Source organism: Kitasatospora aureofaciens (assembly GCF_019192735.1).
Lineage (GTDB): Bacteria > Actinomycetota > Actinomycetes > Streptomycetales > Streptomycetaceae > Kitasatospora > Kitasatospora aureofaciens_A.
Map to the genome: position 1 here is coordinate 113112 of NZ_JAHTKP010000001.1, position 115343 is coordinate 228454.

Below are 115343 nucleotides of genomic sequence, written 5' to 3' on the forward strand. Positions count from 1 at the left end.
CGCTCTCGGCTGCGAGGGCTTCGACACGGGCCAGCGCCTGCTCGCTGGTGAGGTTGTCCTTGATGGCGCTGGTGGCCGCTGCAGCCGCCAGGAGCATCGGCAGCCCGCGATCGAGCAGGCCCACTGCTCCTTGCCGGCGGGCCGCCGCCCGCATGACGTGGCTGGCCAGCATCATGCCGGTCAGCTCCCTGGTGCTGACCTTCTCGAACCACCACGTGGCGTAGTCGCCCTGGGCGGCCTCGTTCCAGGGCTCGGGGTCGTGCTGGTGGATCGAGCCGAGGAGCTGCAGGCCGGGACGGTGGTCGGCGATCCGGGCCAGGTGGGTGGTCTTGCCGACGTTGTCCGGCCCGTTCAGGCTCAGGAACCACGGCACCGTCGTGGGGCTCACCACTCGCTCACCGCCCGGATCGCCTCGATGTTGGCGGCGATGAAGTCCGCCAGCTGCGGCGGCATCAGCTGGATCCCGCGCACGGCCTCCGCCGTGAACGGCACCCGGACGACCTCGTAGCCGCCGCGCTCGGGCTTGGCGAACTCGGTGCCGGTGCGCGCCTGGATGTCCATCTCCTTCAGCCGGGCCGCGAAGATGTGCTGAACCCCCAGGCCCTCTTCCAGCTCGTCGGTGATAAGGTGGACGAGCTGCGGCGTGTGGACCGCCCCGCCCAGCTCCTCGAACACCTCCCGGTGCAGCGCCGCCTCCACGCTGGCGTCGCTGGGCTCGACGCCCCCGCCGACCGTCACCCAGTACGGTTCGCGGCCGGGCTTGGTCCGCAGGATCAGCACCAGGTCCTCCCCGTCGAGCAGGATCGCCCGGGCGTTGCGCTTTACGATCTGGGGCATGTCTGTGGACTCCTCACGGTTTGCGGCCGGACGGCGAACTCCGTCGAGAGATCAGCATGACGGCTGACGTTCTGCGTGAGGTTGAACGATCGCTGCACCGCCGCCGTACCGCTGCCGAACCAAGGCGGCTACGCTGACCATCCGGCACCGGCACTGACAGTGACTTGGGGGGTGACAGATGATCAGTGTGCAGCGGTGGAGCGGCAGGGAGGCCGCGCTGCTGCGTGAGGCCATGCGCATGACCCTGCGCGATTTCGCGGACTACCTCGGGGTCAGTGACCGGGCGGTGTCGAAGTGGGTGGCGGGCGGGGCGGCCCTGATCCCCCGCCAGGAGTCTCAGGCCATCCTGGACACCGCGCTGGAGCGCTGCTCGGACGAGGTCCGCGCCCGCTTCGCCGAAGCTCTCGGGCAGCGGTCTTCCCCGCGCTCTGCGTTGGCCCCGATCGTCGTCGACTCCCATAAGTTCATCCCGGTCTACATCGGCGAGGACCGTGCGCGACACCTTCGCGGTTCGATGACCGAGGCGCCTGGTGCGTGGCTGGAGCGTTCCTCCGCGGAGATCCATCGCAGCGACGGCGCCTGCACTCTGCACGTGTTCGCCTGCGGCGTGGCGGTGTTCCACCTCGTTCAGAGCCGGGAGCCTGCCTCCCTCACCGACCTGGCCCTGTGGCGCTACCGCACCTACGCCGCCGACCTTCCCTGGGCCAGAGGTGCCCTCGCCGACGCCCTCGACGTCCCTGTGGCCCAGGCCCCGAATCCGGAGTACGTGCTGTCGATGTACTGGCTGGTCAGCAGTCCCTGGCGGGACGAACAACTGGAAACCGCCGCACGGCTCCTGTCGACCCCGTCGGTCCTTGTCAACCGCACCAGCGCCGTCCCGCAGCCCCTCGACGCCTCGGTGGAGGACATGCTCCTCGATCAGGGCTTCGAGCATCCAGACCTGGTCTCGTTCGGGATTCGTGGTGTATCGACCGGATACGCGGGCTGGTCGGGCGTCGCCTACACCGCCCAGGACGCCGAGCGGAGTTTGACCCTGGACGAGCTGGTCACCTGCGAGCTCAACGTGCAGGCGTTGTGGGCCTTCTGCCGCCAGATCCAGCAGCTCGTCGAAGACGGCCAGGACCCCGCCATCTCGGAGGGCTACGGCTGGCGCTTCCTGCGGGCGGCGTACTCTCGCCTCACGACGGCCCGTGCCCAGGAGACCGCCCAGCACGTCCTGATGCGCGAAGCCGTCGTGAACACCAGCGGCCTGGCCGACCGCATGCGCGCGGCCCAGGACGCCCTGCGGGACACGGTCGGCTGACGATCAGGACGGGAAGGATACCGATGGACTCCAATGCTGCGTTGATCGTCGTCGACATGCAGAACGGCTTCCTCAACCACCACACCCAGCACCTCGTGGCCAAGGTCGCCGATCTCATCGACCGCTGGAGCGCGGCCGGCCGGCCCGTCGTCTTCACCCGCTACCTCAACTACCCCGGCAGCCCGTTCGAACGGCTCATCCACTGGACCCGCCTGCAGAGCTCCCCGGAGACCGACATCGCACCCGACCTGCTGGCCCATGTGGAGCAGGCCGTAGCGGTGATCGACAAACCCGCATACAGCTGGTTCACCCCCCAGGCCGTCTCCCTCGCCGCCGAGGAACGCTGGAGCGACCTCGTGTTCTGCGGAGTGGCAACAGAGAGCTGCGTCCTCAAGTCCGCCGCCGACGCTTTCGAGCGCGGCTTCACGCCATGGATCGTGACCGACGCCTGCGCCAGCGACGCCGGCCCGGAGATCCACGACGCGGGCCTGCGCATCGCCCGTCGCTTCATCGGCTCCGACCAGCTGGTCACAAGCGACCAGGCACTCGCCCGCCTCGCCACGCCCACCACCGAGCAGGAGATGGAGCGCAGTGGTCACACCCTTCCCCAGTGAGTTGATCATCGTCGGCGGCGGCCCGGCCGGCTGCGCGGCAGCCGTCATGGCCGCCAGCGTCGGCATGCGCTCGGTCCTCGTCGAACCGCACGCGCTGTGCCACACGCTCCGGCGCATCCCCGCGCTCAATAATGTGCTCGGCTTCACCACCGGCCCCGCGCTGGCCGACGCCATCACCGCGGACGTCCGCCGCAGCGGCCTGTGCGAGGTCCTGCTGGGCGAGCACGCCGAGCACCTCGACGCAGACGGGGACCAAGTCACCCTCCGCCTCGCCTCAGGACGACGCCTCACCGCTCCCTTCGCCGTCGTCGCCACCGGCGTACGACCGGCACACCTCACCGAGGCCCCCTGGATCAGCCACTCATCCGGCCATCTCTCCGCTCCCCCGCTCTGGGAAGCCGACCCGTCAGCCCTGGCGAACCGGACAGTGCTGGTCCTCGGCGCCGACCGCCCCCTTGGCACCGTCCTGCGCGCCCACCCCGACCTGCCAACCCGCCTGTTGGTCCTCCACCCCGCCTCAGATGACTACAAGGCCGAGGAAGTCCACCACGACACCCGCGTCGAACTCGTCCGCGTCAGCCAGGTAAGCCTCGAAGCGCAACCGGACGGCACGGTCACCGCAACGGGCACCACCGATGGCGAACAGCCCGGCCACTGGCAGGCCGACGCCGTCTTCCGGAACACCGGCTCAATGCCCGCCGTGCTGACGGGAGTCCTCACCAGCGACGCATCGGGGTACTGCCCACCCGATCGCCAGCACCAGCGCGTCCTCACCGTCGGCGATCTCAGGTCCTCCCGCGGACAGCGGATCATGATCGCTACTGGCTCCGGCAGCGAAGCGGCCCTGCATGCCTATTACACCACCCGACTCGGCCAACGGCAGATAGCGGGCGGATAGCTCCACAGGACCCATCGCCCGTGGCCGTCGGCGGCCACGGGTGACGGCTGCCCCGATGGCCGCAGGCGCCAACACCGAACGACGGCACGGTCTCGCCTATGTCGCGTCAACCGACCAGCTCCGCCACGAGCTGGACGAGGCGAGCAGCGTCCTTGAGATCGGGCAGGACGCGGTCCGCCCCAGCTTCGAGAAGCGCAGCACCCGACGAAGCGCCCGAGGCCACCGCGATGACGAAGGCGCCCCCTTCGATCCCGGTCCGCACGTCCTCCAGCGAGTCTCCGGTGATCACAGTGTTACCGCGATGGAAAGCGCCACCGTGCTTGGCTGCTGCCCGCTGCTGCGCAACCGCCACAAGGGCCGGCCGGTGGGGATCGTCGGAGGCATAGCCGCCGATTCCCAGGTCCACCAAGTCGGCCAGGCTCACCGCTTGGAGCTTGATCCGGGCACTCGATTGGAGATTGCCGGTGACCAGGGTCGAGAACGTGTCGTTCGTGGCGTGCATAGCCTTAAGCGCGGCCCTGGCGCCGGGCATCACCTGACCGTGTTCACGCAGTTCTTCAGCGCGCGCTGCGAGCATGACCGGCATCAGGTCCATCATCTGCTGGGCCAGTTGCTCGGCCTCCCCCTGGGGAATGTCGTTGGCGAGCATCATCTCCAGGACGGCGACGGGCGTCGTCCGGCCCGTGCCAGGCTCCGGCATCCTTGCCGCCGGCCGACCGACAACCTCGCCGAACGCGTCCTGGTAGACCGACCGCTCCGTCTGCTCGACGCACAGCAGGGTACGGTCGACATCCCACAGGACCAGAGTGGATGAACTCATCTTGGTTACTCCTTGCTCGTCCGAGCGAACTGACCCTGGTGGCTGGTTGATAAGCCTCGTCAGCGGTTCAGCAGGGCCTCCCAACCGGTGACGGTCCGGCAATACCGGTCGACCAACAGCGGCGGGCGCTACGAAATCGGCGCCAGGACTCGCTCCGCGTAGTCGGAGGAGACAACATCGAACACCAGGCCGTGGCAGCGTACGCCAACGCCGAGGTCGTAGCGAAGCCGGTCGAGCTCGATCCACCATTCGGCGTCGGCCACATCTGTCATCCTCTCCCGTCCAGGCGACCCTGCCCCCAAAGAGCCCTCGGGGGCGGCGAGCACGACCAGATCGGCCGGTTTCGCGCAGCACTCTCAGCGCCTGCGTGGCTGTGGCCGGGATCCGAACGTCGATCTCGCGGGGATCGCCGCGCTCGGGTGGCGTACCAGCGAGGGCATACCGTCCGCAGCCGGTACGCCAGCCCCGGATGTACTCCACCATCGGCCAGCTGAGACGAGCACGCTGCATCCAGGCACCGGGGACGCGCGCCTCGGTGCCGGCGGCGCTCGGCATCCACTACCTGCAATGTGACAAGTCACTTGGGACGTAGGTCGAGTGTGTACCGCAGCTCGGGAACGGTGAAGCCTCTGATGGTTTCTTCGCGGGCGACGCCGTCGGTACACCAGCCGTGCCGTTCGTAGAACCTACGGGCGCGGGCATTGCCGGTGAGCACCCACAGAGTCGCCTTGTCGAACCCGCCGCGGTGCAGGACGTCGTGAGCTGCTCGGACGAGATTGGATGCCAGGCCGTTCCCCCATTGTGGGGGTGCCACGTTCAGCGCCCAGAGCTCTCCCGCGCCGTCCGCGTCCGCGTCGCGCCCAGGACCGACGTGCGCGAAGCCCAGCGGAGTTCCGCTCACCTCAGCGACCAAGATGTTCTCTCTCGGGTCACGATCCCTACTCAAGGTCAGTTGCCACGTTGCCGTGCGACGCTCCAGTGTCGTCGCGTCGAGCAGGCCCTGTGGCATGAGGCCGGCGTACCCGACAATCCAAGCATCAAGGTGCACTCGGGCCAGCGCTGGACCGTCGCCGGCGACCGCTTCTCGGATCAGCATGTTGAAGTCCTTCTGGTCTGGGGCCCGGGGCCCGCCCCTCGGCGAGGCGGGCGACCGGCCTCAGCGGCGCCCTGCTGCCATCAGTTGGAGGTGATCGATCACCGAGTCCGTGTCGGTCAGATCAGTCAAGACCACGTGAGCGCCAGCGCATCGGAAACTCCTGCTCCAGGGCCTTCGCAGCCCGTCCTCAACTTCCGGCACGGCGAGCGAGTGGTTGGTCCCCGGCCGCACGAACCGCGTGCCCACGCCGTGCTCGTCCCGCAGGAGCCTTGCGCCGTCGAGGGGATGAAAGACCATCGGGGCCAGATGGGCAGCGTAGCCGACATCGTGGAGCACCGCGGCGGCTACCAGCAGGCCATCATCCGCTCCGGCGACCGCGGCCAGGTGCTCGGCTTGGCGTGTCACCCCTTGGGAGTGCGACCACCGCCTCGGCAGGGTCTCCGCCAGTTCCTGCTCGACGATCCGCCGCGCCCACTGTGGCAAGGTCTCCGTCACGCGGCCACCCTCCCCGCCTGGCGCCTGGTCCATGCGTTGCTGCAAGAGGGCACGCACTGCCCGGGTCCACCGCTGTATCGGTGGCCCGGGCAGTGGCCTCTCCTGCGCTATCGACCCGGATGCGCCGTTCCAGGCCTGCCGCCGGTACGACTACCTGGGTGCTGCCGGGGTCAAGGACTTGCAGCCGAGCCAGCGCTGCAGCACCGTCGGCACTGCGACGGTGCCGTCAGGCTGCTGGTGCTGTTCCAGCAGGGCCGGCACCAGGCGGCTGGTGGCCAGCCCGGAGCCGTTCAGGGTGTGTACGTAGCCGGGCTTCCCTGTTGCGGGGCGGTAGCGGATGTTGCCGCGCCGGGCCTGGTAGTCCCGGGCGTTCGATACCGAGCTCACCTCGACGTAGGCGTCGATGCTGGGCAGCCAGACCTCGACATCGAAGGTCTTGGCCATCGAGGCGCTGGTGTCCTCGGCGGCAAGCCGGGTGATTCGGTGGTACAGGCCGAGTGCCTCGACCAAGTTGGCTGCTTTGGTCAGGAGTTCCTCGTGAGCGACGTCGGAGGCGTCGGGGTGCGCGAACTGGAACATCTCGACCTTATTGAACTGGTGGCCGCGAAGGGTCCCACGGTCGGCGGCGCGGTAGCTGCCGGCCTCGCGCCGGTAGCAAGGCGAGTAGGCGACGTACTTGCGCGGGAGTTCGGCCTCCGTCAGAACCTCGTCGCGGTGGAGGTTGACCAGAGCGGTCTCCGAGGTCGGCAGCAGGAACCGCTGGGGCCCGGCTGGACCTTGTTCGAGCGCGAAGACGTCCTCGGCGAACTTGGGGAACTGACCTGCAGCGTAGCCAGCCTGATAGGTCAGCAGATGGGGCGGCAGGATGAGCTCGTAGCCGTCCTGAACGTGGGTCTCGATGAAGAAGTTGAGCAGCGCCCATTCGAGGAGGGCGCCGTTGCCGCGGTAGACCCAGTTGCCGGTGCCGCCGAGCTTGACGCCCCGCTCGTAGTCGATCAGCCCGAGTCGGCGGGCCAGATCGACGTGGTTGAGCGGCTCGAAGTCGAAGGCCGGCCGGGTGCCATGCTCGCGGACGACCTGGTTCTGTTCCTTGCCGCCGGTCGGGACGTCCTCGTCGGGCAGGTTGGGCAGCTGGTCGAGGAACGCCTGGCGCTCGCTGGCCAGGGCGGTGAGTTGCTCTTCGAGTGCGGCAAGGCGCGTGCCGAGTTCGGTTGCCTGCGTGCGCTTGGCGACAGCGGCTGAGTTCGCCGGGTCGAGCCGCGCGATCTCGCGCGAAATCTGCTTGCGCTCGGCGCGTAGCGTCTCGACCTCGGTCGTACCATGCCGGTACTTCTCGTCCAGGGCGAGGAAGGCAGTGAGGTCGATGTGAACGGCTCGCTTCGCCAGCGCGCGCTCGACGCGCTGGGGGTGCTCGCGGATCACGGTGATGTCCAGCATTTCGGTTCCCATCGATCAGTCGGAATCCGACGTGATCCCTTGGGGGCGTGGGCGAGAAGGGAACTCGCGGTGCCACCACGCCTTCGCCGTCACCCGGAGGTGACGGCCTCGACAGCTCGATTACGGGAGCGAACCGGCGGGGCATTGGGCCGCAGCTGGCCGTTCCTCCCCGCACTCGGGAGGGGATTCACCTCAGGACGCGAGGCTGCCTTCCCAGCTGCCGGCAGCTCTCTCGGCTCGCGTGCCCTGCGGCTACTTGTCTCCGTCAGCGCGTTGGCCAGAGGGTAGAACGCCCGGGCTCCGTGAGCAACGCAGAATCGCCGTCCAGATTCGGCCGATCACCCTGAGCGACCTCACGATGGTGGGCGTGGATCGCAGTCTTGCCAGCTCAGCAGCCTCCCTGCCACCGGTTCCCGTAGGGACGGGTGCCGAAGCTGTTCACGTCCCGAAGAGCCGCATTGAGCGGGCGTTCTCCTCGAAGCCGAGCGAACGATACAACCGCTCCCCGTCTGCGCTGGCGGTGAGGTTGACCAGTCCACAGCCCTGACCCCAGAACCAAGCGAGCAGGCAGGCCGTGACGGCTCTACCGTACCCTTGGCGGCGGTAGCCCGGTTTCGTCAGGACAAGGTGAACGTACCCAGTTCGGCCAGTGTAGGTCGGCCCGGGTGGCGCCTGATAGATGGTCCCGAGTGCGGCGGAGACGAGGTGGCCAGCTGGCACGTAGACGACGAACCCCGCCATGTCCTCAGCGCAAGCGAGTCCGTCCGTCAGGTAGGCGGTGAGGTCCTCGAACCATCGGCCAATCGGGGGCGCCTTGATCATTTCCGAGCGAAGCCGCGCTATCGACAGCGCGTCGTCCTCTGTCGCTCTCCGTACATCCACCTCGCCTTGTCCTTCGATCGGGTGGCCTCGCGACACGCCCCTCGCCCACCATCAGGGCAACACCGATCACGGTGAACGGCAACTCGTGCCGACCGGCGCCGCTACCGTGTGCGCATGACTGTTGTCCCTTCGCCTGTCCGCGTTCGCTTCGCTCCGAGCCCTACGGGCATGTTCCACGTCGGTGGCGCCCGTTCGGCTCTCTACAACTGGGCGACCGCACGACAGCGCGGCGGCAAGTTCGTCCTGCGGATCGAGGACACCGATGCGGCTCGTAATCGCGAGGAGTGGACCGAGGGGATCATCAGCGCGCTCGCGTCCATCGGCATCTCGAAGGCGGACCCGGCGTTCGAAGGCCCCTACTTCCAGTCGGAGAACGAGACCCGGCATCGCGAGGCCGCCGCCGGACTGTACGAGGCCGGCCTCGCGTACTACTGCGACTGCACGCGCGAGCAGGTGACCGAGCGCACCGGTTCCCAGCAGCTCGGCTACGACGGGTTCTGCCGCGAACGCGCCCTGGGCTTCGAGGCCGGCCGAGCCCTGCGCTTCCGCACCCCGGACGAGGGGGTCACTGTGGTGGTCGACCTGATCCGCGGTAACCCCGAGTTCCCCAACGCGGCCATCGAGGACTTCGTGGTCGCGCGGGGCGATGGCAGCCCGGTCTTCCTGCTGGCCAACGTGGTCGACGACCTTGACGAGGGGATCACCCAGGTGATCCGCGGCGAGGAACACCTCTCCAACACCCCCAAGCAGCAGCTGCTGTGGCGCGCTCTGGGCGCCGAGCCCCCGGTGTGGGCGCACCTGCCGGTCATCGTGAACGAGAAGCGGCAGAAGCTCTCCAAGCGGCGCGACAAGGTGGCTCTGGAGGACTACCTGACGGAGGGCTACCTGCCGGAGGCGATGGTCAACTACCTGATGCTGCTGGGCTGGGGCCCGAAGGACGACGTCGAGATCCGTCCGTACGCTGAGCTGGAACAGCTGTTCCGCGTGGAAGACGTGAACGGCTCCTCGGCGTTCTTCGACATCAAGAAGCTGGCCTCGTTCAACGGCGAGTACATTCGGGCACTTCCGGTAGACGAGTTCGTGGCGGCGTGCGCGCCGTGGATTTCCTCGCCTCGGGCCCCGTGGCCGGCGGAGGCGTTCGATCCGGCGCAGTTCGCCGCCTTGGCCGGCCTGGCGCAGACGCGGATCTCGGTGCTGTCGGAGATCACCGCGTACGTCGACTTCCTGTTCCTGGACGAGCCGGCGCGCGACGAGGCGTCGTGGGCGAAGGCGATGAAGGAGGGGTCGGCAGACCTGCTTCGGGAAGCGCGGCGGCGGCTGGCCGAGGCCGTATGGGAGGCGGCATCGCTCAAGGCGGTTCTGGAGGAGACGGCTTCCGTGTTCGGCTTGAAGCTGGGCAAGGCCCAGGCGCCGATCCGGGTGACGGTGACCGGCCGGACGGTGGGGCTGCCGCTGTTCGAGTCGTTGGAGGTTCTTGGCCGTGAACGGACCCTGCTACGTCTGGACAAGGCGCTGGCGGAACTGGCGTGATGCCCGAGGGCCCACACGCCCTGGTGGTGTGCGGGCCCTGTGCCTCTTCCGACTGCTCGGCGTAGATCGACGAGACGGTACTCGGGTTCCGGGTCTGTACGGTCTTCGGCCAGACTCTTGGTCAGCCACAGCACCTTGTAGTGGGTCGCGGGGTGCCGGTGGTTTGCTCTGGTGGTGCCAGCTGGGGTGTAGCCGCAGGATCGCAGCAGGTCCTGCATTGTGCTCTGGTCACGTTCCTCGTTGTAGACACCGATGATCAGTCGGCCGCCCGGGGCGACGACGTGATTCAGCAGATGGGCCACGTATGCGCCGCGCAGGTCCGCCGACGGGAGCTGTGCACCCAGTATCCGGACAGAGTGGCGGCGGTCGAGACGATCGTCGCCAGCAGGGCGCTCCGCTCTCCCCGCTAGCGTCGTTCCCTCGCAACCAGGCTGACCCTCAGCCCGGTTGAAGAGCATGGATCAGCTGTGCTGCCTCCCGCCGTGCCGGCTCCGCCCGCGGATCCTTCGGATTGGCGTGCGGTCCCACGATCTTCGCCAGCACGAACAACCGCATCACCATCCCGTCCCGGCTCTCAAGGTCCGCCTGGCGCTCCCTCCGCACCCGGTCAGCGAGCGCCGGTACCGCGAGGGAGGCTGCGTACAGCGACGCCGAATCCAGTCCGCGCGGCGCCATCCCCCAGTCCTCCCAATCGAACATGCAGAACTCGCCAGGGCCGGTGACATTCGCCCAGTTCAAGTCTGCGTGCGCAGGACACCACCGTTCCACCCGGGTGTCCTGCGCCTCCGGGAAGGCGGCCCCGATCGTTTCGCCGACCAGCTTTTGCGTGATCTGCTCGGTGTCCGGGGTCGCCACACGGACCGTGCGCTGATCGGCGAGAGCTGTCAGCGAGGCGTTCAGCGAGCGCCACCATGTACCCGGCAGCTCCAGGCCGACGGCCAGCACCGCCGTACCGACGGGGCTGCCCGGCAGCAGCGAGGTCTCGTCCGCCTGCCAGATCGCCTGGTCGCCGGGGTCTTGCCATGCTGCCGACCCGGACCAGCGTGGCATAGCCACGCCGGTCAGCACCACTGCGGCTTCGACTCCGCCCCAGCCCTGTTCCCGAGCCCGCGCCCACGGGCGTCGTTCAACCCGGACCCAGCTGCCGCGGTCGGTACGGGCTCCTACCGTCCGGCGCTTGCACACCACGCTGGTCCGGTCCAGCCCCGTGCCGAGGCGCTGCTCCACCTCGTCCAGCACGTGATCGACGGGTTCCTGCCGAAGGTCCATGGTCTCCTATCGGACGAGTCCGGGGGCGGGGCCCTGCGGCGGGGCGACCCCGGTCAGCTCACGTGCCTGGTCGACGAGATGGGGCGCCAGTTCCGGGTAGTACCCGCGGTCCACGGCCTGGAGCATCTCCGCAAGGGCGACCAGTTGACCAATGCGTCCGGCCGGGGTGTCGAGGATGTCGGAGAACTCCGCACGGATGCGGTCCGCGACCGCCGGTACGAGGAGGCTGCTGACCCACAGGACTGCGGGGTCGTAGCCGACCGGGACGAGTCCCCAGCGTTCCCAGTCCAAGATCATGAGCGGCTCAGCGGTCAGGTTCGCCCACTGCAGATCTCCGTGGCCGGTGACCCGTTCGATGTTCGCAGGGGCCGGGATGCCGAGGTACGTCGGGAACACCTGCTCGATCCAAGTCGGGCGCAGGGTGATCTTTGTGCCGGGGGCCGTGGCGATGCCGGCCAGTGCATTCTTCAGGTCGCTCCACCAGTTGTCCTCCAGGCCCGGGTCTGCGTGGAGGCCGGGTGTCGAGGACACCGCGGGGCCAGTGAAGTCGAAGACGTCTGCCTGGTAGAACCAGTCATCCTTGGTCCAGTCCACGGTGTCGTGCAGCCGTGGACGCGGAACGGGCTCCGGGATGAGCTGCTGCGCTCCAAGCGGTCCTTGACTGGACGGCCGGGGAGCGCGACGGCGGCTGTGACAGGAGACGCGGAGCCAGAGGCCCTCAGCCCGGCGGCCGACGGTCGAACCGGAGGTACCGAAGACGGACGACCCGGAACAGACGAGACCGAGGAAGCCAGCGGCCTTGGCGTGCGCGTACTCCAAGCGGCGCCGGGTTTCGCCATCCGGCCGAGAGGACATCGAGCACCTTCTTGAGTCGGTCTTCTGAAATCGAGCGGCCGAGAGCTGTCGCAGCATCGTCCCAGTGCGAGCAGCTGCTGGTCGAGGTGTTGCGCGAACTCGTCCCCCTGCTGTCGCCTTGCAGCCGATGCATGCCCGAGGCTTTCACTGCCTGCCGCGGCGCGGTCCCAGCCAGGTCCAACCACCTCTACCCTAAAAGTATCTGAATAGCCATCAGCTGGAGGGCCTTGACGTGGGCGTGAAGCAGAGCGATTGGGTGGCCGCAGCTGCGGACCAGGTGATCGCCGAGGGAAAGCGCCGTGGCGGGGCTCCGCTGGTGTGCGCATCCGGGGTCAGCCCGTCCGGCCCGATCCATCTTGGGAACCTGCGCGAGATCATGGTGCCGCACTTCGTCGCGGACGAGATTCGCCGCCGAGGTCTGGAGTGCCGGCACCTACTGTCCTGGGACGACTATGACCGGCTCCGGAAGGTGCCGGCCGGCGTCCCGGCCAGCTTCTCCGAGCACATCGGCCGACCGCTGACTGCGGTGCCCGATCCCTGCGGTGAGCACGAGAACTGGGCGGAGCATTTCAAGGTGCCGCTCCGTTCGGCCTTGGCTCAACTGGGTGTCGAGGTTGACGAGATCAGCCAGACGCAGATGTATACGTCGGGGGCCTACCGTGAGCAGATCGTGCACGCGATGCGTCATCGGCAGCAGATCGACGGTGTCCTCGGCCGGTACCGGACGAAGAAGGTGGAGGTGGAGCAGGACGAGGAGGACCTGGCCGCCGCCAGCGCGGGCGGTTACTACCCATATCGGCCGTACTGCGAGGTCTGCGAGCGGGACTCCACCGTGGTCATCAGCTTCGACGACGCCAGTACGCAGATGCGGTACCGGTGCGACTGCAGCCACGAGGGCGGTTTCGCGTTGTCCGAGACGGATGGCGGGAAGCTGGTCTGGAAGGTGGACTGGCCGATGCGCTGGGCTTTCGAGGGCGTGACCTTCGAGGCCGGCGGCGTCGACCACTCCTCTCCGGGCTCGTCGTTCACCGTCGGGTCGCAGCTGGTGCGCGAGGTCTTCGACGGGCTCCCGCCGTCGTACCTCGGGTACAGCTTCGTGGGGATCAGCGGCATGGCGAAGATGTCTTCGTCGAAGGGTGGTGTCCCCACCCCGATCGACATCTTGGAGGTTCTGGAGCCCGCGGTGCTGCGGTGGCTCTATAACCGGCGCCAGCCGAGGCAGTCGTTCCAGGTCGCGCTGGACCAGGAGATCCTGCGGCTGTACGACGAGTGGGACGCGCTCGGACGAAAGGCTGCCGTTGGGACGGCGACGGACCTTGAGGTGGCCGTCCGGGCCCGCTCGATCGGTCCGGCGGCTGGGCCGCTGCCAGCCACGCCCAAGCCGCTGCCGTTTCGCACGCTGGCCTCGGTGGCGGACGTGGCGGCCGGCGACCCTGAGCAGACGCTGCGCATCCTGCAGGACTTCACCGTCGAGGAGCCGCTCGCGAGCCTGGCCGAGGCTCAGCCCCGGCTGGACCGTGCGCAGGCGTGGGTGACCACCTACGTCCCGGCCGAGGACCGCACGCAGGTGCGTGTGGAACCGGATCGGGAGCGGCTGGAGCAACTGCCTCCGGCCCAGCGGGAGGCGTTGAAGCTCCTGCTGGACGGCCTGGACGCACACTGGTCGCTCGATGGGCTGACGTCGCTGGTGTACGGCGTGCCGAAGATCCAGTCGGGGCTGCCGCTGGACGCTCCGGCGTCGCCGGAGCTGAAGGTGGCCCAGCGGGAGCTGTTCGTGCTGCTGTACGAGCTGCTGGTCGGCCGGGACACCGGCCCGCGGCTTCCCACCCTGCTGCTGGCGCTCGGGGCGGATCGGATTCGGTTGCTGCTGGCCGTCGCTTAGGCCCGGCGGCAGCGGACGGTGGCTGCCAGCCGTGTCGCTGAAGCCCGAGGTCGGGCCGGAGCGTGCTGCTCCGGCCCGACCGTTGCGTCAGGCCGCTGATTCAGAAGTTCAAGGGAACCGCATGGAATTTCTACCGATCGAGCGCGCTGCTGAGGCGTTCCAGCAACCGGTGACCGCCGACGATATCCGGGCGGTCTGCCTGCGGGTCTTCGGTGCTGACGCACTGTCCGCCAGAGAGTTGGGCTCGGGCATGTACAACAACACCTACCGCGTAGCCGTGACTGGACACGAACGGCCGGTGATCCTCCGGGTCGCTCCGGAGCCGGGTCGGCAGTTCCGCTCCGAGCTGCAGTTGATGCGCAACGAGTACGCCAGCGTGCCATGGTTGACGGCAATTGCGCCTCTCATGCCGCGCGTCATTGCCGCGGATTGGTCGCACGAGGTGATCGGCCGGGACTACATGGTCCAGACTCATCTTGACGGCGTACCCGCCCCCGAAGGTCTCGGTAGGTACTCCCGCACGAGCTGGCCGAGCTTCTTCCGGCAGATGGGCTCGATCGCGCGGAAGATCCACGGGGTGCGCGGTCCGCACTTCGGTCCTATCGCCGGCCCGGCATACTCCACATGGAGCGCGGCCGTGGCGGCTTCTTTGGAGGACATCACTGGCGATCTCGACGCTGTCGGCCTGGACTCCGCTGATCTGCGCAAGGTAGCCGAAGTAGCGCGCCAGCACCGCGCAGTTCTCGACGAGATCACCGAGCCACGCTGTCTCTCGGGTGACCTGTGGACCGTCAATGTGATGCTCGCCGAGAGCGCACCCGAACCGTTGATCTCCGGAGTCCTCGACCTGGACCGCACCTGGTGGGGTGATCCTGCTGCGGACTGGACGATCCGCATGGCGCTGGCGAAGGCAGACGAGCGGGAGGCGTTCTGGGAAAGCTACGGCCCCCAGGACCGTTCCCCTGCCGCGGTGCTGCGCTCGCGAATCTACGAGGCCCGTCACATCGGTGCCATCCGCCTGGAGCGGCATCGGCTGGGAAACGTTGACACGGTGCCGCAGACGTACGAGCTGATGCAGAACGTACTCGACCGGCTTCAGGCGTGAGTCGCAGCGTCGCGCTGCCGAGAGGTCTCGCGGCTCGGCACCGTGCGAACGGCCGCATCGGGCGCGCGCGCTGCCGGGGCTTGTCGCAACCTCCGGCCGGCGCCTGCAGCAGACCGAGACACTCACGGCCGCGACAACGGGGCTGACGGGCCACGCCGAACGTCGACTGACCGACATGCGGACCGCATTGTTGAGATCAGCTGCAAGCGGCACGACGGCGGTTACCGCAGCCGAACCGACTGGTACGCAGCCGCACAGGCGGCAGCCCACGGCCGGCGGTTCTTCGTCTCCGAGACGACAGTCGTAGCCGTTGGGCAACGGACATGAGCTCCTCCGGCCCGCTGCCACGGACGCGTCATCGGCGAGCTGCGGACAGCACCGGCGTGCGCTCCTCCGGCCAAGCCGTTGGACGCTGACGCGGCCCCAGTCCGTCGGCCGTCGACGGAGCGGTCGCTACTCAGCGCGTTGTCCTGTGCTGCGGCCATCGGTCTCCGTTCACATCGTGACGCGCGAGTCCAACTCAGCCCGTGGCATCGGAAAATAGACCGATCCCGGCATGGCTCCGCCACTAGAATCCGTTCCCCGTCGTGGTGTCGGCGTGAGCGCCGCCGCGACACTCCGCAGCTTCACCGAGAGGACGGTCCCCGGTCCCATGCGATGGTCCCAGCTGTACGTGCCCACTCTCCGGGAGGACCCGGCGGACGCGGATGCGGTGAGTCACCGCCTGCTGGTGAGAGGAGGGTTCGTCCGGCAGCTCATGGCGGGCCACTACTCCCTGCTGCCGCTGGCCGTGCGCGTCCGCGCCAAGATCACGGACATCATCCGCGAGGAGATGACCGCGATCGGCGCCCAGGAGTTCATCCTGCCCGCCCTGCACCCCGCGGAAATCTGGCAGCGCAGTGGCCGCTGGGAGGTGATGGGCGAGGAGATGTTCCGGCTCAAGGACCGCAAGGGCGCGGACCTGGCGCTCGGCATGACGCACGAGGAGATCTTCACCGTCCTGTCGCAGGAACTGCGCTCCTACCGGGACCTGCCGCAGATGTGGTACCAGTTCCAGACCAAGTTCCGCGACGAGGCCCGCCCGAAGAGCGGCCTGCTGCGGGTTCGCGAGTTCACAATGAAGGACTCGTACAGCTTCGACATCGAGGCCGCCGGCCTGGACCGCTCCTTCGACCTTCACAAGGCCGCCTACGAGCGGATCTTCGCCCGCCTCGGTCTGCCCGCCATCGCCGTCCAGGCGTCCAGCGGCAGCATGGGCGGCAGCGCGTCGGTGGAGTTCATGAGCCCCTCGGAGGCCGGCGAGGACCTGGTGGTCCGCTGCCCGGGCTGCGACTACGCCGCCAACACCGAGAAGGCGACCTCCGCCCTGCCCGCCGTGGTGGACGGCCCGGGTCTGGATGCCCCGGGGCGGTTCGACACTCCCAACGCGCGCACCATCGAGGAACTGTCCCGCCTGCACGACGTGCCGGCCGAGCGGCAGATCAAGACGCTGGTGTACATGGTTGACGACCAGCTGACCCTCGTCCTGCTCCGTGGCGACCACAACCTGGTCGAGCAGAAGCTCATCGACACCCTCGCCGCCACGGCGGTGCGGCCCGCGACTGCCGAGGAGATCCAGGCGGCGCTCGGTGCCTCCCCCGGCAGCCTGGGCGCGGTCGGCGTCGCCGGGCTGCCCGTCCTCGCGGACGAGGCGTTGCGCGGCCGTACCGACATGACCACCGGCGCCAACACCGACGGCGTCCACCTGCGCGGTGTGTCGGTCGAGCGGGACATCGCGGTGCAGCGGTGGGCGGACCTGCGCGAGGTGGCCGCCGGCGAGCCCTGCCCGCAGTGCGGTACGGCGCTGGAGGTGGTCGTCACGATCGAGGTGGGCCACATCTTCAAGCTCGGCCGCAAGTACACCGAGACACTTGGCGTCTCCGTGCTCGGTGCAGACGGCGAGCGCGTCGTCCCGATCATGGGCAGCTACGGGATTGGCGTGGAGCGGGCTTTGGCCTCCATCGTGGAGACGCACCACGACGACAAGGGCATCATCTGGCCGGTCGCGGTCGCCCCGTTCGAGGTGGCCGTTGTCGTCCTCAGCACCACCGACGAGAAGGTGACCGAGGCCGCCGAGACCCTGTACCGGCAGTTGTCGAGCGAGCGGGTCGACGTACTGCTGGACGATCGCAACGAGCGGCCCGGCGTGAAGTTCCGCGACGTCGAGCTGATCGGGATCCCCTACCGGATCACGGTCGGCGCCCGCGGCCTGGCCGACGGCACGGTCGAGGTCACCACCCGGGCCACCGGCGAGACCCAGTCCGTGCCGGTGGCCGAGGCGGTCGAGCACGTCCGCCAGCTCCTGATCGCCGCGCCGTAGATGTCTCTCGACGACCTGGATTGGACCAGCGTTGTCGAAGGCCACAGCTGCACGTGCTAGCCGACAGCCACCGCCCTGTCGGCTGGCCGGGCTCCGGTGCCCGGCTGTGAAAGCGAGTGCGCCGAACGGCCAGCCGCCAGCCGAGGCACGTCAGCCTGACAGCAACTCAAATCGCTTACACGGAAGTGGAATCTCGTTGGCGAGATGGCCTGTTAGACCGGCAGCATGGTGCCATGCCGACCACCATCTCGCCGAAGCCGAACTACAGCGCCACAGCGGTCCGCCCCAGTTGGGCCGAACTGCCTGCCCGTATCAAGGAGCTGGTCGAGGGTCGGCTTGGCGGCGCGGTCGTTCCGCGGCCGAGCGCGGGGAGCGGGTTCACCTCCGGTTTCGCCGCCGAAGTACTCGGGCCCGATGGGCCGCAATTCGTGAAAGCCGCCAACAGCTCCACCGCCCCGTACGTCGCAGACTGCTACCGGCGGGAAGCTCTGATCAACCAGGCGCTACCAGCAGCTGTGCCAGCGCCCCGCGTTCGCTGGATCGAGGAGGCTGAAGGCTGGGTGGTCCTGGGGCTCGACGCCGTTGAAGGCGCGCGGATGCCCGCAGATCCCTGGCGTCCGGCAGAGCTGGTCGCGGTCCTCGACGCTTGTGCGGCGAGCGCGCAAGCGCTGGCGCGCCCGACGCGATCCCTCCTCGAGCTGGGCCTGAAACCCGTTGCCGACGACTCGACGTTCGAGAACTGGCGCCTACTCACCGCCGGTATGACCAGGATGGACGAGCTGCCGGAGTGGTTTCCCCGGGAGCTGATCGACCCGCTCGCCGACCTCGAGAGCAACTGCGCCGCGGCCGCAGCCGGCAATTCCGTGCTCCATCTCGACCTGCGGCGGGACAACGTGGTCCTCGGCCCCGGCGGCCGAGCATGGATCTGCGACTGGAACTGGCCATGCCTCGGACCGAGCTGGTTCGACCTCACGCTGCTATTGGCCACCGCCCACGCCGACGGCCACGATGCGTCTCAACTGTTCGCCGAGCACCCAACCGCCCAAGACGTCGACCCCGAGCAGTTGGATGCCGTACTCGCGGCGCTCACTGGGCACTTCTTGCGCTCGGGCGCGCAGCCCCCGCCGCCTGGCAGCCCAGCACTGCGGCAGCACCAGGCATGGTGCGGAGAAGTCATGCTGCGCTGGCTGACGGAGCGGCGCCACTGGCAGGTCTGACGGGACGTGTCGGCCAACTAGCCACCCTCATGGAGATACTCCAGGCCGTTGACCGGGGGTACTGCCCGGAACGGAACTGCCCCTCCACCTCGCTGAGGCCGCGCACAGACTCACCGGGGTCCACCCTGTGCACTGATCACGGACGCGGTGTGGGGCTTGACGGCCGCCTGGACGACTACGACATCCACCCGAGCATGCGCCAGCAGATCGGCGACTACCTCAGCGGTCAAGACCCCTACCTGGGCTGAACCCGCGCTGTGGCGTCCACGCGCTCCTCCGTATGGGCCACGGCGGCGTCGATCTCAAGCTCGGCACGCTGGGTGAAGCGCCCCACTAATCTGTTGGCTCCGCACCGGCCGGTGGTTCCCCGACCCGTTCCTCCAAGCTCATCCTCTCGCCATCCGGGGTCGCGGCTCATGTCGCAGTAGATCAAGGCCTCCACTAGCGCCTGGTCCTCGTGCGAGTGCACCCATCATTGGGGGCAGGCAATCAGCGAGTTCCCTTTCTGTGATCATGCGCGCCCAGGCGGACACCTCTCACCTATATCGCTTGGCCTGCCCGATCGTGGAGTCTCGTAGACCCGCCTGCTCGCTCGTCGGAGCGGTTGCACCCCGATCAGCCGTACGGGCAGCGGATGCTTGTCGCCTTTGGGCGTGCCTCACGCTACGCCAGCCGCTTGGCAGTTACGACTACTGCCGTCTCAGCGAAGAAGAACCGCGCGCCAGCAGCCGCCTCCTGCACCGCTGCGTGCCATGCCTCGACCTCATCGACGTCTACAAGGCCCTTCCTCCGAGAGGCTGTGAGGGTCAGCGCTTGCCTTATGTTCTCAATGCGCCGTGCTGCTTGGCCGACCAGCTCAGTTGAGGACGTGACCCAGGTGGTGACCCGCTCCGAGATCAGCGGCGATGCCCGGACCAGCCCGGGTAGCTTCCGGCCGATTCGTCCATCCGCGTGATCCATCCACTGCTGCTGATCATCGGTGAAGGCATGGCAGATCCGTCTGTCCAGGTCGCGGTGCGCCCCTGCAATCACGATCGAGTCGAAGTCCACGTGCGCCACGACCGCGCGGCCACCAGGTTTGAGTAGCCGCCAGATCTCCCCGAGGAACGCAGGCGCGTCCGGAAGGCACTCGAGCACGTTGTACGAGACAACCGCATCAGCACAGCCATCTGGCAGGGGGACCGGCTGCCGGAGGTCCGCCACCAGAACTTCGCTACCGCCAGCGTGATCAGCAAGCAACTCCCGGGCTGCTTCGACACTTGCGGTAGAACGGTCGACCCCGGTCAGATGCACTATCGGGAACCGGCGGGCGAAGGCCGCCAGCGTCGGTCCCCTTCCACAGCCGAGATCGACCACCCGCCCGTTTGGTGGTGGTTTCGCCGAGTCGACCAGGTGATGGTGAATTAGCTCATCCTCTTCGGACATCCCGACTTCTCCATCGATACTGCGACCAGCGGACAACTGGCCATCCTGCGTACGAAGAACGGTGACAGGCTGCGTGAAGCCAGAAGCAGGGGTTTCTCGCCGCCAGCCAGTAGCGCCACCGATGCTCTGGGTGGCGGAGGCGGTACCGGCCATGACATCCTGGGTAGCTCTGACCTATGGTGATTCACAAGCTACACGCCGCTGACGGTCAATCATCGGCCATAGCTGCGGCCCGTCCGGCTAGTTTCAACTACTCCTAGTCAGATCCCTGGCCGGGATTGGACGCCTCTCCTTCGGCTCGGCTAGATTTTTGAAATGGCTAACCTGGAAGAGCTGCTGGGTCAGCGGCTCAAGTCGGCGTTCGAGGCAGTGGCGGGAACTTCCGTGGACCCCCTCGTCCGACGATCCCAGCACGCACACTTCCAGTCCGACGCCGCCCTACCCCTCGTCCGCAAGATCGGCGGCAACCCGCGCGAGATCGCCGCGCAGGTGGTCGCAAAGGCCAAGCTCGACGACCTGTGCTCGTCCGTGGAGATCTCCGGGCCGGGTTTCATCAACCTGACCATCTCCGACGACGTCCTCGGCCAGTTGCTGGCCGATACGCTCGATGACGACCGCCTGGGCGTTTCGCAGGTCGAGGCCCCCGAGACGATCACTATCGACTACTCGGCCCCGAACGCCGCCAAGGAGATGCACGTCGGTCACCTCCGGTCGACGATCATCGGCGACGCCGCCGTACGCCTGCTCGAATGGCAGGGTCACACGGTGATCCGCCAGAACCACATCGGAGAGTGGGGCACGCCGTTCGGCATGCTCGTCGAACACCTCCTGGACATCGGCGAGTCCGAGGCCGCCCACGAGCTGTCCGTAGGTGACCTCAACGGCTTCTACCGGGCCGCTCGCACGAAGTTCGACGCCGACGAGACCTTCAAGGACCGGGCCCGCAAGCGCGTGGTTCTGCTGCAGAGTGGGGACGAGACTACGCTGCGCCTGTGGCGCACCCTGGTCGACGAGTCGAAGAAGTACTTCCTCACCGTCTACAGCACGTTGGGCGTGCGCCTGAACGAGGATGACTTCTTCGGGGAGAGCTACTACAACGACCAGCTCCAGTCGGTTCTGGACGAGTTGGACGAGCTCGGGCTGCTCCGTGACAGTGAAGGCGCCAAGTGCGTCTTCCCCGGCGACTACCTCAACCGCAACGGCGACCCGCTGCCGATCATCGTCCAGAAGGGCGACGGCGGGTTCGGCTACGGCGCCACAGACCTTGCCACCATCCGGCATCGCCTAAGGAACCTGCACGCCACCCGGCTGCTCTACGTCGTTGGTCTGCCCCAGCACCAGCACCTCGAGATGGTCTATGAGACGGCCCGCGAGGCCGGCTGGCTCGCCCCGCCGGCCCGTGCCGAGCACATCGGCCATGGCTCGATCCTCGGCAGTGACGGCAAGATGCTGCGCACCCGCGCCGGCATCTCCGTCAAGCTCGTCGACCTCCTGGAGGAGGCGATCATCCGGGCCTCTGCCGTCATCGCGGAGAAGAACCCGGAGCTGGACGAGGAGACCCGTGCCGCCGTTGCGCGGGCTGTGGGGATCGGCGCGGTCAAGTACTCCGATCTGTCGACCGACCGCCTCAAGGACTATGTCTTCGACTACGACCGGATGCTCTCGTTCGAGGGCAACACCGCCCCCTACCTGCAATACGCTCGGGCCCGGATCTGCTCGATCTTCCGGCGCGCCGGGATCGCGCCCGACCGCACCATCGACACACTGGTCATCGCGGAGCCGGCCGAGCGTGCCCTGGCACTGGAGCTGCTCGGCTTCGGCACCCTGATCTCCGAGGTCGCAGAGAACCTGGAGTTCCACCGGCTCGCGCACTACCTCTACGGGCTGGCCAGCACCTTCACGTCGTTCTACGAGAAGTGCCACGTGCTCCGTGCCGAGGGTGACATCCGGCAAAGCCGCTTGGCGCTGTGCGACCTCACCGCGCGCACCTTGGCGCTCGGCCTGGAACTGCTCGGGATCGACGCGCCCAACCAGATGTGACGCGGTTGCCCCATCGGCTACCGCAGTGGGGCAGGACACCAGTTGAGCAGCCCCGTCGAGGAGTACGACCGGCACCACCGGTCGTACTCCTCGACGCTTTCCACCCCGTAGTCGAGCGCCGCACGGTAGACGTCGACCACCGGCAGGCCTCGCCCCGCTCCAACAGCGCCTCCTTGAGAAGCAGGATGGCGGCCCGCGTCACGTCGTCCAGGGCCGAGCGCATCAGCTCAACAAGGTCGGCGGATCTGGGGCCGTCGTAGTCGGCGGCCAGTAGCCACATCTGTACAGCCCATGACACCCCCCTGGTGGTGATATCGGAGTTCCCAGCCGAGCCCCGCGTCAGCCTCGCCAACAGCGTTGATGTGTGCCCCGGTAGCGAGCATCGGGTCGGTCGAGGTGTTCGACTACCAGGTCGTCTACGTTCCCTCCCTCCTGCAGACCGAGAACTACGCCCGCGCGGTCACCGCCGTCGGCTTCGCCGCACTCGGCCCTGCCCAGATCGACAGCCTCGTCGAAGTCAGGATGCGCCGCCAGCGCCGCGTCCAGCACGAGGCCGAGCCCCTGCGGTTCTCCGGCGTGATCACCCAGGCGGCCCTCGAATTCCACGTCGGCGGCCCCGCCGTCCAGATCGCCCAGCTGCGCCACCTCCGCGCGATGATGGCCCTGCCCAATGTCGATCTTCGTGTGATCCCGTTCAGCAAGGGCGAGGAAGGAACACTGACCGGGGCGTTCAGCACCTTCACGAACGAAGGGCAGAAGGCACCGGAAGCTGCGTTCGCGGAGGCCGTGACTGGTAGCGTCTTCGTTGACGATGCACTGGGTCTGCGGCGTCTACTCCGCCTGTCCAACTACCTCGCCGACGCAGCCCTCAGCGTCAACGAGAGCCTCGACCTGATCGAGCAGACCGAGAGAAAACTGGCATCAGAATGATCAATGCAACGGAGCTGTACGCGGCCCCCCTCACCGGAGCCAGCTGACACAAGAGCACGTACACGGCCAACAACGGCCAGTGCGTGGAGCTTGCCCCGGTGCCGACGCTCCCTGCAGTCGCGATCCGCGACTCGAAGAACCTCCAGATCGAGCCGATCAGGACCAGCAACCAGTCGATGCGGGACTTCGCCGCTGCTCTCCTCGTCGGCGGGCTGGTCGCGGTATGAACCACCCCGCAGGAACTGCCAAGGCGGCCCTCTACGCCCTCGACCTCAGCACCGTGGTGTGGCTGGCGGCGCCCGGCAGCGATCCGGCCGACCGCCTGGAAGTAGCGTTCCTCCCAGAGGGCGCCGTGGCCCTTCGGCACTCGGCCAACCCGGACACCGTCCTGCGATACGACGCCCAGGAGTGGAAGGCTTTCCTGCTGGGTCTCGCCGACGGCGAGTTCGACGCCGATATGAGGCTCGTTCCGGCATCTGCGGCATAGCCAACCGCGACGGCTGACGCTTGGCCGGCCGTGTCGGTCGGCTGAGTGAAGCGGGGTCACCAGGGCCAGCCGAACGGGCGGCCAGCACTTCACACCGCCGAACGAGCGGCGATCACTCCCGGAAACTATGCCGTGAGCACCGTGCGTCTGGTCGTGGACCTGAACGTGCCGTACCGTCCACGGAGTGGCGAGGACATTGCGGTTGGCGGTCGCGCAGAGCACGGTGCCGGAAGACCCCACTGAGCGACGAGCACTGCGGGCGGCCGGGCAAGAGATCCGGGCCCTGATGGTCAAGGCCGCCGGGGTGGGCGCGCGGCTGGTCCAGTTCCCTGAGGGGGCGCTCGTCTACCCGAGCAAGCACGTGATGGCGGCCGGGCCAGCCGGCAGCCTGGTTCCGGCCGACTGGAGCCGCGCGGCGTGGGATGTACTGCGCGAGGAAGCGGACTCGATCGCCGCGCTGGCGGGGGAACTCGGCCTGTGGACGGTGTTCGGGTCGATCCACCCGCTCACGCCGCCGAATCGGCCGCACAACAGCCTCTACGTCATCTCCGACCGCGGCTGCCTGGTCGCACGGTATGACAAACGCTTCCTCTCGGACACTGAGGTCTCCTTCCTATACTCCCCGGGACAGCAGCCGCTCGTCTTCGAGGTGGACGGCATCCGGTTCGGCAGCGCCCTGTGCATCGAGGCCAACTTCCCGGAAGTGTTCGCCGAGTACGAGCGCATGGACGTCGACTGCGTCCTGCTGTCGGTGATGGTGGACAACGCGCCCCGGGCTCGCGTCGCCCAGGCGTACGGGACGATCTACAGCTACTGGCTCGGCTACTCCGTCCCGGCGCAGTTCAGCACCACGGTACCCGCCGGGATCGTGGGGCCCGGTGGACGGTGGCTGGCTCGCTGTCCTGCGGATGGCAATCCCGCCCTCGCGGTCGCGGACATCGACCTCGACTCGCAGGACAGGGACATCGAGACCGCCATTCGCTACGCCCGCCCGTGGCGACGTATAGCCCGAGCTGGGCTCTACGATCAACGGATCCCCGCCGACGACCCCCGCAGCGACGCCCGCACGACCTTCTGAGCCCGAGCCGCCACCGGAACCGTTCGGTTCTCCTGCCCACCTCACTCCTACGGTCTGATCGTGACCGTAAGCGCGAGGTCGTGGACGGCCAGATGCTCGCGGCCAGCAGTCTCGGGCTGAGCAACTTGTAGCGGGACCTGTGCGACTACACAGTGACCATCCCGATGACCGGGGCAGCCCGCTCGCTGAATGCGGCGAGTGCGGCGATCGCGGTCCTGTACGAGGCTTTCCGGCAGCGGATCGCCGCCGGGAAGCACTCACGATGACCGAGGACAGGCCCAGGTGCTGCCCGTGATGGCACACGTCACGGCGATCGTGTGGTGGCTCCAGCGGTCAATGGCGGTGCGCCGCAGGTCTTCGGCACCTGTAACGATCAACGCGGTGTCATGGGGATCAGCCGATCGGTCTTGAGCCACGGGCGCAGGACCTCAGGGACGGTGACTGTCCCGTCCGGCTGCTGGTGTTGCTCGAGCAATGCGGGGAGCAGGCGGCTGGTGGCCAGGCCCGAGGCGTTGATCGTGTGCACGTACGCGGCTTTGCCGCCGGTGGCCGGGCGGTAGCGGATGTTGCCGCGTCGGGCCTGGTAGTCGCGTGCGCTGCTGACCGAGCTGACCTCGACGTAGGCACCGATGCTCGGCAGCCAGACCTCGACGTCGAAGGTCTTGGCCATCGCCGCGCTGGTGTCGCCCGCCGCCAGCCGAGTTACCCGGTAGTGCAGACCGAGTGCGCCGACCAGTTCCTCGGCCTTGACGAGCAGTTCCTGGTGCGCGGCATCCGAGGTGTCAGGGCGGGTGAAGTGGACCAGCTCGACCTTGTCGAACTGGTGGCCGCGCAGGGTGCCGCGCTCGGTGCTGCGGTAGCCGCCGATCTCCCGTCGGTAGCAGGGTGAGTAGGCGAAGTACCGTCGGGGCAGCTCCGGTTCGGGTAGCGCCTCGTCGCGGTGAAGGCTGATCAGCGCCGTCTCTGCGGTGGGCAGCAGGAAGCGCTGGGGCCCGGCTGGCTCTTGCTCGATTGCGAAGACGTCGTCGGCGAACTTGGGGAACTGGCCTGCGGTGTAGCCAGCCTGGTAGGTCAGCAAGTGCGGCGGCAGGATGAACTCGTAGCCGTCACGGAGGTGGGTCTCGACGAAGAAGTTGAGGGACCTCGGCGCGCGGCTGGCGTGCCGGGGAGACCCGGGGGATCATTGGGGAACTCCAGCACACGCGACGGGCGCCATCACGCGCTTATCTCAGTGGCGCATGGGAGCGTTGCGACGGCAGCATGACCCCATGCCGAGCACAGTGACGCCAAGACCGCAGTACACCTCCACGGCAGCCCGCCCGAGCTGGCCGCAGCTGCCGGCGGCCGTAAGGGCGATCGTGGAGCAACGGTTGGGAGGTGCCGCGAGCTCCGGCCCGAGCGCGGGCGGAGGCTTCACACCCGGCTTCGCAGCCGTCGTGCAGGGCCAGCACAGCACCCAGTTCGTGAAGGCCATCGATGGCAGCACCTACCCGGGCCTGGCCGACAACTACCGGCGAGAAGCCGAGATCAATGCAGCCCTGCCCGTCGGTGTGCCAGCTCCCCGCATACGCTGGGTGCACGAGGCCCCGGACGGCTGGGTCGTCCTCGGCATCGACGCTGTCACCGGTGCGCGCATGCCCGCCGACCCCTGGCAGCCGGCCGAACTTGCCGCCGTCCTCGCGGCCTGCTCCCGTACGGCCGAGCTGCTGGCCGAACCCGACGACAAGCTCCTCGACCAGGGCCTGCGGCCCCTCTCGGACGAGGTGACGTTCGAGAGCTGGCGCCAGGCCGCCGCCGGACTGGTTGCGACCGATGCGCTGCCGGCCTGGTTCCCGCCCCGCCTTGTCGCCCCGCTCGCAGAGCTGGAGAGCACCTGGATCGAGGCGACCGCCGGCAACTCCGTCCTCCACCACGACCTGCGACGCGACAACCTCCTGCTGGACCAGGTGAACCAGGTGTGGATCTGCGACTGGAACTGGCCGTGCCTCGGCGCGAGCTGGCTCGACAGCACGCTCCTTCTGGCCACCGCGCACGCCGACGGCCACGATGCGACCGGCCTGTTCATCGACTACCCACCCGCCCGCGATGTCGACGCCGAGCAGCTCGACGCCGCGCTGGCTGGCCTATGTGGGTACTTCCTCTTCTCCGGCACCCAGCCCGCGCCGACGGGAAGCCCAGCACTTCGTCATCACCAGACCTGGTGCGGCGAGGTCGTCCTGCGCTGGCTCGCACAGCGGCGCCTATGGCGAATCTGACGTTTGGTCACAACCGATGCTTGAATGACAGATTACTGCCGATCTGCTGGCAGGCTCAGGCAGCCCGTTCTACGCTCAAGCCTTCGAACGCCACCCGGGAACCGCCCTCACCGGGCGCCCAACCTCGAGGAGGGCACCGAATGGACCCACAAGCTCCGCCTGCGGATGCACCCGCGGCGCAGATTCACGACGCGCTGGCGGCCTTCATCGAGAGTGACCGCTTCGCGTGCGTGGGCGCCAAGAATGCGCTCGCTCGCGAGACCGTTACCCACCACCACTACGCGATGTTGGGAACAAGGGCAGTACTCAAGTGTATGTCTTGGCGCATTTCAACTCACCTGTGAAACAGCATGCTTGACGGTCATAGCTCGTGAGGGGTGATCTTGGGAACATGACGAGAGCAGGCGCGTCGACGCGCGATGATGATCACATCGGATACGGTGACTCGGTCGGTGGACGCGACCTCTCCGGTCGGCTGAGGGATCATCGATGGGAGTCGCAGTTGTTGGATGTTCGCCGCGCGGGGGCGGCGACGCTGGCGGTTGGCGGACTCGGTGCAGACAGTCACTCCGTCGGGCTCTTCGTGCTCAAACAAGCTCTAGCCGCAGCGAAGTTTGAGATCCATGACCTGGGGATCCAGAACGACTTCGAGCGCTTCGCTGCCACCGCTACGCACTGTGACGCAGTGCTGGTGTCGAACATGGATGGTCACGCGGGGCATTACCTGCGTGATGTCGAGAGGCTGCCCGGATCCTGCCTCTGGTACCTGGGCGGTCACCCCACGATCGACGGGGACACCGAGGCCCTGGAAGCGCTCGGGTTCACCCGTGTCTACGCGGACTTCGTCGAGGCGGATGAAGTCGTGGCCACGCTGCGGCAGGACCTGGTCGGCCTGGCGCTGAAGCCCCGAGGGCTTGTGTCCCTGCCGAGGCGCCGTCCGGAACCTCTGCTCCAGGGACGGGACGCGGTACTCGGCCAGTGGCCCACGGGCGAGGCGGCACGGGATATCGAGGAGAACGCGGCGGTGCTGGCGGACCGGCCGTCGCTTGCAGAGCTGCACGGCGCCGCTCCGCGCCCGCTGCTGCACCCGCGGTCAGGGGTACGCAGCCGAGGGGACCAGGAACGCCTCTTCTCCGAGTTACATGCGGCCGGCGCCGATGTGCTGTCGTTCCAGGTCGATTCGCTGACCAGGGACGGACGGTACGCGGAGGTGGAGCGCGTGATGACCGACCGGAGGGACCTCAACGGATTCCCCGTGGTGAACCATGGTGTCGAGACCCTGAGGCGGATCAGCGCCGAGTGCCCTGTGCCCCTGCAGACGCGTCACAGCGCGCGTGACCCTCGCCTGCTGGCCGAGTTGAGCTACGCCGGCGGAGTGACGGCCTTCGAGGGCGGCGCGATCTGCTACAACGTCCCATACTACGCGGAGCTTCCACTCTCCGTGTCCATCGACCGGTGGAGGTACGTGGACCGGCTCACGGGCCGGTACGCCGAGCTCGGCGTCGTTCTCGACCGGGAGTTCTTCGGAACGCTGACAGCGACACTGATACCCCCGTGCGTGGCCATCACCACCAATCTGCTCGAGGGCATGCTGGCGGTCGAGGCGGGAGTCCGTTCCGTGTCGCTCGCCTACGCTGAACAGGGCTGCCGTGCCCAGGACGTCGCCGCCGTGCGTGTCATGGGAGCGCTGGGCCAGGAATTACTCGGAGCCGGGGGACAGGTTCGTGTCGCCACGGTATTCCACCAGTACATGGGCGCCTTTCCGCGACACCCGGACGATGCCGAGGAGCTCATCCGAAGGTCCGCCCAGACCGCCGCTCTCGCCGATGCGGACCGCATCGTCGTCAAGACGGCCTGTGAGGCGGTACGGATTCCCGCCGTCGGTGACAACGCGCAGGCCCTGGCGCTGGCGGCCTGGGGTGTGGAGCATGCTGATCACTCCGCCTACGTCTTGGACTCGGCCGAGGCCGCCCGGATCGAGGCGTCGGTCCGCGCGCTGCTGCAGGCAGTGCTCTCGCTCTCCCCCGGAGACCTGGGCGCATGTGTCGAGCAGGCGTTCACGCGAGGCTACCTGGACGTGCCCTTCTCCCCGAGCAGGTTCAACGCCGGCCGGATGGTCTCGGCGAGGGATCTCACCGGCGCTGTCCGCATCCTCGACCCGGGCGACATGCCCCTTCCGACGGACGTCATGGCGTTTGAGACGGAGAGGTTGAACGAGCGCCTCGCCGTCGCCGGGGTGCGCCGTTCCGAGGCGTGGCGGCTTGTCGCGGACGACGTGCTCCGCACCAATCGGCAGCGGACAGCATGGCCTCTCGACGTTCCCTCGTACGGGCGGGCGGCAGGATGAATCCCGACATCTGGCTGTCGGCCCCTCCGCCGACGGGCGTGACGGCCACTGGGCGGCTGCTGATTCTCCCGCATGCGGGAAGCGGCACGGCGGCGTGGTTCAGTTGGCGCTCCCGGCTGCCCGACGACGTGGAACTGCGGGTCGGGCGCCTTCCCGGGCGTGAGACACGGCTTGCCGAGCAGCCGCTGACGTCCGCGGCGGACGCGCTGAGCGCGTTGTGCCAGGCATATCGCGCCCTGCCACCGCTGCCGACCGTGGTGTTCGGCCACAGCCTCGGAGCTCTGCTCGCCCGTGGGCTGTGCGCCGCCGCCCCCCACATGGTCCGCGCCCTGGCGGTCTCGGGGGAGGTCGCGCCCGGGTCCGGCCCGAGGTCGCACGCGGACGTCCTGGGACTGCCGGACCGCGAGTTCGCGATCGAGGTGAACAAGCGCTGGGGCGCGGTGCCAGCGCAGATCCTGGACGCCCCGGAATTCCTTTCCATTTTTCTGCCGGCACTTCGCGGAGATCTGGCGCTGGTCGACAGTTTTCCCGACCAGGTCGGTGAAGCGGTCGATTTCCCGCTCTTCGTTTTCTCCGGTGTAGAGGACGACCTCGACGAAGTCGGAATCAAGCGTTGGGAAAACCACACCAACGGTGCGATGCAGCTGTTCCGCCATCCCGGAGCACACATGGCGGTCCTGGAAGATCCAGCCGTCACCGACCTGGTCATCAATACATGCCTCGGGGGGGCTGTCGTGACGTTCTTGAACAAAGCTCTGGCGCACTTCGAAAGCTGTCCGGAGGTACCCGCCGTAACCTTTGTCACCGCTGATTCCAAGCCGCGCACCCTCACCCGGGCGCAGCTGCTCCGTCGCGCGGGCAGCGTGGCGACTCAGGTCCGCCGGGAGACGGCTCCCGGTGACCGGGTCCTCGTGGCGCTTCCCACGAGTGCGGACCTGGTCGCGGCTCTGATCGGTGTGCTCATGGCCGGCCGTGTGGCGGTCCCCGCCCCGGCGACACCGGGTCCGCGGAACGAGGCCCGCCTGGCACAGATCGCAAAGCACGCCGGCTGCGCTCTCACCTTCAGCCAGAATGCGGTCGCGTCAGCGGTGCTTCCCGATCTGGAGGGCGAGCCGGACCTGCGGATCGCGGTCGGTGACCTCGCCGTACTGCAGTACACGTCCGGTTCCACCTCCGAACCGAAGGGCGTACGGGTTCGGACGGCGAACATCGACGCAAACCTCGCGGCCATGGAGCGGGCATTCGACCAGCATGAGACCGATGTGGTCGGCGGATGGCTTCCGCTGTTCCACGACATGGGCCTGGTGGGCAACCTCTTCCACCCCTTGCGCATGGGGCTCCATGTCGTCCTGATGTCCCCCGAGCACTTCGTCCGTGACCCGAGCGCATGGCTGCGCGCGATCTCCGACTTCGGTGTCACCACGAGCGGGGGACCCGATTTCGGGTACGCCTGGTGTGCGGACCGGATCGACCCTGCGCGCCTCGAGAACGTCGACCTCAGCCGTTGGCGTGTCGCATTCACGGGTTCGGAGCCGATCTCGGCTCGTACTCTGGAGCGATTCTCGAAGGCGTTCGGGGGTCATGGCTTCCGGCCGAGTGCGTTGACGCCCTGCTATGGCCTGGCCGAGTCGACGCTGCTCGTCTCCTGCCACGCCGTCGGCACGGCGCCCCGGGTGACGGAGTACGGCGTGAGCTGCGGTCAGCCGGTCGAGGAAGTGGCCATCGTCGACGAGACGGGCACCCCGGTTGAGGGCACCGGGGAGATCTGGGTCCGCGGGCCGAGCGTCGCCGACGGCTACCACGGTCTGGCGGGGGGCGACAACTGCGGTCTGCGGACGAGCGACGACCGGAGCGGATGGCTGCGCACGGGTGACCTCGGCATCCTCCGTGACGGTGAGCTCTACGTACGCGGCCGTTCCAAGGACCTGGTCATCCTGCGCGGCGAGAACCACCACCCTCACGACCTCGAAATGATCGCGAAAGAGGCCCAGGGTGTCCTGACCGCGTGTGCCTTCTCGGCCCCCGGAGAGCCGGAGCGCCTCGTACTGGCCCTCGAAGCCCGCGGCGCCGCCGACGAAGTGGTGGCCCAGGTCCGTCGGGCCTTCCGGGCCGCGATCGCCTTCGAACCGGACGAGGTGGTGGTGCTCCGGGGTCGTGCGCTGCCGCGCACGACGAGTGGAAAGCTCCAGCGCAGCGCGTGCCGGTCGGCGTGGGAGGCCGGAGAGCTTCCCGTCGCGCACCGGTGGGCGACGGGCAGGGCCGGGAGGGCGCCATCGGGCCCGGAGGAGGAACTGCTCGCCGACCTGTGGCAGGAACTGCTCGGCGTGCGGGTCGGATCCGCGGAGGCGAGTTTCTTCGCTACGGGCGGCGCCAGCGTTCTGGCCGTCGAGCTCTCCGCCCGGATCGCGCAGCGTCTCGGCGTTCATGTGTCGCCCGTCGAACTGCTCGCCGCGGGCACGCTCGAAGCCCAGGCAAAACTCATAGCCCGGGCGCCCAAGGCCGGGGACGCGCTGCTGGAGCCGGACGAGGCGCCCCTCTCCCTGCAACAGGAGGGACTGTGGCTGCTGTCCCAGTTGTCCCCCTCAGGGCTGCCTCCGGTCTCGGTGACCATCGGCGTGCCCCCGGGGGCCGATGTCGAGTCGGCCGTCGCCACGCTGGTCCACCGGCATCCCGTGCTCGCCACGAGCGGCCCCGACATGCAGGGGCGTCAGCGACGGGTGCCCTGGACACCCGTGGCGGGACGGCCCGACTTCACCTCGGGACGGCCCTTCACCATGCGCCGCGACGGAGATCGTCTGGAACTCGCCTGGGACCATTCGGTGATCGACGGATGGTCGGTACGGATCCTCATCGAGGAACTGGAGGCCCTGCTCGCAGGCCGGCCGCTGTCCCCTGCCCCGCCCTCGGCACTGGCCTGGGCGGCCGAACAGCGCAAGGCGCTGGCAGCCGGCGACGACGCCGATGACCTGGCGTTCTGGCGTGCCCGTCCGTCCAGTGGCAGCGTCGAACTGCCCTGGACCCGTCCCGGAGTCGAAGGCGCGGGGCTCACTTCGCGACGTGTCACCGACGCCGACGCGCTGAGGCAGCGGGCACGGGAACTCGACACCACGGCGGCCACGCTGGTGCTCGCGGCCGTGTCGGTCGTGCTGTGCCGTGTCAGTGGGCAGGGCGAGGTCGCCGTCGGGGTGCCCTTCGCCAACCGCACCCCGCCGTGGACGCGCACCGTCGGCTGCCTCGTCTCCGTGCAGCGTGCCTTCGCACGCGTCTCGGAGGACACCACGGGCACGGAACTGGTGCGAGAGCTCACGCAGGAGCTCCAGCAACTGCGCGAGCATGCCTCGTTGCCGCTGGAGTCCCTTCAGTCCCGCCTCGGACTGCCACGCGACGCCGTGCACGTGGACGTGGTGCTCGACCACCTGTCCGTGCCGGCCCGGGTGGGTGAACTCTCCATCAAGGGGACCTCCTTGGACGAGTGCCCCCCTGAGGCCAAGGTGCCACTCACCATCACGGCCGTCGAGGACGAGGGCCTGCGCCTCGTCCTGCTCCGGCAGCGTTCGTTCATGGACGACGAGGCCGCGGACGAGTTCGTCGATCAGGTCGAACTCGCCCTCGGGGAGCTCGTCCGCGCTCCGGGCAGCCGGTGCCTGGGCTGGTCGCTGCGCACCGCACGGGCCGCTCTCCGGTTCCCCGCCATGGCCGGTCCCCTGCCGACCCCGGACGTGGTGCCGATCCCCGACGCCGTCATGGGCGTCGCCCCGGAGCGGGTCGCCCTGCGGTGTGAGGGCAACGCATGGACCTACGCTGACCTTCAGAGGAGGGCCCTTCAGGTCGCGGGCACCCTCCAGGCCGCTGGCACCCGTCCCGGCGATGTCGTCGGAGTCCTGGGCAGCGCCTCCTTCGACACGGTCGCGGCCGCCCTGGGCACGATGCTGGCCGGCGGAGCCGTGCTCCACCTGGACCGCAGGCTCCCGCCGGGCCGGCTCGCGACCATGGTCCGGGAAGCGTCGGCCGCCGTCGTCGTACGAGCGGACGGCCACCACGAGCGGGACGCCGGGCTCGGGACGGTCGTGGAGATCGGCGAGGCCGTCGGTGAGATCGTCCCCGTCGACCCGGCGGGGCCTGCCTACGTCGTGTTCAGCACCGGTTCGACGAGCACACCCAAGGCCATCGTCGGCACCCACCGCGGCATTGCCCACTTCCTCGGCTGGCAGCGGCAGGAATTCGAAGTGGGTGACGAGGACCGCTTCGTCCTGCTGACCAACCTCGCCTTCGACATGTCGCTGCGCGACGTGTGGCTCCCGCTCACGTCGGGCGGAGTCCTGCACCTCCTGCCCGACCCCGCCGAGGTGAGCGGGGAACGCGTCGTCCCCCTCCTGACAGGGCGGGAAGTGACCCGGCTACACCTCGTGCCCACTCTTGCGAAGAGCTGGCTGACCACCACGGAACCGACTCCTCTGCCGGCCCTGCGCAGCGTGTTCTTCGCCGGCGAGCCACTGAGCGACACCCTCGTCGCCCGGTTCCGCGAGCACTTCCCCGGCGGCTACGAAGTGCTGAACTTCTACGGTCCCTCGGAGACCACCCAGACCAAGATCTTCTTCCGGGTTCCCGAACAGCCGGAGCCGGGCATCCAGCCAATCGGGCGCCCGCTCCCACAGACGGCCGTCACGCTCCTCAACGCCGCCGGCACCCTCTGCGGCGTGGGCGAGCCGGGCGAGATCCTCATCAGGACACCCTTCGCCACGAACGGCTATGCCAACGAGCCCGTCGCACAGGCGCAGCGCTTCATCCCCGATCCCTTGGGCAGCGGCCAGATGGCCTATCTGTCCGGCGACCTCGGTCGCGTACGGCCCGACGGTGTGATCGAGATCCTTGGCCGGGGCGACCGCCAGGTGAAGGTGCACGGAGTGGCCGTGGACCCCGCCGAGGTGGCTGACATGCTCTCTGGCCTCCACGGGGTGCGTCAAGCGGCAGTGCGTGCCGAGCCGTCCCCCGACGGCGACCACCGCCTCGTCGCCTGGTTTGTCGCCGACCGTTCGTGGAGCGCGCTGCGGGACGAGCTCGCCGACCGGCTTCCCGCCGCGCTCGTGCCCGAACGCGCCATGGCCTGCGACACACTTCCCGTGCACGCCAACGGCAAGGTCGACCTGCGCGCGCTGCCCGATGTGGTGAACGACGTCCCGGTCGCCGCGGAACTCCCCGTCGACGCGCTGGAAGCAGCCGTCCTGGAGGCGTGGCGGACCACGCTCGGCGAACCCGAGCTGGACATGCACGCCGACTTCTTCGCCCACGGCGGTCACTCGCTGAAGGCACTGGAACTGGCGGCCGCGATCAAGCGGGCACTGGGCCGGGACATACCCCTCGCCGAGATCCTCCAGGCCAGGACACCGCGGGAGCTGGCCCGGCGCGGGCTGTCCTCGGCGGGACAGGCTGTCCGCAAGCTTCCGGAGATCGTTCACGCCCCGGACGACGCCTACGAGCCGTTTCCCATGACCCCGGTACAGGAGGCCTACTGGGTCGGCCGGCGCGACTTCTTGGAGCTCGGCGGCGCCGCTGCCCAGACCTACCGGGAGCTGAGCTGTGATCCCGTATTGGACCTGCCACGTCTTGAACAGGGGTTCAGGAGCCTGATCGACCGGCACCCCTCCCTGCGGACCGTGGCCACCGAGGACGGCCGCCAACAGGTGCTGCGTGAGACTCCGTCGTTCCGCATCGTCGTCCAGGACCTGCGGGAGGCATCCGACCCCGAAGCCGCCGTGCGGGCGTGGCGGCGTGAGATGAGCCACCGGGTCCGTCTGCTCGAACAGTGGCCGCTCATCGAGGTCCGGGCGAGTCTTCTGCCGGACGAAGTCCGTCTGCATGTCGGTCTCGACGCCTGGGCCTGTGATGCGTGGTCGCGCGTCCTTCTGCTCGAGGAGCTTCGAGAGTTCTACGACGAGCCCGCGCGGGACGTCCCGCCGCTCGAAATTACCTTCCGTGACTACGTCCTGAGCGCAGAGGGCGCGCCCGACGAGGCGGACCTGGAGTGGTGGCGCGCGGAACTCGACGAGCTTCCCGCCGCCCCTCGGCTTCCCCTCGCACGCCGTACCGGCACAGGATTCACCCGTCGTCACGGGCTGCTGGAGGCCGAAGCCTGGGCGGAGTTCCAGCGACGGGCCGGCCGAACCGGTGTCACCCCTTCCGCGGCGCTGCTCGCCGCTTTCGGATGGGTGCTGGCGCGATGGAGTGCCGAGGACGAGCTGGCTCTGAACGTGACCGTCTTCCGGCGGCTTCCCGTGCACCCGGACGTGAACCGGCTGCTGGGCGACTTCACCTCGGTGCTGCCGCACGCGATGCATGCCCAGTGGGAGACTTTCCAGCGGCACGCGCGTGATGTGCAGGCGCGGCTGTGGCAGGAACTGGCACACGGATCCGTCTCCGGTGTCCACCTGGCGCGTGAGCTGGCACGGCGGACCGGACGGCTGGACGCGACCGGACTGCCCGTGGTGTTCACCAGCGCCCTCACGACGCCGGAACTCGGCCGCGAATTCGACTGGTCCTGGCTCGGCGAGCTGGTGCACGGCATTTCCCAGACTCCCCAAGTGTGGCTCGACCTCCAGGTCTACGAGCACCGCGGTGAACTGCACTACAACTGGGACAGCGTCGAGGAGATGTTCGAGCCCGGTGTTCTCGACGCGCTCTTCGAGACCTGGTCTGCCCTCCTGCGCACCCTGGTGGACGAGCCCTGGAACGGACCGGTGCCCGAGCTGCTTCCGGAGACGCAGAGGCTCCTCCAGGCCCGGACCAACGCCACCGAGGGCCCGGTTGTGCGTGAGACGCTCGCCGACGGGGTTCTGGCGGCTGCCGCGCGCACGCCCGACGCCCCCGCGGTGATCGACGGGGAACGCACGCTCTCCTTCGCCGAGCTCATCGCGCAGGCCGAGCAGGTGGCGGCCGAGCTGATCGGTCAGGGCGTCCCCCGCGGCGGTCTCGTGGCGATCGTCGCGCCTCACGGGTGGCGGCAGTCCGTGGCCGCGCTGGGCGTCCTGCTCGCAGGGGCCGCCTACGTGCCCGTCGACCCGTCCCAGCCGGAGGAGCGCGTCCGGCAGATCCTCGACGAGGCGGGGCCGGGGTGCGTGCTGCGGACCGGTGACTCGTGGGGCGAGGGCATAGCCGTCGAGGACTGCGGACCCGCCCGGGCCCGCCGTCTGCCGGAGCCCGGAGACCTCGCGTACGTCATCTACACGTCCGGGTCCACGGGACGGCCGAAGGGCGTCGTGATCCGTCACGAATCGGCGGTGAACACCCTCGTCGACATCTCCCGACGGATGTCGTTCGGCGCGGACGACCGCGTGCTCGCCCTCTCGGCCCTCGCGTTCGACCTGTCGGTGTGGGACCTCTTCGGAAGCTGGAGGCTGGGAGCGGCGGTGGTCTATCCCGCCGATCGCAGCGACCCCACGTCCTGGGCACGCGCTGCGCACGCCCACGGGGTCCGCGTATGGAACTCCGTGCCAGCGCTCGCCCAGATGCTCACCGACGCGCTGGAGGCGGATCCGGATCTTCCGGTGCCCGCTCTGCGGACCTTCATGCTCTCGGGCGACTGGATTCCGTTGAAGCTTCCATCGCGTCTGCGAGCCGTCGCGCCGGAGGCGGCCGTCTGGTCCCTGGGAGGCGCGACCGAGGCATCGATCTGGTCCATCGCCTACCGCGTCGACGAGGTCGATGAGGGCTGGGCGAGCATTCCTTACGGCCGTCCGCTCACCAATCAGACGGTGCAGGTGCTCGACGACCGGCTGCAACCCTGTCCGGTGCACGTGGCGGGGCGGCTGTTCATCGGGGGACTGGGGCTCGCGTCCGGGTACTGGCGGGACGAGGCGCGTACCGCGGAGCGCTTCCTGGACCACGATGGTGTCCGGCTCTACGACACCGGTGACCTGGGTCGCTGGCTGCCGGACGGCACAATCGAGATCCTCGGACGCGTCGACAACCAGGTGAAGATCCGCGGCTACCGCGTCGAGCTGGGCGAGATCGAGCACGCGCTGGAGGCCCTGCCCGGCGTCGACCGTGCGGCGGTGCTCCTCACCGGCGACCCGCGCGGCGACCGACGGCTCGTGGGATTCGTCGTGCCGCGCCCGGGGGCCGAGACCTCGGAGGCGGAACTGCGCCGCGAACTCGCGTGGAAGCTCCCCAACCACATGGTTCCGCACGCCGTCGTGTTCCTGGACGCACTGCCCCTGTCCGCCAACGGAAAGGTGGACCGTGCCGCCCTGGCGACCCAGGTGCCCACAGCGCCCGAGCCCACGTCGGTGGCGACCGACTCGGATGTCCTCGCCCAGGCATGGGGAGAGGTGCTCGGCGCTCCGCCGGCCGGACCGGACACGAACTTCTTCGCCGCAGGCGGGGACTCCGTGAGCTGGCTCCGTGTCTGCGCGGTCGTGTCACGCACCGGATGGCGTCTGCCCGCCGCCGCGATAGCGGAGGATGCGACGTTACGGGCCCTTTCCACTCACCTGAGGCGTCCGGAGGCGCCGGCGCCGCTTCCCGCCGGGCCCACCCCACCGGGACCGATGCGGAACTGGCTCGAAGCGAAGGGGCTGCCCCTCCACTTCAATCAGGCCGTCGTGCTGCGGCTCGTCCGTGAGCTCGACCCCCGGTTCCTCGACCGGGCTCTCACGGCGGTCGTCGCCGCCCACCCCACGCTCGGCTCCACGCTGGACGGAGGCGTCGGCGGCCACGTGCTGGAGCACGGAGGGGACGCCGGGACCGCATGCCGCGGCTTCACGGCCGACGGTCCGCTACTGCGGGCGACCCTGCTGCCGGCCGAGCTCGTGCTGTGCGCACATCACACCGTGGTCGACGCCCAGTCGTGGCGTGTGATCGTCGGAGACCTGGAAGTGGCGCTCGACGCACTCGAAGCGGGCCGCGAACCGGAACTCCTGCCCGAGCCCACCGAGTACACGGCCTGGTGCCACGCCGTCGCGGACCTTCCGGCCCCGCCCGTCCCGGACTTCCCTGCCTCCGGGCCGACCGGTGTCGAACGCGAGGGGCGCCTGACCGCACAGGTGCTCGCACCCGCGGCCGACGAACTGCGGGCCGCCCTGGAACATCTGCGGTGCACCGAGGAGGAACTCCTCGTCTCGGCAGCGGCCTGGGCCAACGGCAGCGTGACCGGACGTTGGGACGTCGAGCTGGAGCGCCACGGCCGCATGCTCGGCGAGTTCGACCTCAGTCGGACGACAGGCTGGCTGACGGCCCTGGTGCCGCTGGCGCTCACTGCGGGCTCACCCACCGACGTCCTGGTCCAAGTGAAGAAGTACCTCCGTGAACTGCCGGACGGAGGCATTGCACTGGCCGCGGCGTACGCCCCTTCCGGGCAATCCGCCTCGCTGGTGGTCAACCCGCTCGGCGCACTGGGCAACGAGCACTCGTCCCACTTCGAACTGGTGCGGGACAACACACTGCCCCTGCGCGACCCGGACCTGCCGAGGGCCAACGAGCGTCGCGTGACCTTCTACACCGCCTCCGGGAGACTCCACGCCGAACTGAACCACCGCGACTCCGACGGCTGGCTGTCCGCACTGGAGACCGCACTGAGCGATCTACTCCAGGCGCCGGGCACCGCCACGGCGAGTGCGGTCGACTTCCCCCACAGCGGGCTCCCCGACGACGAGCTCCGCGCACTACTCGCTGGTCTGGAGGCCACGAATGACTAGGGTCGAGGACATTCACGGCCTGACGCCCCTGCAGCAGGCCATGCTGGTGCGTGCGGTGCTGGAACCCGCCTCTGCTGCCTACGTGGAGCAGCTGCGTTTCGAGTTCGGCGCCCGCCCGGACCCGGAGGCCCTGAGGCAGGCGTGGCAGGGCCTGTGCAGCCGCCACCCGGCAATGCGGAGCACGTTTCACCACACCGGACTCTCCGAACCGCAGCAGGTCGTGCACGGCGGCTTCGTCCTGCCCTGGCGCGTGGAGGACTGGCGGCAGCGACCTGACGGGGATATCGACGCCCTCGCCTGGGCCGAGCGGGACCAGGGCTTCGAATTAGCCCGGCCGCCGCTCTTCCGCCTCGTGCTCGTTCTGCTGCCCGACAGTGCCGTCCTGATCTGGACGTTCCACCACCTGCTGCTCGACGGCTGGAGCCTCGGCAGGGTACTTGTCGAGGTCGACGAGGGCTACCGGACGGCGCTGTCCGGCGCCTCCGACGACCGTCCGGCCGCCCCGCCGTTCCGGGAGTTCATCAAGTGGCTGCGTGCCGTCGACCCGGTTCCTGGCCGGAAACACTGGCGGTCCCGGCTGGCTGGCGCTTCGATCACCCGGTTCGGTGGAGAAACCGGCGGAGCCGGTGGTGAGCACACGGTCCGGCTCGGAACGGCCGCGTCGGAGCGGATCCGTGCCGCGTGCAAGGCCCGTGCGGTCACGCTGGGTACCCTTGCCACGGTCGGCTGGGCCGCGTGCGTCGCCGAACCGGACGCCGCACAGGACGTCACCTTCGCTTCGCTGCTCTCCGGCCGCCCGGCGGACCTCCCAGGCGTGGACGGCATGATCGGCATGCTGGTCAACACCGTCGCCACCCGAGTGCGGTTCGAGCCGGAGGAGACGGTGCACGCGCTGCTCGCCCGCGTTCAGGGGGAGCTAGTCGTGGACCGGCGCCACGGCTGGACGCCGCTCGACGAAGTGGCGCGTGCTGCGGGGCTGTCCTCGCCAGACTCGGTGCTCGTGATCGAGAACTACCCCGTGGACAGGGCGGTTCTCGACGGTTCCCCGCTGGCCGTGCGGTCCGTTTCCATGGACGAGCAGGCGGACGTGCCACTGGTCGTGGCGATCGTCCCGGGCGAGGACATCGAACTGCGGCTGGCGACACCGCCCGGCGGATTCACCAACTCCGCGCTCGAGGAACTCGGGGGCCGGCTCGCGGCGTACCTCCTGAACCTGGCGGACGGCATGGACGACAATGCCGCCGCCCTTCTCGGCCGACGGGAGGCCGAGCGGCAGAAGACATTGCGCGGTCGCATCGGGAGGCCGTTGGAAACGGCCGACGGTCTGGTGAAGGCCTTGTTGGCGGCTGGCCCCACCGTCATCGACGGCGACGACCACTGGCCAGCGGATCGGATTCTGGCTGAATCCGAGCGCTTCGCCCGCTTGGCCCACGCCATGCCTCCCGGCCCCGTCGCCATCGTGGCGGACACGACCGCGCAGACCATCGCACAGATGCTCGGTTGCCTCCGGGCGGGGCGGACGTACGTCCCCCTCGACCACTCGGACCCACGCCACACCGAGCGTGCTGAGCACACAGGGGCGCGTCCACTCCCGGACGCCCTGGATCCGGGCAGTGAGCTCCCCTCGTTGCCCGATGCCGACGCCATCGCCTACCTGCTCCACACGTCCGGCACGACGGGAAAGCCGAAGGCCGTCGTACAGACCCACTCCGGTGTCCTCGCGCACGCCCGTCGCTTCGCGTCGTCCATAGGACTGCGTCCGTCGGACCGCGTCTGCATGACCGCTTCGTTCGCGTTCGACGCCGCGGTGATGGATATCTTCGCCGCATCCGTCGTCGGGGCGACGATCGTGATCGGTTCGCCCAAGCGGCATGGGTTGCGGGCGCTGCACGACGAGATCCTCCCGCAGGCCACGGTTCTGCACACCACCCCCAGCGTGTTCCGGCTGCTCGCCGCCGAAGGGCTGCCTCGACAGCTGCGCGCCGTGGTGCTGGGAGGGGAGTCCGTCCTACCGACCGATATGGAGATCTTCGACCGAGCCGCGCCCCAGGACTGCGTCCTGGTCAACGGCTTCGGTCCCAGTGAGAGCACGACCGCACTGCAGTGGTTCGCCGAGAAGGGCGCCACCGGGTCGCGTGTGCCGGTGGGGTTGCCGGTCACGGGTACCGAGGCATGGCTGCGCGGCGCCGATGGCGAACGCCTCGACGCTCCGTGGGCGCAGGGAGAGATCGTTCTCGTGGGGGATGCCGTCGCACAGGGCTACCACGGGGACACCGACGCCGCAGGACGCTTCTCCCGGGACGGCGACCGCCGCGCCTACCGCACCGGCGACTGCGGCCGGCTCCGGCCGTCCGGATGCATCGAGATCATCGGCCGGGTCGACGACCAGGTGCAGATCGGGGGAGTCCGGGTCGAGCCCGGCGAGGTCCGCGCCGTCCTCGCGGGGCTGCCGGGCGTGACGGCGGCCGAGGTGCTCGCCGTACAGGACGGGACGGACGTTCGCCTGCATGCGTTCGCCAGCCCCGGCACACTGGACGCCGACGGGCTGCTGCGGGCGCTCGGCGCCAGGCTTCCGAGCGCGTTCGTCCCGGCGCAGGTCCGTCTTCTGGATCGGCTTCCGCTGCTCGACAACGGCAAGGTGGACCGCGCGGCCCTGCGCGCCGGCACGTCCGGGCCGGGGCCGGACTCCGTCACCGCTCCAGCCGCCGAAACGTCCGGCGACCCGGTTCTGGCGACGGTCGTCGCCACATTCGCCGACGTGGTCGGCAAGGCCGTCGACCCCGATCGCAGCCTGTTCGATCTCGGGGCGAACTCCCTCGACGCGCTGCGCGTCGCGGGGCGGCTGGAGAACCGGCTCTCCCAGCGGGTACCCCTCCAGCTGCTCTTCGACCATCCCACCCCCCGTGCGCTGGTCGCGGCCCTGTCCGCCGCGCCCGAGCAGCGTCCGGCAGCTGCCATCCCGCGGGCCGAGCGGCACTGGCAGACGCGTGGCGCGACGCGCCCAGCGCCCTCGGACGAAGCCCCGGCGATCAGTCTGTTCTTCTTCTCCGGCCATGCCGACGACCCGGCGGAGAGCTATCGGCTCCTCGTCGAGGCGGCTGTCCGCGCGGACGAACTCGGCCTGGAAGCCGTCTGGACCCCCGAACGCCACTTCGACGCGTTCGGCGGGACGTTCCCCAATCCCTCCGTCATCGCCGCACACCTCGCCGCCTGCACGCAGCGGCTGAGGCTCAGGGCCGGAAGCGTGGTCCTGCCCCTGCACGACCCGGTGCGCGTGGCAGAGGAGTGGGCGGTCGTGGACCAGCTCTCTGGCGGCCGTGTGGACCTGGCCATCGCCTCCGGATGGCACCGCCGCGACTTCGTACTCGCCAAGGACCCCTACGCGGAACGCAAGAACGGTCTGCTCGGGCAGATAAACGTACTGCGTAGACTATGGGACGGCGACGCCGTCGAACTGACGGACGCGGAGGGGGAGCACTTCTCCGTACGGACCTGGCCGAGGCCGGTCCAGGAGCGTCTCCCGCTGTGGCTGACCTCGCAGTCACCCGAGACGTTCGAACTCGCCGCCCGACACGGGCTCAACGTCCTGACCAATCTCAACTACAAGTCGATCGGCGAGCTCTCCGAGCGAGTCGCCCGGTACCGTCGCGCACGCGGCGACCAGCGGGGCGGGCGTGTGACGGTGATGACGCACACGCTCGTCGGCAAGGAGGATGCTGAGACACGCGGGGCCGCGGTGGAGGCGTACGCCGACTACGCGCTGCACAACCTCGTCCTGCAGCAGGCGCATGCGCGTGGGGCGGACAAGGCACTGCGTCCGTCCGACGCGGACGCCCGCGCACTCGCCCTGCGATCCGCCGAACGCATGGTCGAACACGGTGGCCTGGTCGGCGACCTCGACCGGTGTCGCGACCGGCTCGCCGAACTGCGTGCCGCCGGCGCCGATGAGGTGGCCTGCCTCATCGACTTCGGAGTTCCCGCGGACCAGCTGCTCCAGGGCGTGGAGATGCTGGGCGAGCTCGTGGAGACCTCCGCGCGCCGAGCCGCGCCGAAGTCGGCGGTGCTGCCCGCCGCACCGCTCCAGGCCCAGCTCTGGGTGCTCGAGAGCCTGTCCGACGCGCCGGGTACGTGGATGATCCCCACTCTGGTACGGCTGGAGGGGACGCTCGACAAGGACGAACTGCGCTCCAGGCTCGCCGCCCTGTGCGACCGCCACGAGGCCCTGCGAACCTACCTCGAAGAGCGCGACGGCCGAGTGGTTCAGGTGGTGTGGGACCGCCGCCCCGTGAGCCTGGAGACACGGTCCGTGGCGAGCGAGGCAGAGGCCCTCCGCCAGGCACGCGACATCCTCGACGAAGGACTCGACCTGGGGCAGGCGCCCCTGGTGCGCGCGGTGCTTCTCCAGGTCGCCCCCACGCATCATGTGTTCCTTCTGGCCTGCCATCACGCGATCGCCGACGGAAGTTCCACGGTCGCCCTCGCACGTGAGCTGTTCGACGGCGTGCCGGACGGACGGCCACTGCAACTCGGCGACTGGGCCGCCTGGATGGAGCAGCGGGTGCGAGACGGTGACCTGGATGCCCAGGAGAGCTGGTGGGACGAGGCCCTGCGGGACCTGCCCCCGCGTCTGAGGCTCGGTAGCGGCGTCGCGAACGGTCGGCGCGCGGTCCACCCCATCCCGCTGGAACCGGCCGTCGAGACCGCGTTGCGGTCCGTCGCCCGCACCTCGGGGGCGACCCGCTTCGAGATCGTCCTCACCGCCTTCGTCGAGGCACTGGGACACCTCGCCGGACAGAGCGACCTCGTCGTCGGTCTCCACCACGCGAATCGGGACCGCGAGGAGCTCGAAGGCCTGGTCGGCCCCCTGGTGAATCTGCTGCCGTTCCGCGTGCGCCTACCCCTGCAGGACGCCCTCGGCAGCGTCCGGGATCAGGCACGTGCGGCGCTTCAGCACCACGAGGTGCCCTACGCGAGGCTGGCCGCCCGGCACGCGACCGAGCACCGTCCGGGCACGGACCCGTTCGTCGACGCGGCCCTGCTCTACCAGAATCTGCCCGAGGTGGTCTCCGAAGGGCCCCTGAAGTGGAGCCGGCTGGAGCTCGAGGGTGGTCAGGCACGGTTCCCCGCCACGCTCGTGGCGACGGAAGGCCGCGACGGCCTCGTGCTCCAGCTCGACATCGACGAGGGCCTCTTCACGGGTGACGAGGCCGCCCGCCTCGGCGCCGCGGTGAAGGACAGTCTGCGCGGTCTTTTGGGGGTGGCCGCACCGACCCCGGCGCGCGTCGAACCGGAACGCGCCGTACGTTCGGCCGGTCCCCACCTGCTCGGTGCCTTCGTCGAGTACGCCGAGCAGCATCCCGTGGATACCGCTGTCGTCGGCCCGGACGGCAGCCTCACCCGCGCCGAGCTGCTCGGTGCGGCGCGGCGCCTGGCCGCCGCCCTGCGCGCGCGGGTGCCCGCCGGCTCCCGGATCGGGGTGCAGGTGCCACCCGGCTGCGCCATGATCGTCGCGGTGTACGGTGTGCTGCTCGCGGACTGCACCGTCGTCCCGCTCGATCCCCGCAGCCCGGCCGCCCGGCGCCGCCTGGAGCTGGAACTGGCCGACGTGGAACTGGCGGTCTCAGACGTCGAAGTCGAAGTGCCGCGACTGGAACCCTTCCAGAGCGGCCCCGAGCGGACCGAGGAGCCCTCGGGCACGGAACTCGCCTACCTCATCTTCACGTCGGGCTCGACCGGTGTGCCCAAGCCGGTGGCGGTCGGACACGACAGTGTGCGCGCACTCATCGGCTGGGCCCGGACCGTGTTCTCCGAGGACGAGCTCACCGGCGCCCTGCTCACTGCCCCGATCCGTTTCGACATGTCCGTGTTCGGGCTGTACGTTCCCCTCGCCGGCGCCGGCTCGATCGTCGTGATCCGTGACGTGGCGGCCCTGGTCGAGGGGCCGCCTCCCGCGCCCGTCCGTCTCGTCTACACCGTCCCGTCGGCGCTCCGGGAGGTGCTCGCGGCGGGCGGCCTGCCGGACACGGTGCGCACGGTCAACCTCGGCGGAGAGGGACTGCCGGCCGACCTGCTCGCGGACCTCCTGACGAAGGTGGAACGCGTCTGCAACCTCTACGGCCCGACCGAGTCCACGTCCAACGCGTTCTTCGAGGACTACACCGAGCCGGTGGAACCCACCATCGGACGCCCGATCGCCGGTACGGGGGCATGGATCAGGCGCCTCTCCGACGGTGCGTGCGCCGAAGCGGGGGAGAGCGGCGAACTGGTGCTCACCGGGGCCGGGCTGGCCCTTGGCTACCTCGGTCTCCCGGACCACCCGGCCTTCACACCGGAGGGTTACCGCACGGGGGACCGCGCCCGGCTGCTGCCCGATGGCAGCTTCACCTACATCGGCCGCATCGACGACCAAGTGAAGGTGCGCGGGCACCGCGTGCAACTCCAGGAGATCGATGCCCACCTCTCGACCCTGAGCAGCGTCGAAGTCGGAGCCTGTCGTCTCGACGGGGACAGCATCGAGGCGTGGATCGTGCCTGCCGGCGGCTGCGACCACCCCGCGCAGGCCGAGCCCCGCCGCGCCGAGGGGTGGGCAGCCGAACTCGCGGAGGCACTGCCGCCTTATTTCCTGCCGTCGCGGTGGATCATCGTCCCGCGCCTTCCGCTCAGCACCAACGGCAAGCTCGACCGGAAGGCGCTCGGCACGGTCGAGTGGACCCCGCTCGACGCGGCCACGCTGGAGAACCCGGCACAGACCGCCCTGGCGGCCGTGTGGGATGAGGTACTGGGCGTGCCGGTGCCGAGCGCCGACGCGGACTTCTTCGCACTGGGCGGTCACTCGCTTCTCGCGATCACCCTGTGCCGCCGGATCGAGGACCGGCTGAATGTCCGTGTGCCGCTCCGTACCCTCTTCGACCACCCGACGGTCGCGGCCCTCGAGGTGGCGCTACGGAACGCCGAGCAGGCCCCGGACGACGTCCCCGTGCTCGTGGAGGACCCGTTGGCCGCCGAGGAGCCGTTCCCACTCACCGAGCTCCAGCAGGCCTACTGGGTCGGCGGACGCGACGACATGGCCCTGGGCAGCGTCGGTACTCAGGGTTACGTGGAGTTCGACACGCAGGTGCCGACCGATCAGCTGGTTAGTGCCTTCCGGGTACTGGTGCGACGTCACGACATGTTGCGGGCGGTGTTCGACCCCGACGGCCGTCAGCGCGTTCTCACCGACCCCGGTGAGTTCCCCGTGGCGGTGGAGGACCTGCGGGAAGCCCCCGAGTCGGCGCTCATCGCCCGCCGGGAGGAGCGGTCCCACCACCGGCCGGATCCGTCCTGCTGGCCGCTGGTGCGCGTGTGGGTGTCCAGACTCGCGGACCGCACAAGGGTGCACATCAGCGTTCCGGCGCTCATCGCCGATGCCCACAGCGTCTACCTCCTCGCCCGGGAGCTAGCCCAGCTGATCGACGGCCGGGAGCTGCCGCCCCCGGGGCCGGCCTACCGCGACCTGGCCGTGGCCCTGGCGCGACGCGACCGCACCCGCGACGACGAGGAGTTCGCTTCCCACGCGGCGTCGTTCCCGGCCGGGCCCCAGCTTCCCCTGGCGTCCGACCTGGAGCAGCTGAACTCGGTGCGCTTCGACCGACGGGAGATACGACTCGACGCCACGACCTGGCGCTCGGTGCGCGAGGCCGGAGCGGCCCACGGGCTGACGCCGGCGGGCACGCTTCTCTCGGCGTACGCGTGGGTGCTTGGCGGCTGGGCGGAGGAGCCTGAATTCGCTCTCGGTGTCACGTTCTTTGACCGGCCTCCGATCCACCCCGACGTGGACAGGGTGGTGGGGGACTTCACCAGCGCCCGGCTCGTCCGGGTGAGCCCCGCCGAGGACTTGGGAGCCTTCGCCACCACACTGCAAGGACGCCTGTGGGAGGCGCTCGACAGCAACGCCTTCGACGCCGTCCGCAGCGTTCGGACGCTGCGCCGACTGGGCCGCGCCCACACCTTCCCCGTCGTGTTCACGAGCACGCTCGGACTCGACGCGCCCGGCCGTGGCAGCCTCGGCGAGGTGGCATACGCCCTGACCCAGACGTCGCAGGTCTGGCTCGACCACAAGGTCCGCGAGGAGGACGGCGGCCTGGTCAGCACGTGGGACTTCGTGACCGGGCTGTTCCGTCCGGGGGTCGTCGAGGCCATGATGGAGCGCTTCAGAGCGACCCTGCACCGGCTCGCCCGGGGCGACTGGTCGCCCGCGGTCCCCGGCCTACCCGCCGACCAGCAGCGAGAGCGGCACGCCTACGGTGCCACCGCCTGGTCCACCCCGGGCCCGGCCCTGCTCCACCAGACGCTGCTCGCCGGTGGCGCGCCCGACGCTCTGGCCCTGGTGACTCCGGAGGGAGAGCACGTCACCCACGGCGCACTCGCGTCAGCCGCAGGGGCGGTGGCGCGCCGGCTCACCGACAGCGGGCTGCAGGTCGGGGACGTTGTGGCCGTCGAATCGCGGCACGGCTGGCGACAGGCGGCGGCGGCGCTGGGGGTGATGGCCGCCGGCGGCGCGTTCGTGCCGATCGATCCCGCCTGGCCACAGCGCAGGATCGAAGCGGTCCTCAAGACGGCCGGTGCCCGCTGTGTGGTCGAGCCGGCGAGCTGGGCATCGGGACTGCCCCGGATCGAGCTCGCGGACGCCGATCGCACGGCGCCCCTGGCGCCTCTGCCCGAGCTCGTCGGCCCGGAAGACCTGGCATACATCCTCTTCACCTCGGGGTCGACTGGGTACCCCAAGGGCGTCGAGATCTCTCACGCGGCGGCGATGAACACGCTCGCCGACATCGTCGACCGATTCAGGCTGAACGGGGACCGGGTGCTCGGCCTGTCCGGGCTGCACTTCGATCTGTCCGTGTTCGACCTCTTCGGTAGCTGGCTCTCAGGCGGAGCCGTCGTCCACCCCGAAGTGCTCCGAGACCCGGCCGCCTGGGTGGACCGTATGGAGCGGGAGGCCGTCAGCGTGTGGAACAGCGTCCCCGCACTCGCGGAGATGCTCGTCGAACACCTGGAGGCGACCGGCCGGCCGCTTCCCGGGCTGAGACTGGTCCTGATGTCCGGGGACTGGATCCCCGTCACGCTGGCGGACCGGCTGCGAGCAGTGGCTCCCCAATGCCGGGTGATCAGCCTCGGAGGAGCGACCGAGGGGGCGATCTGGTCGATCGCGCACGAGATCGGTGAGCACGACCCGGCGTGGCCGAGCGTGCCGTACGGGCGCCCGCTGCGGAACCAGGGCATGCACGTACTCGACGTCCGGCGCAATCCGCGCCCGGACTGGGTCACCGGGGAGATCCACATCTCGGGCCGGGGTGTCGCCTGCGGTTACCGGGGAGACTACGCCCGCACCGCGGCGGCTTTCTGGACCGATCCGCGGACAGGGGAGCCGTTCTACGCGACCGGGGACCTGGGACGCTTCCGGCCGGACGGCACCATCGAGTTCCTGGGCCGCCGGGACGGACAGGTGAAGATCCGCGGTCACCGTGTCGAACTCGGGGAGATCGAGGCAGCCGTTCTCGAGCACCCCGAAGTGCGACAGGTGGCCATCACCGCGCCCCGGGCGCGTTCGGGGCAGCGGCATCTGGTGGCACACGTCGTGGGCACGGCCGACGAGGCGTCCGTTCGTCGGCACCTGACGGAGCGCCTGCCCGAGGCCCACGTGCCGCGGCAGATCCACATGGTGGACGCGCTCGCCCTCACCGCCAACGGCAAGGTTGATCGGACGGCGCTGGAAGAGCCGGCCGCCGCCCCCGCGGAGCCTGCCTCGGACCAGCTGCTGGCCATGTTCCGCGAGGTCCTGGGACAGCCTGACGCCGGGGCGGACGACGACTTCTTCGCGCTGGGCGGAGACAGCGTGCTCGCCATCCGCCTGGTGTCCCTCGTGGAGAAGCAGCTGGGTCAGCGCCTTCCGGTCCGTGACATGTTCGCCAACCCGACTGTCCGGGGCCTGTCGACCCTGCTGCGCGCTGGCGATCACGCACCCGCAGCCGTGGTGTGGGACCCGGAGCTGCGTGAACGGGCGAAGCGACGTCAGGGGCACCGCAAACTCGTCGGCCTCGAACGGGCCCTGCCCGTCGCCGAGCCGTCGGAGAGTCTGCGCAGTCGCCGCAGCCACCGCACCTTCGTGTCCGCCCCCGTTCCCGCGCAGGGCGTCGAGCGACTCCTGGCCCTGCTGGTGGACCGGGGCGAGCAGCGGCTGTACCCGTCCGCCGGCGGGGCGCACGGTGTCCAGGCCTACCTCCAGGTGGCCGAAGGACGGGTGGACGGCCTGGCGGGCAGCTGGTTCGTCGACACCCGAGCCGGTCGGCTCACCCAGGTGCGCGAAACCCCTTGGGAGCCCGCCGTGGCGGACTCGGGGCCGAACCGCTCACTTGCCCATGGCGCCGCGTTCGCCGTGGTCCTGGTGGCCGACCTCGACACCCTTGAACCCCTGTACGGAGAAGCGGCCACCCGTCTGGCGACCCTCGAAGCCGGGTACATGGGGCAGCTGCTCGCGGGCGAGTCCGCGGCGTTCGACCTCGCGCTCTGCCCGGTGGGCAGCGTCGCCGAGGCGAGGCTCGATGCCGCGCTGGAGCTGGGGCCCCGCCGGAAGGTGATCCATGCTCTTCTCGGTGGACGTCCCCTCGCCTCGGGGATACGCGCCGACGCGGTCTGGTCCGGAACCCCGGCCGAGTCCCGGCCGGGGCCCGTCCTGCTCACCGGCGCGGCCGGCACGTTGGGCTCCGCCCTGCTCGCGGAACTCCTCAGGCAGGGCCACGAGGTACATTGCCTGCTGCGCGGCGACGCCGAGTCCCGCCTCGCCGAGGTGCTCCGGGCGGAGGGCGTCGAGCACCATGCGGACCGGGCCTTCGCCTGGGCGGGGGACCTCGACGCAGTGATCCCGGAACAGGCGCCCGCACGGTTCGGCACGGTGGTCCACGCCGCGGCGGACGTGTCCTTCGTCAAGGACTACGCGACGCTCGCGCTTACGAACGTGGAGGGCACACGACGGATTCTCGACCTCTGTGCCGACGGCGCGGTCCTGCATTACATCTCCAGCCTCTCCGTGTTCAGCGACCACGGCCGTGACGCCTTGCCCGAGGAGACTCCGCTCCCCGCGGATCCCCCGGTCAGGGGCGGCTACGCGCAGAGCAAGTGGGCCTCGGAGAACCTCGTCAGGTCGTTCGTGGCACGTGGCGGACAGGCTCATGTCCACCGCCTGGCTCTGGTCGTGGACCGTCACTCCGGGGCGGACGACTACGTCACCGCCCTAGTGCGGGGATGTAAGGCCACCGGCGCCTATCCCGACGTCGATGTCGACCTTCCGCTGGTCCGGCGAAACGTCGCCGCGAAGGCCGTCGTCGCGTCCTTGGGCATGTCGCCCCGGACATGGCACCTCCAGGAGGAGCCGGCGCCGACCCTCCGCCAGATCGCGGATGCGACGGGGACGCTGGAGGCGGTCCCTCCGGACCAGTGGCTTCGCCGGGTGGAGACGGCCGTCAGCCACGACCCGTCCCATCCCCTGGCCCCGTATGTGGAATTGCTGCGGGCGTCGCGCACCGGCGGGGCGCTCGATCCGGCCGGACCGCGAGGTGGCCGGCTGGACGGCCGGCGCAGCTGGCGACTGCTCGCCGAGGCCGGCGTCCAGCCCGGAACGAACCTTGAGGCACTACTTCAGGAACTCATATGACCTGGTTGTACGGATGGCGTGAGGCGAGTGAGGCCTTCCGGGAGCTGGCGCAGCGCCACGGTGACGTCGAACGGATACCGCACGGCGGCGAAGGCCCCGGGGGCGAGCAGCTGACGGTCGACGTGGCACTCCTCGGGCCCCGCCGAGCGGAACGCTGTGTCGTCGTGTCGTCCGGCCTGCACGGTGTGGAGGGAGTGGCCGGCTCCGCGATACAGCGGACCTGGCTGTCGCAGCTGACCGCCCCGTCGACGCGGGTGGTGCTGATGCACCTCCTGAACCCGTTCGGGTTCGCCTGGCAGCGCCGTGTGGACGGCGACAATATCGACCTCAACCGCAACTTCCTTCTCGGCGATGAGAAGTTCACCGGTGCGCCTCCGGGCTGGCGGGACGTCGAGCCGTGGTTGGTGCCCCAGCGGCCGGCGAGCCGCTGGGACCCTCTGCTGCCGAAGGCGCTGTACACCGCGACCCGCAAGGGCCGCAAGGCGGTCTTCCAGGCCATCAGCGGTGGCCAGTACGAGTCGCCGCAGGGCCTCTTCTTCGGAGGCTCGGGGCCAGCCGCCCTCCAGGACCTGCTGTGTGATGGGCTCCCCCGCTGGACGCAGGGAGCCCGCGAAGTGCTCCATCTCGACATCCATACGGGGCTGGGGACCAGCGGGGGGCTGCAGCTCCTCCTGCCCCGGCGCGAGGGCACACCCGAAGCGGACGCCCTCGTCCGGCGCTTCGGGCCCGATGCCCGCCCCGCACTCGAGAAGGTGCGGCACTACCGAGTACAGGGCGGGCTAGGCTCCTGGTGCGAAGAGCTCCTGCCGGATCGCGACTACACACTGTGCGGGGCAGAGTTCGGCACCGTGTCCGCCCTCGAGGTCATCGCGGCCCTGCATCAAGAGAACCGCGCCTGGTTCTGGGGCCGACGTGATGACGCCCGTTCCGTCTGGGCACGCAGCCGCCTCGCCCACGCCTTCGCCCCCACCTCACCGACGTGGCGGCGGCGTGTGCTCGACAGAGGCGTCCACCTGATCGACCAAGCAGCGGAGACACGATGACCATCGGTGAAATGATGCGCCGGACACAAGACCGGGTGGAGCGGGACCAGCAGGGGATTCCGACGTACTACGACCGGCGGGTGCTGCGCCAGGCGGATGAGCACGACCCGGACTGGCGGGCCCGTCTGGCCCGCCATGACGCCGCGTTGGAGACCGGGCGGTTCGTCCCATGGGCCCAGCGGGAGTCCGTGGACCTGACGGGGCTCGACACCCACCGCCGGAGCGAGATCCCTGACGACGTGTTGATCATGAGTCAGGGCACGGCACAGCCCACCCGCTGGCGGGGGCACGACTTGTTCAAGAGCGTGTTCGACTTCGCCCTCGTGCCCATGCTCTTGGCGGAGTTCCGCCCGGAAGTGATTCTGGAGGTGGGCTCCGGTAACGGCGCGAGTGCTCTGTGGATGGCCGATCTCGCGGAACTCCACGGGTTCGCGTGCAGGATCGTTTCGATCGACGTCAATCCCGTCCCTGTCACCCATCCCTCCGTCGAGTTCATCACCGGGGACGCCCGCCGGGTGGGCGGCATCCTGCCCGCCGATGTCCTGGCGCGAGGTCCCCGCCTGGTCGTTGAGGACGCCCACGTCGGAGTTCGCGGCGTGCTCGAGTTCGTCCACGAGCAGCTTCGGGAGGGCGACTACATCATCGTGGAGGACAGCGTGGGCAAGGCCTCCGAACTGAGGGAGTTCACCGCTGCCCACGCCGGGGCCTACGCGGTGGACACCCACTACACCGACTTCTTCGGCCGCAATGCGACCAGTTGCGTCGACTCGATTCTCCGGAGGATGGCATGAGCCTGCTCGACACCATATTCCCGGACGGCCCGGCCGCTCCAGGGGACAAGCCGCTGCGGGTGTCGATTTCCGGCCTCGACGAACTCCTCACCTGGACGGATCTGGAACGCATCCTGACCACGTCGTGCTTCGAGGGACCGGGAAGCGCCACCATCCAGAAGGACCTCTCACTGCCCGACCCGGGCATGAGCCGCGTGTGCGTCCTCACCAATGGCCAGTCGATCTGGCGTGCTCCGCGCCGAACGTCCGTCGAGGAACTGCGGGGACGGCTTGCCGGATCCACCCTTCGGGTGGAGGCCCTGGAAGAAGTCCATCCTCCGCTCGCCGAGCTTGCGGCGACGCTGTCGCGTCCCGGCGCCCCCGTCTACATCAACGCGTACGCGGCCTGGGGCAGCCAGAAGGGACTCGCCCTCCACTACGACTACACGGACAACCTCGTTCTCCAGCTCGAGGGGCGCAAGTACTGGAAGATCTACCGCCCCACGCGCACCGCGGTACGCGGTCCAGAGTCGACCGCCTACAAGGAGGGGATCCAGGCCGCGGCCCGGGGAGAAGTCGGCGGTACCCCGGACGAGTTGCAGCGCGTCCGGGACGGGCTGTTCTGGGAAGGCGAACTCGCTGCCGGCGACGCGCTCTACGTGCCGCCCGGTTGGTTCCACGAGGTGACCCCGATGGGCGTGCCCACCCTCCATCTCGCCTGCGCCTTCGCCGCCACGCCGGGCGAGCCGGCGGTCGTGCCACCTGGCATCCGCCTGCCCGACGAGCTGCGGGCGCCCGCAGAAGCCGAGTCCGACCACCCGATGGGAGAACAGTGATGAGCGAGAACGAGCAGACCAAGCGGATCTTCGTGGGCGGGCTCGGCCGGTCGGGTACCACGATCATGGCCCAGCTGATGGGCCGGCACAGCGACGTGTTCGGAATGGAGTGGGAGACACGCTTCATCGTGGACGTCGACGGTCTCGGTGACCTGGTCGACGCCCTCTCCGTGAACTGGGCCGGCCCGGTCACTGGTGGTGAGAAGGTCCGGCGTTTCCGCCGGATGATGACGCGAGACCTCGTCGAACGCGATGCCGCCCCGTACGAGGGCTACAGCATGTACGACCACTTCGACGCGGAGCACTACGACGCCACCGTCCGCGACTTCCTGGACGGGCTCATCGAGGCGGAGTGGCCGGCGTTCTCCATGCAGAGCGGCCGCAGCCTCAGTATCACCACCCAGCAGGACGGCGAGGACGTCCACATCGAGGTGCGCACGGGGCAGCGCAGCCGGATCCTGCCCAGGTACTTCGAGAGGGAGGAGGCGGCCCGGCTGGCGGCGGACTTCGTGGATCGTCTCTTCGGCGGCAAGGGACGTGCGCTGGGACGGCGCCACTGGTGCGAGAAGACGCCGCACAACATCCTCTCGCCCTACCCTCGCCTCCTCTTCCCCGACTCCTACATCGTCCACATGGTCCGGGATCCGCGGGACGTGGTGTCCTCCATCGGTTCCGGATCCCACAACTGGGGAGGCCCGGACGCCCGCATGGCCGCCAAGTGGGCCGAGGGCTTCTACAAGAAGTGGCTGGACATCAGGTCGCAGTACCAGGACGACGAGCGGTACATCGAGATCTTCTTCGAGGACTTCATCGCCGAACCCAAGAAGACCATGACGCTGCTGTGCGAACGGATAGGTCTGAAGCCCGAACCGGCCATGTGGGAGACGGATCTTTCTCGCCACAACATCGGCCGTCACCGGACCGGCCTCAGCCGTGACGACATCGACGTCATCGAGCGGGACGTGATCCCCCTGGCGTGCAGCGCCGGGTTCGGCAGGTACCTGTGACGCCGGAACGGAAGCCGGCCGAGGGAAGGCCGCCCGGCGCGGTGATCCATGCGCCCGGCGGCCTCGCCCCGGACCCGAGTACGACCTCATGACCGACTCCAGTCTCTTCGCCCCGCTCCTGCCCCCCTGCGTCAAGATCGCCGAAATGGATCCGCGCGACAGCAGCATCGGGGCGCTCGAACCCGCTGAGCAGCGAGTGGTCGCCGATGCGGTACCGCACCGGCAACGGGAATTCGCCGCGGGGAGACAGCTCGCGCATGGGTTGATAGGAGATTTGGGATACCCGCGAACTCCCCTTCTTGCTCACCCTGACCGATCGCCCAGGTGGCCGGAGGGTCTCGTCGGTTCGATCACCCATTGCGAGGGCCGGGTCGCGGTGGCCGTCGGCCGGTCGAGCGAAGTCATGGGCATCGGAATCGACATCGAGCCGTGCGCACCGCTTCCCGCAGAACTCGGTCCCCTGGTCCTGACCGCCGACGAACGTCGAAGAGTCGACGCCTGGAGCGCGGAGGACGGATCGCTGCGCAGCCGTTGGGTCTTCTCCGCCAAGGAGGCGACGTACAAGGCGGTGTACCCGCTCACCCGGAAGGTCCTGGAGTTCTCCGACCTCGAAGTGTTTGGGGGGCCGATGGGGTTCGTGAGCGTGCTCCGGCGCCAGGCGCCGCCCTTCCCGGAGGGAACCTCCTTCGTGGGGCACCGTGCCGCGGTTGGCGGGTACATGGCCAACGCCGTCGTGCTCCGGCCCACATAGCGGAGGGCCGCGCCGCGGGAACGGTAAGTCCCGTGGCGCGGCCCGTGAGCCGGTCAGACCCGGTCCACCCTGACCCCGACCCGCTCGCCCTCGGCAACCGCCTCGACGAGGGTGGGGTTCGCGACATTCGCGTACGCCACGGACGAAGCCAGCACCTCTCCGGCCATGTGCGCCTCGTGGGCCCGGACGGCCTCAATGACCGCCCCGGGGGCGTCGAGGGTCAGCGAGATGCGCTCCGACACATCGAAACCGGCCTCACGGCGCGCCTTCTGGACCAGCCGGACCACATCCTTGGCCAGCCCCTCGGCCGTCAGCTCGGGTGTCAGCGTGGTGTCCAGCACCACCAGGCCGGTGTTGCCCGGCAGTGCGACGGTCTCGTCCGGATCGACCGCGACGAGGCGCTCCGTGTACTCGCCGGGCAGCAGCTCGATGCCGCCGGCGGACACCCCGTTGGCGCTCTGGACGTAGTCGCCCGCCTTCACGGCGCGGATCACCTTCTGCGTGTCCGGGCCGAGGCGCGGACCGCAGGCCGACGGGTTGATCGCGATCTCGAACCGTCCGTGTGTGGTGACGTCGTTGGTGAGCACGACGTCCTTCACATTGACCTCGTCGCGCAGTATCGGGGCGAAGGACTCGAGCGAGGCGGCGTCGGGGGCGGCGACGACGAGCTTGGCCAGCGGCAGCCGGACCCGCAGTCCGCGTGCCTTGCGCAGCGACAGTGCTGCCGACGCCACCTGGCGCACGCGGTCCATGCCGGTGACAAGCTCGGCGTCATGCGGCAGGTCACCGGCCGAGGGCCAGTCGGTGAGGTGAACCGAACGGCCTCCGGTCAGCCCCTGCCAGATCCGCTCGGTGGTGAACGGCAGAAGGGGTGCCGCGACCCGTGCCGTCGTCTCCAGGACGGTGTGCAGGGTGTCCAGGGCGTCCACGTCGCCGTCCCAGAAGCGCTTCCTGGAGCGCCGGACGTACCAGTTGGTCAGCACCTCGACCTGGTCACGGATCCGCTCGCACGCCCCGGCGATGTCGAGGTTGTCCATGGCGGTCGTGACCGTGTCGACGAGCATGGCGGTCCGGGCGAGCATGTACCGGTCCAGGACATGACTGCTGTCGGTGCGCCAGGCGCCGCGGTGGCCGGCCGCTCGCGCGTAGAGCGATTGGAAGGACCAGGTGTTCCACAGGGGGAGGATGGCCTGGCGGACGCCTTCCCGGATCGCCTGCTCGGTGACCACGAGGTTTCCACCCCGCAGGATCGGCGAGGAGAAGAGGAACCAGCGCATGGCGTCGGATCCGTCGCGCTCGAACACTTCTCGCACGTCAGGGTAGTTGCGCCGGGACTTCGACATCTTCTGGCCGTCGTCGCCGAGGACGATTCCGTGCACGAGCGCGGAGGCGAAGGCAGGGCGGTCGAAGAGTGCCGTGGCAAGCACGTGGAGGGTGTAGAACCAACCGCGCGTCTGGCCGTTGTATTCGACGATGAAGTCGCCGGGGTAGTGGTGGTCGAACCAGTCCGTGTTCTCGAACGGGTAGTGGACCTGGGCGAAGGGCATCGAACCCGACTCGAACCAGCAGTCGAGGACTTCGGGCACGCGGCGCATGGTGGACTGGCCCGTGGGGTCGTCCGGATTGGGACGAGTCAGCTCGTCGACGTAGGGGCGGTGCAGGTCGGTCGGGCGCACCCCGAAGTCCCGCTCCATCTCATCCAGGGAACCGTAGACGTCGACGCGTGGATAGCGGGGGTCGTCGGAGATCCATACCGGGATGGGCGAGCCCCAGTACCGGTTGCGGGAGATGTTCCAGTCCCGAGCACCTTCCAGCCACTTGCCGAACTGGCCGTCCCGGATGTTGGACGGGACCCAGTTGATGTCCTGGTTGAGCTCAACCATGCGGTCACGGATCGAGGTGACACGGACGAACCAGGAGTCGACCGCCCGCTGGATGAGCGGATTGCTGCAACGCCAGCAGTGCGGGTACGGGTGGTCGTACGTCTCGTGGCGGAGGAGCACCCCCTGCACGTGAGCGGCCTGGTCGCGCAGGTCCCTGATGATGGCGCGGTTCGCCTCGAACACCTGGGTTCCCGCGTACGGCGGCACCGCGGTGGTGAACTCGCCGCGGCTGTCGACCGGGATCACGACCTCGATCCCCGCCGCGTCGGTGACGGCCTTGTCGTCCTCACCGAACGCCGGCGCGATGTGCACGAGGCCGGTACCGTCCTCGACGGTGACGTAGTCGGCGGCCAGGATGCGGTGCGCGTTCTCGTGGCCGGCGAAGAAGTCGAACGGAGGCGTGTAGGACAGCCCGAGCAGCTCGGACCCCTTCAGCCGGCGCAGAACCTTGGGCTCCTCGCCCAGTTCCCGGGCGTAGTGCTGCATGCGCCCTTCGGCGATGACGTACCGTTCGCCGCCGAACTCGTCGGCGGTCTCCAGGAGTACGTAATCGATCTCCGGGTGCACCGCCACCGCCAGGTTCGACGGCAGCGTCCACGGGGTGGTCGTCCAGACGAGGGCGAGAGCGCCGTCGAGATCCTCACGCAGAGCGGCCGTTCCGGTGTCCGCGTCGTCGGACGCCTTCGGCGCGGACAGACGCAGACCGACGGTGACTGCCGGGTCCTGCCGGTCGAGATAGACGTCGTCCATCTTCGTCTCGGTGCTGGACAACGGGGTTTCGCAGCGCCAGCAGTACCACAGGACGCGGAAGCCCGAGTACACCAGACCCTTGTCCCACAGCTGCTTGAAGGCCCAGATGACCGACTCCATGAAGGAGAGGTCCGAAGTCATGTAGCCGTCGTCGAAGTCCACCCAGCGGGCCTGCCGGGTGACGTAGTCCTTCCACTCGGCCGTGTAACGCAGGACCGAGGCGCGGCAGGCATCGTTGAAGGCCTTGACGCCCATCTCCTCGATCTCGGACTTGTGTCCGATGCCGAGCTGCCGCTCCGCCTCGACCTCCGCGGGAAGCCCGTGGGTGTCCCAGCCGAACTGGCGCTCGACGCGCTTGCCGCGCATGGTGCGGTAGCGCGGAACGGCGTCCTTGACGTACCCGGTCAGCAGATGGCCGTAGTGAGGAAGACCGTTGGCGAACGGCGGGCCGTCGTAGACGACGTACTCGTTGCGGCCGTTCTCGCCCGCGGGGCGCCCTTCGACGGAGGCGATGAAGGTGTCGTCGGCCTCCCAGAAGTCCAGTACCTCGCGCTCGAGTTCCGGGAAGGACGGCTGGGACGGGACATGCGGATAGGAGGCTGAATGGGGCTGATCGTCAGCCATGCGGTGCTCCTCGTGCGGCGGATGGACTCCTGGCATGCGGGGACGACGATCCCGTCCCCGGGACGCCGCGGTACCACCCCGCTTGCCGCCCACACGCGGACGGCCGCTCGTTGAAGGCTGTTACGGGCCACTCCCGTCCGGTTCTACTTCGGACCGTGCCGGGGAGGGCGATCCGTTTCTTCCGGAGGCTCCCCGGTGATAGCCGGATCCATGCCTGTGATCCGAGTGTAGCGCACCGTACTCGCGTGTGTGCAAGCCGATTCCGCCGCGTTGGGCCGGGCTCGGTACCGGAGTTGGGGCCTTCAAGGGGGTGTCGGACCAGCATTACCCGAGGCCCGGATCGACTGCGCGGCTACTCTGATAGCCTACGGTCGGTCGAGAGATCTCAAGGGCCTATAGCTCAGTCGGTTAGAGCGCTTCCCTGATAAGGAAGAGGTCAGTGGTTCGAATCCACTTAGGCCCACATGTCATCAGCGGTACCGGTCCGCACCCTCGTGGCCACCGGGTGCGGGCTACGCACCATGCGTATGTTGGGCAGTCGGCCCTTCCAGAGTTGCCGCTCGCCAGAGTCCACGAACCCGTGGCGTGTATAGAAACGAACAGCGCGCTCGTTGTAGGTGGTGGCCCAGAGAAATACTGGCCTCACCCCCACCCACTCCAAGTATTCGTCCATGAGCCGGCTCCCGATGCCGCGGCCGGCGAACCTCGCCAGCACGTACATGGGCCCCAGCGTCGCGACGTCGCTCCGGTGGCCGCAGAGGAAACCGACGGCCTGGTCCGTTGAGCGAGCGATACGGCAGAAGTCTTGTTCCGGCCGGAGGGCGGCGGCCTCGATGGCCTCCCGCCAACGGGCGACACCCTCCGGTGTCACCACCCACCCGACGTTCTTCCGGATCCAGTCCGCGTCGATCCCAGCGGCGGCGTTCGGGTATGTCTCGAGCCAGGCTGTCAGATGCACCCGGCTGAGCTCCGCGGCGTCGCACGGGGACGCTGCGCACGTCACGAAGTGCGGGCTGTGCGTGTCCATGATCCACCGACCTCTCGGTGCGATCGAGTGAGGATTTGGGGTGGCTGCCGCAGAGTGGTGGCAAGGAGGCTGGCATGCCGTCCCATATGTACCCTCTGTTGAGTTTGTTCATTTGTGCTAATTTTCTCCGTTATATGGAATTCTCTCAAACGGATCACTACGGGACGGCTGCGGGCGAGAGGCGTGTAGGCGACCGTCTGCGGGTGCACCGTGCAGGACGAAGGACGTGGCCAGGGGAGGCCCTGGAGGTGCTGGGGACGGGGCGGTGGGGCAGCCCCCAGGCTCGCCCGAGACGGCGATGAGCGGCCGCGCGCTGTACGGGCAGCAGGCGGTCTACTCCGGCTGGGCGGAAGGCTCGGCCGTCCCGGTGGTCGCCCTTGCGCCCTGGTGTCCATGTGTCGTGCCATCTCTGGATATCTGGGTGACGCCCTCTTGACCCGGCTCTACTCTCACAGGGCATGACGACCATCGACCCACGCATCACAGGCTTCTACACGGAGTACGACGAGGCGTCGCGGCTGCATTCCACCGCGACGGGCCAACTGGAGCTCGAGCGGACCCGAGAGCTGTTAACTCGATACCTGCCACCAGCGCCGGCTCGGGTGCTGGACGTGGGTGGAGGGCCGGGCACGCACGCCCGATGGCTCGCCGAAGAGGGGCTACAAGGTGCTCCTTGTCGACCCTGTTCCGAAGCATGTCGAGCAGGCCCGTGAGCGCGCGCCGGGCTGCGCGGCGCAGCTGGCGACGCCCGCGACCTGAATATCTCGGACGGCACCTTCGATGCGGTGCTGCTGGGTCCGCTTTACCACCTGACGGACCGTGAGGACCGGCGCGGGGCGATCAAGTCCCCCGCTGCTGGCCGCGGTGTGCATCGCACGCTGCTTCCAGCGCCTCGGGCTGGCCCGCGAGCAGCAGGCGCAGCTCACCGCCTTCGGGTGGGGCTACCTCAGCGCGTACCTCGAGCGGAAGGCCGTCACCGTCTCGACTCCGGCTGTCCTCGAGCGGCGCCTTCAGCAGCTCGACACCGCGCTGGGGGACACCGGCGCGGTCAGGCAGATCGCACCGGCCAAGCCTGGGACCCGGGTTCACTTTCCACAGTCAGTGTGGATGCAACTTCACTGGTTCACTTCCAGTTTGGGAGTCAGCCTGTCGCAGGAATACGCCGTCGCAGAGATGTTGGACCACTGGGTTGCCAACTCGCCTACGAGAGAGCCGTCGGGGCGGACCATAAGGCCTCGGTGATCGCGCACTGCCGACTGAACGGCATTCGGGCCCGGTTCCAGTGGAAGACGATCAGGAATGCGGCTGCCTCCCGCGGACCCACGTACGCGGTCGGCATCGAGAAGTACGCCCGATCCCAGTGGGGGAACTCGCCTTTCACCGCTTCCTGGAACCGGGCCACCATCGGGCCCGCGGTGGGTGCCAGCTTCGACCACAACCGGTCCGGATCCTTCCAAGCCGCCCGCAGGGCTGCCGCCGCCCGCGGCCACCCCTCCGGCTCGCCTCCCTCGAAGTGGCGGCCGGCCTGCCTGCGCAACCGGTCCCACACGTCACGGTTCTCCCAGCCGTCCACCCCCATCTCCGCGAACAAGGCGCGGATCAGCAGCAGCGACAACACCCATGTCGGGCCCACCGGCGGCTGCGCGCCGTGGGCGTCCAGCCAGACGAGCGAGTCCGCGGTGAACACCCGGTGCACGCTGCGCATGGAGGCTGGGCCGCCGAACAGGTGCTGCTCCGGCTCATAGACTGCTGGCCGCCACCCGGCGATCAGGCCATCACGTCGCCACACCTGCGCGAGCTCCTGCATCCGCGCCTCCACCTGCTCGCGGTGGTCGGGCAAGGTGCGGAACCGGGCCCGCACGCCCGGTGGCTTGTTGACGAAGAAGAAGTCGCCAACATCGCCGCCGGATAGCAGTCCGCGGGCTGCATCTGCCAGCACGCGGTACAGCGGCGTCGGCTCGTTCCCGTCCGGCGGGGTGAAGGCCAGCTGAACCCACGTCTCCTCACGCGCCTGCGCCCGGACCGCCGGCAGCCCGCCCCCAAGGAGCGCCGGCGCCAGCCAGGCCAGGTCGCTATCGGCCGCCTCGCCTTCACCCTCTAAGTGGGCGGCCACCCGCCGTAGGAACTGCGGAACGGTCAGCCTGTCCGGCCCGACTTTGACGAGCTGGCCGTCCTTCGACCTGATGTTGTTGTCGCCCACGCCCACGCCTGCCGCCTACGCCGTCACCGAGAGCGTCATGGTCATGACGCTAGCAGACCGAACGGGGCGGACGCCGGTGATTGCCGCTCTGGCACTGCCTACTGGCGGCGGGCCGTCGTAAGGTCGGCGATGGCACGGAGAAGCGCCTGGGTGTCGCTGAGGCTGTCGAGGACATGGTCGGCGCCGGCGGCGGCGAGCTGGTCGGCCGAGGTAGTGCCGGAGGCGACAGCGATCACCCTGGCGCCGCCTTGTGCACCGGTTCGGACGTCTTCGAGCGAGTCGCCGATGATGACCGTGTTCGATGGGCCGAAGGCGGTCCCGTACCGCGCGGCAACGCGGCGCTGGGCGATGCCGACGAGGGCCGGCCGGTGGGAGTCGTCGGAGGCGAATCCGCCGACGGCCAGATCCACGTACTGATCCAGGTTGAAGGCGCGGAGCTTGATCTCCGCGCTCCGCTGCAGGTTGCCGGTCACCACCGTGGGCACGAGGTCCGGGTGGACGTGGACCGCTTCGAGCGCGGCGGGGGCGCCAGCCATGATCTGGCCGTGGTCGCGCAGTTGCTCGGACCGTTTGGCGAGCAGCTGGGGCAGCAATTGAACGATCCGCTCTGCGAGCCGCTCGACGTCCTGGTGATCGATGCCGTTCGCCGCGAGCAGTTCCCGCACCGCCAGGGGCATCGTGCGCCCGGTTCCCCGTTCGGGAAGCCTCGTCGCCTCGCGGCCGATGGCCTGGAGAAACGCCTCGCGGTAGACGGCACGGTCGGTTTCCCCCACGTACACCAGGGTTCGGTCGACGTCCCACAGAACGAGCACGTTGCTGGTCACGGTGTGAACTCCTTGGCCGCCATCACTTGCCGTGATCGTTCTATCAGCTCACCCGACCGAGGTCCCGGGATCGCCTGAAGATTCTCCACCACCTGTTCCAGGTGCTCGTTCAGCCTGGCGGACTGGACACTCGTCGCCAGGGTGAGAGCGGTATCGGCCGCCATGAAGCCTCCGTCCCGTTCCCCGGCGAGAAGGTGAGCGGATGCCGCCCGCGACGCGAACAGAGCCCGTGTCCGCAGATCGGCGGGGTTCAAAGTGGAGGCCGCCTGCTCGAAGTAGCCTGCCGCGGTCGTGTGCTCGCCGAGTTGGAGGTAGCAACTCGCGGTCTGGCCGAGGATCTCCCCTCGGTTCATCCAGTAGAGCCAGCCGGGGTCCTGCTCCCCCGGTCCCTGCTCGGCAAGTTCGGCAGCGCGGCCGAGCGCGCGCAGGCACGCCTGTTCTTCCCCGAGCTTGGCGTGCCCGCGTGCCTGACGGGTCAGGAGCATGGCCTCCAGGTAGGAGGACCCGAGTGTGCGGACCTTCTCCCGGGCGGACTGCATCGCGGTCACGGCGTCCCGAGGGTTTCCCACCGAATAGCTCTGGATGGCCAGGTAGGACAGAGCACCGACGCCATAGCGGGGATCGCCGGAAGCATGAGCGGCCCGAAGGGCTGCAAGGAGAGCCCGTTGTGCTGCTTCATGGTGCCCGGTGTCGAAGTGGAACCACCCGAGCTGGGTGGCGGTGTCGGCGGCAATGCCGGCCAGGCGTCGTCCGGTCTTCTCGTCGTATCGGGCCGACTTCAGGGTCTCGTAGATGAGGCTGAGGTGGGCGCGTGCCAGACCTGCGACCAGGCCGCTGCCGGAGCTGGCGTCCATAGTGCGGAGGCCGTCGATCGTCCCTTGGAAGCTAGCGACGAGGCCAGGGACCACCTGCGCGCCGTCGAGTGCGCGTCCGAGGGGCTCTGCGTCTGCGATCGCCCACTGGTGGATGTAGGCAGAGAGGGCGGTTCCGGCGAGGATCAGGAAGTGACGGCGATTTGGACGCATGGCGGCGGGCTCCCCTCGCATGGCGTCGTGCAATGCCGCCACCATACGGCGCGCCGTCCACGGCGCGGCAACGTCGTCATGGGTCGGGGATGAACTCGCGCTCTCTAATGGGGCAGTTGAGGCCGCTCCGCGCAGGGGAAGTTTCACCAAGGCGGGGGGAGCGCCGACCGCGTCAAGGAAATCGACGATCCGCTCGATGTGAGTCAGCTGCACCCGTCCGGCCTCCAGGCGGGACAGGTAGCCCTGGGTCAGTCCGGTGATTCCAGCGAGATCGTCCTGGCGAAGCGGAACAATCTCCCGCAGGCGCTTACTCAGTCGGCCGAAGTCGAGTTCAGCGAGGCTGTCACGCACAAGCCCGTCGCGCCACACCCAAGCAGGAACGCCGACAGGAGCCAATTCGACGACAGTCCGCGCGCACGGGCCACACACGCTGTCGCCATCGTTGTACCGGCTGAGCGTGCACCCGCAGCGCTCACACCGCCGCGTACTCATCCCGCCCCCTCCGGCCGAACGGGAGACCGGCTCCCGCAGGCGACCGACGTGATCATATTTCTGCGCGAATATGACTACGCGAATGGTCGCCATTGAACACTCTCAGGCACCTTACTGCGACGGGCAGTTGCCCAGGGCGGTCGGGTAGCCGGGAGGGATCTCACCTCCCGGCCCCCACAGATCCGTACGTAAACCTCTCGGTTTATACGGCTCTTGTCACCCTCGTCACCAGACAGCGGGCATGGTGATGGTCCACTTCCAGTGCGCGAACAGCCTCGGATACTGCTTGGTGACCCTCAGCCACGCCTGGTGAGCCTTCTTCCTTGCCCGCAGCCGCTTGTACTTCGAGCGGACCCAGCGCATCAGGTAGGCGTTGATGCGCGTCAGGAGCCGATACAGCTTCGACCGGTAGAACCGGCCGTAGTACTGCATCCAGCCCGCCACGATCGGGTTGATCTCCTTGGCGAGTTCCTTCTCAGTGAGGTTGACCCTCTGGTGCAGCCGCCAACCGCGGACGACCGCGCCGATTCTCTTGAGGGCGTCGTTGCTGATCGCAGGCAGGAAGGAGAGGAAGCGCCTCCCGTTCCTGTCCTGCGCCTGACGCGGCTGGAACGTGAACCCCAGGAACGTGAACGCGACGTGTTCGTACGAGCCGCGCCGCGAACGGTCCTTGCAGTACACGATCCGGGTCTTGTCGGGATGCAGCCGCAGCCCGACCTCCTCCATCCTGTCCCCGAGCGCCGCCAGGACCTCGCGGGCCTGGTGCTCGCTGCCGCAGTGCACGACCGCATCGTCGGCGTAGCGTTCGAACTGCACGCCCGGGTAGTTCCGGGTCAGCCAGGTGTCGAGTAGGGTCGGGGACTGGCGCGGTGGCTGCCGCTCCGTTTCCAGTCCCCGCCGCCTCAGACCGGACATGCGGTTCTCCCGCATCCGGCTTTCCGACATCGTTCACCGCTGGGCATGCGCCGTCGCCCCGTGCCACTTTCCGGACAGGCGGAAGACCCCGAGCCGACTGATCCACCCGTAGTTGTAGCGAGTGGCCCAATTCCGGCCCGAGAGGCCATGTTTCCTGCTGGTGAAGATCGCCAGCCGCTCGTGGACGTACTGGTCCACCGCTTCGAACTTCCGCGCGGAGTTCCCGTTGCGGAAGTACCCGGCCCATCCCCGCAGCACGGGGTTGAGCTCAGCCACCACGGCAGCCACCGGCCGCTCGGTCCGAGAACGCGAGGTAGCCGCGCGGACCTTGTCCCGCAGCACCCCCAACGCCCGTTGCGAGGGCCACCGGTACAGGTAGAACCTGCCCCGCCACTTCCACGACTCCACTTTCCGGTGGTGGAAGCCGAGGAACTCGAAGCCCTGCTCACCTCGGGTGAGGCAGGTGATGCCGGATTTCTCGGGGTGCAGTCGCATCCCGAGCTGTCCCAGCACTCTCGCCGCCAGCTGCTGGGCCTGCTCGGCCCGTTGTCTGGTCGGCGACAGGACCACGAAGTCATCGCAATACCTCACCAGCACTCCCAGCCGGCGGCCCTCGTCCTGCCATGCCTCATCGAGGACGTGCAGAGCGATGTTCGCCAGCAGCGGGGAGATCGGTGAGCCCTGCGGGGCTCCTGCCCCGGTCGGGGAGGTCACCCCGCCCTCCAACACTCCCATCCGCAGCCAGGCCCGGATCAGCTTCAGCATCGACCGGTCCACCACGCGCCTCGCCAGCTGAGCGACGAGTGCGTCGTGCCCGATCGTCCCGAAACAGTCCCGGATATCGGCCTCGAATACCCACTCCCGCCCTTGGTTCGCCGCAACGCGCACAGCATCACACGCGTCGATCGCGGACCGTTTCGGCCGGAATCCGTAGCTCGCCTCGGTGAACCCGGCCTCGAAGACCGGTTCGAGAACCATCTTCGCGGCCGTCATCACCACCCGGTCCGCCACGGTGGGAATCGACAGCGGCCGCCACTCCCCCGGCCGCCCCGGCTTGGGAATCTGGACCCGCCGCAGCACCGACGGACGATACGTATACGCCCGCAGTCGCTCCGCCAGGTCCTGGAGGAACACATCCACCCCCGAGGCCGCCACCGCGTCGACAGTCACACCGTCCACGCCGGGGGCGCCCCGGTTCGCGCACACGACCGACCACGCCCGCCACAAGACGTCCATGCGGTGGACGTGGCCGTACAGGGCATGGAACCGTCGTTCGGGTTCTTGCTTGGCACAGCGGTAGAGCGTCCACTGCAAGGCTCGGACCTTGTCCAGAGGACGCCGCTCCAGGCGGCCTGTGTCCTCCCGGCGGGCGGAGATAGCCGAAACGGCACTCACCCGGGCACCTCCCTGTTCGCGGATCGCATCGATGAAGCAGGGGCCCTTCGCTCCCGACGGGTTGTGTTGTCCCGCCGATCAGCACTACTACGACCCCCTCCGACTGCCTCTCGACAACCCGCCACTTCCCGGTTCCGCCGGTTATAGGCAGGCCACACTCCCGGGCCGCATACCCGGGGCCGAGTAGGCCCTCTCCAGTTCCCAGGACAACCCTCCGACCGTTCCACGCCCCTTACGCCGGGAGGTTCTTCAGCGCCCGCTCCAGGTTCCCGGACGCCTTCCATGGCCTTCGCCCTACGCATACGGACTCGGCACCTCCTTGGCCCACCCTCACAGGGCGGGGTCTGCATATCGACGCTGCAGGCTTCACTTGATGTTGCGGACCGGTCGGTCGCACGCCCCCGAAGGACGCTTGTCACTCCACTTCGACGCCGCCCTCTCGAACGACGCCGGGAGTCAGCTACCGGGGACCCTGGCGTCTCCCCGGACCGGACTTGCACCGGCTGGCTGCCCTGAGCTTGACGCCCGGTTACATCCCCTCCACCTCTTTCAAGTTGAGATGACGCCCGGACTCCTGGACGTACACGCGTAGTGCATGAACAGGTTCGCCAGCACAGGTGAGACCGCTGAGCCCTGTGGGGTTCCTCGGTCTCGCAACTGCAGGGTTCCGTCGGGCAGTTGAAGCGGCGCTTGGAGCCACCGCTGAACGTACAACTTCACCCAGACGGCGTCAGTGTGAGCGTCCACGACCTTGACGACGAGGTCCCACCGGACGCTGTCGAAGAACTTCTGGATGTCGAGATCGATCACCCAGTCCTTCTTCCAGCAGCGCTGCCGGCAGCGTTCCACCGCGTCCAGGGCCGATTTCCCAGGCCGGTAGCCGTAGGAGTCCTCGTGTAACACAGGGTCCACGCGAATTCCCAGATGCCTGGCCACTACGGTCTGGGCAACCCGGTCAGCGACAGTCGGAATTCCTAGAATTCTCGTGCCGCCGCCGTGCTGCTTCGGAATCTCCACCGCGCGCACCGGAGGTGGGAAGTAGGTCCCCGACGCCATTCGATTCCAGATCTTGTACAGGTTCCCCTGCAGATCAGCCTCGAAGTCGGCGATCGACTGCCCATCCACCCCAGGCGCACCCTTATTCGCCTTCACCGCTCGCCAGGACTCCCAAACCTCCCACTTCGAAATCTCGAACGGCTTGCCTTGTGCTTTCAGCTCGTCCACCCAGCTCCTCCCGGACACTCCGGTTGACCGACCGAACAACAGCCACGGATGACCCGGCCCCTTCGCTCCGCCCCCGTTACAGGAGCCTCACAGCTACTACGAACCGGTCCGCCAGCGCACCCCGCGACGGTACTCAAGCCCTACAGGGCACACCTGACTCGGGCACTCCCTCTCGCCGCCACAGGGGCGGTCGGTGTCGGGGTACGCCTTCTCACGTTCCACGCAGGAGCAGCAGACCGGACTCGCGTCGCCTCCATGCCGGACACCACCTGGCCAATAGACGGGCACCCACCAGGCTCATCCCGGAATTGTTTCCACACCCCGGTTTCGATGTCATCTACTGATTTTCGACACGTCAGCGGCGATTCGCTTGCGCTCGCCTTTCCGATCCCCACCTGACGTCTCGAAGACGCCTTTTCCTCGATCGCTCACCACGACGGTCTTCAGCCAACGCAGCACGAGGCGGTTTGGAGCCTCCCCCCGCAGGGCGACTCCGAAGGGCCACAACCTTCATCTCCTACGCAGCATTGCAATCAGAGATGTCTACCTACATAACATTCCTCCTGCATTCGTGACACACGAAAACGATCACATTCGCTTGTCGCGACCGCGACAGTCTCGGCTAGCCGTCGCCCTCGACACCCTGCTGCGAGGGTGCGGCAGCGTGCCCGAAGTCGCCCACTTCCGGCAGGCGCTCGACAGCGTCCTGCCCCATGAAGTGTGATGACCAAAGTGCTGTTGTCCCGAGAGAACGGACCGCCGATGGCCTCCCGCCCCTTCGTTCTGTTGAGCGTCGCAACATCCGTCGACGGTCACATCGACGACGCCTCGCCCGAGCGTCTGCTGCTGTCGAACGCCGAGGACTTCGACCGCGTCGACCAGGTACGAGCCGAATCCGACGCCATCCTCATCGGCGGAAACACCCTGCGCAGCGACAATCCGCGCCTGCTGGTCAATAGCGACAGGCGCCGGGCCGACCGGATCGCGGCCGGCAAGCCCGAATACCCGCTCAAGGTCACCATCTCCGCCAGCGGCGACCTGGGCCGGGACCTCAAGTTCTGGCACTTCGGCGACAAGAAGGTCGTCTACACCACCGACGCTGCCGCACCGAAGCTCCGGGAGACGCTCGACGGTCTTGCCGACGTCGTCAGCACCGGCCCCACCGTCGACTTCGGCGCGCTGCTCGACGACCTCGCCACCCGCGGCGTCGAGCGCCTCATGGTCGAGGGCGGCGGGCAGATCCACACCCAGTTCCTCTCCCAGGGGCTGGCCGACGAGATCCACCTCGCCATCGCGCCGCTGCTCGTCGGCGACGCCGCCGCACCACGCTTCCTCCACCCGGCGAACTACCCCGGTGGAAGCGGCCACCGGATGAGGCTTCTCGGAGCCCAGACGATCGGCGACGTCGTGCTGCTGCGGTACGCCCCCAAGCCGGCGTCGAACTGATCTCCGAGGGCCTCAGGCCCATCGTCGAGCGGGAGGGCCACCGCTGTTGGCCTCGGGTGCGTCCTCGGCGCACAGGCAGATGCGGTGTCTCTCCGGCTGACGGGTAGCCTACGAGCAGCCAGCTAGGCAGGCCGAGAGGACCGCGATCGCATGACCGAGGGCATCGGGCTGTCGCCCGCGTGGGTGGCCCGGAAGTTGGTGGCGTACGACGAGCTCCGAGCGGCAGTGGGTTCACTGTGGTGGTTGCAGTCTGATCCCGATCACGGCGGATGCCGTCGAGTCATGTGCGCGGACCGGTCGGGCACAGCCGTCGCAGTGACGCCGCCCGAGGTCTCGGTCGGTGGTCAGCTTCATGCCTACGGTGGCGGCGCCTTCGCGGTGACATCGGGCGGGGTGTGGTTCGTCGGCGACGACGGTTCCCTCTTCCGCCAACCGGCTGGTGGCACTCCTGAGCGGATCGTCTCCACCGTCGGATCTGAGCAGTACGGAGATCTCGCTCCAGCCGCGGAGGGCGGTCTGCTCGCGGTTCGCGGGGACGACACGGTGGACGAGATCGTCGCCGTGTCGCCAGTCGGCCGCACCCGGGTGCTGGTTCGCTCCCGCGGGTTCCTCGCCTGCCCGCGGCAGGCAGGGGACGCCCTGGCGTACGTGAAGTGGCAGCGAGACCGGATGCCATGGGACAGCTCCCGCCTCATGCTGGCCAACATGCGCTCGGATGCCATCGAGCCGGGCCGGGTCGTGGTAGGCGGCCCCGAGGAGTCGGTGGTGCAGCCCTCATGGGGACCGGACGGCCTGCTGTACTTCATGTCCGACCGGACAGGATGGTGGAACCTGTACCGGCTACGCGACGGCGTGGTGGAGGCGGTCGCGTCGATCGACGCGGACTGCGCACCGGCGCCCTGGGAAGGTGGCTATCAGTCGTACGGTTTCGCCGCCGACGGCACGGTGGTGCTCACGGTCATGAAAGGGTTCACCACCGACCTTCTCGCCGTCGGCGTCGAGGGCGGCCGGCGACGGCTCGGCTCGAACCTTACGTCCGTGAAGCCGTACATCGCCGTCGACGGCCATGTCCTCACCGTGATCGGGTCCACTGCAAGCAGCCCGCCGGCCATCTGGTCGATCGACCTAGCAGCGCGGGCGGACTCCCCGGCCGTCCCCTTAGGCAGGGCCTCCGAGTCTGGCGTGCCCTGGACGCCTGTTCCTCCCTCGCTCGAGACTGCGGCGGCTGCGAACGGCCCGGTGCACTTCCTGCTGCACCGACCGCCCGGAGGCGCGCGGCCGGTGCCTCTGCTCGTACGGGCCCACCCCGGTCCGACGGACGACGTCCCTCTGAGGTTGGACTGGGCGAGTCAGTTCTTCGTCAGCCATGGCTTCGCCGTCGCCGAAGTCCTCTACCGAGGTAGTACCGGTCTGGGACGCGCCTTCCGGCAGGCGCTGCACGGCCACTGGGGCGACTACGACGTCGACGACTGCGCGGCCGTCGCAGAGCATCTCCGTACGCTCGGCCTGGCGATGCCCGGAGCTGTGTTCATCGGCGGCGCAAGCGCCGGCGGCTACACGGCGCTCCAAGCGGCATGCCGTCCGGGACCGTTCAGTGCTGCGACAGCCACGTCAGCGATCATCGACCCCGCGCGGTGGGAGTTGTCCGTGCCGGCGTTCCAGCGTCCACATGCGGCCGTTCTGCGGGGCCCTGCCGGTGCGGTGAAGCCTTCGCGGATCCGCTGTCCCGTACTGGTGATCCACGGGTCGGCCGACACGATCACGTCCGCAGATGAGGCCATGCAGTTCGCCCAAGAGCTGGCCGCCCTCGATGCTAACCACACCTCCGTGCTCCTCGAGGGCGGGGACCACTACCTGTCGGCACCCGCAGACCGGGAACAGGCCCTTCGCGCCGAACTCGACTTCTACCGGCGCATCATGAGCCGCTCGACATCGTGACCGCCAGCCTGTCGGCTTCCGGCAGCACGGCACGAGCAAACTCGCGCAGGTCCCAGGCCGGGGCATAGTCGGCGTGGATCTGCAGGTCCGCCAGGATACACCGGGGTGTCATCTTCGCCACGATCACGCCCGCGAGCTGCGATGTTCGGCCCAACCGAAATGACGGGGTGGCCAACGGGCACCGGTCCTGGGCAGGATTCCGGGCATGGACATCTTGGTTATCGGCGGTGGCTGGTTTCTGGGCAAGGCCGTCGTCGAGGAGGCACTGGCGCGCGGTTGGGCCGTGACGACGTTCAACCGGGGCCGATCCGGTGCGGTAGTACCTGGCGTTCGGCAGGTGGTGGGTGACCGCACGTCGGTTGAGGACCTGGCCCGGCTGGCGACGCAGGGCCCGTGGGACGCAGTGATCGACACGTCTGCCGCGGAGCAGCCGCCGAAAGTGGTGCTCGCGGGAACGACGGCGCTGGAGAATGCCACCGAGCGCTACGTCTACGTCTCGACGGTGTCGGTGTACGCCGGCTGGCCGGACCATCCACTCAAGGTGGGCGATCAGCTGATGGACGGCCCGGCCAATGCCAACAGCGAGTACGGCAGGAACCCCGAGGGCTGGCTGGGGCCCGATCTGCACTACGGCCGGCAGAAGGCTGGCGGCGAGCGGGCGGTGGTCGAGACGTTCGGTGCGGAGCGGTCCTGGCTGCTTCGCCCCGGCGTGATCCTTGGGCCCGGCGAGTACGTTGGCCGACTCCCGTGGTGGCTTCGGAGAGCCGAGCGCGGTGGTCAGATCCTGGCACCCGGGTCTGCCAACAAGGGCATCCAGCCGGTAGATGTTCGCGATGTCGCGCGCTTCGCCGTCGATGTCGCGGAACGGCCTGGTGGAGGCGTCCACAACGTGACCGCGCCGATCGGCAGGGACACGATGGGCAGCTTCCTGGAGGCGTGCGTGATGGTGACGGGCGGCCGGGGCGAATTGCGGTGGGTGTCTGACGGCGTGCTGCTGGAGCACGGTGTCCGGCAGTGGACGGAGCTGCCGTTGTGGCGGACGAACGAGGGGGTCTGGCTGGTCGATGCTGAACCGGCGCACGCCGCCGGGTTCGCCTGCCGTCCCTTGGAGGAGACGGTGCGGGACACCTGGGAGTGGCTCCAGGCCGGCAACGTGCCGGTTCCGCACCCACGGGCATCCGCTCACGGAATCGATGCAGATCGGGAGCGGAAGATCCTGGCGGCTGCCAGCTCTTCGCGCTGAACAGAATGGAACGGGGTGGGGACGGAGCGGCACCCTGCCGGTCCGCCCCACCCCCGTTGCGGGCGTGGTGTGCTACTCGATGGCCAACCGCGCGGCGCTGCCACCGAACTGCCTCGGTGCGGCGACTCGGGTGTACTCCTCCAGCACCTCTCGAAGCGTCACGGCGACCGGCGACGACCCGACAGGCTCCGTGGTGAGCAGCTTGCCGACGTGGACGATTCGCTCGACCAGGCCAGCGGCACGCCGGTCCGGGGCGAGCGCAGCGATGGGCTTCAGGACCTCGGCTGCTTCCTCCACTTCTCCGTCGAGGATCAACGCCGCCGCGAGGTCCGCCCGCGCCTCCGCCTCGATCCTGGGAATCCTCTGCCCAGCGGGCAGGCCGGCTTGCAGCTCCAGCACTCGCCGGGTGTGCTCCTGCGCGCTGGTTCCGTCGCGCAGGAGAAGGAACGTCGTGCCGTGCGAGCGGGCGATCCTCTCGGGACCGTGGAGGAACTCCCCGGCCACCTCGTCGTGGAGGTCGTCGCACTCGACGGTGTCGACGTCGAGGAAGCGCTCGACGGCCGCGGTGGCTCGCTGCTGATCGCCGAGGTGACCGTGGGCCCTCGCCTCGATTGCGGCGATGCGAATTTGGCCAGCCGTGCCAACGCCGGGGAAGGACTGCGCCTGACGGATGAAGCGGATCGCCTCACTCGGTCGGCCTTCCCAGTAGGCGAGCATGCCGAGCGTGCCGGCCGAGAAGGCAGCCAGCGGGGTGAAGCGGGTGACTTCGGCATACATGCCTGCAGAGCGGGCCAGCCGTGTGGCCTCTCCGAGGGAGCCGAGATCGAAGGCCGTCATGGCCAGCAGAGCCGTCGTCTGGCCGATCGCGATCAGCAGCTGCTGCTTCTGCCGGGGGATGTGGGTTCGGTCGAGGAGCGCTTCGGCATCCGTTCGAAGCTGCCGGGCTTCGCGGAGCACGTCGAACGGCGGCCGGTGGTTGTAGGTGCGGGCGAGTCGGCGAACGTCTTCCTGGACCTGTTCTATGGACAGATCGGAGAGGAAGGCGGACGCTACGGAAGCCGCGTGGTCGGATGCTTCGCGTGCGGTCATCGCGAGCTCTCTTTCAAGGTCTTGCTGGGATAGTGCGGTGGGATCTCCCTCCCGCGGCGGCGCCAGGAGTTCGGCGATCGGCCTGTCGAACATGTGCTGGATCGTCTGGGCGAACACGGAGGTCGGACGGCTGACCGTTCCAGCGATCCAGCGCCTGAACGTCGCCTCCGACATCTCCAGGTTGCGAAACCGCGTGTCCTTCAGGGTGCGCGCCAGTTCATTTCCGGCCGCTCTGAACTCCCTGTGAAAGTCGGGGAATTCCCAGCCCTTCTTCTTGATCAGGGCGCCCAGTAGCGTCTTACTCGGCATGTTGCACGCCTCCCGCCCCCGTGGTCTCGACCTGGCCCGGTCGCCGCTTGTGCGGGGAGAGCCCTGCTCTAGCAATACCCGACAAGGGTGCTTTGCGCGGGATCATCTGACGAGATGACACCTCAATGACATGCTGCTGACCGCACCAGCCGTCAGATGACACCCGACTGTCGTGGCGCTGTTCTGGCCAGGACGCGACAGTGGGTGACCGATCACCGAATCGCAGTCCGCGAAGTGATTCGGTCTCTTCTCAACCATCTTCTCGGCCGCCGGCTGTGGCCGGCTGCCCGCCGACCGTCCCGCTTGATAGACCTGTGGGCCCCGGCCACGCATCTGGCATGTCCATGCCTGAAAGGACGATCAATGATCGCCGTGCCTCGAACCCGACCGGTGTATCACCCCGCCGGGTTCGACGATGCGCTCCGGACCGCCGTAGATGACCTGCGGGCCGGACGCTGGCTGCCGACGCAGCGGTTGCTGGCCACCACGGCGCAGAACGCCGGCCTTCGGACGTCTCGGACACAGGTGCTGGCGCTGGTCGCGGCTCGGTCGACGGTGCCCGCCCATTGCCTCCCGGAAGGACCCGCCGATGGACACCCCGTTCGCCCTCCCCCCTGAGCGCTTCGTCCAGCACCCCAGGGGTCCCGATGGTGGTCTCCGGGAAGCTGTGAAGAAGTTGCAGACGCTGCCGTGGATCGCTGCCCGCTCATTGCTGGCGAGTTCGTGGGGCGACTGGTCGCTGTGGACGTGGCGCACCCAGGTCCTCGCAGCTGTCGCAGCTCGTGCTCAATAGCGTCTCCGTGCGGTGCCACGTGGTGGGCGTGCACCTACAGCGCTCACATCCCCGCGCACCCATCCCGCCCCTGCGGCCGACGGGAGACCGGCTCCCACAGGTGACCGACGTGATCATATTTCTGCACGAATATGACTACGCGAATGGTCCCGGTAAACACTCTCAGGCACCTTACTGCGGCGGGCAGTTACCCAGGGCGGAAAGCGATCAGTAGCCGAGGGCAGCGCCCACCCGAAGCCACCACCAAGCCATCCCCGCGCCCACCGCCGTGCGCGAAAAGGGCAGCTCCCCTACCCCAGGAGAGGAGTCGATGTGAGCCACAGTCCTCAAATCCGAGCCGCACACCAGAACACCGCTCTTCGGGTCGCCGCCGTCCCCCCGGCCCCAGGCAGCCGGCCATCGACGTTGGCAAAACCCGCGCTCAGCCCGCACGAGCGGCGGATCGCCCAGCACCTCGTGCAAGGAAGCACCCCGAAGCAGATCAGAGACGACCTCGGCGTCAGCCAGGCCAGCATCAACTCCTCGGTCAGCCGCCTGTTCAGACGGCTCGGCCTGGCGAACCGCACGCACCTGGTGGCCTACTGCACCACCTACCGGTGGGTGGACACCGCCAAGGTGTGGGACGGACTCGCCGTCGCCCCTCCCGAGCTGGACAGTTTCGAGCTGGAGTTGCTGCGGCTGGTCGCCGAAGGGCAGACCATCGAGCGGGCCGCCCGCACATTGCAGGTGGCGCCCGACACCGCCGCCCACCGCTTGAAGGGCGTCCGCGAGAAGATCGGGGCCCGCAACCTGAGGCACGCCGTAGCCGCAGCGCTGCTCCTGGACCTGATCCGCCCCCGCCTGTCGGCGCGCGCCGCCGCGTGACTCACGCGCCAGGGGACGCACCATCCGAGCTGTCATGCCCATGCCTTGACCACGTAAGGAATTCAGCCACCATGGACCACACTGCGCGTCCCGCAGTCGTACATCCCGCCGGCCACGACGGGGATCTGCGTGCGGCCGTGGAGGAGTTGCGTAGTGGTCGGTGGGTGGCGGCCCGCGAGGTGCTGGCCCGGTCCCGGGGGGACTGGCCTCAGTGGACTCGTCGGACGCAGGTTCTGGGCGCGGTGGCGGCCCAGTCGGACGTGCTGCGGCACTGGTCGGCTGACGAGCCGGACTCGCCGATTCTGCTGACGTTGCACGCCAGGGCCAGCGTCGAGGGCGTCCTTCTGGCGCATCAGCAGCAAGCGGACGAGCGGCTCTTGGCAGGCTGGGATGCGGCTGCGAGAGAGGCGTGTTGGCGCGCCGCTGGAATCGGCGTCGATCCGGTGCCGTGGATCTGTCTTCTCGCGCTCGCCCAACTCGACATTCAGCAGGAGCGGATGGAACACCGGGTGGATCCGCCGGATCAGATGCTGCTGCCGGGCCCGTGGGGTCTGCTGGAGCACACGCATCGGATCGACCCGTGGGGCCGGGAGGCTTACCACCGGATGCTCCGGTTCTGGCTGGCCATGGGCCGGACCGGGGCGGCGACCAACTTCCTGATGCACTTTCTGGCCTCGGCACCGACCGGCTCGGCGCTTCACGCGCTCCCGCTTCATCTCCATCTGGAGCGGTATCGCAGGGAGCCGCGGAAGGAGGCAGTCCTGTCGCAGTGGTCCTCCGATCACGTGCGCCGGGATGTCCAGTCCGCGTATACGCACTGGCGCGCGGCTGTCGGCGAGCATGGCCGGTGGCCGGTGGCCGACGAGAGTCTCCTGGCTCACGCCCTGTGGGCCGATCACCACCTGGCCGAGGCCGCCGAGGTCTTCGCCTCGCTCGGCCCGTTCGCGTCGTGGCAGCCCTGGGCGACGATCGCCGGCGACCGAGAACGGGGCTACGACCTGCTCCACCACGCCATCGCGCAGTGCCGTCGAGTCGCCGCGTTCTGAGCGGGATCCCCGCCGCCGCCCGACTAGCTCACCCTCTTCCTCGTTCTTTCGGAGGTTTCCCCCATGTTCTTTCGGCGACGCCACACTGCTCCCGTCCAGAAAGAAGACGACCTTTTGCGGTCGCTCGGCTACGAGCCCGAACTCACCAGGCGGATGGGGGCGTTCGGCAACTTCGCGGTCAGCTTCTCGGTGATCTCGGTCCTCAGCGGTTGCATGACACTGTTCGGCTTCGGGCTGGTGACCGGCGGCCCGGCCGTGATGATGTGGGGCTGGGTCGGTGTCGGCATTGCGGTGCTGCTGGTCGGCATGGCCCTGGCCGAGGTCACCTCCGTCTATCCGACCAGCGGCGGCCTCTACTACATGGCGCACCGGCTGGGCGGACCACGCTGGGGCTGGGCAACAGGATGGCTCAACCTGCTCGGGCTGATCGGCGGGATCGCCGGCATCGACTATGGAGCGGCCAGCTTCATCGCGGCGTTCGCGGGGCTCGAGTGGGGTGTTGAGACGACGCCCGGTCTGGTGCTCGGGATCTTCGCGGTGGTCCTGGTCGTGCACGCGTGGGTGAACCTGGGCGGGACGCGCGTGGTGACCGTCCTCAACAGTGTCTCGGCGTGGTGGCACCTGCTCGGCGTCGCAGTGATCGTCGGCGTCCTGTGGCTGGTTCCCTCGCACCACCACAGCGTCGGGTTCGTGTTCGGCCACTTCGCGAACGATAGCGGCTGGTCTAACCCGGTCTACGTCAGCGCCTTGGGGCTGTTGCTGGCGCAGTACACCTACAGCGGGTACGACGCGTCGGCGCACCTGTCGGAGGAGACCACGAACGCACAGATCGCCGCGCCGCGCGGAATCGTCCGTTCGATCTGGGTGTCGCTGCTGGCCGGGTTCGTCCTGCTGGCGGGCCTGTTGTTCGCGATGCAGGACTACGGCGCGACGGCGGGCGCCACCGTACCGCCGGCGCGCATCTTCCTGGACGCGGTCGGCGAGTCCGGGGCGAAGGCGCTGCTGCTGATCGTCATCGGCGCCCAGCTGTTCTGTGGCTCGGCGGAGACGGCCGCCGCCAGCAGGATGATCTACGCGTTCTCGCGAGACGGGGCACTGCCCGGATCGGCGACCTGGCGCAAGGTATCGGGCAACCGGACACCGGCCAACGCGGTGTGGCTGGCGGTCGCGGTGGCCTTCCTCCTGGCGCTTCCCTCGATGTGGTCGACCGCCGCCTACGGCGCCGTGACCGCGGTGAACGTGGTCGGCATGACGCCGGCCTACGCCATCCCCGTGTTCCTGCGGCTGCGCCAGGGCAAGAGCTGGCGGCCGGGACCGTGGAACCTGGGCCGGTGGGGCCGACCTGTCGGTGTGCTCGCGGTGGCGTGGGTGGCCTTGGTAACGGTGCTGGTGTGCCTGCCGCAGACCAGCCCGGTGACCGCCGAGACCTTCAACTACGCGCCCGTGACCCTACTGGTCGTGCTGCTGTTGTCCGCCCTCTGGTGGCGGATGGCCGGCCGCCGCTACCAGGTACCGGTCGTCAACGACCCCCGGCTCGCCGCGTTCGAGGAGCAGATCGTATGAGGACCCCAGCCAGACCATCCCGTTCGCAGACGGGCCGCTCGACTCCCGCCCCGACCGCTGCAGTCGCAGCACTGCGTGACCTGGTCCACGACGCCCGCATCGACACCGTGCTGCTGGTAGCCGTCGACATGCAGGGACGACTCAAGGGCAAGGAGTACGACGCCGGGGTACTCGTGGAGCGCCTGGCATCGGGGCGGATCCGCCCCGAGATGTGCGGGTACGTCATCGGCACGGACCTGGGCATGACGCCCCAGGCCACCGGCACCTTCTCCTGGGAATCCGGCTTCGGCGACATCGCGCTGCTGCCGCATCTCGACCGTGCCCGCGTGCTCCCGTGGGAGCCGGGCACCGCCGTGGTGTTCGCCAGCCCCGTCGACGGCGACCGGCCGCACCCGCTGGCCCCGGCCACCATCCTGGACTCGCAGCTCGATCTACTCGAGGGGTTGGGCTACGAGGTGCGGGTCGGGATCGAGACCGAGTTCGCCGTCTACGAGAGCACGGGTGCCGACGCGGCTGCGGCCGGCTGGCGGGGGCTGCGCCCGGTGACGTGGGACAACCGCGACTACGCCCTCGATCGGACGACGACGGTGGCCGGCTTCTCACGGTCGCTGCGGCAGGCCCTGGCCGGAGCCGGGCTGCCCGTCGAGGCGGTCAAGCTGGAGAGCGCCGCAGGCCAAATCGAGGTCACCTTCCCGTACGGACCGGCCCGGGAGGCGTGCGAGCAGCATGTGCTGTTCAAGCACGCCGCGAAGTCTCTGGCGGACCGGCAGAAAATGGCGGCGACGTTCATGGCGGCCCCGGCCGACGGGGTGGGCAGCGGAATGCACCTGCACCTGTCGATCTGGGCCGACGGCGAGCCGGTGCTGGTCTCCGCCGGGGACGAGCACGCCCTGTCGGAGCTGGGCGAGCGGGCGGTCGCCGGGCTGCTGGAAGTGATGCCCGCCACCGCGCCGATGTGGGCCCCGTACGTGAACAGCTACAAGCGCATCGGGGGCCCGTTCGCGCCGTCCAGGCTCGCGTGGGGGCGGGACAACCGCTCCTGCGCGGTGCGGGTGGTCGGCCACGGCCGGGGCCTGCACCTGGAGGTCCGCCTGCCCGGTGCGGACGCCAACCCCTACCTGGCGCTGGCCGCCGCCGTGGCCGCCGTCCGCCACGGCATCACCGGCGATCTCAAGCTCCGCGAGGCCAGCACCGGCGACGCCGACTGGGACGACGACCTCCCGGTGGTGCCTCGTCACCCTTGTTACGCCATCGAGGTGTTCGAGACCAGCCGCGTCGCCTCCGCGCTGCTGGGCGAGCACGTCGTCGCCCACCTGGCCTCGCTCGCCCACCTGGACGTCGACCACCACGCCGCCCGCGTCACTGACGCGGAGCTGGCGCGCGGGTTCGCCCAGGCCTGAGCCCCGGGCCGGTCGCGGCGCCACACCCCCGGGCCCGCGACCGGCCCGGTTCCACCCCCACCCTGCTCCTGACCACGCTGGAGAACCTTCATGGACACCGCCACCCGTCCCCGGAAGAAGAGCGCGACAAGCCCCAAGGCCCCCGCCGGGCCGGATCTGCTGGCCAAGGCTCACCTGGTCGACGCCACCGCACCGGGCATGGAGGGCCTGGCCCTGTGGCTGGCCTCCCGAGGCCTCGACGTCACCGGAAGCATCGACCCCGTCGACCAGGACAGCCCGGCCGCCGACCGGCTGCGCGCGGCTGGCGTGGAGATCACGGTCGGCTTCAACGCCGGGCACGTCCGAAACGACCGTACGGCCGTGGTGTGGTCGGGGGTGGTCGTCGCCCCGCACCCCGAACTCGAGCGGGCCCAGGCCCTGGGGCTACCGATGCTCGCCCGCGCGCACGCGCTCGCCGCGTTGTGCGGGGGCTTCGGCCGGCCCCTGGTGGCCGTCGGCGGCAGCCACGGCACCGCGACTGCGGCGGCGGTCCTCGCCGCCGCCCTGAACGACGGCCACACCGGCTGGATCCTCAACGCTCCCGCTCAAGGCGGCGTCCCCGGCCAAGGAGGCGGACGGCGCCTCGTGGTGGACCTGTGCCCGGACACCGGCACGCACGAGGCCGCGCCGCCCGGCTCGTGGAGCCGCCGCCCCAACGTCCCGAACCTGTACCAGCGGCCGTCCCCGTCGGTGGCGCTGATCACCGCCGCCACCATGAACTCGCCGTACTTCGAGGACACCATCGAGGCCCTGGACGCCGCCACGAACCTCGCCCGCTCCGCCGACACCGTGGTCCTGCCGCTCTGGGACAACGGTGCGAAGATCGTGCACGAGAGGCTAAGCGACCGCCCCGGCCCCACGGTGGTGACCGTGGGCCTTGTGGAGAGCGCGGACGTGTGGGTCCTCAAACCCCGGTGGCTCGGGGAAAGCTATCTCCTCACCCTCCGCCACCAGGGCAAGCAGCACCAGTTCATCGTGCCGATCGCGGGCGACCACCACGCCCTGGCCGCCTGCGCCGCCATCACCACCGCCCTCGTCGCTGGGGAGAGCGCCGAGACGATCGCCGAGCGCCTGGCCGGGTTCAAGGGCGTGGAGCGCTCCCTGACCGAAGCCGGCACCCAGGCGCGGATCACCGTCCTCGACTCCCGCGCCCGGCACCCCCAGGAGGTCGCCGATGATGTGACGGCCGCCCGGATGCTCACCGAGGGCAACGTCATCGTCGTCCTGGAGCCCGACGGCATCGCCCGTACCAGCGCTCATGCCGTTGAGTTGGGTAAGGCCCTCGCCGCCGCCGACCGCGCCGTGCTGCTGCCGGTCGTCACCCCGCTGACCGTGCTGAACGCCCCGGACCCGCTCGATGCCGTCATCAACGCCGCCAGGTCTCCCTTGGGAGCCAGCAAGGCTCACCGGGTGCGTTTGAGCCCGTGTGAACCGAGCGCCGAGCAGCAGGTCGCCGACCTCGCCAAGCCCGGCGACCTGGTGCTCGTCATCGGCACCGGCGACGCCGCCCGCCTCGGCCCCCGCCTGCTGGCCCGCCTCGCCCAGACCGATTCCCCGACCGCCGACAGCCCGTGACCACCGAAGGTGCCGCCATGACCACCACCCTGCCTGCCCACAATCTGTCCGAGCGCGACGTTCGGCTCCTCGTTCACATCGCCGCCGAGTCCCAGACCCGCACGATCGCGGGCGACCCCGCGCTCGGTCTGGAGCGCGCCGAGATCGACACCGCCGTCGGCGCTCTGCTTAAGGCCACGGGCTCGCGCACCATGTTGCAGCTCGTCGCGTGGGGAGCCGCGCACGGCCTCGTCACCGACACCGCCGAGCCCTGCGCCGCGCTCGCCGCGCCCCGGCTTCCCCCGCGCCTTCGGCAGATCCTCACGGGATGGGTCGGCGGACGAAGCACCCCGGAGCTGACGGCGGACTTCGGTATCTCGCCCGCCACGATGCGCGGATACATCAAGGACCTGAACACCCGGCTGGGCGTTCACAGCCAGATGCAGGCGAGCATCGCCGGCGTCCTGTCCGGCCAGGTCCTGCTGAGCAGCATCGACCCGTCGTGGCCTGCCGAGCCGTTCCACCGCACCGCCGGTTCACGTGGGCGGGCGGCGTGAGCACCCGGCGCACCACGGGCCGGGCGGCCGTCGGGCTCGTCTGCTTCCTGCTCGGGCTCCAGGTCGGGGCCGCCGTCCTCTACCTCGTCCAGCACCGCACGCACCTCTCTCAGCCGCTCTACCTGGCGATCTTCGCCCTCGTGTGCTTCGGCACCCTGGCCGTCGCCGATCGGCTGATCGCCTCGCGCTCCGCGCCGAAGCCCCGGTCCGGCTCCGCCCAGGACCCGCCCTCACCGGCCGGCTGATCGCCTGCACCACCGCACCACACCCATGGCGGCCGTTTCGGGCCAGGGCCGCACCCGACAAACACAGAGAGAAGATGAGCACCCCACGACCACCTGCCGCCGACGGCCTGGCGACCCGGGACCTGGACCGCCACCTGCTCAACCGCGCGGGCATCCTCGTCGACGCCGCCACCCTCGCCGACCTGCCCCAAGACCACCTGTCTGGGGCCGCCCCCATCCTCCTGGCCGCGGGCGCCCCCTCACCGACGACCGTCCCCGCCCCGCTGCTGCGGCTGCTGATGCGCGCCGGCTCCATGGCGGTCCCCTGCGCTCTGGTCACCGAGCGCCTGGGCCTGAACCTGACCGGGATGCTCACCACGCTGCGCGTCCCGAACGTGTGGACGCACGCCGTGTCCGCCACCGAGCACCGCGAGCAGGGCACCAACCCCTATCGCGCCGCCGCCCTCGCTCTCAGGCTGCCGGTGCAGAGCTGTCTGATCGTCACCACCGACCCCGCATCGCCCGAAGCGAAGGCCAGCGGAGCCCGCCGCCTACTGCTCAGCCGCGCCGGAACCCTCAGCCTGTCCACCGGCGCCGCCACCGGGCTGAGCCACCGCGAACACGCCGTCGCCCTGCTGCTCGCCCTCGGGAACACCTACGAGAGCGCCGCCAAGGAACTCAGCTCCACCGCTTCCGGCACCGCCAACGTCATGTCCCGACTGATCCGCCGCCACGGCCACAGCGACCGCACCCGCACCATCGCCCACCTCATCACCGCCGGCCTGCTCGACACCGCCGGGCTGCGCGCCGCGCTGCCCGCCGAGCTTCCGGATCTCACCCCGCGCGAGCGCGAGGTACTTACCCTCCTCGCCGCCCACGAAGTACGCACCGTCGCACGGTTGGTGAGCGTCGGCCAGGACACCATCGGCAAGGTCATCAGCCAGGCCGTGACGGCCATCGGAGCCCGCAACCGCACCCACGCCGTCATCATGGTCCTCCTGCTCGCCCCGCAGGACCCAGCCGAGCCCGGCGGTGCCCGGTGAGGCTCGTCGAGTACCCGCAGCACTACGAACCGGACGGCTCCCCGTCGATCTACCTCGCCGGGTCGGGCACCAGCCGCCCCGGCTGGCAGGCCAGCGCCGTCGCCCTCCTCGACGCGGCCGGCTTCACCGGCGCTGTGCTCAACCCGCAGCCCTGCGACCCGGCTACCGGCCCGAGCGGGGCGTGGACATCGTCCGGCTGGCAGGAGCACAACCTCCGGCGTAACGGCGTCGTCCTCCTCTGGTGCCCGTTGGGCGCACAGCAGATCCGCGACGTCCACCTTTCTCGCCATTCCCGCACCGCGCTGGTCGTCGGCTGTGACCGGGGAGACCCCGCCCAGCGGGCCGTCCACGCCGAACTGCTCGCCCTGATGCCCCGGTTGAGCATCGTCACCGATCTGGCCGCCACCGTGCGCGCTGCTCTCGCCCACTTCAACGCCCCGGCTGCCACCCGGCCCTGAGCGTCACCACCCACCCCGTCAGGAACCTCATGCCCACCCCCGCTGCCCTCCGCTGCTCCCTCATCGAGGACCACGGTTTCATCGGCAACACCGCCACCGGCGCCCTGGTGCGCCGCGACGGCACGATCAACTGGCTGTGCCTGCCCCGGTTCGACTCGCCGGCCGTCTTCGCTGCCCTGCTCGGCACCGACGAACACGGCTTCTGGCGCATCGGCCCGACCGTGGACGACGCCGCACCGCCGGCCGACCGGCGTCGCTACCGCGGCGACACCGTGATCCTGGAGCAGGAATGGGTCGTCAGCGGTGGCAGCGTTCGGGTGACCGACTTCATGCCTTCTGGCAGCCAACCGGCCCAGGTCGTGCGCATCGTTGAAGGCCTCAAGGGGACCGTGGCGATGACCTCGCTGTTCCGCCCCCGCCCCGGCTACGGCGCCGATAACCCGCTGGTCACTCGTATCGAGCACAATGGCACCTCACGCCTGTGCGCCACCGTCCACCCCGACTCCTACTGGCTCGACGGTACTTACCACACCGTCACCGAGCACGGCGCTCGCGCCGACTTCACCGTCACCGCAGGCGAGTCCGTCACCTTCTCCCTCACCTGGTGCCCCTCGTTCAACCGGGCACCCGACATGCGCAGCCCCCGCGCGGCACTCACCCGCACCGCGGGGTTCTGGCTCGAATGGGCGTCCCGCTGCACCTACCAAGGCCCCTACCGCGAGGCGGTCCTGAGGTCGGCGCTCGCCCTCAAGAGCCTCTGCCACCCGGGCGGCGGGATCGTCGCCGCCCCCACCACGTCCCTGCCGGAGGACATCGGCGGCGAGCGCAACTGGGACTACCGCTACACATGGCTGCGTGACGCCGCCCTGACCATCACCACCCTCGCCCGCCTCGGCTACACCGAGGAGGCCGAGGCCTGGCGCGACTGGCTGCTGGGCACGCTGGGCCGCGACGCCGACCGGCTGCAGATCATGTACGGTCTCGGCGGCGAACGCGACCTGGCCGAGCGCGAGTTGGACCACCTTCCCGGCTACGAGAACTCCCGGCCCGTGCGGGTCGGCAACGGCGCCGCCGGCCAGCTCCAGCTCGACGTCCCCGGCGAGGTTGCCGACGCACTGCTCGCCGCCGAGAACGCCGGGCTGCACTCCTCCCGCGACGCCGACGCGATGCTGTGCGCCCTCGCCCGCTGGACCGAGGAGCGCTGGAGCGAGCCGGACGAGGGCATCTGGGAGGTCCGCGGCCCGCGCCGGCACTTCGTCCACTCCAAGGTCATGGCCTGGGCCGCGATCGACCGCACCATCACCCTCCTGCGCCGCCGGCCGTCCACCAGCACCGACGAACTCGCCAATTGGGTGGAGCTGCGCGAGGCGATCCACGCTGACGTCTGTACGAAGGGCTACGACCCGGAGCGCAACACCTTCACCCAGTACTACGGCGGCCGCGAGCTGGACGCCTCACTGCTGCTCATCCCCCAGGTCGGCTTCCTGCCGCCGGACGACAAGCGCGTCATCGGCACCATCGAGGCGATCCAGCGCGAACTGTCCACCGAGGACGGCTTCGTACTGCGCTACCCCACCCACGACGAGACTGGCAGCAACGTCGACGGCCTCTCCGGTCACGAAGGAGCGTTCCTCGCCTGCTCGTTCTGGCTGGCCGACGACCTCGCCATGATCGGCCGGGTCCAAGAGGCTCGCGAGCTGTTCGACAAGCTGCTCGCCCTGCGCAACGACCTCGGTCTGCTCGCCGAGGAGTGGGACCCGCGCGCCAAGCGCCAGCTCGGCAACTTCCCGCAGGCCTTCAGCCACGTCGCCTTGGCCGACACCGCCATGCGGCTAACCAACTGCGGCGCTCACCTGCCCGGACAGCGCGACCGCGGTCCCGTCGGCGTCCTGGCGAGCGCCCGGCCCTGACGCGCACCGGCACCACCCCAGTTCACCCCATCCAGGAGACCGCCCATGGGCACGATCACGATCGGCAGCTTCAACCTCGACCACGACGGCTTCACCAAGCACCCCAGGGGAGGCGGCCACTTCGACAAGTGGTACGCGGCCCACGAGGTGCTCGCGAGGTACCCGTTCGACGTCCTCTTCCGGCAGGAGATGAGCCACTCCCGCGCCGAGGGCGGACGGCTGCTCCACGAGGCCGAGCACATGCTCGGCATGCGCGGCTTCCTCGCCCCGCCCGCTCCTCCGGAGTCGGACAACCCTCCGGGGATGTTCATCCGGCCAGACACCTTCCGCGTGACCGGCGTCTGGCCGCAGGAAAAGGAGTGGTGGCTGCCGCCGTGCGTCGTGTCCGTGAAGCACGGCGAGAGCGGCGTGCCGCTCCAACTCGCCTCGGTGCACCTGAGCTTCCGCTCGCCCGCCCGGCGCCAGATCGAGGCCGGCAACATCGCCACCTGGCACGGGCGCGACCGGGCGGTGCTCCTCGGCGCGGACTTCAACTCCTACAGCGCCTCCGGCCAGGAGCAGCAGCCCTTCCCGGACTGGCCGACCATCCCCGACCGCACCCACCAGGAACACCGCACCCGCGGCGGGAACGAGAGCGACACCGAGCCCGACCGTGCCCTCACCCGAGTCGGAATCGACGATGTCGCCCTCCACGCGGCCACCCACCTCGGCCAGGCCAACGCCCTCGTACCGACCGCCAGCCAGTACCCCCACATCTCCCTCCGCCAAGGGACCCGTCAGCGCATCGACTTCCAGCGCGCCTCCCGCGTCCTGCTTCCGGCACTCCGGGAGTTCCAGGTCATCCCGCTGGCCGAGCTGTCCGACCACCCGCTCCTCGTCTCGGTCTGGGACGAGGAGGCGTTCAAGACCGGCCTCGCACGCCATCCGGCCTTCGACTATCGACGCACCGACTCGGCGTCTGCGACCCGTACGAGTTGATCACCACGACACGGCTGTGCGCTACCGTGTCCGCCTTCGGCGCCCGGAGCAGGGCACGCGCCGCCCCCTACCTCGGCGAGACGCATTCCCGCGACGGCCACCACGACCTCGCCGTCACCGCGCTCGCCCAGGCCCGGGAGGAGTTCGCGCGTCTCGGCCACCGCCACGGGCAGGCCCGCGCCGTCGAGTTCCTCGGCCAGGACGCCGAACCCTCCGGTCTCCCGGGACGCCGCCTGCAGCTGGTACACCGCGCGCCTCCGGCAATACGAGAACCTCGGAGGCCCCGCGACACCGAGCGCCTCCAGAGCCGGATCACCGCCCTTGCAGAGACGTGAACGCCCGCCTCCCACCGAGCACGGCGCGATTGTCGGCGCCCCGTGGCACACTGCCCTGTTCGACTTGCAACCGCCCTAGCAGTATGACGAGTTGGGGCCGTTCACCGGATCGTGTGGCTTCTGCCGCGACACGCCGACGCGGCCCCGCCGGGCCGCCTACGGTGGGACACCTGCCAACGCACTCACGTACGACGAACGATCACCAGTTTGATCGCAGCTTCGCCATGCCCTGAACCGGCCAGCCTCCCCGCGCCGGTTCCCTCCCGCCCCTGGAAGGAGACGTCCCGTGCCGCACACCCTGGTTGTCGGAGTCCACCTGGTCCTGATCGAGAACGGCCGGGTGCTGCTCGGGCAGCGCGCCAACACCACCTTCGCCTCCCAGCACTGGCACGCTCCGGCAGGCCACCTCGAAGTGGGAGAGTCCGTCCTGGCCGGCATGGCCCGCGAGGCCGACGAGGAACTCGGCATCACCATCCGGGAGGAGGACCTCGACCTGGTGCACACCCTCCACCACCTCGACGCCGACGACGGTGCCGGTCGCCTCCAGCTGTTCTTCGCCCCGCGCGCGTACACCGGCAAGATCACCAACCGCGAACCGGACAAGTGCGCCGCCCTCCGCTTCTGGCCGCTGGACGGGCTTCCGGAGCCGATCGTCGGATACACCGCGGACGCGCTCGCGCAGGTCACCGCCGGCCGCCCGCTGTCCGTCGTCGGATGGCCGGCATGAGCACCACGAGCCACTCGGGGCTCCCGGCCGCCGGGGCGCCTGCGGGGAGCGCGGAGACCCGGCTCGTGGTCGTCCGGGGAAACTCGGCGTCGGGCAAGTCGTCGGTGGCGGCGGGCGTCCGGGACCGGTTCGGCCGGGGCCTGGCCGTGGTCGCGCAGGACAACCTGCGCCGCATCGTGCTGCGCGAACGGGACCGGTCCGGCGGAGCGAACATCGGCCTGATCGACACCGTGGCCCGGTACGCACTGGGCGCGGGCTACCACGTCGTCATCGAAGGCATCCTGTACGCCGATCACTACGGCGGAATGCTCCAACGCCTGGTGGGCGACCATCGCGGTGTCACCCGCTGCTACTACCTCGACATCCCGATCGACGAGACGCTGGTCCGCCACGCCTCGAAGGGCGATCGCGAGTACCTGGCTGCCGTCACCGAGCGGGAACTGCGCGACTGGTACCGCGAGCACGACGTCCTTCCCGGCGGGATCGAGACCGTCATCGGCTGCGACAGCACCCTCCGCGACACGGTCGAGCGCATCATGCGCGAGACCGCGCTCTCGGAGTTGCCCCCGCGCGACACCTAGAAGCAGTCGCCCGACCGTCGCGTCCCCTCCATTGACCCCTCAACCTTCACCCAGGAGCACCCCTGATGCACGAGACGAGCAGGCTGTCGGCCGGCGTCATCGCCCACGATCTGAACACCGACCGGATCGCCACCGTCCACTACGCCCAGCGCAGTTGGACCCCCGGCCCCGCATGGACGATCCCCGGCGGGAAGGTCGACCCCGGGGAGGAAATCGCCCATGCTGCCGCCCGGGAACTGCGTGAGGAAGCCGGGCTCATCGCCCGGCCGTCCGACCTTCGCCTGGTGCACACCATCCAGGCCAAGGAGGGCTGGGACGGGCGCGGCGGGTTCGTGCTGTTCGTCTTCGCCACCAGCGAGTTCACGGGCGAGCTGGTCAACGTAGAGCCGGACAAGCACCTGGAGGTGCGCTGGCACCCCGCCGCCGACGTCCTGCCCAGCCCGATGTTCCCGACCTCCAAGGCCGCGGTGGAGGCGTATCTGGCCGGCGGGCCCGCGTTCTCCACGCACGGATTCGACCCCGCCTCCGGCGGGCGGCAGCTCGTCGAGACGTGACCGGCGCACGCCGGCACCATGCCGGACGAGTGCGCCCGCCCGGCATGGTGCCGGCCGGCTCGTCCCCGCCCGGTCCGCGCCGGTCGTCCCACGGCCACGCCGAACTCTGACGGCATTGGCGCCCTACCACCACGTTCCCCCTCTGCGAAAGGGACTATGTGACCAGCGCAACCAAGACCTCGACGGATCCGGTGCCGGACAGCGAGCAGCTGCTGTTCGGCGGGCCGATGCGCTACGACTACGGCTGGGCCAAGCACGAGATGGCCAGCGGCAAGGTGACGTTCTGGGCGGTCGCGCGGCAGATGCCGCACTTCCTGCGTCTGGCCGGACGGATGGCGTGGCAGGCCGACCGGGCGGCGCTGGTGACCCTGGTCGGCGCCGAGGTGCTGCGCGGCCTGGCCGCGGCCTTCGCGCTGATCGCGACCAACCACGCTCTGGCCGCGCTGCTCGCCCCCGGCCAGGTGGCCGACGTGCTGCGGGCCGCTTTGCCGGCGATCGTGGCGGTCGGGGTGATCGCGGGCCTGTCCTCGGTGCTGTCCGCAGCCTCGGGCTGGGCCGGCGGGCGGCTGGAACCGGCGGTCTTCCGCAGGGCCACCATCGAGTTCCTGGGCATCGTCGGCCGCTCCGAGCTGGAGGCGATCGAGGACCCGGCGTTCCTCGCCGAGGTGGACAGCGCCCGCTGGGGCGCGATGTCGCTGCAGAACATCATCGGCCAGGCCACCTCCGTCCTCACCGCCACGTTCAGCCTCGTCTCCGCCGCCGGCGTCCTGTCCGTCCTCCACCCCGCCCTGCTGCCGATGCTGCTGCTGATCACCGCCCCGCGTGGCTGGGGAGCCGTCCGCACCGCGCGGCGCCACTACGCCTCCACGCGGGCCTGGCTCCAGCACTCCCGGGCCAGCACGGCGCTGGCGGACATGCTGATCCGCCCGTACTCCGCGGCCGAGCTGCGGGTGCACGCCTGCGGGCCGTTCATCCTCCATCACTACGAGCAGATGGCCCGTGCAGCCGAGCAGGAGCAGGCCCGCCTCGCCGGGGCGAGGGCGCGTACCGACCTGCTCTCCGCGACGCTGGCCGGCGCCGCCACTGTCGGTGCCTTCCTCCTCCTGGGCTCGCTCGTCATGAGCGGTGCGATCCCGCTCGCCGCCGCCGGCACGGCCGTGGTGGCCATCCGCACCGGCTCGGCAAGCATCGGCGGCCTCGTCTCCCAGATCAACCGGCTCTACGAGGAGAGCCTGTTCGTCCGCGACCTCGACCAGCTGCGCCGCGAGGGCCACCGCCGGGCCATCCCCACCGGCGGCACCCCGCTGCCCGAGCGCCCCGAGACGATCACCGTCGAGGACGTCTCCTTCACCTATGACGGCCGCGACACCCCCGCGTTGCACAAGGTCACCCTGACGATCCCCCGGGGCGAGGTCATCGCCCTGGTGGGGGCCAACGGTTCGGGCAAGTCCACCCTGGCCAACATCCTGTGCGGGGTCTACCAGCCGCACCAGGGCCGCGTCCGGTGGGACGGCATCGACACCGCCACCGCCGACCGCGACCAGCTCTTCAGCAGCGTCGCCCTGCTCGCCCAGAACTTCCAGCGCTGGTCCTTCACCCTGCGCGCCAACCTGCTGCTCGGGCGCCCCGAAGTCGCCTGCGACCAGCGGCAGCTGGAGACCGCCGCCGACTACGCCGACCTCCACCCGGTGATCGAAGAGCTGCCCCGCAGCTGGGACACCCTCATCGCCAAGGGCTTCGAAGGCGGCGTCGGCCTCTCTGGTGGTCAGTGGCAGAAGGTCGCCATCGCCCGCACTCACCTGCGTTTGACCACGCCCGACGCCCACGGCCGGCTTCCCGCTCTGGTGGTGGTCGACGAGCCGACGTCCGCGATGGACCCGGAGACCGAGGTCGAGGCGTTCGAGCAGATCCGCCAGCTCACCGCCCTCGGCGTCACCGTCGTCCTCATCACCCACCGTCTCGGCGCCACCGCCAAGGCCGACCGCATCTTCGTCCTCGACCACGGCCGTCTCATCGAACAGGGGAGTCACTCCGAGCTGATGGCCCAGGAACCGGCCACCCGCTACCGCGAGTCGTATCTCCTCCAGGCTGCCCAGTACGACCTCGGCGACCGCCTGCCCTACCAGACCGCCCCCTCAACCACCAGCGCATGACCGCTCATTCGGTAGCCCCGATCCGAGCCGATCCGACCAGCAGGGAGAAGCCAGTGAGTGCACTGCCCCCGTCCGAGACGCCGCAGCCGTCCGCCGCCACCTCGTGGGACGACCTGCTGGCCCGCGGTACCGAGCACATCCAGCGCGCCTTCCACGAACTCACCGCCGCCACCAGCGACTACGCCGGGCACAGCCCCGACCTGATCTGGGGCAACCTACAGACTCCCGAGTACGCACAAGAGGTCCTGCGCATGGTCGCCAACCTGCACCAGCTCCCCGACGACTCGCAGGCCGGCACTGCCGAACGCACCGCCCGCGCCCGCTACCTCGGGCAGGACGGCCGGACCTACCACGTGCTGCTCGGGGAGCAGGCCCTGTTGACCGGCATCGGCGGCCCTGAGGTGATGCGCGCCCAGCTGGAGCACCTGCTGGCCGCCCTCGACACGCCCGGTCTGCAGCTGGGGATCATCCCGGCCCGAGCCCGCCTGCACGTCTACCCCGGGGACGGCTTCGGCATCCACGACGGCACCCGGGTGGAGGTGGAGGGCTACCGCGGCTGCGAGACCATCACCGATCCGAAGCGCGTCGGCCTCTTCCACCGGGCGTTCAGGCTGCTTCAGGAGTCCGCCGTCTACGGGCAGGACGCCCGCGCCCTGATCACCGAGGCTCTGCGCGGCTGGTGATCGCCACTTGGCCTTGGCCGTTGAGGGCCTCGGCCTGCCGGCCCGCCGGCCTAACCGTGCCGCAGCACTGACATTCGCCCGAACCTGTCCAGATCAGAGCGGAGTTCTTCATGCAGACCAATCCCGGTGCCGCTTCTCGTACGGCCATGGTGGGCGGCTCCACTGTCCGTATCGGCGAACTCGCCGGGCCCGGTCGCCCCAGCGAGGACAGGGTGGTCACCACCGACCGTGCCGTGATCGTCCTGGACGGCGTCTCCACCGTCACCGACGACCATCCCCGCGGCGGCTGGTACGCCGACACCCTGGGCTCGTCCATCGCCCAACTCCTCACCCGGGAACCCGACATGGACCTACGCCAGGTGCTCGCCACCGCGATCGGCACCGTAGCCGACACCCACGCCCTCCTCCCCGGCACGTCCCCGGCCTCCACCGTGGCGATCGTGCGACAGCGGACAGACCAGATCGAGGCGGCGGTCCTCGGCGACAGCCCCGTCATCGCCATCGGCCGCGACGGCTCGGTGCACACGATCCGCGACGACCGGCTCGCCGTACTGGTCGACGCCCAACCGCAGGCCCGCGAGTACCGTGAGCTTCTGCGTGCCGGCCACGGCTTCGGCGAGCGCCACCGCCACATCCTCAAGGAGCTGCGCGGCTTCCAGGGCGGCGTGGTCAACCGCCCCGGCGGGTACTGGATCGCCGAGGCCGTTCCCGAGGCGGGCCTCAACGCGATCACCGCGTCGTGGCTGGCCAACGACCTGGCCGAGATCGTGATCGCCACCGACGGCATCTGCGCCGGCGTCGAGGAGTACGAGCTGTACTCGTGGCAGGAACTCGCCCGCGCGTGCCGGGAGGACGGGCCACACGCGGTCGCTGACGCCATCGACCTCGCCGAACGCGAGGACCCCTCCGGGCAGGTCTGGCCCCGCTACAAGGTCGCCGACGACAAAGCGCTCGTCTGGTGGCCGCTGCACCGCCCCACCGGCGGCGGCCGGTAGCGTCCGAGCATCAGCAGCCAACCCCCGGAGGATGAACATGAGTTGGACCACCGACCCGGTACGTGAGGCGGCCTGGGCTGCCTGTGTGGAGATGCGAGCCCGCCCGCCGATCGCCACCGCCCGCGCCGGCGGCGCCGACCGGATCGGCCGCGACGCGGCGGTGCTCGCCGAGCGCCTGGACGCCGTGCTCGCCGCCGACCCCGGGCCCCTGCTCACCCGCGCGGTGACGCAGGCGCTCGAGCAGCTCGCCCCGGTGCGCGCCCTGGCCGAGCAGTTCGTCCAGTGGTGTCGGCAGCTTCCCGCCACGCACGCCGTCGGCCGGATCGCCCATCAGTGGCCGGCGAACGCCGAACTCTCCGCCGCCTTCCATGCCTGCACGCCCGCCCTGCTCACGGCCTACCAGACGCTGGACGCGGCGGCCCGCACCGCACCCACGACTGGGTGGACCATGCTCAGCACCCAGGCCCTCCACCACGGGCCGCGCCTGACGCTGCACCGCGACCAGATCCTGCGCCCGGACGGCCAACACGACATCTACGAGCACATCGACGTACGCGACGGCGTGCGCGTCGTCGCGCTCAACGACAGCAGCGAGGTCGCGCTCGTCGAAGACGCCTTCTACCTCCACGGCCGCCTCGTCCACCTGCCCGGCGGCGGCATCGAGCGCGGGGAGGCGGTCGAAGCCGCCGCCGGGCGCGAGCTGGAGGAGGAGACCGGCTGGCGCGCCACCGCGTGTCGGGTGATCGCCCAGATCCACCCGCTGCCCAGCTCCACCCGCTCGCGCACCCACCTCGTCCTCGCCACCGGCCTCGAACCCGGCGAACTGCACCGCGATCCGACCGAGGCCGGGATGACCGCCCACTGGGCGCCCCTGGAGCAAGCGCTCGCCATGGTCGAGCACGGCGTGATCCGCGAAGCCGGCAGCGTCGCCGCCCTCCTACACACCGCCCGCCTCCTCGACCAAGAGCAAAACCCACAGCCGCGCACCGCCTGAGCCGCGCAGACCGCCCATCACCCGCCAACCAGGGCGACTTCCCCCTGGCCACCACCGCTCACCCTCTACCCCGGCTGGCTCGCCACGGCCCCGGCCCCGTGTCATCGCCGGCGCTGCTGCCCGTCTTCCATCCTCAAGGAGGCTTCTCCATGATCCGCGTCGCGAACCTCAACGCCTACAAACTGCACCCCCGAGACCTCGGCACCGAGGGGTGGGAGGCCCGGGTCACCGCGATCCGCGAGGTCGGCCCGGACGTCCTGTGTCTGCAGGAGGTCCTGGTCGACGAGGACGCACCCGAGGACACCGACGAGAACGGCATCGTCGACGAAGCGAAGAGGCTTCGCCGCTGGGACTCACAAGCCGCTGCCGTCATCACGCGCCTGGCCCAGGACTGCGGCCTCACCGCCACAACGATCCGATCGGGCGACAGCACCGGCCCCGTCGCGATGGCCCGAAACGCTCACCGCCCGTGGTACACGGCTGTCCTGTGGAACCCCGCTATGGTCGCCCCGGTGCCCGGCGGGTTCCGACCGTACGGGTCGCCCGACTACTGGCACGGCTGCACCACGATCCAGCTCGACATCGGCGCGCAGACCCCACTGCTCGTCGTCAGCTACCACGGCGACCCGTTCCGGCCAGACTTCCGGGCCAACGAGGCGCGGCGACTCAAGGGTGCCTTCCGCCGTACCGGCGGTGCCAAGCCCGGCATCGTCCTGGGCGACTTCAACTCGATCTCCGCCACCACCGTCACCGTCGACGGCGTGGAACGGCCCTACGACGAAGAGCCCTACCGCGACCAGGACCACGACGACCTCGAATACCAGTGTGTCCCCGAGACGATCGGCGACACCAACCTCGCCGACCGCCGGCCCACCGCCATGCTGCTGCGCCGCGGCTTCATGGTCGACGCCGCGGCGCACCTCGGCGCTCCGTGGCAGCCGACGGTGGGTCACTGGGCCGACGGCCAGGGCGACCCGGATCCGTGGGGGCCGCGCCGGATCGATCTCGCCCTCGCGACCCGCCCAGTGGCTCCGGCACTGGGCGGCTACCGCACCCATCGGAGCCCGGCCGCCGAGGCGGCCTCCGATCACCTGCTGATCGTGGTCGACATAGACCCGTCCAAGATTCACCACCAGGCCAAGGGGGCTTAACCGTGCGCAAGTTCATGACACCCGGCAGCCAGCGGGGTCGCCCGGACGGCCCGGACGAGGACTGGATCCGACCGCATGTCCTGCGGCTGCCGCAGGACCAGCCGCAGGTCTGCGCCTACTTCGCCAAGTTGCGGGAGATCACCTCACAGTACCCGGACGTGATCTCCTCGATCGCCGAGGAAGACCTCCACATGACCATCCAGAAGATCAACCCGCAGGCCGGCAACGGCTCGCCCGTCGACAGCGAGACGCTCAAGGCCGCCGCGGTCGCGGTCCAGCGTGAACTGGACGCTCTGGAACCGTTCACTCGACGAGGACCAGCGGTGGGCCGACGCCCGGCGGCTGCTGACCGACGACGCCCTGCCCGTTGCCGACCGCATCGCCGGCCTCCTGATCCTCCTGTACGTGCAGAAGATCACGACCATCGTCCAGCTGACCACCGACCACGTCACCCTGGAACCCGACCGTGTCCTGCTGAGCCTGGGCAGCCGCCCGATCACGCTACCCGCCCCGCTGGACGCCCTTCTCGGTGGGAACTCGGTGGACGTGTCCCGACGTACTGGTTGCCGTACCTGATCGAGGTCTTGGAGCTGCGGCTACCAGATCCGGGTGATGCTTCGCCAACCGCGCCTGAAGATCCGGTGTCGGGCGATACCGTGGATTCCGTCATCGAGCTGAGCCGGAGGGACGTGGTGGATCGCCGGAGATTCGTGGCCGCCTCCAGCGCGTACGCGCTCGCGGCCCTGGGGCTGCCCGATCCGGAGAGCCTTCTCCGCCGTGTCCGCCTGAAATCCGGAGGGAAGGTCCAGGTCGGCCAGGGCGAAGTCGCGGCCGTCCGCCAGATGACCAAGTCCCTCGGCGACGCCGCGGCCGAACTCGGCGGCGGACACGCCCGCCACCTCGCCGTCCGCTACCTCCACGAGGACGTCTCCAAGTGGCTGGACGGCACCTGGACCGAGGCCATCGGCCGCGAGCTGTTCGCCGCCACCGCCCAACTCGTCCACCTGGCCGGCTGGATGGCCCAGGACGAGGGCAACCAAGACGCCGCCCAGCAGTACTACGCGCACTCCTTCCGACTGGCCTCCGAGGCTGGCGACGCCGAACTCGCCGCAACAGCCCTGCGCGGACTTGCCGTCCAGGCCATCGACCTCGGCTTCCGCGCGACCGCCGTCCGGATAGCCGAAGACTGCGTCAACCAGTCCAAGAACCTGGACGACCCCCGCGCGGTCGCCTACTACCAGGCCACCCTGGCCAACGCCGCTGCCCTGGACGGCGACCGGCCCACCGCCACCCGCTCCCTCGCCACCTCGCAGACCTCCATCGAACGCGCCACCGACGCCCCCAGCGGCTCCTGGGCCTCGCACTACAGCATCGGCCGCTGGGCCCACGAAGCCGGCATGATCCTGGCCCAGCTCGGCGATTACGCGAGCGCCCAGGACCACCTCCACCACGCGCTGGACATCCACGGACTCGACCGCCGACGCACCCGCGCCATCGTCCTCGCCGACCTCGGCACCGTCCGGCTCCGCCAGGACGACGTGGACGGCGCCCTCGCCTCCTGGAACGACTTCCTCGACTGCGCGGACGGCATCCGCTCCATCAAGGTCCAGGACGCCGTCCACGACATGCGAGCCCGCCTCTACCGGCTGCGAGACGTACCCGGAGTCGAAGAACTGGACGAACGAGCAGCAGCCCTCGAATAGGGAACACGCGACCGGCCTCAGCTGGTGCAGACCCGGCGGGGCGGGGTCCGGAGGAGCCTCTGCGTATGCCGTGAGGCGCCGACTGGCCGCAACATTTCGAACTTCGCTTCTCGGAACACGACTTGAGGAGACAGGCGTTGGAGAACTTCTTCGTCCCCGGCAAGATCTGGAAGGACGGCGGCCCGTTCCCGCACGTCCTCGTACTGCTCAGCGAGTATGAGGAGTTCCGCGAGTACGCTCGCGCCCACGCCGAGCTGCTCTCTCAGTACAGTGAGCAGATCGGCGTGATCCCCGAGGAGTGGCTGCACTCCACCGTCCAGGGCATCCACCACGCGCTCGATGCCGAGCAGCTGGCTCAGCTCCGCGGAACCCTCCGCGACGAGCTCGCCGGCATACAACCGTTCCGGGTCCAGCTCGGACCGGTGTGGCCCGGCATCACCGCGGTGACGGTCGCGGTCTACCCCGAGGACGGGATGGCCGCGCTCAACGACCGGGCCCGGACCGCGGCCGAGAAGGTGCCGGGCATCTCGCTGCGGGAGAAGGAGGCCAGATTCTGGGCTCACGCATCCTTGGCCTATGCCCGTTCCGACTTCTCCGGCCGGGACCTGAACCGGGCACTTCGGGCGCTGCGGCCCCCGCGCGTGGACATCACGATCGACCGCGTGCACTTCGTCAACCAGTACCAGCACCCCGACCTGGGCTACTACACCTGGGACGTCGTCGAAGAGCTTCGACTCGGCTAAGCGTTCGAGGCGTCCGTCGTCCGGGAGCCGGCACGGATGGCGGCCCGGGCGGCGTGCTAGGAGAGCCGCATCGCTCGGGTGCGGAGCCAGGCGGGGTCGGCCGCGATGTTGGCCTGCGGAAGGGCTCGCATCACCAGGTCGGCGCCGAGCGGGTCGAGTGCGGCTATGGACGAGTCGAGGTCGCGGGTGAGCGTCACGGGTTCTCCCAGCGGCCCGGGGCGAGTTGCCTCGGGCAGGTCAGTCGGCGGGCTGGTCGTCGCGGTAGGACCACACGCGGCCGGCGGCGGAGCCGTCGAGGTAGTCCAGCAGGGGTTCGATCTCGGGGCGGGAGGCGGTGGAGGAGGCCAGGACCTTCCTGGCTTCGTCCAGGGGCAGCAGGACGGCGCCGGTGACCTTGCCGTCCGGGTCGTGGACGGCAATCTCCCCGTCCCAGTCGGTGCAGTCGAAGGTGAGGACCACCGTGGAGGGGTAGCGGGTGGTCGTGGTGTTGACGAGGTAGGCCAGCGCGCCGACCGCCGCCAGGCGCAGGCCGGTCTCTTCGAGGACCTCGCGGATGAGGGCCTCGCCGAGGAGTTCGCCACGTTCGACCCCGCCGCCGGGGATGGACCACATCTCCTGACCGTCGCGCTGTTCCTGCACGAGGACGATCTGGTCGCCGCGTCGCAGCAGGGCTGCGACGACCTGGACGCCGGGACCGGCGACCGGTGTGCGGGCCGGGGTGGTGGGTTCGGTTGCGGTCATTGCTCACTCCAGTTCGTCGCGCAGGGCAGCTTGGCATCCGGGGATCTGGGCGGGATCGCGGCCGTGCCAGTACAGGAAGTACGAGAGGTGGATGACCAGGCGGTGGAAGGCGAGGCGCTGCTCGAACCTCCGATTCGCCGTCAGCTACCCTCGCGCCACGGCGGACAGCCCCGAAACATGGTGGCCTTATCCGATCGAGCCTAAGGTAGGACGGCGTGACCTGGAATTTCACCACGAGCCACATCGGCCACGACGGGGCCGGCAACCTGACGTTGGAGATCTGCCATCACCGCGCCGACTACGGCAACCGGTTCGGCGGGGTGTTCTGGCTCGGCACCCCGCCGCTGTCGGACGGGACGCCCGAGCTGGACGTGTGCTGCCCGCTGTGCATGGCGGACCGCGGCCTGACCGTCTCCGGAGTCTGGGGCGGCCCTGCCCAGCTGACCTGCGTGTGCGGACACTCCTGGACACCCCGGCTACCCGGCCTATCCCCCGAGGACGTGCTGCGGAAGCTCGTGCGCCTGGCCCGCACCTCCAGTCCCGGTCCCGGTATGCCGTTGTGGCGGATGCGGGCCGACCACGACGCCGAGCCGCCCACGCCGCTCCAGGAGGCCGTCCGCCCGCACATCGTCGACGCCTCCCGCGCCCTCAACCGGTTGGAGTGGCAGTTCAGCGACCGCGAGTGCTCCGTGGCTTCCGACCTGCTGACGGGAGCCGGCTGCCGCGTGTACTGGAGCCCGGAGGCTCTGGCGGCCCTGGCGAAGCAGAAGCGGACCGACGAGGACCAACTCACCTGGGTTCATGAAAACCTCCAGGCGCTGGAGGATCACGGCAGGACGACCCGCGGCCGTCTCGGGCAGTTCCTGTCGGACTGCGCCGCAGCGCTGCGGCCAGCCGCCCTTCTGACCGTGGACGACCTGGAGCCCTGCGCGACACTGTCCGGTATGCCGCCCGTGCTGGAGGACGCCTGCGGGGCGCTCGGCAGCGTCCACGTCGTACTGACCGCGGGCGCCACCGGCGACGTCGAATACTGACGCCGACAACATGACCTACCGCAACCGCCCCGGGTCGCATGAGGTGTTCGGTCTGCCCCGGGTGACCCAGAGCCTAGGATCGGCGTATGGTCAGCGACAGCGCGCGGCGGTGGGACGATGCCCGGGCCACGGCCCGCGAGTTCAGGCGGTTTGATCACAGCGTCCGAGACGTCCTCGCCCTGATCTACTACCTGATCATGGCTCAGGACGACTGCAACGCGGACCAAGTCCCGCTCCGGTCCGTGCGCTACCGCCTGGCCAATCCGCAGCTCCTGCATCAAGAGCTGTGCGACCTGCTGCCCGGCCCGGCACGCGAGGAGGACTGGGTCAGGCCAATCGAGAAGGGCATGGCCGACCTGACACAGGCACGGCTGGCCGAACACGGCCAGGACTACGGCCCGTTCACCGGCCCGCCACCCGTGGAAGGGGCAATCTGGAGGCTCTGGCACGCGCTGAACGCCCAGCACGGCATGCCGCTGGAGGACACCCTGCCGTCCGACATGATCACCGACGCCGCGTACGGCCGGTACCAGTCAAGCGGGATGACCGTCTTCGAGTACGCGGTACGCGAGCTGACCACACACGTTGACCGGCTTCTCCTGCCGGCCAGTGGAGCGTTGAGCCTGCGGGCTCACGTCAAGGTCACTGGCGGCGTCCACGCCGGACGGACTGGCCGCCTCCGTGCAGTCGTGTGGGGCACCGACGACGGGCAGCGCATCTGCACCGACGCCCCCGAGGTCTTCCGGGTCGCCTTCGACGATGGCCACGAGAGTGCCGACATCGCCCCCGGCGACCTTGAGAGGCTGCCCGAGTGGGACCGCCGGTTCGTCGTCGTCCACGCGGGCGAGCCGCTGCCCACCGAGTGGGCAGCCTCGGTGCTGCTGGCCACTGCCGGCCCGTCGCCGGACTGGCACGACGCCGTGGAGCGCCTCCGGCAGTGGCGAGGCGACGGACGGATGGTCGTCCTCCTGTCCCAGCCGCGCAACGGCCAGGCGCCGAACCCCATGGAACAGCAGTGGGTCGAGGAAGCCGCCGCCTGGGCCGACGAGATCATCGCCCTCGCACCCAACGACCATTCCTCCCCGCCTCGGCTCACGCTCGGCCAGCCGGCCGACGCCCTCCACCACGCTGCGCGCCTGACCCTCGTCGCCGTGCCCGGGCACGCCCCAGCCCCCGAAGGCGCGCCCTCCTGGGCCGGAACCCACCGCGTCGCCGTCGCGCCCACGATCGCCGAGGCGGTCGAGGCCGCACTGAGCCGGATCGGCCGAGGACACCAACGGACCGGCGGCAATCGGCAGGTGCCGCTGCTCGTCGCCCGCTCTACTGCGTTCGGCGGCTGGTACGAGGAACAGCTGACGGCCCGCACGGTGCTTGAGGAGGCCCGGGTGGAGTGGGTCTGCCGTAAGGAGGATGCCGGTGAGCCGATCTCCTGGTGGATTCTGCGCGCCCACCTCCGGCACCGGGACGGGTCTCGCAGCGAGGAGACCGTGCTCGCGCACCCGGGCCTGCTGAGCGTGGTCGTCTACCACCCGCGGGAGCCGTGGACGGACACCGAGGTCGTCCTCCTCCCCAGTCCCGCCGCCGCACGGGGGAACACGCGCGAGTTTCTGCGCCTTCCCACCGTCATCAACAACGTGCGCGCCGGCGGCGGCAACACCGACCGCGCCTGGTCGCTCCTTGTGGAAGGGCTAAACCTGTTCCTCGACTCCGATCGCCTGCGCGGGAGCGCTTTTCGCAACGACAGCCAGCTCACCTCGGCCCGCCGCAGTGTCGTCCGGGTGACGTTGACCGACCGGGAGTTCGACGATCTCCAGGACCGACTGGAGCTGGGCCCGGCCGGCGGGCCGGAGGTGTACCGGTTGGCGGACCTCATGGCGAACCCGGTCTGTGACTGGGCCACCCTGGGCGCCATCACCACCGCCGTGCAGCCCAACCCGCCGCCCGCGTCCCTTGACCCGTGGGCCGCACGTCAGAGGGTGCTGCAGTGGCGCGAGGCCGCTCGCCGGGCCGCTACCCTCGCCGCCCCCCACCAGGAGGGGCCGGACGATGCTGAGGCCGCTCGCCGGGCCGCTACCCTCGCCGCCCCCCACCAGGAGGGGCCGGACGATGCTGCGGACACTGCCAGCGTCCGGGACGTCATCGCCATGATCCTCTATGCCCTCCACCTGCGCGAACGACAGCCAGTTGATGATGTGTCGTGGTGGACCGTGCTGTTCCACCTCCAGGACGACCAGCACGTCATCGACCTCGTGGAGCAAACGCTCCAGGACAGAGGCCACGACGTGATCCCACGGCTCAGCTTCAGGTCACCCGACCAGAGGAAAGCCGACCCCATCGCCCGGCGGTGGGAACGGCTGAACCGCACACGGAACACCAGGCACCCGCAGGACCCGCTCGCAGCCGGACCACACGACGGCCCCGATCACAGGCCCGATTCCCGGCCCGACATACAGGGCAGCCGCGGCGGCCGACCCAACACGATCATCAGGGCATGCGTTCCTCGTGCCGTCGCCGCCGTCCACACCGTCCTGGAGGGCGGTTTCACCGAACAGCAGCGCATCCGCGTCACGGCCGGCCCGTACAAGGGCCACGTCGGCTTCGTCCTGCGCCCCGCCTGGAGGCTGGACGACGAGACTTGGCAGATCGAGGTGCCCCCCACCACATACATCGTCGACCTCGACGGTCTCGACGCCGCCGTGGAGATCGACTCAGGCCAGCTCACCGGCCACACGGACGGGCACAGTCGGCCCGGCTCCCCACCTGCCACCCCGAACGACCAGGCTGGCGACCAGACGGAGCGATAGGGTCAGCTTCGGCGTTGGCCCCAACGTGGCCCGCCGGACGCCGCTCTCCGGAGTCGCCGGCTCCCATGAGCTCGGCCGGACATCACGGCGCCGCCGAAGGGTACGGGAGGGAAACTCGGTGAACGATCTGATGAATCAGCTGCCCCGTCCGCTGGTTGAGCGGATGGGCCGGATGAGCGGCATGGCGCTGCGCGGCATCATCGCGCTGGTCGACGAGGAGCCGGACACGTTCGCCGCCCTGGTGGACCGGATCGGCACCTGGGACGACGATCCGGGACGCACGCCGTACCCGTCGCCCCGCTACAAGTTCGCGGTCACCGAGGCCCTGCGCGTCGTCAACAACGGCTTCACGGCTATCGAACAGCACGGCCCCCTCCTCAACGAGGCAGTGGCGGAAGGCGCTCGGCCCCTGATCGAGTCGTTCGCGCCTGCCCAGTTCCGCGACGCCGCCCTGCAGAAGCTCGCGACCTTCCCTCCCGGCACGGAGCCGATGGACCTCTCCGGCGGAGAGGAAGTCGGCCCCGTGGACTACGTCATCGCTGCGGCAGCGGCGGCGTGGATCGCTCGCGGCGCGGGCGGGCGCGTGGCGATGCTGCAGAACCTGCGGCTGGCCCTGTTGAAGGAGGTACGCCGCGCGGAGAGCGTGGCCACCGGTGCGCCGGAGCGCGAACAGGTCAACGACGTCAGCGACGCTGACGCGCTCGCTCTGCTCGCCGACCTGTATGACGAGGGCTACGTCCGGCTGATCCCTGGCCCCCGTGACCGGGGCCCCTGGGAGTGGGACATGCTGGCCATCCTCAAGGCGCACCTGCTGGAGACCCCCGCCGACGCCACCACCCCCGAACAGGCCCACGCGCTCAAGGTCAAGCTCGTGACCATCCTGCAGGCTGCCGAGGCCACGCTCAAGAAGCCGACGACGCCCTCGGTGCGTCCGGTCGGCAAGCGGGTCCAGCCCAAGCGCCAGCCCAAGCGCCAGCGGAAGGGCAAGTAGGCGGCGGCTCCGGGTTGGCCGGATGCCGGCGGCAGGGCCTCCGCCCGACGTGGCGGGTGGCCAGCTCGTCATTCCACGGACGCAGCCTGCGGCATGCTCTAGGGTCAGATGCGGCTACAGGCAGGGCGCTTCGAGGCCGGAAAGGTGAACGAACCGATGCTGGGACAACGTCGAATCGCGGTTTTCGGTGCGGGCTACATCGGCCTCGTGACGGGCGCCTGCTTCGCGAAACTGGGGCATGACGTCGTCGTTCGCGACATCCAGAAGGAGCGCGTCGAGCTCCTCCAGAGCGGCGGGGTTCCTATCCATGAGGACGGGCTGGCGTCGCTGATCGCGGAGAACGCCAGCCGCCTGACGTTCACCTTGGACGCGGAAGAGGCCGTTCGCGACGCCGACGTCGTGTATGTGTGCGTGGACACCCCGTCGACGCCCTCCGGGGATGCCGACCTGTCCAGGATCTGGCAGGTGATCGAGACCCTGCGGGATGCTCGTCATCTGGCAGCGGTGGTGGTCAAGAGCACGGTGCCCGTGGGCACCGGCGCCAGGGTCAGGGCCGCGATGGACCGCGCCGGTCTCCAGCATGTGGGGTACGCGTCGAACCCGGAGTTCACCGCCGAGGGCCACGCCGTACGGGACTTCATGCACCCTGACCGGGTGGTGATCGGCGCCGACGATCCCGAGACGGCCAAGCTGGTCGCCCAGCTGCACGAAGGCGTGGACGGCCCGATCACCGAGATGGACGTCCGCTCGGCGGAGATGGTGAAGCTGGCCGCCAACGCGCTGCTGGCCACGAAGATCAGCTTCACCAACGAGATCGCGACCATCTGCGAGGCCACCGGCGCCGACGTCGAACACGTGGTCCGCGCGGTCGGGCTCGACCACCGGCTCGGGCCGCACTTCATGCGGCCCGGCGTCGGATGGGGCGGCTCCTGCTTCCCCAAGGACTCCCGAGCGCTGCGGGCCCTCGCCGGCAACGCCGGCTACTCCTTCCAGCTGCTCACCTCCGTCATCGAGGTGAACGACCTGCAGCCACGCCGCGCGATCCAGCGGCTGAAGGACGAGCTGGGCGGCGCCTTCCATAACCGGACCGTCGCCCTACTCGGCGTCGCCTTCAAGCCCGGAACGGACGACGTCCGTGAGGCCCCAAGCACGATCATCGCCTCCCGGCTCCTCTCCGAGGGCGCGACGGTCCGCTGCTGGGATCCGCTGGTCCGCCAGCTCGACTCCGCGCCCTGGCCGTCAACCACACGCTGTGCCACCCCGCTGGAAGCGATGACCGGCGCCGACGCGGCGATCATCGTGACGGAATGGCCAGAGCTCCAGGACGTCGCCTGGGACCAGGCCGCGGCGCTCATGGCGCGTCCCCTGGTCTTCGACGGACGCAACCTCCTCGACCCGCAGCGAATGGCCTCACTCGGCCTCACCTACATGAGTGTGGGCCGTACGACCGTCCGCGGCTCGGCCTGATCCGAAATGCGATGGCCGGGACAGCGAATGTCGCTGCCCCGGCCATCGCGTTCGCCCCGCGTAGGGGCTGCCAGGCGGTCGTCCTCCTCGTCGAACGGAACGGTGGAGCTGGCCGAGCAGCCATCCCAGTCACATACGCTCTTGCGCAGAACCTCCGGCCGGTCGATCCGGTCCGCCGTACCCAGTCGGCCATGAGGTTGGTGGTCGCTATGCGCGGACGCTCGCCAGCACCCTGTCGTACATGTGGGCGTACCGGTCGGTGATGGTCCGCCAGCTGTAGTGCCGGACGACGAAGTCACGGGCGTGACGTCCGCGCCGTTCGATCTCCCCGGGACGGGTGAGAGCGTCCAGCAGGGTGGCGTGCAGGTCCTCGGCATCGCCCGGGACGGTGAGCCACCCGGTAGGCCGGGGCCCGTCCGGCCGGATAGTGGCGAGCGGGCCGCCGCTGGCGGTCGCGACGACCGGAGTGGCTGAGGCCATCGCCTCCAGGCAGACCAGCCCGAACGGCTCGCCCACGGAGGGCGTCACGAACAGGTCGCTGGCGTTGAGGCCGTCGATCAGGTCACCGTGCGGTCGCCATCCCGCGAAGTACACGTCGTTGCCGATGCCCAGACGGTCGGCCAGAGTGTGCGGGTGCTCGCCTTCCCACTCGCCCGGGAAACCGCCCAGCACCAGAAGGGCCGGGCGCACCGGCGCGCTCTCCCCGAGGGAGGCGAAGACGTGGAGTAGCAGGTCCAGGCGCTTGAAGCCCAGGAAACGGCCCATCCACAGCAGCAGGGGACGCCGGTTGCCGGCATCATCGCGCAGCATGCGGTCCACATCGGAGTTGGTATAGGCGATCGTGCCGGGACTGCAGCCGGGCAGCCAGCCCTGCGGGTCCTCGACCAGCCAGCGGTGCAGGAGGCTGCGCTTGCCGGTGTCGTCGAGGGCGAGGCAGGGCCGGAACAGGTTGACGTCGACCCCGTTCGGGATGACCTCGAGCCGGCCTTCGGGGATGTGGAGCAGCTCGTGAGCGAGGGCGCGGTCCTGCTCCGAGACGGTGACGATGTGCTCGCTGCTCTGCGCGTATTCCCGCAGGGTCTGGATCCAGAACTCGGCATGGGCCCAGCTGCGCCAGCGCTCGTCCCGGGGGCTCTCGGTGCTGTCGCCGGCCATCTCTTCGCGCTGGGCGAGTTCGGCGACGGTCAGGCCGGTGTCGGTGGCCCGGCGGACACGATCCAGCGCGCCCTGGAGGAACTTCAGGTCGGTGCCATGGAGGGTCGTCACGACGGTGCGTTCGAGGCGGCGGGCAGCGGTGTGTTGCGGGGTGAGGTGATGCAGGTGGAGCAGACCGCCCTCACCGGCGCCGTGGTCGGCGAACTGGCGGGTCCAGTAGTCCTCGAGATGCGCGTTGGTGCGAGGGGAGACTGCGGCGAAGACCCGGTCCGGCACGCCGGGGCGGTCCTCGTAAGAGGGGTGCAGGGGAACCGGCATCTCCAGGGGGTCCAGCCCGGTGCCGTAGGTGGTCGCGGCGAGGTTGTAGTCGGAGGCGAGCAGGTGGGCCGGGTCGTAGAAGGTGGGCGCGTGGGAGTAGTCGCCGGGCTCGCCGAGGGATCCGGCAAAGACCCGGGCGGGGCGGCCTTGGGCGCGCAGGTGTTCCGTGAGGCTCTTCGCGACGAGGGCGGATCCGCCGCGGGGGTAGAAGATGAGGCCGTGATCGGCAGGGACGAGGCGGTTCATGTGCGGCTCCTTGTCTGTGGTGCGCCGTGGGTCAGGGCAGGTCGACGAGGACCGACGGGCAGGGAATCGCGTCGTGGTGGCTAGTCGCGATCAACCGGTACATGGCGGCAAAGACCCGGTGGGTGAGGGCCTGGCCGTCGAGGAAGGCGATCTTGTCGGTGACGTCCGTGCTGGCGGTTCCGCCGGCGGCCATGGCGAGGAAAGCGGCGGTGATGTCGCGGGGGGTGACGGCGCTGCTGGTGTGGGCGTTCTCGTAGACGGTCTCCAGCCGGCCGCTGCCGCCGATGAGCGGATTGCGCCGGTGCTCGACGCGGATGGTGTACGTCTCGCCGACCGCGTCGTTCTTGGTCAGCCGCACGTGCTGGAGGCTGCCCTGATGCAGGTCGATGACGTACTGCGACATGCGGCCCTTCTCGCGGAACGCGACGTCGTCCTGGACGTCATGGGCCAGCGTGCCGACCGTGCGGTTGGAGAGGGAGTTGGAGGTGAAGGTGTAGGTGAGGACGCCGTGGGACCGCTGCTGGGAGTCGAGGAGGTCCACGGTGAAGCCGAAGTCCATCTCGGCCAGGAGGACTCGCTCGGCGAGGTCCGCGGCGGGCAAACCGGCCTCGGAGCGGGGGCGCAGGAGAGTGGCGAGGGCATCGTTTTGCCCAGTCGCCAGGTGGTCGCCGACACGGCGGACGTACTGCAGGGTCAGGCGCAGTGCGCTGATCTGGCCGGGGGCGAGCAGGAGGTAGCGGGTCAGCTCGTCGAGGTAGTGGTAGCTGCTGAAGCTGAGCGCCCCGACGCCGTGGGTGTAGCCGTGGGCGTTGCCGAGCGCGTACTCCTCGGGGAGGCGGAAGTGGCCGCCGGCGACGTCGATGCGGCCCATGGTCAGGGACTGCTTGTGGTCGTCGTGGATCTCGCGGATCAGCTCGCCGACGTGCAGGAAGGCGTCGTTGGCGCGTCGCCGCAGGGGTACCGCGAACAGGTGGCCGGGCCGGGCTCGGTGGGCGCGGAGCAGCGTGTCGAAGCGGTTGTGGATCTCGGCGGCGCGGTCGGGGTTCCAGGCGGCGTCCTCGACGCAGACGATCGGCTTGTCGCACAGGACGTGGATGCCCTGGTCGGTGGCCCACTTGAGGTAGGGGTAGTGGGCGACGGGGTCGCAGGCGACGATGACCGCGTCGAATCGGTGTTCGTGGTGGGCCTGCTGCAGTTGTTGCTCGAGTCGGTCGGGTGTCTCGCCCGGGTGGGGCTTGATCCACGCGGGCTTGTCGCGCTGAACGAGGGTGTCGAGGTCGGGCATGAGGGCCAGGAGCGCCGGGTTGTAGGGGTCGCGGGGGTCGCAGATGGCGGCCACGCGAACGGGAGCGGCCTTCTTCTGGAGGTTGAGGATGGCCGGGATGTGGTTCTCGGTCGCGGCCCAGTGGCCGCAGCCGCCGACCAGGAGCACGTTGATCGGTCGTGGTGCTGGTGAGGGCATGGTGGTGCCTTCCCGGGCCGCCACGGGTGTGGCTGCCCATCAGGAGTGGGCTGGGCTGGCGGTGGTGGTGCGCTCAGAGGCCGAGCAGTTCGGTGGCCAGGGCCCGCAGGTGCCGGCTGCCACCGGTGCTGAGGGCGTGGTCGCGGATCGTCGCCAGGGCGGCGGCGTCTGTGCGGCCGAGGGCGTCGTGGACGTCGGGCAGGTACGGCAGGGCGACGGTGAGAGCGGTGACGCCCAAAGCCGCCAGGACGACGGCGCCCACCGGGTCGCCCGCCAGGCCTCCGCACGCGGACACGGGGATGCCGTGGTCGGCGCCCGTCTCGGCCACCGCCCGCACGGTGCGGGTGACGGCGACGTGCAGCGGGTCAATGTCGCGGGCGAGGTCCGCGCTGGTCCTCGACATGGCCGTCAGGTACTGGGCGAGGTCGTTCGTACCGATGCTCAGGAAGTCGACGTGCCCGGCGAACTGGTCGACAGCCAGGGCGCACGCCGGGACCTCGACCATCACACCCAGGGGCAGAACGGGGGCGTCCAGCTCGGCCTGCACCTCGCGGGCCGTCTCGGCGGCCTGGAGGAACTCCTCGACGCGGGTGACCATCGGGAACATCAGGCGCAGCTGGGCGCCGTCGTCGCGGGCGACCCGGTAGGCGGCCCGCAACTGTGGCAGGAACAGGTCCGGTCGACGCAGGCTCAGGCGCAGGCCGCGCACTCCGAGGAACGGGTTGTCCTCGCTGGGCAGACCGAGGGCCGGCATGTCCTTGTCGCCGCCGATGTCCAGCGTCCGCAGGGTCACGGGAGCGCCGCCGACGGCGCGGGCGATCTCACGATAGGCGGCGTAGTGCTGTTCCTCGTCGGTGAGGTCCTGTTCACGGCCGAGGAACAGCAGCTCGGTGGCGAGCAGACCCAGGCCGTCGGCGCCGGCCGCGCGGACTTCGGCCGCCTGCGGCGGGCGCGTGATCGTCCCGGTGAGAGTGACCGGTGTGCTTCCGCCGCTCATCTGTGCCCGCGGGCGGGTGGTACGCCGGTCGCGGTGGGCCATCGCGGCGGCCAGGTCGCTCTCCATGAGCTCGCTGTAGAGCGTGCCGGTGTCGCCGTCGAGGGCGCACATCATTCCGTCCGGGATGGTCAGGATCCGGTCGCCGGCTGCGACGATCGTCGGGATGCCGAGGCTGTAGGCGACCTGTACGGCGTGGGAGGTGGGGCCTCCGACGGCCGTGCAGAACGCGGAGACCTGGGTGAGGTCCAGGGCGGAGGTGTCTGCGGGCGTCAGGTCGTGGGCGATCAGGATGTGGGGCCCGTCGTCCGAAGGTTGGTGACTGTGCAGTTGGCGCGCCGGGGCTACCGCGAAGCCGCGGGTGCCGGCGGCGCCGGCGTGCCGGACGACGGATCCGGAGAACACCAGAGGGTTGTCCGTGGCGCCGTCCTCGCCCAGGTTCCCGGTGTTGCCGCCCTCGATGGCCTGGGTCGGGTCCTTGCTGCGGGCCGTGGAGTTCATGTCGGTGCCTCCGTTGTCGGGAACCGGGATCGTCCGAATTGCGCCGGGTGCGACCGGCCGGGTTGGGCAAGATCGCTGCTGCGGCGAGTTGTTGTGGCCGCAAACTGGCGCGGGCCGCCGGCCGCGCGAGTTCCGTGCGCGGCTCACCAGGGCCGGCAGGCCGGCGGGATCGCTACTGTCCGCCCGCACCACGTGGTGACGGAAGGCGCTGCGCGTTGCCTCGTGCTGCTTCGTGTTGCTCCGTGTTGCCTTCGGGCACACGGGGCTTGATCGGTGGTGACGCATCGTCAAAGCTGGGCTGACATCACTGCAGGGGAGGGCATCGTGGCCAAGGCGGTCGAGGCCGGGCAGACCGTCCACCCGCTCACCGCGCTGCTGGTCCGCGACGGGCTCAGTGCCACGCGCTACCTCACGCGGATCGACCAGGCGCACCGGGAACTGGGCTTCGGAGCGATGGCCGTCCGCAGGGAGAAGCTCACGCGGTGGACACGAAAGGGCGTGACCCCCGAACGGCCGGCGCTGCTGGCCATGGCCCGCTACCACGGCATCGACCTCGCGGACGTCGACCGGTGCGGCTGGCCGGACTTCCTGTACCTGGCGCTTCACGACGATGGCATCGTTCTGGAGTCGCCCTGGACGGCAGCGGGTACGGTCCTCTCACTGACTGACCTAGGAGGTCACGTGGACCGGCGCGCCTTCCTCATCACGTCCACCGGCGCGCTCGGGGCGATCCTCGCCCAGTGGGCCACCGCCGACGTCTCGCTCGCCCTCCCCACCACGGGCCGCCGGCTCGGCACGAGCGACGCCCGGCTCTTCGAGCTTCGCCTGGACGCGCTTCGGCATCTCGACGACACCGTGGGATCCGAACAGGTCTACCAGGGAGCCGTCTTCGAACTGCAGATGATTCGCGACCGGATCATCAACGCCACCTACACCGAGGAGACTGGCCGCCGGCTGTTCGCCGCCGCGGCCGAGGCGTCCCGACTGGCCGGATGGTGCGCCTACGACGAGGGCCGGCACGCCGCCGCCGAGCGGCACTTCGTCACCGCCCTGCGCGCCGCCGCCACCGCCCAGGACCCGACTCTGGGCGCCCTCGTGCTCGGGTTCTGGGCCAACCTCCGCTACAACGCCGGCAAGAGCGATCCCCGGGGCGCGCTCCACCTGATCGACGCGGCGATGTCCGACCGGAAGAAGATCTCCTCACCCCGCGTACGGGCCATGCTCCACGCCCGCGCCGCCCGCGCCCACTCCAAGGCCGGCGAGAACACCGCCGCCTACGCCCGCATCGACGCCGCGCTCGCCGCATACGAAAGCGCCGAGGCGATCGAGGCCGACCTGCCTGCCCTGTACTGGCTGTCACGGGGCGAGATCCACCAAGTCGCCGCGAGCTCGGCGCTCAGCCTGGGCGAGCCCCGCAAAGCCCTGGAGCACTTCACCGCCGCCATCGCCCAGGAAGACCCGTACGACACCGAACGCGAGATCCGCGGCACCGTCATCTACGAGGCCCGACGCGCCGAGGCCCATCTGGCGCTTGGTGAAGTCGATGCCGCCGTCGCCATCGGACACCAGGTCATCGACACGATGGGCGGCGTCGACTCAGCCCGCTCCACCAGCACACTCGCCGACCTTCGCACACAGCTGCGGCGACACCGGCACGTCCCGACCGTCGCCGAATTCCTCAGCATCTCGGCCTGACCTCAAGCCGTCGGTCCCTTCGGGCTGACGGCGCCGACCGTCCAGAAAGCTCACCGTCCTCTGATCGGCCGCATCGCGAGCCAGGCCGATCGGTCGATGGATGTGCGTCTGGATGGTCGGCGGCGCGACTCCGGTTGAACGCCTGCTTTCGGAATCGCGCCGTCCGTCCGAAACCCGTGTTGGGTGCCGGGCTGGCTCTACCGGTCCAGCGTCCGATGGTCCGGCGCACCGCTGTACATGGAACGGGTGAGCCGGCGCGGCCGAACGCCGTTCTGGTAGGCGCAGCCACGGTGCGAGACCCGGTCGTTCCGGAAGATCAGCATCTCGCCCGGTGCGAGACGGACGCGAGCGGAATACGCCTCGCGTGCCGGACCGCGCAGGTAGTCCAGCGCCCGTTGCAGGGCGGGGTTCCCCGAGGTGTTCCACAGCTCGGTCGTCCCGTCCGAGAAGCGGGTGACCAGCTCCCCGTCGACCCGACCGAAGGCCGGCCCAGTGGCACGAAGACGCGTGGGGTCCGCCACGGCGATGGTCGCGAACCGCGTCAACGCCTCGGGGTGCAGCAGGCTCATCGCCGCGTCCTCGTCCGCCGCCGACAGCTTCAGTAACGCCTCGCAGGAGAAGAACAGCTCCGTCTCGCCACCGGAGTGCGCCTGCTCCAGGCAGTGCAGAACGGTCGTCTTGATCCCACCGAGCGGCTCCAGCAGGCCGTCCACATGGAACTGCTGTCCCGGCATCTCGGACCACGGCAGCACCGCGGAAGTGTCCCGGGGAATCTCGTTGTACGGCCCCACCTGGCCAACCACGTCACAGACCTCCGGATCCCTGTAGAGAACCGGCGTGTAGGCGTCGGATAGGCCCAGCGATCGGGCGACGTCCCTGTGCGCGTCGAACGGGTCGCCCTCCGTCACGGGCACCGAGATGACGGCGTACCCGCGGTCATTCACTTCGGAGATCAGTTCAAGATCCGTCACGTGCGAGCCTCCTCCTTGCATGTGCTGCGGGATTCCTGTGGCGGTCTCGGGCCAGACACATCGCGTGCTCTTAGCCGATCCATCCAGGGGTCGAACCCCTCCGCGGGTGCCCGGCGTGGTGAGGGAACGGCCTTGCTGGTCGGCCTGGCCACCACGTGGTCGGTGCCGAAACCGTCGTCCACCCCAGCCTTGGCGTTAGCGCACCGTTGGGGCAACGGCCGCGGCGTAGGAGGCAACACGAGACGACATGCGGGATCCGTCAAGAGCCGACTGCGTGTCAACTGGCGGCAGCGGCGGGCCTGGTACTGCTGGGGCGGGGCCCGCGCCGGTCTGACCACCGGGCCTGGAAATCCTGTTGCCCACCCCTGCCTGCTGCCGCTTCCATTGCCGGATGGAGACGACAACTCGCTCTCTCATCACGGTATTTCACCGGGACGGCTACTGCGTCGTGCCCGACGTCATCAACTCCGAGCAGGTGGACCGCTGGCGGTCGGCGCTCGCGCGGCACCTTGCGGCCCAGCCGCCCGAGCCCGGCCGCACCGGCCCCTACTTCCTGTGGCCGGCCCTCACCGACCACACCGACCTGCGCGCCCTCTACGAGGAGTGCGGCATCGGCGATGCCGTCCGCCCGTTCCTGCGGCCCGACCTCGCCCTGCCGGACCCGGAGGTCGCGCAGCTGGCGCTCACCCTGCCGCCGCACCCGCGCCACCCTGGTGCCCCTCACATCGACGGCCTCACCCCCACTGAGGACGACGGCCGTCCCGGCACCTTCACCCTCCTGGCCGGCCTCATGCTCACCGACCAGCGCCAGCAGGACCGCGGCAACCTGTGGGTGTGGCCGGGAACTCACCTGAGCACGGCAGCGTTGCTGCGCCACCACGGCGCGGACGCGCTGCGCGACGCCGCTCCCTACCCGCCCGTGGACCTGCCCACCCCGCTCCAGGTGACCGGCGCGGCCGGAAGCCTGGTTCTCGTCCACTACCTGCTCGCCCACAACATCGGCGGCCACTTCGGCACTGCCGACGACGAGCGCCGCGAGACCGTGTACTTCCGGCTGCGCGCCGACGGCCACCGCGAACGCTGGCGCCAGGCGGTCACCGACCCGCTGCTCGAGTTCGCCACACCGGCCCCAGAACCCGGCCCCGGCCTCATCACGGGCGACGGGCGATGATCGCCTCCGTGCGGACTCGCTCCTCGAACACGCCCGACGGCTCGAAGGACAGCAGGGCCTCGCGCACGTCGCTCAGGAACGCCTGCGTGTCCGGGCCGAGTTGGCGCGGGCTGCTGTAGCTGTAGGAGAGCTGCAGGCCAGCCATCTCGTCCACGGTTCGAGTGATGGTGCGGTCCCAGTGCGCGGTCTCGATCCGAGAGAACGGGGAGCTGGCCAACACGTCCTGATGCCGCTCGGCCGGATGCGTGTAGGTGCCGCGCCCGGCCCGGCGTTCCGGGCCGAGGTACCGGATCCGGACCTCCCTGATTGTGTCCGACCAGGGCGCCGGGGCGATGTCGCCTCGAGCGCCACCGGAGGCCAGCACGATCGCGCCTCCGTCGTCGATGAGGGCGTCCAGATCCTGGGCGACGGCGGCACGGTCCATCCAGTGGAAGGCGGCTCCGATGGTCACCAGCCGTAGCGGCGGCAGGTCCATGCTGGCCAGCTGTGCCGCCTCACCGAGGCGCCACTCGATGTTGGTCACACCACTGGCGAGGGCGCGGGCCTCGGCGAGCATGCCCGGCTGCGGATCGACGGCGATCACCGAGCTCACCATGCGGGCCAGGGGCAGGGCCAGCGCTCCCGTGCCGGTGCCGAGGTCCAGTGCCCACCCGGTTCCGTCGAGTCCGATGCGCTCGGCAACATAGGTGAACATCCGCTCGTCGTAGCCCGGCCGGTAGGCCGCGTAGTACGGCGCGGTGCCGTCGAACAGCTCGGCCGACTCATTACTCGTATCCGCCACGCAGCCATCCTGCCACCGCCGCCCGGGCCGCTTCGGCCGGGCTCCGGCTCCCCGGGAACGGACCGGCGATCGGAGCGTCCTCGTCTCGACAGCTACGCCTTCCGGCCGCGGGCACGCTTCGGCGCGGGTACTTCCCTCCCGCTCCAGGCCGCCTGCAAGGCGGGCAGCAGATCGGCTCGTGTCAGTCCGAAGTCCCGGAAGCCGGTGCCAAACCCTGAATGCGGGAGGCCGAGAGCCGGCGACGGCTCGTCGCGGTCCTCCAGCTCCGAACCGACAGTACTGAGATCGGCCTCCACGTACGAGGCGAGCTCCGGTCGGCCCAGGAGGGTGACCGCGTTGCGCAGAAACAGGGCGCACGTCTCGGCGTCGAACTTGTGGGTGTGCTCCCGCTCCAGAACCAATCCGATCAGACCGCTCTCGCGCTCGCTGAGGAACAGGCCGAGCACGGCCGGAACGCGCCCCACGAGCCAGGAGACCTCGCGCGTACGCAGTCGCGCACATGGCAGCACAGTGCGGAAGAGGTCGTGCAGGTCCCAGCCGAGCTGCAGCTGGTCCTCGTGGAAGATCGCGACGATGTCGCCGGCATTGGCCAGTACGATCCCCTGGAGCATGTGCGACCATGCGCGGCAAGCCTGTTCGAGTGCGCTCTTGATCCTTCGCGCCAGGTCGGGCACGCGGTTGCCGACGCGCTCCACTTCCCGGCGGAGCAGGCGCTCGGTCGCTGCCGGGGGTTCGCGGCCGGTGGCAACGTCCTCCAGCCACACGGGCAGCAGTTCCTTGTTGGCGTAGGTGCGACTGTCGAAGCCGACTGTGATCTCGGCGGCCGTGAACTCGTCGTCAATCACGTCGAGGAACGCTTCGTACCGTTCCTGGTGCTGGCGCGGCGTCCTGCCGCCGAGCACCCATCTGGCCGCCAGCATCACCGGCAGGCGTTCCTCCGACGTCGCGATGGGCTGTTCAAGATCCGACATGCAGCTCCTCTCGTCACCTCGCCCACGCGAGATCTGTGGGCGCGGGGGCGGACGGCATCGCCTACCGGAGGGATCGTCCCACGCCAAAGGCGGCATGCCCGGCAGTGCGGCCTCTACGCCGCGTTCCGCGAGGTACGCGGGCGCAGGAAGTGAAGGAGGTCTGCGGTGATCACGCGGTAGCTGCCGCCGACCTCTACGACGGTGACCGGGTACCGACCCTCACGGACCATGCGGTACCCGACCGTCCTGCCGAGCGAGAGCAACTCGTTGGCCACCGACAGCGGAATCGCCGGCGGGAGGGCAGCGAGAGCTTCCGGCGAGTACTTTCCCGACCGGGCAGTCCGGACTGCATTCACGGCAACTTCCCTCCCAAGCGATGTTCTCTGTGCGGGAAATATCTATCATATCTGCCCTGGACGAAGAAGACGCCTCATGTATTCTTCTCTCGTGACAGAATCGACAGAGCAGTGGCCGGCCGCGCTCACGGCGCGGATCGCTCAAACAGTCAAGACGCACCGAGCCCAGCGTGGCATGACGACCAGCGACCTCTCGGCAGCATGCGCGGCACGAGGCGTACCGATCGCCGCGAACACCATCACCAAGATCGAGAAGGGTCAGCGGGACTCGCTCAAGGTGGAGGAAGCCCTTGTTCTCGCCCACGCCCTCGATCTGCCGCTCGTAGCACTGCTCATCCCGCTGGAGGGCCAGGCCGATGTCGACCTCCTGCCCGAGGTGACCCTGTCCGTCTGGGAGGCAGCCGCATGGGTCACCGGCGAGGACCACTTCGGCGAAGCACCACCGCCAGGGACGGCCCGAGCCGTACTCGCGGTCTTCCGCGAACATGACGTCGATGTTCGCACCGCGCTGATCTCCACCCGCGAAGCCCACAGCCGTCGCCTCCAGGCACGCCAGGCCCTCGGGTCGGCTCGCTACGAGCAGTTGGCCCGGCAGGCGGACGAACTCGACCGCATGGCCCACGAGGACTGCACACGGCTCAAGGCCGTCCGAGAGCAGATGCGAGCCGACGGGCTCCAGCCGCCACCGCTGCCGGCCGCTCTGGAGTTCGTCGACGCCCCCAGCAATCCGGCGCTGGACTGAATCCACTGTCCGTTCGAGACGCGATGCTGATCGCCACCGCGCCCCTGGACCCCCCGCTCTCCGTCACACCTGACGGTCTCCGAGACGGCTTTCGCCTGCCAGCTTCCGCCCGTCCCGGAGACCCAGCCACCCCTTGGCCATCGACCAGAGAGGGCTTGCCCCATCATGCCGTATGCCCGGACACGGGCCGCACGCAGTGCGCTTCCCCCTTCCCTCCCGCCCGCCCAAGGCTGCGTTTGCTCGGCCTCGGACACTCCCGCGCTCCTGCACACCGCCGACGAAGCCGCCGCGATACTCAAGGTCAGCCCCGGAACTCTGCGTCGCTGGCGACGCGAGGGCACGGGGCCGACCTACGTCAGGGTCGGAGGCCGGATCGGCTACCGGCACCAGGACCTCGCCGACTACCTGGCCAGCTGCCTCGTGGTTCCGAAGGTGGCGGCCTGATGACGGCGCCCGAGCGTATCGACGCCCCGGTCGGCGTCAAGCTCCGCACCGACATCGAGTACCGGGCCGGCAACCCCAACCCCTACCGTGCCAGGGTTCGCTGGACCGACCCGACCGACAG

Annotated in this window: 86 protein-coding genes, 1 tRNA gene and 3 pseudogenes (2 of these 90 cut by a window edge); 60 read left to right on the forward strand and 30 right to left on the reverse strand. The window is 69.5% G+C overall.

Going from position 1 to position 115343, the window contains the following annotated elements:
• Both KV557_RS00620 and KV557_RS00625 read right to left on the reverse strand, forming a co-directional pair.
• A protein-coding gene (locus tag KV557_RS00620; RefSeq protein WP_308129699.1) for a hypothetical protein crosses the window boundary here: on the reverse strand, positions 1–388 show its 5' portion. 284 nt of this gene lie to the left of the window's left edge; 388 of the gene's 672 nt are visible here — the first part of the coding sequence; its start codon is at positions 386–388; its stop codon lies beyond the left edge, outside the window.
• A complete protein-coding gene (locus KV557_RS00625) occupies positions 385–837 on the reverse strand; it encodes an NUDIX hydrolase (protein WP_218197552.1) in 453 nt (150 codons plus the stop codon). The genes KV557_RS00620 and KV557_RS00625 overlap by 4 nt, the downstream gene beginning before the upstream one ends.
• A gap of 178 nt (positions 838–1015) precedes the next feature.
• Between KV557_RS00625 and KV557_RS00630 the strand changes: the two genes are divergently transcribed.
• Genes KV557_RS00630 through KV557_RS00640 form a run of 3 tightly spaced genes read left to right on the forward strand, consistent with a single transcriptional unit; the run spans position 1016 to position 3652 of the window.
• The gene (locus KV557_RS00630) at positions 1016–2140 is read left to right on the forward strand and encodes a helix-turn-helix domain-containing protein (RefSeq protein WP_256176747.1); all 1125 of its coding nucleotides are present in this window, start codon (positions 1016–1018) and stop codon (positions 2138–2140) included.
• A gap of 23 nt (positions 2141–2163) precedes the next feature.
• A complete protein-coding gene (locus KV557_RS00635) occupies positions 2164–2754 on the forward strand; it encodes a cysteine hydrolase family protein (RefSeq protein ID WP_218197553.1) in 591 nt (196 codons plus the stop codon).
• Positions 2732–3652 carry an FAD-dependent oxidoreductase gene (locus KV557_RS00640; RefSeq protein ID WP_308129700.1) on the forward strand — a complete coding sequence of 307 codons (921 nt, stop codon included), beginning with the start codon at positions 2732–2734 and terminating at the stop codon, positions 3650–3652. The genes KV557_RS00635 and KV557_RS00640 overlap by 23 nt, the downstream gene beginning before the upstream one ends.
• A gap of 106 nt (positions 3653–3758) precedes the next feature.
• Here KV557_RS00640 and KV557_RS00645 read toward each other — a convergent pair whose 3' ends face one another.
• The 6 genes from KV557_RS00645 to KV557_RS44760 all read right to left on the reverse strand — a co-directional run bounded on the left by KV557_RS00645 (position 3759) and on the right by KV557_RS44760 (position 8322).
• Positions 3759–4472, reverse strand: a complete 714-nt coding sequence (locus KV557_RS00645; protein WP_218197554.1) for an HAD family hydrolase — start codon at positions 4470–4472, stop codon at positions 3759–3761.
• A 128-nt stretch (positions 4473–4600) separates the two neighbouring features.
• On the reverse strand, positions 4601–4735 hold the full coding sequence (locus KV557_RS42065) for a hypothetical protein (protein WP_256176748.1): 135 nt from the start codon (positions 4733–4735) through the stop codon (positions 4601–4603).
• Between the two features lie 314 nt (positions 4736–5049).
• Positions 5050–5568, reverse strand: a complete 519-nt coding sequence (locus tag KV557_RS00650; protein ID WP_218197555.1) for a GNAT family N-acetyltransferase — start codon at positions 5566–5568, stop codon at positions 5050–5052.
• 60 nt (positions 5569–5628) lie between these two features.
• A complete protein-coding gene (locus KV557_RS00655) occupies positions 5629–6063 on the reverse strand; it encodes an HD domain-containing protein (protein ID WP_218197556.1) in 435 nt (144 codons plus the stop codon).
• Between the two features lie 150 nt (positions 6064–6213).
• A complete protein-coding gene (serS, locus tag KV557_RS00660; protein ID WP_256176749.1) occupies positions 6214–7512 on the reverse strand; it encodes a serine--tRNA ligase in 1299 nt (432 codons plus the stop codon).
• Positions 7513–7938: 426 nt separating this feature from the next.
• A complete protein-coding gene (locus KV557_RS44760; RefSeq protein ID WP_374106580.1) occupies positions 7939–8322 on the reverse strand; it encodes a GNAT family N-acetyltransferase in 384 nt (127 codons plus the stop codon).
• 228 nt (positions 8323–8550) lie between these two features.
• Between KV557_RS44760 and gltX the strand changes: the two genes are divergently transcribed.
• A complete protein-coding gene (gltX, locus tag KV557_RS00670) occupies positions 8551–9912 on the forward strand; it encodes a glutamate--tRNA ligase (protein WP_256176750.1) in 1362 nt (453 codons plus the stop codon).
• 438 nt (positions 9913–10350) lie between these two features.
• Here the strand turns inward: gltX and KV557_RS00675 are convergent, their stop codons facing one another.
• Positions 10351–11181 carry a hypothetical protein gene (locus KV557_RS00675; RefSeq protein ID WP_218197559.1) on the reverse strand — a complete coding sequence of 277 codons (831 nt, stop codon included), beginning with the start codon at positions 11179–11181 and terminating at the stop codon, positions 10351–10353.
• Between the two features lie 6 nt (positions 11182–11187).
• Positions 11188–11775 (reverse strand): hypothetical protein, encoded by a 588-nt coding sequence (locus KV557_RS00680; RefSeq protein ID WP_256176751.1) that lies wholly within the window; start codon positions 11773–11775, stop codon positions 11188–11190.
• A gap of 499 nt (positions 11776–12274) precedes the next feature.
• Between KV557_RS00680 and lysS the strand changes: the two genes are divergently transcribed.
• The 5 genes and pseudogenes from lysS to KV557_RS44330 form a co-directional block, all read left to right on the forward strand.
• On the forward strand, positions 12275–13918 hold the full coding sequence (gene lysS / locus KV557_RS00685; RefSeq protein ID WP_308129701.1) for a lysine--tRNA ligase: 1644 nt from the start codon (positions 12275–12277) through the stop codon (positions 13916–13918).
• Between the two features lie 31 nt (positions 13919–13949).
• The gene (locus tag KV557_RS00690) at positions 13950–15023 is read left to right on the forward strand and encodes a phosphotransferase family protein (protein ID WP_308129702.1); all 1074 of its coding nucleotides are present in this window, start codon (positions 13950–13952) and stop codon (positions 15021–15023) included.
• 652 nt (positions 15024–15675) lie between these two features.
• On the forward strand, positions 15676–17382 hold the full coding sequence (locus KV557_RS00695; protein ID WP_218197562.1) for a proline--tRNA ligase: 1707 nt from the start codon (positions 15676–15678) through the stop codon (positions 17380–17382).
• 233 nt (positions 17383–17615) lie between these two features.
• A complete protein-coding gene (locus KV557_RS00700; RefSeq protein WP_218197563.1) occupies positions 17616–18599 on the forward strand; it encodes a phosphotransferase family protein in 984 nt (327 codons plus the stop codon).
• A gap of 167 nt (positions 18600–18766) precedes the next feature.
• Positions 18767–18847 (forward strand): annotated as a pseudogene (locus KV557_RS44330) (NUDIX hydrolase); the annotation flags it as partial.
• 415 nt (positions 18848–19262) lie between these two features.
• Here KV557_RS44330 and KV557_RS00710 read toward each other — a convergent pair.
• Positions 19263–20177: a methyltransferase domain-containing protein gene (locus tag KV557_RS00710; protein WP_218197564.1), complete on the reverse strand. Its 915-nt coding sequence runs from the start codon at positions 20175–20177 to the stop codon at positions 19263–19265.
• 162 nt (positions 20178–20339) lie between these two features.
• Between KV557_RS00710 and argS the strand changes: the two genes are divergently transcribed.
• The 5 genes and pseudogenes from argS to KV557_RS00735 all read left to right on the forward strand — a co-directional run bounded on the left by argS (position 20340) and on the right by KV557_RS00735 (position 24559).
• Positions 20340–22064 carry an arginine--tRNA ligase gene (gene argS, locus KV557_RS00715; protein WP_218197565.1) on the forward strand — a complete coding sequence of 575 codons (1725 nt, stop codon included), beginning with the start codon at positions 20340–20342 and terminating at the stop codon, positions 22062–22064.
• A 396-nt stretch (positions 22065–22460) separates the two neighbouring features.
• Positions 22461–22994 (forward strand): DUF5753 domain-containing protein, encoded by a 534-nt coding sequence (locus KV557_RS00720; protein WP_218197566.1) that lies wholly within the window; start codon positions 22461–22463, stop codon positions 22992–22994.
• Between the two features lie 59 nt (positions 22995–23053).
• Positions 23054–23221, forward strand: a pseudogene (locus KV557_RS00725) (DUF397 domain-containing protein); the annotation flags it as partial.
• Positions 23218–23481: a DUF397 domain-containing protein gene (locus KV557_RS00730; protein ID WP_218197567.1), complete on the forward strand. Its 264-nt coding sequence runs from the start codon at positions 23218–23220 to the stop codon at positions 23479–23481. The pseudogene KV557_RS00725 and the gene KV557_RS00730, both read left to right, overlap by 4 nt.
• Positions 23482–23665: 184 nt before the next feature.
• Positions 23666–24559, forward strand: a complete 894-nt coding sequence (locus KV557_RS00735; RefSeq protein ID WP_218197568.1) for a carbon-nitrogen hydrolase family protein — start codon at positions 23666–23668, stop codon at positions 24557–24559.
• 373 nt (positions 24560–24932) lie between these two features.
• Here the strand turns inward: KV557_RS00735 and KV557_RS00740 are convergent, their stop codons facing one another.
• Positions 24933–25637, reverse strand: coding sequence for an aminoacyl--tRNA ligase-related protein (locus tag KV557_RS00740; protein WP_256176752.1), 705 nt, complete (start codon positions 25635–25637; stop codon positions 24933–24935).
• Positions 25638–25827: 190 nt separating this feature from the next.
• Here KV557_RS00740 and KV557_RS00745 point away from each other — a divergent pair, with 190 nt between their 5' ends.
• From KV557_RS00745 to KV557_RS00785, 9 genes are all read left to right on the forward strand, one after another.
• Positions 25828–26814, forward strand: coding sequence for a phosphotransferase family protein (locus KV557_RS00745; RefSeq protein ID WP_218197569.1), 987 nt, complete (start codon positions 25828–25830; stop codon positions 26812–26814).
• A 391-nt stretch (positions 26815–27205) separates the two neighbouring features.
• The gene (locus tag KV557_RS00750) at positions 27206–29161 is read left to right on the forward strand and encodes a hypothetical protein (RefSeq protein ID WP_218197570.1); all 1956 of its coding nucleotides are present in this window, start codon (positions 27206–27208) and stop codon (positions 29159–29161) included.
• Positions 29158–38850: a non-ribosomal peptide synthetase gene (locus KV557_RS00755; protein WP_218197571.1), complete on the forward strand. Its 9693-nt coding sequence runs from the start codon at positions 29158–29160 to the stop codon at positions 38848–38850. Before KV557_RS00750 ends, KV557_RS00755 begins: the two co-directional genes overlap by 4 nt.
• Positions 38843–50539 (forward strand): non-ribosomal peptide synthetase, encoded by an 11697-nt coding sequence (locus tag KV557_RS00760; RefSeq protein WP_218197572.1) that lies wholly within the window; start codon positions 38843–38845, stop codon positions 50537–50539. Before KV557_RS00755 ends, KV557_RS00760 begins: the two co-directional genes overlap by 8 nt.
• Positions 50536–51582, forward strand: coding sequence for a M14 family metallopeptidase (locus KV557_RS00765; protein WP_218197573.1), 1047 nt, complete (start codon positions 50536–50538; stop codon positions 51580–51582). The genes KV557_RS00760 and KV557_RS00765 overlap by 4 nt, the downstream gene beginning before the upstream one ends.
• Entirely contained in the window at positions 51579–52373 is a 795-nt protein-coding gene (locus tag KV557_RS00770; protein WP_218197574.1) for a CmcI family methyltransferase, read from the forward strand. Before KV557_RS00765 ends, KV557_RS00770 begins: the two co-directional genes overlap by 4 nt.
• On the forward strand, positions 52370–53188 hold the full coding sequence (locus KV557_RS00775) for a JmjC domain-containing protein (protein ID WP_218197575.1): 819 nt from the start codon (positions 52370–52372) through the stop codon (positions 53186–53188). Before KV557_RS00770 ends, KV557_RS00775 begins: the two co-directional genes overlap by 4 nt.
• Positions 53188–54195, forward strand: a complete 1008-nt coding sequence (locus KV557_RS00780; protein WP_218197576.1) for a sulfotransferase family protein — start codon at positions 53188–53190, stop codon at positions 54193–54195. Before KV557_RS00775 ends, KV557_RS00780 begins: the two co-directional genes overlap by 1 nt.
• Before the next feature lie 88 nt (positions 54196–54283).
• Positions 54284–54946 (forward strand): 4'-phosphopantetheinyl transferase family protein, encoded by a 663-nt coding sequence (locus tag KV557_RS00785; protein ID WP_218197577.1) that lies wholly within the window; start codon positions 54284–54286, stop codon positions 54944–54946.
• 53 nt (positions 54947–54999) lie between these two features.
• Here KV557_RS00785 and ileS read toward each other — a convergent pair whose 3' ends face one another.
• Positions 55000–58203 carry an isoleucine--tRNA ligase gene (gene ileS, locus KV557_RS00790; protein WP_218197578.1) on the reverse strand — a complete coding sequence of 1068 codons (3204 nt, stop codon included), beginning with the start codon at positions 58201–58203 and terminating at the stop codon, positions 55000–55002.
• A gap of 389 nt (positions 58204–58592) precedes the next feature.
• Here ileS and KV557_RS00795 point away from each other — a divergent pair.
• Positions 58593–58666, forward strand: a tRNA-Ile gene (locus KV557_RS00795).
• Here the strand turns inward: KV557_RS00795 and KV557_RS00800 are convergent.
• Positions 58658–59230, reverse strand: a complete 573-nt coding sequence (locus KV557_RS00800) for a GNAT family N-acetyltransferase (RefSeq protein ID WP_218197579.1) — start codon at positions 59228–59230, stop codon at positions 58658–58660. The genes KV557_RS00795 and KV557_RS00800 overlap by 9 nt on opposite strands.
• A gap of 458 nt (positions 59231–59688) precedes the next feature.
• Here KV557_RS00800 and KV557_RS44765 point away from each other — a divergent pair.
• Positions 59689–60072 (forward strand): annotated as a pseudogene (locus KV557_RS44765) (class I SAM-dependent methyltransferase); the annotation flags it as partial.
• Between the two features lie 359 nt (positions 60073–60431).
• On the opposite strand, the gene KV557_RS00805 reads toward KV557_RS44765, so the two are convergent.
• The 6 genes from KV557_RS00805 to KV557_RS00830 all read right to left on the reverse strand — a co-directional run bounded on the left by KV557_RS00805 (position 60432) and on the right by KV557_RS00830 (position 67305).
• Complete coding sequence (locus KV557_RS00805) at positions 60432–61430, reverse strand: thiopeptide-type bacteriocin biosynthesis protein (protein WP_218197580.1); 999 nt, start codon at positions 61428–61430, stop codon at positions 60432–60434.
• Between the two features lie 98 nt (positions 61431–61528).
• Positions 61529–62254, reverse strand: coding sequence for an HAD family hydrolase (locus tag KV557_RS00810; RefSeq protein ID WP_218197581.1), 726 nt, complete (start codon positions 62252–62254; stop codon positions 61529–61531).
• Positions 62251–63630 carry a helix-turn-helix domain-containing protein gene (locus KV557_RS00815; RefSeq protein WP_308129703.1) on the reverse strand — a complete coding sequence of 460 codons (1380 nt, stop codon included), beginning with the start codon at positions 63628–63630 and terminating at the stop codon, positions 62251–62253. The genes KV557_RS00810 and KV557_RS00815 overlap by 4 nt, the downstream gene beginning before the upstream one ends.
• Positions 63631–63996: 366 nt before the next feature.
• The gene (locus KV557_RS00820; protein WP_256176754.1) at positions 63997–64686 is read right to left on the reverse strand and encodes a group II intron maturase-specific domain-containing protein; all 690 of its coding nucleotides are present in this window, start codon (positions 64684–64686) and stop codon (positions 63997–63999) included.
• A gap of 33 nt (positions 64687–64719) precedes the next feature.
• Complete coding sequence (ltrA, locus tag KV557_RS00825) at positions 64720–65922, reverse strand: group II intron reverse transcriptase/maturase (protein ID WP_218197583.1); 1203 nt, start codon at positions 65920–65922, stop codon at positions 64720–64722.
• 708 nt (positions 65923–66630) lie between these two features.
• Positions 66631–67305, reverse strand: coding sequence for a reverse transcriptase domain-containing protein (locus tag KV557_RS00830; RefSeq protein WP_218197584.1), 675 nt, complete (start codon positions 67303–67305; stop codon positions 66631–66633).
• A gap of 786 nt (positions 67306–68091) precedes the next feature.
• On the opposite strand from KV557_RS00830, the gene KV557_RS00835 reads away from it, so the two are divergent.
• The 3 genes from KV557_RS00835 to KV557_RS00845 all read left to right on the forward strand — a co-directional run bounded on the left by KV557_RS00835 (position 68092) and on the right by KV557_RS00845 (position 71932).
• Positions 68092–68751, forward strand: a complete 660-nt coding sequence (locus tag KV557_RS00835) for a RibD family protein (protein WP_256176755.1) — start codon at positions 68092–68094, stop codon at positions 68749–68751.
• Positions 68752–68901: 150 nt separating this feature from the next.
• Positions 68902–70689 carry a S9 family peptidase gene (locus KV557_RS00840; RefSeq protein WP_218197585.1) on the forward strand — a complete coding sequence of 596 codons (1788 nt, stop codon included), beginning with the start codon at positions 68902–68904 and terminating at the stop codon, positions 70687–70689.
• Positions 70690–70894: 205 nt separating this feature from the next.
• On the forward strand, positions 70895–71932 hold the full coding sequence (locus KV557_RS00845; protein WP_218197586.1) for an NAD-dependent epimerase/dehydratase family protein: 1038 nt from the start codon (positions 70895–70897) through the stop codon (positions 71930–71932).
• Between the two features lie 72 nt (positions 71933–72004).
• Here the strand turns inward: KV557_RS00845 and KV557_RS00850 are convergent, their stop codons facing one another.
• Positions 72005–73330 carry a DNA-binding protein gene (locus tag KV557_RS00850; protein WP_218197587.1) on the reverse strand — a complete coding sequence of 442 codons (1326 nt, stop codon included), beginning with the start codon at positions 73328–73330 and terminating at the stop codon, positions 72005–72007.
• A gap of 1198 nt (positions 73331–74528) precedes the next feature.
• On the opposite strand from KV557_RS00850, the gene KV557_RS00855 reads away from it, so the two are divergent.
• The 23 genes from KV557_RS00855 (at position 74529) to KV557_RS00965 (ending at position 96378) form a co-directional block, all read left to right on the forward strand.
• Entirely contained in the window at positions 74529–74987 is a 459-nt protein-coding gene (locus tag KV557_RS00855; RefSeq protein WP_218197588.1) for a helix-turn-helix domain-containing protein, read from the forward strand.
• Between the two features lie 71 nt (positions 74988–75058).
• Positions 75059–76033 (forward strand): hypothetical protein, encoded by a 975-nt coding sequence (locus KV557_RS00860; RefSeq protein WP_218197589.1) that lies wholly within the window; start codon positions 75059–75061, stop codon positions 76031–76033.
• 63 nt (positions 76034–76096) lie between these two features.
• Positions 76097–77596, forward strand: a complete 1500-nt coding sequence (locus tag KV557_RS00865; RefSeq protein WP_218197590.1) for an amino acid permease — start codon at positions 76097–76099, stop codon at positions 77594–77596.
• The gene (locus KV557_RS00870; protein ID WP_218197591.1) at positions 77593–78996 is read left to right on the forward strand and encodes a glutamine synthetase family protein; all 1404 of its coding nucleotides are present in this window, start codon (positions 77593–77595) and stop codon (positions 78994–78996) included. Before KV557_RS00865 ends, KV557_RS00870 begins: the two co-directional genes overlap by 4 nt.
• Before the next feature lie 90 nt (positions 78997–79086).
• Positions 79087–80610 (forward strand): Mur ligase domain-containing protein, encoded by a 1524-nt coding sequence (locus KV557_RS00875; RefSeq protein ID WP_218197592.1) that lies wholly within the window; start codon positions 79087–79089, stop codon positions 80608–80610.
• A 17-nt stretch (positions 80611–80627) separates the two neighbouring features.
• Positions 80628–81146 carry a helix-turn-helix transcriptional regulator gene (locus KV557_RS00880; RefSeq protein ID WP_218197593.1) on the forward strand — a complete coding sequence of 173 codons (519 nt, stop codon included), beginning with the start codon at positions 80628–80630 and terminating at the stop codon, positions 81144–81146.
• The gene (locus KV557_RS00885; RefSeq protein ID WP_218197594.1) at positions 81143–81391 is read left to right on the forward strand and encodes a hypothetical protein; all 249 of its coding nucleotides are present in this window, start codon (positions 81143–81145) and stop codon (positions 81389–81391) included. The genes KV557_RS00880 and KV557_RS00885 overlap by 4 nt, the downstream gene beginning before the upstream one ends.
• 74 nt (positions 81392–81465) lie before the next feature.
• Entirely contained in the window at positions 81466–82413 is a 948-nt protein-coding gene (locus KV557_RS00890; RefSeq protein ID WP_218197595.1) for a hypothetical protein, read from the forward strand.
• A complete protein-coding gene (locus tag KV557_RS00895; protein WP_218197596.1) occupies positions 82410–82871 on the forward strand; it encodes a nucleoside 2-deoxyribosyltransferase domain-containing protein in 462 nt (153 codons plus the stop codon). Before KV557_RS00890 ends, KV557_RS00895 begins: the two co-directional genes overlap by 4 nt.
• Before the next feature lie 29 nt (positions 82872–82900).
• Entirely contained in the window at positions 82901–84781 is a 1881-nt protein-coding gene (locus tag KV557_RS00900) for a glycoside hydrolase family 15 protein (RefSeq protein WP_218197597.1), read from the forward strand.
• Between the two features lie 45 nt (positions 84782–84826).
• Positions 84827–85759: a hypothetical protein gene (locus KV557_RS00905; RefSeq protein ID WP_218197598.1), complete on the forward strand. Its 933-nt coding sequence runs from the start codon at positions 84827–84829 to the stop codon at positions 85757–85759.
• Positions 85756–86094 carry a hypothetical protein gene (locus KV557_RS00910; RefSeq protein ID WP_218197599.1) on the forward strand — a complete coding sequence of 113 codons (339 nt, stop codon included), beginning with the start codon at positions 85756–85758 and terminating at the stop codon, positions 86092–86094. The genes KV557_RS00905 and KV557_RS00910 overlap by 4 nt, the downstream gene beginning before the upstream one ends.
• A gap of 286 nt (positions 86095–86380) precedes the next feature.
• Positions 86381–86821, forward strand: a complete 441-nt coding sequence (locus KV557_RS00915; protein ID WP_218197600.1) for an NUDIX hydrolase — start codon at positions 86381–86383, stop codon at positions 86819–86821.
• Complete coding sequence (locus KV557_RS00920; RefSeq protein WP_218197601.1) at positions 86818–87402, forward strand: AAA family ATPase; 585 nt, start codon at positions 86818–86820, stop codon at positions 87400–87402. The genes KV557_RS00915 and KV557_RS00920 overlap by 4 nt, the downstream gene beginning before the upstream one ends.
• A 65-nt stretch (positions 87403–87467) precedes the next feature.
• The gene (locus KV557_RS00925) at positions 87468–87956 is read left to right on the forward strand and encodes an NUDIX domain-containing protein (protein ID WP_218197602.1); all 489 of its coding nucleotides are present in this window, start codon (positions 87468–87470) and stop codon (positions 87954–87956) included.
• Positions 87957–88114: 158 nt separating this feature from the next.
• On the forward strand, positions 88115–90109 hold the full coding sequence (locus KV557_RS00930) for an ABC transporter ATP-binding protein (protein ID WP_308129704.1): 1995 nt from the start codon (positions 88115–88117) through the stop codon (positions 90107–90109).
• Between the two features lie 53 nt (positions 90110–90162).
• Complete coding sequence (locus KV557_RS00935; RefSeq protein WP_218197603.1) at positions 90163–90792, forward strand: DUF5753 domain-containing protein; 630 nt, start codon at positions 90163–90165, stop codon at positions 90790–90792.
• A 110-nt stretch (positions 90793–90902) separates the two neighbouring features.
• Positions 90903–91787: a protein phosphatase 2C domain-containing protein gene (locus tag KV557_RS00940; RefSeq protein ID WP_256176756.1), complete on the forward strand. Its 885-nt coding sequence runs from the start codon at positions 90903–90905 to the stop codon at positions 91785–91787.
• 37 nt (positions 91788–91824) lie between these two features.
• Positions 91825–92781: an NUDIX domain-containing protein gene (locus KV557_RS00945; RefSeq protein WP_218197604.1), complete on the forward strand. Its 957-nt coding sequence runs from the start codon at positions 91825–91827 to the stop codon at positions 92779–92781.
• 149 nt (positions 92782–92930) lie between these two features.
• The gene (locus KV557_RS00950) at positions 92931–93932 is read left to right on the forward strand and encodes an endonuclease/exonuclease/phosphatase family protein (protein WP_218197605.1); all 1002 of its coding nucleotides are present in this window, start codon (positions 92931–92933) and stop codon (positions 93930–93932) included.
• Positions 93933–94211: 279 nt separating this feature from the next.
• Complete coding sequence (locus KV557_RS00955) at positions 94212–94508, forward strand: hypothetical protein (protein WP_218197606.1); 297 nt, start codon at positions 94212–94214, stop codon at positions 94506–94508.
• A 134-nt stretch (positions 94509–94642) separates the two neighbouring features.
• Positions 94643–95635, forward strand: a complete 993-nt coding sequence (locus tag KV557_RS00960; protein WP_308129705.1) for a tetratricopeptide repeat protein — start codon at positions 94643–94645, stop codon at positions 95633–95635.
• A 137-nt stretch (positions 95636–95772) separates the two neighbouring features.
• Positions 95773–96378 carry a 2'-5' RNA ligase family protein gene (locus KV557_RS00965; RefSeq protein WP_218197608.1) on the forward strand — a complete coding sequence of 202 codons (606 nt, stop codon included), beginning with the start codon at positions 95773–95775 and terminating at the stop codon, positions 96376–96378.
• Between the two features lie 56 nt (positions 96379–96434).
• Here the strand turns inward: KV557_RS00965 and KV557_RS00970 are convergent, their stop codons facing one another.
• Together KV557_RS00970 and KV557_RS00975 are read right to left on the reverse strand one after the other, a co-directional pair.
• Complete coding sequence (locus KV557_RS00970; RefSeq protein WP_218197609.1) at positions 96435–96575, reverse strand: hypothetical protein; 141 nt, start codon at positions 96573–96575, stop codon at positions 96435–96437.
• A gap of 40 nt (positions 96576–96615) precedes the next feature.
• Positions 96616–97119: an NUDIX domain-containing protein gene (locus tag KV557_RS00975; RefSeq protein WP_218197610.1), complete on the reverse strand. Its 504-nt coding sequence runs from the start codon at positions 97117–97119 to the stop codon at positions 96616–96618.
• A gap of 215 nt (positions 97120–97334) precedes the next feature.
• Here KV557_RS00975 and KV557_RS00980 point away from each other — a divergent pair, with 215 nt between their 5' ends.
• The 4 genes from KV557_RS00980 to KV557_RS00995 all read left to right on the forward strand — a co-directional run bounded on the left by KV557_RS00980 (position 97335) and on the right by KV557_RS00995 (position 103415).
• Positions 97335–98153: a hypothetical protein gene (locus KV557_RS00980; protein WP_218197611.1), complete on the forward strand. Its 819-nt coding sequence runs from the start codon at positions 97335–97337 to the stop codon at positions 98151–98153.
• An 86-nt stretch (positions 98154–98239) separates the two neighbouring features.
• The gene (locus KV557_RS00985; RefSeq protein WP_218197612.1) at positions 98240–100957 is read left to right on the forward strand and encodes a hypothetical protein; all 2718 of its coding nucleotides are present in this window, start codon (positions 98240–98242) and stop codon (positions 100955–100957) included.
• Positions 100958–101075: 118 nt separating this feature from the next.
• Positions 101076–101948 (forward strand): hypothetical protein, encoded by an 873-nt coding sequence (locus KV557_RS00990; protein WP_218197613.1) that lies wholly within the window; start codon positions 101076–101078, stop codon positions 101946–101948.
• A 156-nt stretch (positions 101949–102104) separates the two neighbouring features.
• Positions 102105–103415, forward strand: a complete 1311-nt coding sequence (locus tag KV557_RS00995) for a UDP-glucose dehydrogenase family protein (RefSeq protein WP_218197614.1) — start codon at positions 102105–102107, stop codon at positions 103413–103415.
• Positions 103416–103622: 207 nt separating this feature from the next.
• On the opposite strand, the gene KV557_RS01000 is transcribed toward KV557_RS00995, so the two are convergent.
• From KV557_RS01000 to KV557_RS01010, 3 genes are all read right to left on the reverse strand, one after another.
• Positions 103623–105134, reverse strand: coding sequence for a glycosyltransferase (locus tag KV557_RS01000; protein ID WP_218197615.1), 1512 nt, complete (start codon positions 105132–105134; stop codon positions 103623–103625).
• 31 nt (positions 105135–105165) lie between these two features.
• Positions 105166–106596, reverse strand: a complete 1431-nt coding sequence (locus tag KV557_RS01005; RefSeq protein WP_218197616.1) for a Gfo/Idh/MocA family oxidoreductase — start codon at positions 106594–106596, stop codon at positions 105166–105168.
• Positions 106597–106669: 73 nt separating this feature from the next.
• Positions 106670–108091, reverse strand: coding sequence for a putative PEP-binding protein (locus KV557_RS01010; RefSeq protein ID WP_218197617.1), 1422 nt, complete (start codon positions 108089–108091; stop codon positions 106670–106672).
• Between the two features lie 324 nt (positions 108092–108415).
• Between KV557_RS01010 and KV557_RS01015 the strand changes: the two genes are divergently transcribed.
• A complete protein-coding gene (locus tag KV557_RS01015) occupies positions 108416–109786 on the forward strand; it encodes a transcriptional regulator (protein ID WP_308129706.1) in 1371 nt (456 codons plus the stop codon).
• A 197-nt stretch (positions 109787–109983) separates the two neighbouring features.
• On the opposite strand, the gene KV557_RS01020 is transcribed toward KV557_RS01015, so the two are convergent.
• Entirely contained in the window at positions 109984–110757 is a 774-nt protein-coding gene (locus KV557_RS01020; protein ID WP_218197618.1) for a TauD/TfdA family dioxygenase, read from the reverse strand.
• A gap of 391 nt (positions 110758–111148) precedes the next feature.
• Here KV557_RS01020 and KV557_RS01025 point away from each other — a divergent pair, with 391 nt between their 5' ends.
• Positions 111149–111928, forward strand: a complete 780-nt coding sequence (locus KV557_RS01025) for a phytanoyl-CoA dioxygenase family protein (protein WP_218197619.1) — start codon at positions 111149–111151, stop codon at positions 111926–111928.
• Here the strand turns inward: KV557_RS01025 and KV557_RS01030 are convergent.
• From KV557_RS01030 to KV557_RS01040, 3 genes are all read right to left on the reverse strand, one after another.
• Entirely contained in the window at positions 111909–112709 is an 801-nt protein-coding gene (locus tag KV557_RS01030) for a class I SAM-dependent methyltransferase (protein ID WP_308129707.1), read from the reverse strand. The two genes, KV557_RS01025 and KV557_RS01030, sit on opposite strands and share 20 nt — an antisense overlap.
• A gap of 92 nt (positions 112710–112801) precedes the next feature.
• Positions 112802–113680 (reverse strand): hypothetical protein, encoded by an 879-nt coding sequence (locus tag KV557_RS01035; protein ID WP_218197620.1) that lies wholly within the window; start codon positions 113678–113680, stop codon positions 112802–112804.
• 113 nt (positions 113681–113793) lie between these two features.
• Positions 113794–113955 carry a hypothetical protein gene (locus tag KV557_RS01040; RefSeq protein WP_256176758.1) on the reverse strand — a complete coding sequence of 54 codons (162 nt, stop codon included), beginning with the start codon at positions 113953–113955 and terminating at the stop codon, positions 113794–113796.
• Between the two features lie 172 nt (positions 113956–114127).
• On the opposite strand from KV557_RS01040, the gene KV557_RS01045 reads away from it, so the two are divergent.
• The 3 genes from KV557_RS01045 to KV557_RS01055 all read left to right on the forward strand — a co-directional run.
• Entirely contained in the window at positions 114128–114778 is a 651-nt protein-coding gene (locus KV557_RS01045) for a helix-turn-helix domain-containing protein (protein WP_218197622.1), read from the forward strand.
• 165 nt (positions 114779–114943) lie between these two features.
• A complete protein-coding gene (locus KV557_RS44770; RefSeq protein ID WP_218197623.1) occupies positions 114944–115222 on the forward strand; it encodes a helix-turn-helix domain-containing protein in 279 nt (92 codons plus the stop codon).
• Positions 115222–115343, forward strand: partial view of a site-specific integrase gene (locus KV557_RS01055; protein ID WP_218197624.1) — the 5' portion only. The gene runs 1123 nt beyond the window's last position; 122 of the gene's 1245 nt are visible here — the first part of the coding sequence; it begins with the start codon at positions 115222–115224; its stop codon lies off the right edge, out of view. The genes KV557_RS44770 and KV557_RS01055 overlap by 1 nt, the downstream gene beginning before the upstream one ends.

Bases quoted from the DNA above. Each gene is read 5' to 3' on its own strand.
- KV557_RS00625 (WP_218197552.1), bottom strand. From the start codon at position 837: ATGCCCCAGATCGTAAAGCGCAACGCCCGGGCGATCCTGCTCGACGGG.
- KV557_RS00630 (WP_256176747.1), top strand. From the start codon at position 1,016: ATGATCAGTGTGCAGCGGTGGAGCGGCAGGGAGGCCGCGCTGCTGCGT.
- KV557_RS00635 (WP_218197553.1), top strand. From the start codon at position 2,164: ATGGACTCCAATGCTGCGTTGATCGTCGTCGACATGCAGAACGGCTTC.
- KV557_RS00645 (WP_218197554.1), bottom strand. From the start codon at position 4,472: ATGAGTTCATCCACTCTGGTCCTGTGGGATGTCGACCGTACCCTGCTG.
- KV557_RS00650 (WP_218197555.1), bottom strand. From the start codon at position 5,568: ATGCTGATCCGAGAAGCGGTCGCCGGCGACGGTCCAGCGCTGGCCCGA.
- serS (WP_256176749.1), bottom strand. From the start codon at position 7,512: ATGGGAACCGAAATGCTGGACATCACCGTGATCCGCGAGCACCCCCAG.
- KV557_RS44760 (WP_374106580.1), bottom strand. From the start codon at position 8,322: ATGATCAAGGCGCCCCCGATTGGCCGATGGTTCGAGGACCTCACCGCC.
- gltX (WP_256176750.1), top strand. From the start codon at position 8,551: ATGTTCCACGTCGGTGGCGCCCGTTCGGCTCTCTACAACTGGGCGACC.
- KV557_RS00675 (WP_218197559.1), bottom strand. From the start codon at position 11,181: ATGGACCTTCGGCAGGAACCCGTCGATCACGTGCTGGACGAGGTGGAG.
- KV557_RS00695 (WP_218197562.1), top strand. From the start codon at position 15,676: ATGCGATGGTCCCAGCTGTACGTGCCCACTCTCCGGGAGGACCCGGCG.
- KV557_RS00700 (WP_218197563.1), top strand. From the start codon at position 17,616: ATGCCGACCACCATCTCGCCGAAGCCGAACTACAGCGCCACAGCGGTC.
- KV557_RS00710 (WP_218197564.1), bottom strand. From the start codon at position 20,177: ATGGCCGGTACCGCCTCCGCCACCCAGAGCATCGGTGGCGCTACTGGC.
- argS (WP_218197565.1), top strand. From the start codon at position 20,340: ATGGCTAACCTGGAAGAGCTGCTGGGTCAGCGGCTCAAGTCGGCGTTC.
- KV557_RS00730 (WP_218197567.1), top strand. From the start codon at position 23,218: ATGAACCACCCCGCAGGAACTGCCAAGGCGGCCCTCTACGCCCTCGAC.
- KV557_RS00745 (WP_218197569.1), top strand. From the start codon at position 25,828: ATGCCGAGCACAGTGACGCCAAGACCGCAGTACACCTCCACGGCAGCC.
- KV557_RS00750 (WP_218197570.1), top strand. From the start codon at position 27,206: ATGACGAGAGCAGGCGCGTCGACGCGCGATGATGATCACATCGGATAC.
- KV557_RS00755 (WP_218197571.1), top strand. From the start codon at position 29,158: ATGAATCCCGACATCTGGCTGTCGGCCCCTCCGCCGACGGGCGTGACG.
- KV557_RS00760 (WP_218197572.1), top strand. From the start codon at position 38,843: ATGACTAGGGTCGAGGACATTCACGGCCTGACGCCCCTGCAGCAGGCC.
- KV557_RS00765 (WP_218197573.1), top strand. From the start codon at position 50,536: ATGACCTGGTTGTACGGATGGCGTGAGGCGAGTGAGGCCTTCCGGGAG.
- KV557_RS00770 (WP_218197574.1), top strand. From the start codon at position 51,579: ATGACCATCGGTGAAATGATGCGCCGGACACAAGACCGGGTGGAGCGG.
- KV557_RS00775 (WP_218197575.1), top strand. From the start codon at position 52,370: ATGAGCCTGCTCGACACCATATTCCCGGACGGCCCGGCCGCTCCAGGG.
- KV557_RS00780 (WP_218197576.1), top strand. From the start codon at position 53,188: ATGAGCGAGAACGAGCAGACCAAGCGGATCTTCGTGGGCGGGCTCGGC.
- KV557_RS00785 (WP_218197577.1), top strand. From the start codon at position 54,284: ATGACCGACTCCAGTCTCTTCGCCCCGCTCCTGCCCCCCTGCGTCAAG.
- ileS (WP_218197578.1), bottom strand. From the start codon at position 58,203: ATGGCTGACGATCAGCCCCATTCAGCCTCCTATCCGCATGTCCCGTCC.
- KV557_RS00800 (WP_218197579.1), bottom strand. From the start codon at position 59,230: ATGGACACGCACAGCCCGCACTTCGTGACGTGCGCAGCGTCCCCGTGC.
- KV557_RS00820 (WP_256176754.1), bottom strand. From the start codon at position 64,686: ATGTCCGGTCTGAGGCGGCGGGGACTGGAAACGGAGCGGCAGCCACCG.
- ltrA (WP_218197583.1), bottom strand. From the start codon at position 65,922: ATGGACGTCTTGTGGCGGGCGTGGTCGGTCGTGTGCGCGAACCGGGGC.
- KV557_RS00840 (WP_218197585.1), top strand. From the start codon at position 68,902: ATGACCGAGGGCATCGGGCTGTCGCCCGCGTGGGTGGCCCGGAAGTTG.
- KV557_RS00845 (WP_218197586.1), top strand. From the start codon at position 70,895: ATGGACATCTTGGTTATCGGCGGTGGCTGGTTTCTGGGCAAGGCCGTC.
- KV557_RS00850 (WP_218197587.1), bottom strand. From the start codon at position 73,330: ATGCCGAGTAAGACGCTACTGGGCGCCCTGATCAAGAAGAAGGGCTGG.
- KV557_RS00860 (WP_218197589.1), top strand. From the start codon at position 75,059: ATGGACCACACTGCGCGTCCCGCAGTCGTACATCCCGCCGGCCACGAC.
- KV557_RS00865 (WP_218197590.1), top strand. From the start codon at position 76,097: ATGTTCTTTCGGCGACGCCACACTGCTCCCGTCCAGAAAGAAGACGAC.
- KV557_RS00870 (WP_218197591.1), top strand. From the start codon at position 77,593: ATGAGGACCCCAGCCAGACCATCCCGTTCGCAGACGGGCCGCTCGACT.
- KV557_RS00875 (WP_218197592.1), top strand. From the start codon at position 79,087: ATGGACACCGCCACCCGTCCCCGGAAGAAGAGCGCGACAAGCCCCAAG.
- KV557_RS00880 (WP_218197593.1), top strand. From the start codon at position 80,628: ATGACCACCACCCTGCCTGCCCACAATCTGTCCGAGCGCGACGTTCGG.
- KV557_RS00890 (WP_218197595.1), top strand. From the start codon at position 81,466: ATGAGCACCCCACGACCACCTGCCGCCGACGGCCTGGCGACCCGGGAC.
- KV557_RS00900 (WP_218197597.1), top strand. From the start codon at position 82,901: ATGCCCACCCCCGCTGCCCTCCGCTGCTCCCTCATCGAGGACCACGGT.
- KV557_RS00905 (WP_218197598.1), top strand. From the start codon at position 84,827: ATGGGCACGATCACGATCGGCAGCTTCAACCTCGACCACGACGGCTTC.
- KV557_RS00920 (WP_218197601.1), top strand. From the start codon at position 86,818: ATGAGCACCACGAGCCACTCGGGGCTCCCGGCCGCCGGGGCGCCTGCG.
- KV557_RS00925 (WP_218197602.1), top strand. From the start codon at position 87,468: ATGCACGAGACGAGCAGGCTGTCGGCCGGCGTCATCGCCCACGATCTG.
- KV557_RS00940 (WP_256176756.1), top strand. From the start codon at position 90,903: ATGCAGACCAATCCCGGTGCCGCTTCTCGTACGGCCATGGTGGGCGGC.
- KV557_RS00945 (WP_218197604.1), top strand. From the start codon at position 91,825: ATGAGTTGGACCACCGACCCGGTACGTGAGGCGGCCTGGGCTGCCTGT.
- KV557_RS00950 (WP_218197605.1), top strand. From the start codon at position 92,931: ATGATCCGCGTCGCGAACCTCAACGCCTACAAACTGCACCCCCGAGAC.
- KV557_RS00975 (WP_218197610.1), bottom strand. From the start codon at position 97,119: ATGACCGCAACCGAACCCACCACCCCGGCCCGCACACCGGTCGCCGGT.
- KV557_RS00985 (WP_218197612.1), top strand. From the start codon at position 98,240: ATGGTCAGCGACAGCGCGCGGCGGTGGGACGATGCCCGGGCCACGGCC.
- KV557_RS00995 (WP_218197614.1), top strand. From the start codon at position 102,105: ATGCTGGGACAACGTCGAATCGCGGTTTTCGGTGCGGGCTACATCGGC.
- KV557_RS01000 (WP_218197615.1), bottom strand. From the start codon at position 105,134: ATGAACCGCCTCGTCCCTGCCGATCACGGCCTCATCTTCTACCCCCGC.
- KV557_RS01005 (WP_218197616.1), bottom strand. From the start codon at position 106,596: ATGCCCTCACCAGCACCACGACCGATCAACGTGCTCCTGGTCGGCGGC.
- KV557_RS01010 (WP_218197617.1), bottom strand. From the start codon at position 108,091: ATGAACTCCACGGCCCGCAGCAAGGACCCGACCCAGGCCATCGAGGGC.
- KV557_RS01025 (WP_218197619.1), top strand. From the start codon at position 111,149: ATGGAGACGACAACTCGCTCTCTCATCACGGTATTTCACCGGGACGGC.
- KV557_RS01035 (WP_218197620.1), bottom strand. From the start codon at position 113,680: ATGTCGGATCTTGAACAGCCCATCGCGACGTCGGAGGAACGCCTGCCG.
- KV557_RS44770 (WP_218197623.1), top strand. From the start codon at position 114,944: ATGCCGTATGCCCGGACACGGGCCGCACGCAGTGCGCTTCCCCCTTCC.